This is a genomic window from Allobacillus sp. SKP2-8, assembly GCF_007559355.1.
Classification (GTDB): Bacteria; Bacillota; Bacilli; order Bacillales; family Alkalibacillaceae; genus Allobacillus; species Allobacillus halotolerans.
The window spans coordinates 43,849-127,717 of sequence record NZ_VMHF01000003.1; the positions used below are offsets into that span (position 1 = coordinate 43,849).

Below are 83,869 nucleotides of genomic sequence, written 5' to 3' on the forward strand. Positions count from 1 at the left end.
AGTGCATATATCCTGCTCACGGGCTCATATCTCGTCTGGTCGGTCGCATTTATACAGCATCAGGCGGCATATCTCGCCAGGTTGGGCGCATATTTCCTGGAATTGGGTTCATATATTTAAATCGTGCTACTCATTTTCCTCTAAAATTTCAATGGCGCATATCTCTTGGGGTTGAGCTCGACACTCGGTTGAAGGGAGAAACGATGAAACGTCACCAAATGAAATTGATCAATAACCTAAAAAATCTGGGCCGATTCAGGCCCAGATTTTTTTATATGAACTCAAGGGGGAGAGAGAACATAGCGTGATTATTCTTTTTCTTCCAAGTCTTGTACTTTCACCTCTAAATCCTTATCGACGTCTTCTAAATAATTAATGACGGCTGTTTGTTTTTCTTCATCGACATGTTTGATATAGACGCGTTCGCCGTTATATTCAACATGCTTCATATCCGGTAAGTCAGAAACTTCTTGTGCACGGATAACATTCATGCATTAGCCTCCTTTAAAGGATGTTAGAGATAGCTGCATCATGTTATTGATCGCTATATTTATATATTACCCATTATTTGTTTATCTAAAACAGCTATAATTTTTATAAATCACTTTTTAACGTTAAAGTAAAAATGCGTTTTGAGTATATGGCAGAATGGTGAAGAAATTAGAATAAATCGTATGTATATGAGCAATAAGGTTGTAATAATGGCCAAATTTGGTATGATATAATTAGAAACAAAAATATATAACGTTTAAGGGAGAAAGGGGTTTGATGATAATGACAACATCATTAATCATTGTATCGCTCTCAGTATTTTCCACATTATTCGTGTTGTACGCGGTGGATAGCTTGGTGACTCAAGTGAGAAATCGCAGAAATGATACCAATACAACACTTCCAATAGATCAAGCACATCCAAATTTAGATATGGAACTAGGACATCGATAAAATAAATTTAAATATAAATAGAAAAGAACTGGACGGAATCATTCCCGTCCAGTTCTTTTGCGTCTACGAGCCGATGCAGAATCAACAATCATCCGCTTTATGATGATGTAAAGGAGGTGGGACTAACCATCCTTTATCTTTTTTCAAACGAAGGACCTTTGCACCGAGTTGAGCCTTTTGCGTATGGAATTGTCCAAACAGCATGCCGATATCTTCCCGAATCGATTCGCCCATGATTGTACTGCATGCTATTAACCCAGCAGCAATATGTGCCGATAAAGCGGCAGTGATTTCTGGGTCTTGAAAACGTGCCCCAATGGGAATATCATTTAAAGAAGCTTTTGGACGTTCCGGTGGTGTTGGAGGCAGTCCAATTCCATTTTCCTTTAATAGCGCTTCAATTTGTTTACTTTCACGTTGTCCTGCTTCAATTGCTTCTTCCAATAACTTTTTTAAATCTTCATCACCAGCATGATTTAACTAATTGGCTCATTTGTTGGATTGCCACTTAATACGCCCATAAACACACTCCTTAATTTATTGAGATCCATCCATCTTCTCCTTACTTAAAAAAAGAAATACAGATATATTGTTTGAACAAACATCAGAAACTATTCGAGCAGCAATTGAAAATAAAAAAAGGACGAAGAATTTTTTCTTCGTCCTTAAATCGTTACGAACGTAACCATTTCCAAATTTCAGGTAGTGTAGCATTTTTACCGTAAATCAGGATGCCGATTCTAAAGATCTTACCGGCTAACTTCATGAGTAACCAGATAGAGACAATCAAAATGGCAAGACTGATGAAAATTTGAACCCATGGCCATTCGTCCAATATCGATAACCGAAGGATCATGATACCAGGTGATGTAAATGGAATATAAGATAAAACTTGCGATAGCATGCCTTCTGGATTTGTAAGAACCGGGCCAATAAAAATGAATGGTAACCAAGGAATCATGAAAACAAAACCTTGGAAGTTGCTTCCGCTAGATGAGTCTTCTAATGTAGCACCGAGTCCGACAAAAATCGACGCAAACATCAGGTAACCCAAAATAGCAATAAGAAGGAATAATAACAATTCAGGGACAAGTAAGTATTCGATAATCGGATAATCGACTAAGGCTAGCGCAACTGGTGCAGCCATTCCAATCCAAACCGTCACTTGTAAAATTCCTAAAACGAAATAACCAATAATTTTCCCTTGCATCAATTCACCCGCCGTAACGGAAGATAAAATGATCTCCGCCACTTTCTCTTTCTTTTCTTCTGAGGCGCTTTGGAAAACCATCATACCGGTAATGGCGATGGAGAAAAGAACAAGTCCAGCAAAGACACCCGGAACAAACTTTTGTAAAAAGTATTCGATTCCTTGTGATTGTGCTTCACCAGCGTCAGTACCTGCTTCCATTGTCACTTCATTTTGGTTGAATGTAATTGGATTCATGGCTGTCTGGATCTCTGATTCGTCTAAACCTGTTCGCTCAAGCTGAATATAGCGAAGTGGCTGCTCAAATAGCTGCACTTCATATTGAAAACTCTCAGGAACTTCTTCTGAGGTATAATAATCAACTGTTCCACTCTGCAAGGCAGATTCATCTAGATGTATATAAACGGACCGTGTTTCATCTTCAAGCGTTGTAGCCATCTCATCAGATGATTCATCTGTAAGCTCAACATCCCAATGAAGGTCTCCACCTTCACTCAGCATCGGTTCCAGTTGATCCCACACTCCAATTTCATCATTCAGGTAGACAGTTGTTTGTGCTGGTTCACTGTCTTGGTCTTCGCCTGAATCACTAAGTAGTGTTGGAACGGTTGCGAAGATCGCAAAAATAATCGGTGTTAAAAACAATGAAATTAAAAAAGATTTGCTTTTAAGGTTTCTTCTGATTTCCCATTTGGCGACTTTCCAACTATTTCGCATCAACTACACCTGCTTCCTGTGCTAAACTACTGTCTGTCGCAATATCGACAAAGATTTCATGGAGTGAAATACGATCGACGCTCAGCTCTTGAATATCTAATGTACTCGGTAATTGTTTGATCCAATCGTTGACCTGCACATCGGAAGACAAGTATAAAATGGAAATGTCATCTTGCTGTTCAATTCGCTCAACTTGATTGATCTTTTCTAAGAGAGAACGATCATTATTACCGTGAATCGTACATTTAAAGTTCGCATATTGTGCCTTCACTTCATCCATAGAACCATAAATAACTTTTTGACCACGATGGATTAAAAACAACCGATCACACATTTCTTCTACTAAGTTCATTTGGTGGGAACTTAGCAATATAGCGGTTCCTTTTTTGGCAAGGTCTTTGATCTCTTGCTTGAAAACTTCTTGACTGACAGGATCCAATCCGGAGAATGGTTCATCCAAAATCAATAACTCCGGTTCATGAATAATGGATCCAATAAACTGAACTTTTTGTCCCATTCCTTTGGATAGTTCATCGACAGAAACATTCTCTTTTCCTTCAAGATCAAATTTTTTCAAATAAGCGAGTGCACGTTCCTTGGCTTTATCCAATGGATAATCTTTCAACTCCGCAAAATAAAGTAAGATGTCCATTACCTTAACCTTTTTATAAAGTCCGCGCTCTTCAGGCAAATACCCGATCTTGTGCCTCGGCACCTCGCCTTGTGCATGATTGTGAAATGTGACTGTGCCCTCATCAGGCAATAGGATGCCCATAATACTACGGATTGTAGTCGACTTACCGGCACCATTTGGTCCAAGAACCGCCATGATTTCGCCTTTATGTACATCAAAGTCGATATTCTTTACGACCCGTGTGTTTTTAAACGACTTACCTAGTCCTTTAACACTTAATATTTCATTCACAAACTTCCCCTCCCCCGATAACTTATTCATTATGTTATGAATGATATGTCACTAACTAAACATTGTATCAAAAAAATTGAAGTTGTAGGGAATTTTTTAAAAATTTAATTAGTAGAGGGATTGTTTGTCTCAATGAACATGTTCATACTAAAAAACCTTCTCTGAACATCAGAGAAGGTTTGAAACAGAGTTATTGTTTTGTCTGTTGAAAGGCGCTTTCTATGTTCACCTTTGTCGTTGGCTGGATATTTGCGAACATCGAGCGTTTCATTAAACGAAGGGCGTTATCATTGTCTCCTTCCGTTTCGGAAGCTGTACAATCACTTGGTACCCATAAGTTATATTCCCGCATATAAGCATCATCTGCTGTGAACAGCACACAGATATCACCAGCCACACCGGTCAGAATTAGATTTTTGACATCTAAGTGGCTGAGTAAGATATCCAGTTGAGTACTATAAAAACCACTGTGTTTTGGTTTGATGATGAAAAAGTCATCTTTTTCAGGGAGGACTTGCTCAACGACTTCTTGTCCACGTTCATTTCTGCACACTTCAATGACATTTTCAACGTCTTCTTGCCAGAGGCCGAAGTTATCGTTTACATAAATCGTAGGTAAACCTAATTCCTTTGCTTGTTTTTTCAACTTCATGATGGGATCGACGATTGGTTTCGTATTTTCAAGAAGATCCTCACCACCCTCAAAATCCATTTTATTGATCATATCAATTAAAATCAGTGCTGTGTTGTCTTTCATAGGAACTCTCCTTCTAGCTTATGCGTCTAGTTGAGGTGGTCCAGGTGGAAGATGACGTTTGTGCTCTGAAGATTTGTGTAGTTTCATGAGTGTTTTTTCGTCTTCTGCCGGGATTTCTTCTCCACGAAGATAACGGTCGATTGCAGCGTAAGAAATACCCATTTCCTTTTCGTCCGTCTGTCCTTCCCATAAATCTGCGCTAGGAGCCTTGTTTAGTATACGATCAGGTACACCTAAGTATTTAGCCATTTCTTTCACTTGTTCTTTTCTGTAATTAACGAGAGGATTGATGTCGACACCTTCATCACCATACTTCGTAAAATAGCCGGTAAAGAGCTCCGAAGAATTTCCGGTACCAATCACTAGATATTGATTATTTTGAGCAATCGCATATAACGTTGACATACGTAATCTTGCTTGGAAATTCGCACCGACCAATTGAGCGGAATCTTTATTCCACTTTTCGCCAAGTGTTTTTTCAATTTGACCGAAACCTTCTTTAAATGCATCCGTCAGTTCAATTCCGATATGGTTTATTTTCGAATCCTTTGCGACAAGTAGTGCATCTTCTTCTGCCTCAACAGAGTTGTGGATCGGTAATAGGACACCAAGGGCATGATCACCAAAAGCGCGCTTCATGAGGTAAGCGACAACAGTGGAATCAAGCCCGCCGCTCAACCCGACGACGCCACCTTTTGCACCGGCTTGGTCTTTATATTCCTTTAACCAATTCACAATATGCTGTACATGTTTTTCTGTATCCATAAAAATCACCTCTTGAAAAACATTATATACATAAGCATTCCTTCATTGGAAGTAAACTAAACGCAAGAGGGATAAGTATTTTATGACCACTGTCGTTCGCGGTAACTTTGGTTGGAAAATAGCGCTTGTGTTCTGAAAACATCTTTGTAAAACATCGGTTTTTAAATGAATTGGATAGTCATATTGAAGCGAAACAGTAAGTTCAATTGGTTGATTTTTAAAGGGATTTCTTAAATAATGTTTAGAGAAATGATTTGAACTGAAGTGAAGACGGAGGTATGAATATGAGAGTTGATATTTACTCAGATATGGTCTGTCCTTTTTGTTATATAGGTAAAAAACGTTTTGAAGAGGCGTTGGAAAACTTCTCAGGTCAATCAGATGTTTCGGTGTCTTATCGGAGTTTCCAATTGGATCCGAACAGTCCGAAAGAAACAGATTTGAGCCTGGATGAAGCATTGGCTAAAAAATATCAAATGTCAGTTGAAAAAGCGAAAGAAATGAATGAATCGATCAGCGAACAAGCAAGAGATGTTGGGTTGGAATTCAACTTAGACCAAGCACGTCCGGCAAATACAGAGAATGCTCATCGGCTTAGCCATTATGCAAAAGAGCAAGGAAAGATGGAAGCCTTTGTCAACCGTACGTTGAAAGCTTACTTTACAGAGGGCAAGAATATTAACGATCAAGATGTTTTACTGGGGCTCGCAGAAGATGTGAATCTTGATAAAGAAGAATCGTTACAAGTATTGGAAAGCGACCGCTTTAAAGACCAAGTGGTTGCAGATCAGCAGACAGCTGCGCAAATTGGTGCTCAAGGGGTTCCGTTTTTCGTATTTAACGATAAGTATGGCGTATCTGGAGCACAGCCTAGTGAGACATTCTTAGAAGTTTTACAAAAGGTGCAAGAGGAAGAAAAACAAGAGTCAAAAATTCAGGTGTTGGGATCCAAGACGGAATATTGTGATGACGACTCGTGCAATATGTAAGAAGAGAACCGCATGGCTATGATAGCTGTGCGGTTCTTTGCTTTCTATTAAAAAAAGAATGGAGTAAACAGTCGGAAAATATTAGTGAATGGATATCGACGACGACGGAATCTGCGGAATCTTCCTGGGTAATGACCATAGGATCCGCCATATCCTCCGTATCCATAACCAGTTCCATAGCCGCCATAACCGCCGTGCCCATAGCCAGCATAACCTGATCCAAATCCATCAATCCGTTCATCGGATGATTCTCTCATCTCATCCCCACATGGCATGATCAGTGTCACACCATCTTCGTCATATTCATCTAAAATACCTTCTACCATCGATCCATCCATTAACTGCGCATGCATGAGATGAAGTTTATGCTTATTGCAGTGGTCATACATATTCTTTTTATGTTGATTTTCATCCATTTGTTGTGGCATATTACCATAATGTGCGGGCATCATTTGTTGATTGCAGTCCATTCCAGGCCCCATATAATGCTGTCCTTGAACCATACTTGGATTTCCTTGATGTCCATACATCATGCCGTGTTGATGGTGATCTCCACACATTGCTTCTGGTTGTTTCTTTGGCTGATAAGCATCTTTATGACTCATCATGAATCCCTCCTTTAGTCTTCACCCATAAGATATTCATTCATTAGGCAAGTGTGCTTGAGATTTTATGTTCCGTTTGGGAATAGAGACCGTTTAGTGGGTGGCATGTTTGAATCGATGAGATACATCTTAAGACTTCGGATGCGTATAATAAATAGGATGGAGTAATAAGATGTTACGTCTTTAAAGGGATTTTGCGATTTTTGTTGAATATAGTCATTAGTGTGAAATTATTTAGAAGGGGAGCGATAAAATGTCGACCATCACAGACTTAGGCGATAAAATTTCAATGGTTGATTTACATGACTTGTTTGTTCCAGAAAGAACGGGAAGCTATATTCTCCACGAAGAACAACCGTCAATTATCGAAACGAGTGCAAGTCCATCCATCCCTCATTTATTAAACGGCTTGGAACAATTAGAAATTCAACCAGAAGAAATTCAATATATTATTGTGACACATATTCATTTAGATCACGCTGGAGGCGTTGGTGTTTTACTGGAGCATTGTCCGAATGCAACGGTAGTCGTTCATCCACGTGGTGCTAGACATATCGCTAATCCAACGAAGTTGATTCAAGGAGCACGGGCGGTCTACGGTGACCAATTTGATCAATTATTCGATCCGATTAAGCCGGTGCCCGAAGACCGGATTATCACAAAGGAAGACGGCGAGCAATTGCGCCTAAGTGAACATCGAGTTTTAACATTCTACGATACACCAGGTCATGCAAAGCATCACTTTTCTATACATGATTCTGTTAGTAACGGTATGTTTACCGGAGATACGATTGGTGTTCGTTATGCCCAACTGGCAGGTGAACATGAATTTATTTTGCCATCGACGTCGCCAAATCAATTTAACCCGGACTCAATGTTGGAATCCATGCAACGAATCAAGGATATGGGTGTTTCAAGAATCTTCTTTGGTCATTATGGGGTATCGGAAGATCCTGAAAATGTCTATCGCCAAATCACCTATTTTCTCCCTATATTCATGGATCGTGGTAGAAAGGTCGATCAGGACTATGAGGGACGGACATCATCCGAAAAGGCGGAATTGCTCTACGAGTTGCTAATTGAATCCGTCGCTTCACATTTAGTGGATCGTAAGGTGAGTGATGACCATCCTGTTTATCAGCTTTTAGAAGTTGATATGAAAGTTTGTGCACAAGGGATTATAGATTATTTAGACAAAAGTAAGTCTAAGCAGTGACTTAGAATTTGTTATATAGGTACTGTTGCTGAAAAAGTATCGAAAAGCTGCGTTTATCAGCGGTTCGAGCCTGTTTATCAGCAGTCAGAAGGCGTTTATCAACAGTTCGAGCTTATTTATCAGCAGTTAGCCTGCATTTATCAGCAGTTCGAGTCCATTTATCAGCAGTCAGCCTGCGTTTATCAGCAGTTCGAACCCATTTATCAGCAGTCAGAAGGCGTTTATCAGCAGTTCGAACCCATTTATCAGCAGTCAGAAGGCGTTTATCAGCAGTTAGAGCCCATTTATCAGCAGTCAGAAGGCGTTTATCAACAGTTAGAACCGTTTTATCAGCAGTCAAAAGCATTTATCAGAAGTTCGAACCCATTTATCAACAGTCAGCAAGCATTAATCAACAGTCCGATCACATTTATCAACAGTAAGCAGCAAGCTTACGCTCTTCTTCCAAAAAAGATCGATAACTCAATCTTATTGGACGTTATGCTGAACAATATTCTTTGAATATAAATAACAAATACGGATTGAGCGGCCGGACGATATTTAAAATCGCCTGCTATTGCTAAATGAAAGATACGAGAGACCATCACTCTTGTATCTTTTTTATTTTGGAGAATTTTTATTGACAAAAAGCCGGCAGGGGAATATTATAGACAATATGTTAAACCCGATTAAATCAATCGGAAATGGAGGAATTGAATATGACAACAAAAGTACAGCCTGTCAACGAGGCTTTAGATCCAATAAAAAGAGAAGATCAACAGTTAAATCAACCACAAACACCTTTGATTATAGCTGGCTTGATTGTAACGGCTATATTAATGGTGTATTTATTGTTCACCCAAGTCGCAATGCAATCTATTTTATTAATCCTTGGTTTATTACTTGGATATACACTGTTTCATGCGCGTTTTGGTTTTACATCTGCCTTTCGCCGCTTAGCAGCAGTAGGGAATGGGCAAGCCGTTCGCGCCCATATGGTTATGCTTGCGGTCGCGGTCACATTATTTGCACCGATTCTCGCATTCGGTGTGTCTTTCTTTGGTACAGGAGTATCTGGCTATGTTTCTCCTGTCGGTGTTAGCGTGATTTTAGGTGCATTTTTATTTGGTATTGGAATGCAGTTAGGTGGCGGTTGTGCCTCTGGTACGCTCTATGCTGTTGGAGGTGGACGTACAGTAATGCTGTTTACTTTGCTATTTTTCATTGTAGGTTCAACAATCGGTGCCTATCATTTGCCATTTTGGACGGATGAGACACCATCTTTTGAACCGATCTCACTAGCGACATCTACAGGGTTAGGCTATGGTGGCGCATGGATTGTTTCAATCGCATTATTTGGTTTAATTGCATGGATTACATTAGTAATTGAAAGAAAAAAACAACCACCACGTATGGCTCCATTGCCAAAGACTGCTGGTTGGAAACGGATCTTTCGTGGTTCATGGCCACTATTCGCAGCTGCAATCGGTTTAGCGGTTTTGAATGCTCTAACATTAATGACAAGAGGCCAACCATGGGGAATCACATCAGCATTTGCATTATGGGGATCCAAAACAGCTCAATTTTTCGGAATTGATGTCGCCAGTTGGGGATATTGGCAAGGTGCAAACGCGGAAGTTTTGCAGTCTAGTATTTTTACAGATTCAACGACCGTTTTGAATCTTGGTGTCATTTTAGGTGCCTTTCTCGCATCAGCGGCTGGCGGATTATTTAAGTTTTCCAAGCTGACGAAAGGCAATGTAGCAGCTTCAATCATCGGTGGACTGTTGATGGGATATGGCGCACGCCTAGCATTCGGTTGTAATATCGGTGCTTACTTCGGTGGCATTGCTTCATTCAGTGTGCATGGTTATGTATGGGGATTGCTTGCATTGGCAGGAACCTTTGTCGCTCTGTATCTACGACCTCTATTTGGTTTATCGGTACCGAAGCCTAAGGATTCATTCTGTTAGCAAGGATAAAAGCTACTCTATAAAAAGAGTGGCTTTTATTCTTGTAAGTAGCAGATAAACACGCTTATTTCCCAAATTAGTAGGGTGTTAACTTATTTTAAAGAAAACATAACAAATAATTGACACACTTTATGTCTCCACTGTATAATCTACTATTATAAAATAAAACCGAGTAATTATATCGGATTAATTAGGAATGGTGCTTAAATGTTTTTGGAGCTAAAGCAAGTAGGTAAAAGTTACAAAGATCAACAGAATCAGTTTGAAGTCTTTTCCGATATTGATTTATCCATTGAGGAAAATCAATTTGTTTCCATTCTCGGTCCTTCAGGTTGTGGAAAATCTACGTTGCTTTCAATGATTGCAGGCTTAGAGAACATAACCGAAGGCACCATTTTGTTGGAAGGGGAAGAAATCAGTAAACCGGGCTCGGACAGAGGGATGGTTTTTCAAGAACCTTCACTGTTTCCTTGGTTGAATGTAAAGAATAATGTTCTTTACCCGATTAAGAAGCAATTACCGAAAAAAGAAGCGGAAGAACGGGTTAAGCATTTTTTGAAAATGGTTCATCTAAGTAGGTTCACCAATCATTACACCTACGAATTATCGGGTGGGATGCAACAGCGTGTAGCGATTGCAAGAGCGCTGTCGATGGATCCTAAAGTGCTTTTGATGGATGAACCGTTTGGTGCTTTGGATGAACAGACTAGGGATTTAATGCAAGATGAGTTAACAAAGATTTGGCAAAAAACAAATAAAACCATTCTATTTGTTACGCATAGCATTCACGAAGCCATCAAGCTTTCCGATCGCGTCATTGTCATGGGGATTCGTCCGGGTCGGGTCATTGCAGACATCCATGTTGATTTGCCACGGCCTAGAAAGAGAAGTAATCCGGATGTAGTTAAACTGGAAAGCCAAGTAATGGACTTACTGAAAGTCGAAATCGACAAAGTGTTAAAGGAAGAAATAGACTATGAAGCTAGCAATTAAACGAATATTATTTCTGGTTGTCGTTGTAGGAATCTGGCAGCTGGTTGTGGCAATGAATGTTTTCCCACCAGTCGTTTTGCCGGGTCCCCTTAAGGTGCTGGAAGCTTTATATGATGGCTTTGCGAGTGGGAGTTTACTCGTAGCGCTAGGAGCCAGTTTTAAACATCTATTAATTGGTTTGTCGCTCGCATTACTTTTCGGAACAATTCTCGGCGTCATTCTCGGGAAATCACGCCAAGCGGATGAGACGGCCGGGATGTACTTAATTGCTCTACAAAGTATTCCAAGTATTGTCTGGGTACCTTTATCCTTGATGTTATTCGGATTCACGGAGTTCGCCGTAATTTTTGTTGTCGTATTAGGTGGAACGTTCGTGATGGCATTGAATGTTCGGTCAGCGATTCAAAATGTCCCGCCTCAATTGGTGAAGGCAGCAAGAACGATGGGCACAAGTGGTGCGGAGTTATTTTACCGGGTAGAAATCCCGGCGAGTATTCCTTATTACATGACAGGCGTACGCCTTGCTTGGGCGTTCAGCTGGAGAGCTTTAATGGCTGGGGAATTATTAAGCAATGGTCCAGGACTAGGGTACTCTTTACAGTTTGCCTCCGATTTTGCCAAAATGGATCAAGTCATTGGAATTATCATCATTATTGGTACGATCGGTGCAATCGTCGATCAGTTGGTCTTTTCAAAACTAGAGAAAAATGTCCTTAAACGTTGGGGCTTATTAAACACATAAAAAAGGAGAGTCATTCAATGAAAAAAATGATTTTGTTCGCAATGGTATTAGTGTTAGGTGCATTGATGGCAGCTTGCGGTAGTTCCAATGCGGAAGAGGATTCGAATGAAGAAGTGACGATTGGTTACTTTCCAAATATAAATCACGTTGCCGGCATGGTTGCAGAGGAAAAAGACTTATATTCAGAATCGTTGCCGGACGGAACAACTGTCAACTATCAATACTTCCCAGATGGATCAGCGTTTATGACGGCGCTTGAAACCGGTGATATTGAAGCAGGTATAGTCGGTCCCGGACCTGCCATGAACCACTATACGAGTGGAGCAGAGGTAAGTGTTGTCGCAGCTGGTTCAACAGGCGGTACGGTCATCATGGCGAGAAAAGGTGCAGGAATTGAATCACCTGAAGACCTTGCAGGGAAAAACTTCATTTCACCAAGAGTTGGATGCACACACGATGTTCAGTTTGAGACACAAATGAAAGAAGAATATGGCATGACAACCGATCGTGTGAACGGTGAAATCAAACACGTCACAGGTAAACCAGCAACTTATTCTAATATGTTTGCAACAGGTAATGTAGATGTCGCAACTGTACCAGAGCCATGGGCGTCATTTATTGAAGAAGAGGGTACAGGGGAAGTCTTGATTGATACGCCAGATGTTGCCTATGGTGAGACATTACCTGCTGCCGTTTTTGTCACATCCAACGAATTAATTGAGAATGATCCGGAACTTGTTCAAAGTATCGTGGATGGACATAAAAGTGCAACAGAGTTTATCCAAAACAATCCGGATGAAGCGAAAACAATTGCGATTGATAAAATCAAAGACATTACGGACCAAGAACTATCTTCTGAGGTCGTCGATCGGGCATGGGAGCGAATTACTTTCACCTACGAGGTTAACTCAGAGGTATTGCAGGAGTTCGCCAATTCATCCCATGATTTAGGATTCTTGGATGAACAGCCTGATTTGTCAGGTTTAGTCGACAAACAATTTATTGAATAGATTTGCTAAAAGCCACTCGGTTTGCCGGGTGGTTTTTTCTTTCTCAGAACTTCCGGTAGTGATGAATAGTCAATTTATTATAATTTAAAGCTTTTCAATAAAGTCATGATAATATATGTAGAAATCGGCCAACAAAGCATTGCGGCCGATGTTGCTGAGAGATATGAATACAATAACAACCAAGTAAATGCTATTCATCATCTAGTTGTTGAAGATGGCGTGTATAAAATCAATGTGACAGAAACATTAACCGATACAATCGTACTGATCGATCAAGACGGCAATCCAATTCAATAGAAATAGAATAGGGTGTTCAAGCGGCGTAGCTTGGATGCTCTTATTAATAGAAAAGAAGGAATTCATCACTCACTTATCGAATCTATTTAAGATGGAAGAGAATATATTTTTAGAGGTGAGATGATGGAAGAAGTTAAGCATGCGATTCAAGATGATTATCCAAATGATTTTGCTCATTGCTTTGGTTGTGGACATCAAAATAAGGATGGACACTTATTTCGAACAGGATGGAAAGGTGATCAGTCGATAACCGTATATCAACCTAAGCCAAAACACACAGCCATTCCTGGATTTGTTTATGGTGGATTGATCGCTTCCTTGGTAGATTGTCATGGTACTGGGTCAGCAGCTCTCTTTTTACATAGCAAGAATGGTCACGAGCCAGGTGATGGCAAACCAGCGCCACGCTTTGTGACAGCCTCGTTGCATGTGGACTATTTAAAGCCGACACCTCAAGGCGTTCCGTTGAAAGCAGTTGGCGATATTGAAGAGATTCATCCGAAAAAATTCAAGGTGACGACCAGCGTTTATGCAAATGATGAAGTTGTTGTAAAGGGAGAGGTTGTGGCAGCCGTTATGCCAGATACGTTCGCGAATAAGGGATAAAATTATTCGTCATTCCATATATAATGAAAAGCTAATGAACCCTGGCAATTAAGAGGCCAGGGTTCAATTCGTTCTATTTATCTAAAAAAGTTCAAATATTTGTAAACAACTTCATAAAAATGTGGTATATTAAACTTGTTTATGTAAATTTTGAAGTTCGTTTAAGTTGAATAAAGCTTTTTGATAGTATTGATCTTCTTCAGTCAGGTCAAAAACTTGCTTTGCTTTTTGAAAAAACTCAAGTGCTTGAACCGTTTGGTCGATTTCTTCATAAGCTCTACCAACAATAAAATAAAGGTGACCCATTCCATAGAGGGAACGATTATTTCTACATGAGGTCAGCCCTTTTTTCGCGTGTACAATCGTTTTTTCATAATTGGAGATCATCAAATAACAACGGGACAGGTTATACCGAATCATGATTTCAATATTATGATTCCGAATGATTGGTAGTTTCTTGACAGAGAAAAGTAAATCTTCATACAGATTTATAGCCTGTCTGTATTGTTTGAAGTCCACCAATATGTTTGCTTTATTCATCAAAATTTCAATCTCACGCTCGCATTTGACCTTATGGTTTGTATTGAATAATAATAAAGCTTCATTCAGTAAATCTAGTGAGGTGTCCAGGTCCTTATCCACATACCTTTTACATAACGCTTTATGCCATAAAATGAATTGTTTAAAACGTCTGTTTTCATATAAGGGAGTTTGTTCTTCCTTTTCTATTAACCTTTTCAAAGCAGTGTAATTATCTTGGATGACCAATTCCCGTGCCTGGATTTCTACTTCCAGAGAGTAATCCATTCGTTCGGGAAAAGTAGTGTCATAAAAGTAATTCACATCCACACCGAGTCGTTCGGAGATTTTAAATAGAATATCTGCCGCAATCGCCAAAGAGCCATTTTCAATTTTACTAATGTAGGCTTGGGTACAGATGCCATCACACAACTCCTTTTGCGTCATATGAAAGTACCTTCTTAAATCATAGATTTTTGCCCCGATGTCTTCACGGTTATCTATCAAAACCTCACATCCTTTTACAAAATTTCCCTTAAAATATTCCAATGTTTATACTTTTTGAGAAAAACGAAGAAAACATAAGAAAATGATCATTTTTTCGGCTCAAACCGTTTTAAATCGCAAATCCATCTATTTTGATAGTGTGATAGATTTAATTTAAATCAACTCGCAAAGGAGGGTCTGGTTTGAAAAAGCTTTTGAGCCTTATAGCTGTTGTTCTTATTGTTTCTAGTCTCTATGGCTTTGACGCGAGCCAAGAAAACACGTCTGAAGAAGCGTTTGTTACCATTCAAGGTATTGGAAATGGGAACAAAGATCTCGGTTCGCTAGACTAATTGTTCGTTGCAAATCTACAAATGATACAACCATCCATATCGGGCTACCCCAGCAATTTTGGTGGCCCTCTTTTTTCAAATTGAATTTTCACAATATACATAAATATATTATACACTGTTTGACATAAAACGAAAATTAGCCATCACTATTAAATCATAGCGAGGGAGGATTCTTTTATGGTTCACCAGCAAGTGAAGAAACAAGTAAAGGTTACGCCAGAAGAATTCTTGGAAGGTTATCGTTATATCGAGGAAGCGATGAATCAATCAGATTCCTATGAAGATGCCCTACATCATATTTTGAAATACTTTGACCGTAAACTAAACGGCACATACAGTGCAATTATGATTGTGGACGAGAAGAAAGAATTTTTTCAGGAGTGTATTTCTAATGGACTATCTGAAGAGTTCAAGGAAGCATGTTGTGGAACAGTGATTGAGAAAGGGATCGATTCAAATGCAACGGCTATTCGCATGGAAAGAGTCGCTTTTTCAGAAAATATTTCGAATGGCCTGTCAGGGGATGGTTATCAAGAAGTATCTGATCTATTGAGATTAAGCTCTTGTTGGTCTATTCCTATCTTTGACTATCGTGACCGCGATGTGATCGCTGTATTTTCTATCTTTTCAAAACAATTTCATTCACCGACCAATCGTGAAGTAGAAATCGTCAAATCCTTCCGCTCGCTATTAACCTTGTTAATTGCAAATTATATTCAATCCGAACAAATGAGAATTGACTTTCCGTGGATGAACGAAATCAAAGAGCCAGAATCCAAAGCTGATGAGCAATTTAAATGTGAGTTATTGAAAGCGATTGAAAATAAAGAGATTAAACCATTTTATCAACCGCTATATCAAATAGATACCAACCAAATCTACGGTTTTGAAGCATTAGCTCGTTGGGATCATGCACAGAAAGGGATCCTGCCGCCAAGTGAATTTATCGAGTATGCCGAAGAACACGATATCATTGACTTGATTGACGAGCTCGTCGTGGCGCAAGCTTGTATGGATATCAAAGAGTTAATGGAAAAGCATCATCAAGATTTTGTCTTGTCCGTTAATATTTCGGCTCGTCATATTACCCAAGTGAATTTTTCTACAAAATTAAAAAACATCTTAACCAATACAAATTTCCCTGGAGAACAGCTCGCACTTGAAATTACGGAGACAGCTTTAATGCAACAAATTGGCCACGTCTCAAAAACAATCGATCGAATTAAGCAGCAAGATGTGCAGATCTCGATTGATGATTTTGGAACATCTTATTCCTCATTAAATTACTTGAAGTATTTATCGGTTGATATGATTAAACTTGATCGTTCATTTGTGCGAGATGTCATTTATAACCCAGTCGATCAACGAATCTGTAAAACGATTATACAGCTCGCAGAAGATTTGAACTTAAAGCTATTGGCTGAAGGAATAGAAACGAAGGAGCATTACGAAATGATTCGTAGCTTTGGTTGTAAAATCTTCCAAGGATTCTACTTCAGTCATCCGTTAAAATTTGAAGATATGAAGAAACAAATTGCTCAACAACGTACATGAAAATCGCTAACTACCTTACTATTGGTTTGCATATTACTCCCTTTTCAATTTGTCCTAACCTTAAAAACGGTTAGGACATTTTTTTTGAAAAAATTGCTGCCTCGCCAAACTATATTCAACTCCCAACAGAAATGCTGATTGCCTCTAAGATGAGTCATCGCTCGGTAAATGATATAATGAAGTAAATAATTTACGGGGATGGGGGAAGAGCTTAAATGGCAATTCAATTAGAAACCGTCATTGAAGCACCAATCGAACAAGTTTTTGATGTAGCATCCAATTATCGATATACAGAAAAAATGAATCATATTGAAGATGTAGAGATCATCACAGACGGTCCTGTTGGATTGAACACTGGAATCAAGGAAACGAGAAATATTCGTGGATTCAAAGTGGAAAACATCCTGAAAGTGACTGAATTTGAACCGAATAAACGATTCACGATTGAAAGCCAACAGCATCAACTGTTTCTGACTTACACATATCTTTTTACTGAAGTTGAAAAGGGTACAAAAGTGGAATTCATCGGTAAACTCAAACCATCCGGAATAAAGAACAAATTGTATAAACCGCTGATCACAAAGATGATCAAAAAAGAAGATGGGGAACAATTAGAAGTCATGAAGCAATATATTGAGGAACAGAATCAATAGTTGTTTTACTGATAAAACATCACTTTTCTTATTAATTTCATTGATAGATGGGTATACAAGAATGAGGAGGGAAAATGAATGGAACTATTATCAGAAGAGCAGATTGAACAAGAACTCGAAAAGCTATCCAACTGGAAGCGGATTGATGAAAAGTGGATTCGCCGTCGTTATAAATTCGAAAATTATTTGTTAGGAATTGAGTTCGTCAGCAAAGTGGCAGCCTATGCAGAGGGAAAGCAACACCACCCCAATATTGCGATTGATTATAAAGTTGTAACGCTTAAAATTTCATCTTGGGAAATGCAGGGAATTACCGATTTGGATATTGAGATGGCGAATTATTTTGATGAATTATATGAGCAATCGGATAAATAATAACACGATAGATGGATGCTGCCTGGTGAATTTTTGCTAGGCAGTTTCAACACGTATAAGGAGAAATGAATGATATGGAATTTTTCGAACGACTCACAACCTTGGAAGAAGCGGAACAATTAATCGAAGGAAACAACGTGGCTTTTTTGTATATTTCACAAGAAAACTGTAGTGTTTGTCACGGGTTGAAACCACAAGTGAAAAAGGTGATGGATCAGTATCCGAAGATCCAAGCTGCTGAGATTCGTACAGATGATGTTCCGGAAGTGGCTGGAAAGTTTCATATCTTTACGGTGCCTGTTCTTTTGCTTTTTGTAGACGGAAAGGAATATCACCGTGAAGCTCGCTCGGTTTACATGCAAAAATTTGACAAAAAGATAAAAGAACTTTATGAAAATTATTTCGAATAATTTATTTTACTTATACGTTTATTAGTCATTGCCCCTGGCATGAGTAGTTATGCGGTAACTATCGATGAAAAGTTAAACCTAAATGGTGCTCCTCACGTGCGTTATACGTATTTTTTATACTAGGACATTTGACTAACTAGCGAGCAAGGTCTTTTTCCTTAATCAATAAGAACTGTTTTTAAAATGGACCATTGAGGGTAAACTATACAAAATTACCGTGTCACCTTGGAGGCAACCATGAAAATTGAAAAGATCCTTAGTGGAATTTCATATAAAAATCCATACAATCAACCAATCGATCACATAGATATCCTAGGGATTACCGATGATTCACGTGAAGTACAAGATGGTTATATGTTTATTGCCGTCAATGGTGAGAAAATCGATGGACACCAATACATTGATGAAGCCATTCAAAACGGCGCTTCAGTAATTGTCGGCGAGCGTCCTACCCCCTTGGAGAAGACTGTCTATTTATCTGTGGAACAGTCAAAATCGGTTTTAGGAATCCTCGCGAAAAATTTCTATGATACGGCTGACAAAAAGCAGCAGATCATCGGAATTACAGGGACAAATGGAAAAACAACGACAAGCTATATGGTGAAAGAAACGTTGGAAGCACAAGGATTTCAGTGTGGGATTGTAGGGACAATCCAAAATATTGTTAATGGACAAGCCTTCAAGACGATTAATACGACCCCGAACCCAATAAAATTACATCAACTACTTCACCAAAGTGAAGACGATGTCATGATCATTGAAGTATCATCACACGCTCTGAAACAAGACCGTGTCAAAGGTGTAGTCTTTGATGTGGCCGTTTTTACGAATTTAGAGAAAGAGCATTTGGATTATCATTCAACGATGGAAGACTACTTTGAAACCAAGTATCAACTGTTTAAACAATTAAAGAAAAATGGACTAGCAATCGTGAATCGGGACAATTCATGGGGAGAAATTGTTTATCGCAGGCTGAAAAATCAATCGTATCAATTAAAAACAATCAGTACTGAAGTGGAAGCTTCAATTCTTTTGGATACAAGGCAGTCAACGATTCAGTTTGCCAATGAAAAAGCGATGTCATTCGAGTTGAAAATGCCAGGTGAACATAACCGCTTAAATGCAACGATGACCCTGCTTGTCGGTGAATATTTTGGGTTAGACCGCGAAAAGTCGATGAATGTCTTGCGTAATTTTTCTTCTTTGCCAGGTCGATTCGAGTCGATTCATTTCCCGGGAAATATACGAGTCGTCATCGACTACGCTCATACGACAAAAGGTATTATTTATTGCTTGAAGGCCGCTCGTGAATGTGATGCCAAACGAGTGATTCATGTGTTTGGATTTCGGGGCGATCGCGATGAATCGAAACGTGCTGATATGTTGATTAATTCGGCGATGTACAGTGATCAATATATCTTAACCTTAGACGATCTCAACGAACAACCAGAAGAAGAGATGGTTCAAACACTACACAGCTACCATGCCAAATATGGCCATTCACAAGGAGAAATCATACCCGATCGTACACTTGCCATTAAAGAGGCCGTTGAAGCAGCAGATGAAGGCGATATAATCTTGGTGACGGAAAAGGTCACGAGTTATATAATCAAGCGTTTCAATTAGGGACAAATTCGGACAGGGAAACCGTCGAAAAATTAAAGCAAACGGTGAAAGATATGAGCATATAAAAAGCATTCCAACATCGATCGAATCGATTTGTCGGAATGCTTTTTTGATGGACTCAACTATCCTGCAGACTCACTCGCTACTTCAATTCTCTTCTCTGCAAGGGACAACAGATAGACAGAAAGGAATGGCAATAGAAGGAGCAATGCCAAAATGCCAAAAAGGACTTGAATTGAAAAGTAATCGACAATTAATCCTCCGAAAGCGGGGCCAGTCATCTTGCCGGCTGTAGCAACACTATTAATAATACCTTGATAAAACCCTGTTCTGCCTTTTGGTGCTAAGTTACCTGCAATCGTCGGCACTGCAGGCCAAACAAACATTTCACCAAAAGTGAGTATCACCATACCTGTTGCAAACTCAGCAAAGGATTCGGCTTTAAGGATATAGATAAAAGAACCGAGGAATATCGTATTACCGACAACGATTTGCATTTTCGGACTCGTAATCCAGCGGGTGATCAGCTTCATCAATGGCTGACCTGCGATGATCATAGCACCATTAATCGTCCATAACACGCTGTACCGATCAATCGGGATTCCTAAGTCCTGTGTATAAGACGCAATGGTTGTTTGCCATTGTGTATAAGCAACCCAAGCGATAAAGAAACCGATACTTAAAAAGCCAAGAGCCAAGAAAGACTTTTTGTTTTTAATTGCTAGCCCTTTACTGAAGACGGTTGAATAAGCATTCGCATCCACTTTCTTCTCCATCGGTTTAAATGTAAAAAACACAATGATATAGAACAGAATAAAAAGGGAAGCATTTGCCCAAAAAATATAAGAAAAAGAATAGTAAGCAACAAAACCACCAAGCGAAGCACCCAGGGCGACACCGACGTTTTGTGCGACGTAGATCGCATTAAACGAGCGTCTGCCGCCTTCAGGCCACACCGAAGTTGCCATTGCGAACATAGCAGGAACGATGACACCTGAACCTAATCCCATCACGATTAACAGAATCGAATAAGGGACAAGTGAATGGAATTGCGTTAACACAACAGCGGAAATGAGCGTTAAAGCTCCACCACTTAAAATTGTACGATATCCGCCGATTTTATCAAAAAGCGTTCCTCCGACTAAATTACCGACGATCGCAGCTCCTTGATTGAACATCAAAATGAGCCCAGCGAAAGTCAGCGACTCACCAAGCTCATTGTGCATATAAATTGTATTTAACGGCCAGATAAAAGAGGCACCTGTGACGTTAATGGATGTTGCGATAATTAAAATCCATACCTGTTTTGGCATATGCTAATACTCCTAACCAGTAGAAAACCAAGACTTTATTTCACGTATTTTATCACGATTAGTCGAAAAAAACTATCAGTGGATTTTAAGTAGTCGTTACAGTATGAAAACGTGTTGGTGAGCGTTGAGGGAGTGCCTGACTGTTCAAAGGGTTGGTTTGAACGTTCAAACGTTCGCGCTAACCGTTCAAAGCATCGTGCTAACCGTTCAAAGCATCGCGCCAATCGTTCAAAATATCGCTCTAACCGTTCAAAATATCGCGCCAACCGTTCAAAGCATCGTACTAACCGTTCAAAGTATCGCGTTAACCGTTCAAAGTATCGTGCTAACCGTTCAAAGTATCGCTCTAACCGTTCAAACTAGCCCGCTAACCGTTCAAACGACCCTGCTAACCGTTCAATCCCCATCCCAAATGTACAAATTTAGCACAAACATTTCTCCAAAAAGACAGCCTGTTTATGATAAAATAAAACAGGCATTATTAAAGTGGGGGATTGGATTGCAAACATATAGTAGAAAGATTGTAGAACATCCATTGTTTCAACCGATTGTAATTGGCATCATTTTATTGAATGCCATATTTGTCGGAATCGAAACATACGGAAGTTTATATGAAAAATACCGAGAGTGGTTTTTGACGTTTGATATTATCGTATTGATTTTGTTTACAATTGAAATTATTTTAAAGATGATTGCAGAAGAGAAAACCTTACATTTCTTTAAAGATAATTGGAATGTCTTTGACTTTCTCATTGTTGCGGCGAGTTATGTCTTTATCGGATCACCATTCATCACCGTATTACGGGTTTTACGTGTGTTACGTGTCTTTCGCACGATTTCCGTCATACCTTCTCTTCGAAAATTAGTGAATGCTTTGTTGATGACCTTGCCTTCTTTAGGAACCATCATGTTACTGTTGTTCATTGTATTTTATATTTTCAGTGTCATCGGTACGATGCTCTTTCAAGATGTTAGTGCGGAATACTTTGGTAATCTGCAGCTGACGGCGTTGACGTTATTTCAAATGATCACACTGGAATCATGGGCAAGTGGTGTCATGCGTCCAGTCATGGAAGTTACCCCTTGGGCGTGGATTTATTTTGTGGCGTTTATTCTTGTCGGTGCTTTTGTCGTGCTTAACCTATTCGTCGGAGTCATTGTCAATAACTTTGAAAAGATCGATGCATTGGAGAAAGAAGAAGAGGATGAAGCAGATCAACAAATTGTCCGCGGAGAAATCGCTGAATTAAGACAGGAAATTCGAGAGTTAAAAGAATTAATCAAAGAGAAAAACTAGAGAAAATCTGGGAAAAAAGTTATATAAAAGATGAAAACCCGAACGATTTAATATCAAATAAATCGCTCGGGTTTTTTATTTGACTGGCGCTTCATCAAACACTTCGCTTGCCGCGGGCTGCGTGTCCGTTTTTTCCATTATAAAAGTTATATGGCATTAGAGTCCGACAATTAATAGGCAAACTCCTGCTTGGGACTTAACTTTAGCAGTGAGCAGCCGAACTCCAACAGTGAGCGGTACGACTTCATCAGTGAGCAGCCGAACTTCAGCAGTGAGCGGCTCAACTTCAGCAGTGAGCGGTACGACTTCAGCAGTGAGCGGCTCAACTTCAGCAGTGAGCAGCCGAACTTCAGCAGTGAGCGGCTCAACTTCAGCAGTGAGCGGTACGACTTCAGCAGTGAGCAGCCGAACTCCAGCAGTGAGCGGCTCAACTTCAGCAGTGAGCAGCCGAACTCCAGCAGTCAGCAGTTCAACTTCAGCAGTGAGCAGCTGAATCTGCAATTACTTGACCACAGGCGGCTACGTGTTTTAATTCTACTTCCTATACGCTTACGTCATTATTATTTAAACAACTGTCTTTTACATCAAAATTTATCTTTTATCCTATCATCTTTTTACATTAGTGTTGCTGAGGATTCGGTAAAGTTGTGAAGCTGTTCAGTAATTGTGTCATCGATTGATCATCAAATTGAGGAACTTGGTAGTAGTTCCGATCATTTTGATACAAGAATAACTCATAAGCCATTTCACACAAGTTCGGTACGCTATCTTGCAAGACGCGGCGCATAACCGGGTTCGTTGCTTCCAATGCAGATGTCGTAAATGCTGTCGCACATGCTTTAATATGCCCCATCATATAACTTGAGTAATTTTGCTCATTCAATGATTGAGGAGATTGCTGTGGTTGCGTTGGTTGGCTAGGACTCAGGCCATATGTGACATCATTTGAAAGTTCAAAGTTATACGTCGTGGTTGGTTGCTGTGGACGCGTTCCGGATTGATACGTATTGACCATCGTGTTATACAATTGATTCAGGAACTGAGTTTGTCTTGATAAAATACTTTGCAGCTGTTCACACTGAATGTTCGGTTGGTACATTTTATAGTGCTCCAGTGTGCCAGTGAGTGTGGACAACGTTTCATGAACATCCATGATTTCATGTGCGCCATGACTTTTGTTTGCAGCTAAGTTGCTCGAATCTTGCATTTGGCTGTTCGAATTTTGTTGCTGTTGCATGAAAGAATCCTCCTTTGTGTAAAGTACAATCATAAGGTGGTTCTTTCAGCGTGGAATTATTCATAAAAAAACTGCCCTTAAATGTTTTCATTTAAGAACAGTTCGTCATATTATTTACGGTTTGCGTATTGTTTAACAGAACCGACGTACTCATTCAGTTTTTCTGCACCATTGATCGCGTGATAAACGAATTGTTTTGCAAACTCAACAGCTTCAAGCGGAGACTTGCCGTTCACATAAGAGCCGGCTATGGCAGAGGCAAAAGTACAGCCTGCACCGTGTGTATAACAAGGCTTAATGACTTCGCCCTCTAACACAATGAGTTCATTGCCGTCGTAAAAAACATCAATAGCTTTGTTTTCGTCTACATCCGAGCCACCTTTAATGACAACATTTTTGGCGCCAAGATCATGAATTTTCTTGGCTGCTTCCTTCATATCATCAACCGTTTTCAATAAAGGCATTTCTGTCAATTGACTAGCTTCGAAAAGATTCGGTGTTGTAATGGTGGCTTTTGGAACAAGGATCTCCCGTAAAGCAACCGCATTCTCTGGATGGACGGGTTCATCGACGCCTTTACAAGCTAAGACAGGATCAACCACAGCTTCAAGATTATATTTATCGATGGTATCTGCTGCCAATTGAATGGACTCAGTTGTTGGAATCATCCCTGTTTTCATTAGGTCCACACCAACACCATCCAAGATCGTGCGAAGCTGTGCTTTTACAGTGTCAATCTCAATCGGATAGACATCGTGCGCCCAGTTTTCAGGATTTTGCGCAACCATTGTTGTCAAAGCGGTCATCCCATACACACCTAGTTCTTCCATTGTTTTCAGGTCTGCTTGAATACCTGCACCGCCACTTGTATCGGATCCAGCCATAATTAAAACTTTTTTCATTTCGTTCTTCCCCCTTGGTATGTGTAGCTAGATTTCTACAGACGGGAAAAATGACGAATTAATCGGTTAACGTATCATTTTCTAAGTCTGAAAAATTGATGCTTAACTAACGAATAATATTATTTTACACGTTTCACTTTATATTGACAAATAGATGATACGGAAAAAATGTACCCTCTAACTTAAAGTTGATTGCAATGCAAAATGCCCATAAAGCAATGCTTCATGAGCGAATGAAAAATATCCTTTGTTGGGAGTTATCCGAATCGGCCGTTGATATAATCCTTTGTTCGGGAATCTTTAGGTTCAGTAAATAGCTTTTCGGTTTTACCAAATTCGACAACTTCACCATTTAAGAAGAAGGCTGTTTGATCAGAAATCCGAGCTGCTTGCTGCATATTATGTGTGACAATGACGATGGTATATTGCTTTTTTAATGATTGGATGAGTTCTTCCACTTTTGTTGTTGAAATTGGGTCAAGCGCAGATGTAGGTTCATCCATTAAAATGACTTCAGGTTCGATGGCAAGGCATCGAGCAATACATAATCGTTGTTGCTGTCCGCCGGATAACCCGAATGCATTTTCCTTTAACCGATTTTTTACTTCATCCCAAATGAATGCATCTTTAAGGCTTTTTTCGACAATGTCATCGAGAATGCTTTTCTTCTTAATTCCGTGAATGCGTGGCCCATACGCAACATTATCATAAATTGATTTCGGGAAAGGGTTTGGTTTCTGAAATACCATGCCAACATCCGTACGTAAAGCTTCAGCTGAATAGTCACTACTTAAAATATTACTTCCTTTATAGTGAATATCGCCTTTTGTTTCAACAGAGGGGATAAGCTCAACCATTCGATTTAATGTTTTAATGAATGTTGACTTTCCGCAGCCTGACGGACCAATAATCGCTGTAATGCTTTTCTCTGGAATCTCAAGATCAATATTTTTTAATGCTTGCGTTTCTCCATACCATAAGTTTAAAGACTTTGTTTCAAAAATCTTTTCATTTTCCAATTCAATTTGCCCGTCAGAATCTTTCTTTTCAATCTCTGGAACAGCATATAATTGTGTTTGTATAGCCATACAATAATCTCCTTTCTAAAAACGATGTTGGAATTTATTACGAATGTAAATCGCTAATGAATTCAGGATGAATAACATCAACAATAAGATGATGATTGAGGCAGCAGCTAAATTCGCGTATTCTTCAACGAGAGCTGCATCCAATGTCCAGTAATAGATCTGCATCGGCAATGCTGTAAACCGGTCCATAATTCCACCTGGGAATGGAATCAATAGTGCTGGAATACCTAACACGACAAGTGGTGCTGTTTCTCCGATTGCACGTGATAAAGCAAGGATCGAACCTGTTAAAATGCTCGGCAAAGCGGTTGGCAGAATAATGTTTTTAATGGTTTGCCATTTGCTAGCCCCTAATCCATACGATGCTTCGCCAAGAGTTGGGGGAACCGCACGCAATGCCTCCTGAGAAGAGACGATGACAATTGGTAAAACGAGCAAGGATAAGGTCAAACCGCCAGCTAATACTGTACTGCCAAAATCCATGAAGCGAACAAATACGGTTAATCCGAGAATTCCATAAACGATAGACGGAACACCTGCTAGATTGGCAATGTTCGTTTGGATGAAGGAATGAACTCGCCCTTTCGTCGCATATAGTTCAAGATAAATTGCAGCACCCATACCGAGAAACAGTGTGAAAATGATAACGACAAGCATCAACCAAAACGTTCCGAGTATCGCTCCCATGATTCCTGCTTTTTCAGGATCCATAGATAAATGTCCCGTTAAGAAATTCCAATCAATCCAAGCGAAGCCTTGAAGAACAGTACGAGTTAACAGAATTGCCAGTACGACTAAGCCGAAAAGAGTAGCTCCAAGGAAAACATATTTGAGAACATTGTTGAGTCTAAGTCGAAAATTCATTCTTTTTTTTACTTGTGAACGTTCGATATATTGCATATTAATATTCCTCCCTGAAACGACGGGCTATTTTTTTGGCAAGTAAATTCATTAAAAATGTCATCGTAAATAGCGTCAGAGCAACTGCATAAATACTGTAATAAACTGTCGTTCCTGCTGCGGCATCTCCACTGGAAACTTCAACAATATATGCGGTCATCGTTTGCATCGATTCAGTAACGTCCAAAGAGAAGTTTTTCGTACTACCACTGGCAATCGTTACAATCATCGTTTCACCGATTGCTCTTGAGATTGCTAAGACAAATGAAGCGGTAATTCCTGAAATAGCTGCAGGTATGACGACTTTGATTGCTGTTTCTAATTTCGTTGCCCCTAGTGCATAGGCGCCTTCTCGCATTGTGTTCGGAACAGAGGTCATGGCATCTTCTGATAACGAAGCAACCATTGGAATAATCATAATTCCCATGACGATACCAGGACTTAGAATATTCGTTAATTCGATTTCTGGCCAAATGGATCGTAGTAATGGAGTGACGAAGGTAAAGGCAAAAAAACCGTAAACAATAGTCGGAATGCCAGCCAATAATTCAAGCATCGGTTTTAATAATCTACGGAGGCGTTCACTCGCATATTCGCTTAAATAGATTGCAGCCATCAATCCAATAGGTCCCGCAACAATCATGGCAATCATCGTGGACAAGAGCGTACCGCTTAATAATGGTAACAACCCAAAGGATGGGTTTTGACTTAACGGTTTAAGATCCGTACTCGTAAAAAATTCCGTGAACGAAACGCGTTGAAAGAACTGGACAGCTTCTGTGATAAGTGTATACAAGATGGCAATTGTCGTTAGCACGGAAACGGCTGCGAATAAAAATAAAATGACGGGAACAATCTTTTCAAAAACATTTTTCATTGAAGTCGCCGACTTTTTTTCATTTATTAATTGTTTCGTTGAAAGATTTGCACTGCTAACGGACACATTTTTTGTCGTCATGATGATGAACCTCCAATCGTAAAGAAAAATGGGAACGATGAGAGCGAATGGTTGCCTCTCATCGTTCAATCAATGGGGGTAAAACAATTTATTAATCAGTTAAGGTTCTTCTACTTTAGCTGTTCCAATTCAGACTTTAGTTGTTCAGCTTCTTCATCCGGAATCGGAGCAAAGCCAGCTTCGCCTGCTACATCGTTTACCGTGTTCATCACGTAGATTGCATAGTCTAGTACTTGCGGTTTCTCTTTTGCATGGTTCATGTTCAAATAGGTGAACACCGGACGAGTAAACCCTGCATAATCACCATTTTCATCAATCGTCTCTAATGACGGTTCTACTGGGCCGTCACCAAAGTCAATACTGACAGCTTGTACTTGATCTTTGTTGTTGTCATAGTAACCAAAACCGAAAAATCCAATTCCGTTTTTGTCTTCAGAGATTAAGTTAACTAACTGAGAATATTCTTGTTGTAAATTGACATCATCTCTTAAATCTTGCTCACCCATAATTTCTTCATAGAAGAATTCATAAGTTCCATGGTTTTCGTTCGGTCCATATGTTTGGATTTTTTCTTCTGGCCAATCAGCGTTAACATCAGACCATGTTTCAATACCGCCATCCTTTAAGAAAATGTCGATGACTTGTTGCTCTGTAAGTTCGGTTGCCCAATCATTTTCGGGGTGTGTGACAATAGTCAAACCATCTAAAGCGACTTTCAATTCTTTCACTTCAATAGTTAACTCATCTGCTTTCTCTTTTTCTTCAGGTTTGATTTGACGAGATGCATCGTTGAAATCTGTTCCATCTTCAATTAAAAATTTCTCAAAACCTGCACTTGTTCCTGCGCGTCCTACTTCAACGGAAACGCCTTGCTGTTCGTTCGTCATGTAGTTTTCTGCAAGTAAGGCCATTAAGGGATAAACCGTACCTGAACCATCAACGACAACGCTACCTTCAAGGTCTTCGTTTGTAGCTGATTCTTTTTCTGAAGATCCTGACGTGTCAACCTCTTCAGCGGCACTTTCTTCTTCTGATTCACTAGCGCAAGCTGCTAATGCAACAAGCAACAATACCAATCCTGACAAAATAAAATACTTGAGTGATTTCTTCATTTGTAAAACTCCCCCTCTGGATATGTTTTATTCGTCTTACAAATTCATCATAGTTCGTATTCTTAGAAATGTCTGTAAAGTTCATGTAAAGAAATTGTTAAGAGTTTGTAAATCCTTTTCATGACGGGGGATGGAGCATGATTTTGGAGGGTTGACTCTTTAGTATTTTCTACTTTTTTCATAGAAGATTTGTAGAAATTTTGGAGAAATCGTATGCTATTGTGATCGATATGGCTTCTCGAGGAGGGAAGGTCACAAGAATTGGGAGATTCCGTGTTTGATAGGTGCCTCAATGACGGAAGGATTGGAAAAAACAGAGCTTCCGTGTTTGATAGCGTGTCTTAAGCCGGGAAGGGGAATTTCAATCGCAAAAAGCTCCACCCCCGATATAGGGGTGGAGCTATCTGTGAGTGATTAATTATTTTGGTTACGAAGTCTTGTGCTTGCTCGAACAGTACTTTTAGAATTTGCTTCGCTTTCTTTCCACTTCGTGAATAGTAAAGCCAATCCACTCAGAACGAGAAGAGAACTCGTAATGATAAATACAAAGCTGATGCCGTAAAAGCCGGCGACAACACCACCGAGCACTGGACCGATTACGTTTCCGAGGAAGCGGAGACTTGTGCTATAACCAAGAACTTCTCCTTGGATGGCAACTGGTGCAGCTTGTCGAATATAGGCCATTCGAACAGGCATGATTCCACCTAAAGTAACACCGAGTAAAAACCGAATTATGACGAGTTGCCAAACACTTGTGACAAATGCGCCTGGCAAATAAACGATTCCAGCTAACACGAGTAACAGAATAATGATCTTTTCGTAGCCGACTTTGTCAGCAATCATTCCCCATTTTCTCGTCATCAGCAAATTGCCGAGCCCGGTGATGGAAAAGGCAATCCCCGAGATAAAGGCCAAATTCGCTGGTCCATTCAATTCACTCACATACAGTGCTAAAATTGGCTGGACAGAAAAGTGGGCGATTTGAATGAACATGGAGATGACGATGACCATAATCAACATCGGTTTGCTGAAGATGTGCTGAAGCACTTCTTTTTTTGTATAAGATGTTTTTGTGGACTCTTCATCTTCAACACGTTGTTCTTTCACACCGAATGTTACGAGAAAGCCGGAAATTAACATGATGAGAGCAGTAATCATGAAGGCCTGTGAGAAACCGACTGTATCGGCAAGCATGCCACCAAGTAGTGGTCCCATCAATGTTCCTGTGACGTTCCCTGTTTGAAGCGTACCTAATACACGACCAGAGATGTTCTTCGGAGTTTGAGTAGCAATTAATGCTTGGGATGTGGATATGAAACCTGCAAAAACCCCCATAAAAAATCGCAGGATGAACAGTTGGAGAACTGAATCAACAATTCCCATCAAAAATATACTTCCGGCGAGTCCGAACCCCATAATGGCTAAAATTGGCTTTCTGCCAAATTTGTCGCCGAATCTGCCCCAAAAAGGGGAGAAGGCAAATGCGGTTAGAAATGTAATGGCAAACACCCAACCAGACCAATTACGGACATAGGTTTCTGAGAAGGTACCGAATGTCTCTATATAAAGAGATAAAAACGGCATTACCATTGTCATGCTACCAGCAATAAAAAAATTGGCGAACCACATGATCGCCAAATTCCGTTTTGCTTGTTTGTCTTGATCCAATGTACATCCTTCTTTCAATTTATTTCGAGTTCCGTTTCTTTCGACTACCTAAATAGTAGCAAACATTGGAATCTGAGTCGATTGATTTGCTTAATTTTATTAAGAAATGAGAAAACCTCCCAGTAAGTTGTTTACTGAGAGGCATTTTCTATATTTTAAGTTTGGATTAAAAATCGAATAAATCACCTGAAAGATAACGTTCACCCGTATCAGGGGCTATGCAAACAACAACTTCACCAGGTTCTCTTCGTTTGGCTACTTCAATTGCAGTATAGACAGAAGCACCGGAGGAAGGCCCAACTAAAATTCCTTCTTCGCTTGCTAGACGACGTGTCGTATCGTACGCTTGGTCGTCTTCAATCAACATAATCTCATCGTAAATCTCTTCGTTTAAAATAGGTGGAATGAATCCTGGGCTTGTTCCGACTAATTTATGCTTTCCTGGCTTTCCACCGGTCAATACAGGGGAACCAGCAGGCTCAGCGATATGAACGGTTACATCGGAGAACATTTTCTTCAACTCCTCGCCTGTTCCGGTGACTGTCCCACCTGTTCCAGATGTACAAACGAAAGCGGAAAGAGGCTTACCTAGCTGTTCCATTGCTTCTTGAATTTCTACAGCTGTTGTTGTTCGGTGAGCATCTGAGTTCGCTTCATTTTCAAATTGCATTGGCATAAAGCTATTCGGTGTTTCCTGAACGAGTTGCTTCGCTTTTTCAATCGCGCCTGGCATTTTTTCATCACCCGGTGTCAAAACAACTTCTGCACCATATGCTTTTAGTAAATTGATTCGCTCTTTTGTCATCGTATCTGGCATTGTCAAAATCGCTTTGTAACCACGCGCTGCGGCGTTCATCGCAAGTCCGATACCGGTGTTTCCGCTCGTCGGTTCGATGATTGTTGAACCTTCTTTTAAATGCCCGGCTTTTTCTGCTTCAAGAATCATATTAAAAGCTGCTCGGTCTTTTACACTTCCACTTGGATTAAACAATTCCAACTTCACGTAAACATCTGCACCATTTGCAGGACTTAATTTATTCAACTTGACAAGCGGTGTGTCTCCGATTAAATCGGCAATATTATTCACGACACGCATGCTGATTCACTTCCTTTTCTTTTGATAAGCTTTAATCCTAGTTTACCAATAGATTTTATTATAATTCAACTGATTGAACCGATAATATTCTTCTTATACAGTATGATAAAATAAACAGGAGAAGGAGGCGAATGATATGGTGTTTGAAAATGAAAAAAACATTCATACGGATTTTAAAAAACGAATGACATATGGTGAATATTTATCCTTGGATTCTATTTTGACGAGTCAGAACCGTTTATCTGACCACCATGATGAAATGCTTTTTATCGTGATCCATCAAGTGAGCGAACTGTGGATGAAGTTGGCTCTTCACGAAGTAAATGCAGCGATTGAGGCGATTCAACGAGAAGCTTACCAGCCATCGTTTAAGATGCTGGCGCGCGTTTCCTCTATTCAACGGCAGATTATCCAAGCATGGGATGTTCTGGCCACAATGACGCCTTCTGAATATATGGAGTTTCGTGATTATCTTGGTCAAGCTTCCGGTTTTCAATCTTATCAGTATCGTATGCTTGAATTTGCGCTCGGTTATAAAACCAAACATGTGTTAAAGATCTATGAAAAAGACCCAGAACTCCATGAGACTTTGCTAAAAGCTTATGAAGCACCAGGTCTTTATGATGTCAGTATTAAAGCATTGGAAAAAGAAGGCTTTGATATCGACGAGGAAGTATTGACTCGAGATGTCAGAAATTCATATGAAGTTAATGAAAGTGTTCAGAAAGCGTGGGAAGAAGTATACCGCGACACGGATCGTTACTGGAACCTCTACCAGCTGGCCGAAAAATTAGTCGATATTGAAGATGCCTTTCAACAATGGCGTTTCCGACATATGAAAACCGTTGAACGGATCATCGGCCATAAAAAAGGAACAGGCGGCTCTTCCGGTGTCGGCTATTTAAAACAAGTGCTGGATCACTATTTCTTCCCAGAATTATGGAGTTTACGCACGACGCTATGATTGGTCGATGGTCTCTAAAATTGCACGAACAGGACTTCCATCTGCACCTTCAATGAATAGAGGCAGTGCCGTCAATCGGTAATCGCCAGGCTCGACTGCAGACAAATCAAGCCCTTCTAAAATATGAATATAATTTTCTTCCAATGCATGGTGCATATCGAGTGTTTTGCTGTCTAATGGATCAACAGAAGGCAAGTCAACACCGAGCAATTCCACCCCGTGACGATTCAAGTATTCCCCTAAACTCGGATCTAATTGGGGAATTTCTTTCGGAAAACTGGCTGGGTCCGACCATGCATTGGTTTTTAACAACAACCGCTTCGTCTGTGAAAAATCGACGAAAGCTAAATCCTCAGGTTTAATTATCCATTTAGTGGAAACATCAACAACTTTTGCTCTTCCAATGAACAACTCAAGTGGCAATTGATCGATTGTCGTTCCATGCGAATTAAAGTGGAAAGGAGCATCAACATGTGTTGCTGTATGGCAACTTGATGCGATTTGACCGACGTTAACGGACCCAGTCTCTTCCTTGGACCATGTTAGGTCATAAGAAAAAGGTCGGTCTCCTGGCCATGTCGGTGTATGGGCATTCAACTTTCTAGAAATATCGATAATCATGGAATTCCTCCTCTAAACTGTATCCGAATCGTTATGCAATCGTTCCACGCTCGTTAGGAAAAGCTTTATATGTTTCATTTTCCATAATAAACTGCAATCGTTCAACCGCTTCGTAAATATCGGCATAAGACGTGTAAAACGCTATTGGCGCAACCCGCAGAACGTTCGGTGCACGGAAATCAGGTATCACGTTTTGTTCTTTTAAGGCTTTCGCTATTCTCGCGGCTTCTGGGTGTTCCAAACAAATATGACCACCACGACGTTCATCTTCAACTGGATTCCCGAGCTCGAAACCATAGGGCGTTAATTTTTCGTTGACAAGCGCCATCATATATTGCGTCTGTTGCAAAGATTTTTCGCGAATTTTTTCAATTCCGCCGGCTTCCTCAAATAGCTGCAAAGACCCGATCAATGGGGCGATGCTGAAAATATGCGGTGTTCCGATTTGGTAAGCACCTGCCGTGTGCGCTTTTGTAAACGTATGCTCCATATCGAATTGTCGGTCTTTATCCGAACCGAACCATCCCGTCAGGCCAGGGCGCTTGTCCAAATGTTTTTCGTGAACAAATAAACCTGCCACCCCTCCTGGACCACTGTTGACATATTTATAATGGCACCAATACGCAAAATCGACGCCGCATTCATGAAAATGATGTGGAATCGCGCCAACCGAATGGCAACCATCCCAGCCAATAGGAATTCCACGCTCATTCGCTGCTTTAGTCACTTTTTCAATATTCAATAGCTGACCGCTCCGATAAAGGACTGTCGGTAAAATGATCAATGCGACTTCATCGGTCATCGATTCGATAATTTTTTCTTCATCAATTGTACGACCGTCTTCACTCTTCACTTGAATGAGATGCTCTTCAGGGTCATAACCGTGCAATAAAAGCTGGCTCTGCAAGGCATAAATATCGGAAGGGAAATTCAACTCATCTGCTAAAATTTTTGTGCGTTTTCCTTCTGGTCGATAAAAGGTTGCTACAAGCTGATGCAAGTTTGTTGTCGTCGATCCTGTGACAATAACTTCCTCCGCTTTAGCACCAACCAATGAAGCGACTTGTCCCCCTAGGTTTTCAGATAGATAGAACCACGGGTATTTCCCTTCAGACCAGCCATCGATTCCGAAATTCTTCCATGAGTTAATGAGTTCGTTTAATGTTGTTTCCGCCTGTTTCGGCATTAAACCAAGAGAATTACCATCTAAGTAAATTTGTCCATCTTGTAAATAAAACTCTTTTTTCATATCTCGTAATGCATCTTGTTGATCTAGTTTTTCGGCGTACTCTTTTGTCGGTTGAACCATTTTCATACCTCCTATTAATATATTAAATATATCATATATTCAGTTAAAACTTAGCAATAGCGAATAAGAAAATTGGATGCGAATTCTTGCAAACAAAAATGAGAAAATCTAGGCGAATGAAGATTCACTTTGTGGTATGATAAACGTATTAATCAGTTAAAGGTAGTGAAGACCATGCTAGAGTCTCGCCTATTTGAAATGATGATGAATTATCGTCAGGCAACTTCCAGAACGAATCACTTTTCAACCGTTAATCAACCGAGCAATCACACATCAACCGGCCAATTATTTCAGCAACTTTTTTCTACATATATGCAACCGAGTAACAACCAATCGCTTTATTTAAATCAACCAATTCGCCAACAAGCTGGGTTCGCAGTTGGCCAATTACCGTACACCCATCAAACGACACCGATTCAAAATGTGAATGAAGTCGATCAGAAAACAAGTCGATTCGATGAGCTGATCCAGCAAACAGCAGAGAAGTTTAATGTCGATATCTCATTGATCAAGCGTGTCATTAAAGCAGAGTCCAATTTCAACCCGAATGCTGTGAGTCACGTAGGAGCCACGGGCTTAATGCAACTCATGCCAGCAACAGCAAAAAATTTAGGCGTTACAGATTTATTTGACCCGAAACAAAACATAGAAGGTGGCGTCCGTTATTTAAAGGATATGCTGAATCGCTATGATGGAGATGTCACACTTGCCCTCGCAGCCTATAACGCAGGCCCTGGAAATGTCGATCGCCATAATGGCGTTCCACCATTTGAAGAAACAGAGAAGTACATCCGAAAAATTTTAGGATAAGACACGTTCGCTCTGTAGCGAACGTTTTTTTGGGGTATTTTATTACCGCTGAAGCTTCACAGATTAACCCTGAAGCATTGCGAATTAACGCTGAAGCTTCACAGATTAACCCTGAAGCATTGCGGATTAACACTGAAGCCTCGCAAAATAACGCTGAAGCTCCGCGGATTAACGCTGAAGTTTCACAAAATAACACTGAAGCTCCGCGGATTAACCCTGAAGTACCGCAAATAAACATAAACCTCGCAAAAATTGCCTAATCTTCATGCGAACAAATACCTTTATCCACAAAAAATTGGACCCATAGATCCACTATGAGTCCGTAGTGATTTATTTATGAAGAATGAACGGTTTCGCCAACTTGATTCAAACTTGCTTGTAAATCCGTCCAAATATCCTCCCAATTTTCCAAGCCGCATGACATACGGATCAGTGAATTGCTGATTCCCATTTTCAAGCGGTTTTCTTCTGGGATGACTGAATGTGTCATCGTTGCAGGGTGTTGAATAATGGTTTCGGCATCGCCTAAACTGACAGCGATTTTCATAAACGTCAGTCGATTCAAAAATGCCTGTGCCTCTTTTTTACCGCCATCAATTTCGAATGAAATGACGCCGGCACCCTGACTCATTTGTTTTTTGGCAATATGGGAATCAGGGTTATCGGAATCAAATGGATAATAAACTTTTTTCACTTTTGGATGGGCTTTTAGTTTTTCGACGACTTTTTCGGCATTAGTGGAATGACGATCCATGCGAAGTGGCAATGTTTTTAACCCTCTCAATAATAACCATGCGTCGAACGGTGCAATGACTCCTCCGATATCTTTCTGTGTAGTCATTGCAACATCATCCATGAAATCCTTCTTACCGACAACAATTCCAGCGATCACATCACCATGACCACAAATATATTTCGTGGCACTATGAATGACAATGTCGCAACCTAGTTCCAACGGACGCTGTAAGTAAGGCGAAGAAAATGTATTATCAACAACAACTGGTATTCCGTGCTTGCTAGCTACTCGAGCGACCATCTCTAAGTCAATGATTGTCATAGTCGGATTGATTGGCGTTTCGATATAAATGCATGCGGTATTCGGTTGGATGGCTGCTTCAATTTCTTCTTCGGATTCCATAGAAATAAAATCCGAAGATATCTGATACTTTTCATTCATCATATCCAAAAGCCCAAATGTACAACCGTATATTCCTTGCGAACATAGCACATGGTCATTCGCTTTGGTCAACTTGACTAATACAGCAGACACCGCAGCCATCCCGGATGAAAATGCCAGGGCCGCTTCACCACTTTCGAGTAACGCCATTTTATCTTCTAACACTTTTACCGTCGGATTGCCAAGCCTTGAATAAATATAACCGTCTTCCTCACCTGCAAAGCGACGTTCTCCTTGCTCAGCCGTCTCGAATGTATACGTCGATGTTTGAAAAATAGGAGCTGATAAACTACCAAGAAAATCTTTTGAATCATATCCGTGATGGATGACTTCTGTTTCAAATTTACGTTTCATGAAAAACTCCTCCTCATAACCCTTTTTGACTAGTATATCATATTTTTGTAAGCGCTTTCTTGTGTTTTTTAAATTTTGAGAAGAATTCGGCAAAAGGTCAGTTAAGAGATTTAAAAATGTTGAAGGATCTCCAATTAATGTAGAAGCAGCGCCGCTTAATGTTGAGGGACTACCGATTAATGTAGAAGCAGCACCGCTTAATGTTGAAGGACTGCAAATTAATGTAGAAGAAAAAAACTAAGTGGCTGGGACAAATCAAAGTTATAAACTCCGAAACACGAAAAAAAATCTAACTTAGCGTAGGAAATATACGGAGACTTCTGCGGGAGCAAAAGCCTAGGTGAGACCCCGCAGTGCGAAGCACGAGGAGGCTCAACAGCTGCCCGCGATATAGAAGACACTGCGGTTTACCGCAGATGTCGCCTTATGCCCTATGGGTAAAAGCGGAGTATGTTTCCGAAGCGGTTATTTCCGCCACGCTAAATTAGAATGTTCGTATCTGAGTCAACTTTAAAGATTTTGTCCCAGCCTCTCACAGAAATGTAGCGACATCGCCACAAAATTATTCGCATTTACGTATATAATTAGTCTTGCAATTGAGTAGTGGTTAATGGTTTTGGATGGCGCTTTCCTCGGTAACGTTCATACGTATAAAGAATTAAACCAACCCAAATGAATAAAAACGTTACAGCGTGAACATATGTAAAGGATTCATTGAGCAAAAATACACCGATTAACAACATGATCGTCGGTGCGATGTATTGCAGAAAGCCGATTAGCGATAAAGGAATTCGTTTGGCACCTTGAGCAAACAATAATAATGGAATCGCTGTGATGGCACCTGTACCAATTAAAAAGACCCCTACCAAATCCAAAGATAAAGAGCCTGTGCCATTCCATTCGATCACAGAAAGATAAATGAGAGCGATCGGAGTGATAAACATTGTTTCAATCCCTAACGCAAAAATAGGGTTCAAATCAGCGACTTTCTTCAACAATCCATAAAGTCCGAAAGTCATGGCAAGAACGAGTGCGACCCATGGGACAGAACCAAAGTGAAACGTCATGAAGCTTACACCGATAAACGCGGAAAATACCGCCATCCACTGTAATGGTGTGAACTTTTCTTGTAAAAAAAGAATACCTAAAACGACATTGAGAAGCGGGTTGATATAATAGCCAAGACTCGCATCCAATACATGCCCTGCATTGACTGCCCAAATATAGGTCACCCAATTTAAACTAATTAAAATTGAAGCGGCTAAAAGGCCAAGCCATCTTTTCCAATAAGAAAAAACATATTTGCACTCTTCCATGAAGAGCTGCCAACGTCGAATGACCAAAATGAAAAAAAGCATAAAGACAAACGACCAGATCACCCGGTGAGCTAAAACTTCCCATGCAGGTACAGATTCGACCAACTTCCAATAGAGAGGAAGAAACCCCCATATCAAATATGCAGAAAATCCGTATATGATACCTATTTTTTCTTCATTCATCTCTGTTCTTCCTCACTTTATCAATTTAAAGTAATTTTAAAATAATTGATTGAATTTTTCAATACGTTATTTTGTTGTGACTAGAGGGAACATTCGATACACTGAATATAGTAAGGAGGCTAACCCATGAAAATTTATGTGACCGATGAAGCAGTTGATTGGCTAATAGAAGAAATGGACTTAGAAGCAGGAGACCAAGTGCGTTTCTTCCCGAAATACGGAGGGGATAGTACGTTTCAACAAGGTTTCACAGTCGGTATGAGCTTAGAAACCGCTCCTACACCAGAAGCAAGCATTGAAAAAAAAGATATTACATTTCAAGTGGATCAAAAAGACGCTTGGTTTTTCGATGGATTCGATCTAGAAGTGGTCATCAAAGACGACGAGGTACATTTTAAAAAGAAAGAAGACTGAACAGAGAGGGGTAAAAAGGTGGAGTGGACGAGAGAAGAAGCATTCGATTTCTTGAAAGAGGTATATGACGATCAAGTGATGCAGCAAGAAAAACGCCGTGTATTTAAAATGCTCCATCGCCAACTGTACGAACGGCTGGATGACTTGGCGATCAACCAAGCGATCTCCGAGAAAGCAGAGAGGCAATTATATCTCTTTAAAGAATTTACCTTTATGCCGGGAGATAATATTTTTCAATCGATGCGATATTTGTTCTTGATTGCCCGTGGTGAGATGGAAGTCGAACGTCAAGTTACAAGGAAACATCTCCAACGAGTATACCAATCACTTTTTCAACCTGCAGCACTAAAAAATCCAGTCATCCCAGAATCATTTTGGGAAACACCATTAGGCATTGCTTGTCGGATTGCCGAGAATGGCGTTGAAGCTGTCTATCCGTTATTGACAGAAATGAAGGAGTCCTAAAAAATATATGATGAAAGTGGTGGACATCTGGCGACTGTGCAATAACTCATCCATCCCGATCTAATAGTCACGAGGAACCGCTCGACAAACGTTTGGAGCCGCTCGACAAACGACTGCAGCCGCTCGACAAACGTTTGGAACCGCTCAACAAACGATTGCAGCCGCTCGACGAACGATTGGAGCCGCTCAATAAACGTCTGCAACCGCTCGACGAACGATTGGAGCCGCTCAATAAACGACTGCAGCCGCTCGACAATCGAATTAAGCCGCCAAACTAGCAGACCAATACGCTCCATAACCATACCATGTTGAAAAGCTCAATCCGCAAAAGGGCAAATGGATGCTATCGATTCAATACGCAGCTAAAAATTACTCGTCAATTGGCGGGTCTTTTTTGTGTTTTGTCTTCTCGCTATGAATTGATAAGTGTTAAAAGCTTCAAAATGCGGGAAAGGAGCATACAAGAGCAATAATTAGATAACACTTTTAATAGGTTTGTCTTTTCACATAAAAAAATAATTTTGATTATTAGGTGTTTCACCACATATTGTGGTAAAATAGAAAAGTTGAAAAGAACTAGGAGGAATGATATGCAAGTCTCAAAAGATATCCGCAATATCGCAATTATTGCACACGTCGATCACGGAAAGACGACGTTAGTTGACCAGTTACTACATTACTCAGGAACATTTAAGGAACATGAGCACATAGACGATCGTGCCATGGACTCCGATGACATTGAAAAAGAGCGTGGAATTACAATTTTAGCTAAAAATACGGCTATTAATTATAAAGATACTCGAATCAACATTATGGATACACCTGGACACGCCGATTTTGGTGGCGAGGTTGAACGGATCATGAAAATGGTTGATGGGGTGCTTCTTGTGGTCGATGCCTATGAGGGCTGTATGCCACAGACACGCTTCGTGTTAAAGAAAGCATTGGAGCAAAAGCTTCAACCCGTTGTTGTATTGAATAAAATTGATCGTCCGAATGCTCGTCCGGATGAAGTCGTTGATGAGGTTCTTGACCTATTCATCGAATTAGGTGCAGACGATGACCAATTGGAATTCCCAGTTGTTTATGCTTCAGCGCTTCAAGGTACATCTGGAACCGAATCGGATGAACTGCAAGAGACAATGGACCCTGTATTCGAAACGATTATGGACCACATTCCTGCACCGAAGCAAGATATAGACGGTCCATTACAATACCAGATTACATTGCTTGATTACAATGATTATGTCGGCCGAATTGGAATTGGACGGATTTTCCGAGGTCGAATTAAAGTAGGCGACAGCGTTTCATTAATTAAAAAAGACGACACAGTGAAAAATTTCCGTGTCACCAAATTATTTGGTTTTCTTGGCTTGAAGCGTACAGAGATTCAAGAAGCGCAAGCAGGCGACATTGTTGCGATTGCTGGCGTGGAAGATCTGAACGTAGGGGAAACGGTCTGTGATCAGAATCATCACGATCCACTACCTGTCCCACGTATTGATGAGCCAACCTTGCAGATGACTTTTGTCGTGAACAATAGTCCGTTTGTCGGAAAAGAAGGAAAGCATGTCACTTCTCGTAAAATTGAAGAACGTCTTTTGACACAGTTAGAGACGGATGTCAGCTTACGCGTAGAGCCGACCGATTCACCTGATGCATGGAAGGTTTCTGGGCGTGGAGAATTGCATTTGTCTATTCTGATTGAAAATATGCGTCGTGAAGGGTACGAACTTCAAATTTCCAAGCCGGAAGTTATTATCAAAGAAATCGATGGCGTGAAATGTGAACCGATGGAACGTGTTCAAATCGATGTGCCGGAAGCATACACCGGAGCGGTTATGGAATCATTAGGTGAGCGTAAAGGTGAAATGCGTAACATGGAAAACCAAGGAAATGGTCAAGTGCGTTTAGAATTCAACGTACCATCCCGTGGTTTAATTGGATATTCTACTGAATTCATGACGCAAACGCACGGTTATGGTATCATTAACCATTCGTTTGATCAGTACGCACCATTTATTTCCGGACGCGTTGGTGGAAGACGTTCAGGTGTCCTTGTAGCACAGGAACGTGGAAAAGTGACAAACTACAGTATTTTGGCACTGGAAGACCGTGGTACGATTTTTGTGGAGCCAGGAACTGAAGTTTATGAGGGTATGATTGTAGGCGAGCATAACCGTGAAAATGATTTGACGGTTAACATTACAAAAGAAAAAGCTCTCACAAACGTTCGTTCAGCGAACAAAGATAATACGGTGAATATCCGTAGTACACGACAGCTAACCTTAGAAGAAGCGATTCAGTTCTTGAACGACGATGAGTATTGCGAAGTTACACCAGATTCAGTGCGACTCCGTAAGAAAATCTTGAATAAAAACGAACGTGAACGTGATCAGAAACGTGCTAAAAAAGCATAAATAAAATGAAAAAATCTCTTGCTGAAAAGCAAGGGATTTTTTATTTCAAAAAGTATAAATTTCACACAAATGAAATCACGTCGTTAAATAACATGAGTCTTTCGCCATTGTGGAAAAGGATCTGTCTTAGAAATTAGCACAAGAAGGTAAGGTCCTTGGTCCTACGATCCGATTGGTTATCAAATTCGTTGAGGTTTAACTTTCATGAGAAACGAGTACATAGATATAACAAGTTGAAATCTAAAGCCATAGAAGGTGATACAACATGAACATTTTAATTTGTTCAACCGGATCAAGAGTAAAAATGACTCAATATATAAAAGAAGCTGTCAAATCAACTGGCGGGAAAGTGATTGCAGGTGACTCGGACCCCTATTCGCCAGCTTTATTTGCAGCAGATGATCATGTTTTACTGAAGCCAGTTGATGACGAGAACTATATGTCGTCCATCATTCAAGCGTGTAAACAGAAAGAGATTGACGCCATTATTCCATTGATCGAAGAAGAAGTACCAAAGCTCGTGAAAAACCAATCTGTTTTAGATAACATCGGTGTGAAGTTAGCGACGAGTGATCAAGACTTAGTGGATGTGTGTACGGATAAACTAAAAACCTACCAATACATCGATCAGCTGGGGTTTCCTGGGGTACCGACATTTTCAACGGTTGAAGAAACATTAACGTTGCTTCATGAACGAGATTTTGATTACCCGCTGATTGTGAAGCCGGCTGACGGAAAAGGTAGTGAAGGAGTTTGGCGTGTAGAAGATGAAGCGCAGTTAAGAGAGGCTGTAGAAAAAGTAGGTCATTCGATTATCCAGCCTTATTTGAAAGATAGAGAGTTTGGCATTGATGTCTATATAGACTTGATTAGTGGTCAATTAGTCGATGTATTCATGAAAGAGAAGTTCAAAATGGTAAATGGTGCAACCGATAAATCGGTTTCAGTCAACAATGAGGAGTTGGTGTCTCTGATTACATCATTTGTTGAAGCGGCAGGATTTACGGGACCGTTGGATATCGACTGTTTTGAATGGAATGGAAAGTATTATATTTCAGAAATCAATCCGCGATTTGGAGCAGGCTATCTCCATGCACATGAAATGGGTTGTAATTTCATGGAATATATCGTAAACAATTTGAACGGAAAAGAGAATCAACCGTTTGAAAAAATTCAGTACCCAGAAGGAATATGGATGATGAAGTATTCAGAAGTCATGTTACGTAAAATCGACTCGAAAGATGAAAATAACAAAACCAGCTAGCGCATTTGGCTAGCTGGTTTAATGATTAAGATGCTTGTTTTTCCATCCGTTTGAAGAGCTTTTCGATTTCGTGACCAATTTTCTTGTAGTGTGCATCTTTATCGCTATTCTGATATTTGATCAACGCTTTTTCAATATGCTTTATGGCCGACTTGATATGCTGTTCCGTATTGCCGTTTGTTTGAATATGGGTAGTTAACTCTTCTTTCAGCTGACTTAAAGCTGTTTGGATATCTTTTTCAGAAGTCAACTTGAGAAGGGAGTCAGTCACTTGCGCGATGGATTCTTCGCCAGCAACATAGCCATCTAGTAAAGAAAACGCTTCGATTACATCTTGTGGATTTCTCGGCATCAGTTTGTATTCATCATAGTTATACGTAACGACACCAGTTACAGATTCATACGATTTTCCTGTTTCGACAAAGCCTTCATAGGAGTCGATGACAAATGCTCGATGTTGATCGCTAGCTTGATAGTTGGCGTGGTTATCAACAGATTCAACTGCTACGTTGTTCATTTGGACGAGTTGTCCTTCTAGTGATTCACCTAAATCGTTAGATGTAACTATCTTAGGAGCTGGAACACCAACATTCTTTTCAACAATTGTTGTATTTGCAAGCGTTGGTTGAACTTGCAGTAAACCGAAATATTCTTCAGTTTTACCTTTTACGCGAATCTTATCTCCAACTTCTACGTCTGACTCAGCAAGCCGAACAACAATACCCGCACTGTCATCTTGAACGTAATAATTCGTAGAGCCACCAACTGTGAAAGCAGCAGTCACGACGCCTTCAAAGTGGACACGTGAATCGAGTTCAGACTCTCGTACTTCTTGTAAGCTTATAATCGGAAGTTCTTTCGTTAAATCATTTTCATTTCTAGGCATTACTTTAAACGCACCAAAATTATAGTCGAGGACTCCGACGATTGTGTCATACGTTTCACCGACCTGTAAGAAGCCCGCGTCATTATCAATAATGAATTCTCCGCTAGCATCTTTGACTGTGTAATCGTTATGTTGGTTGACGCTCAAAACTTCGACGCCTTCTAATTGAACCAACTGTGCTTCCCAATCTTCGCCAACTTTATCAGATGTAATGACGGTAGGCTCAACGGTTGGACCTTCACCAATTACCTCAGCGCTTGATGCCTCTACCTGAAGCATGTCGTAATATTCATTCGTTACACCAGCTACACGAATGTGGTCACCGACATTGGCGTTCAATTGGTCTGTACGAACGACAATTCCAGCCGTTTCATCTTGTATATAGTAATTTGTTTTACCAGATTGGTTGATTTTATGTGTGACTGTACCTTCAATCATTACGTTCGTGCCAATTGAAGCGGTACGTGCATCAGCAATGACAGGTTCACGATCGAATGCAGGTTGATACCCTTCGTTCAAAGCTGACATTTCATCCGGAAAAAAGATACGCTTATCAATCGGGACATTTTTCCACTCGTCAGGCATGAAATATTGTTTTGTATCTGAATTACCTGGGTAGCGGTATAACGCTCGTCCATCATAGCGAGCTCGGAACTCAAACGGTAATTCCATTAGTGGGTTTTCTTGAGACCATATATTGTTTCCTTGGTTAATCGCTTCACGTTGTATTTGCTGGTATTCCTCATAAGTTGTTTTGTCACCGATTGGCCAAATAAAGTAAGTCGCTGCATAGCCATTTTTCACCATTTCTTTGTTCGTGTTCAGACCATCTGACTTTCGTACAACTTCAGCGAGCAAACGGCCGTACGTATCTAGAGGTTCTTCACCGACTTTTAAAATGACTTTATCTCCTGGTTGAATATAGGAAGCTAGTTGTTTTGTTGCTTGATCACCATGGTATTTTTGTGAATGATCAGGATCTTCATTGATCAAGTTCGAATCATATTGATCTAGGTGGTAGGTTTCAGGGGTGTCTATGTTTAAAAAACGTATAGTCGTTGTACCGAGTATCGCCTGTTGAATCTTAATGGTGTCACCATCGACAACCCGTTCAACTGTCGCTTCATACTCGTCTTGAACTTCATTTGACGGCGGTTCAACCTTATTGTGTGAACCTAAGTGTTCAAATGTGTCGCTATAAAAAGCAATCCACTCATCAAATGAAAGGGGAGAGGTAAGATCTTTTTTTCCTTTCGTAACCGCAACGTCTCTGACAAGCGTCATATTCTGAGTTTTAGCTTCATTGTTCCCCCAGTAGCTTCCTGGGTCTTCGCCAACTACGCCAACTCGATCAATTGCTACACCTTGTCGTGTTGTCTCATCATAATTTTTGAACAAGACAATGGCGTCATCCCCATTGAACCCATAAAAATAAGAGGATCCTGTTAAATCAGCCTTTGCTAAAAGCTCATCAGAACCTCTTTCGTTTGCGATGACGTATGTTTCTCCGGAGTTAAGTGTTCCTGAAAGAGATAAAGCGTTCGCATTTCCATCTCCAGGTTGTTGGGAAGCTCCATTTGCGAAATTAACGATCGTGTATTCAGATAAGTCAATTGCACTTCCTGTTCCGTTGTACAATTCAATGGCCTTGTTGTAGCTGCTACCTTCTACATATTCAGAGATCATCAAGTCTTCATGACTATCCGCTTGAATAGCAACTGGAACAAGAAAAAAGAGTAATAATGAGACGATTAACATCATTAAACCGGAATTTCTTTTTTTCACGCTTTCTTCTCCTCCTTTAGTAAAATTCAATCTTATTATATCGCAATTTAATTAATTACAAATGAATATTTACAAGAAAAAGAAAATTGTGTCATTAGTCCCATAGCTTAATTCGTAGACTTGTAACCTTATGACTAAACTTAGGTTTAAGGAATAAAACATGAATGTATTTCTCCATTTTATTTACCCATTCAACAGTTAAGGAAAATGCTATGTATGGTGTGGTGCTAACCACTTCAGCAAATAAAATCACGCTGTATATAAAAATTAACCGGGAAAAATGCACAGAAAAAAACCGGAGGATATGTTCCTCCGGTTTTAATCATCAATGATTACTCACTGATTGTAACATCTTTTAACTGATAAATACCCAATGTATCAACAGAGAAGTTTTCAACCTCTTCGCGAACACCAGTCAAGTAGTTTTGGTGGTGAATGTAAAGCATTGGAGCAAGTTCAGTTAGTTTTTCTTGTGCTTCTTTGTAAATCTCAGCACGTTTTTGTTCGTCTGTCTCACGACGACCTTCATCTAGAAGTTTATCAAGTTCATCATTTTTAATGAATGAACGGTTACCTGGAGAACCAACCATTTCAGAGTGGAATAGTGCATATAGTCCGTAGTCAGCGTCACCTGTTACAGTGGACCAACCAAGTACGAACATGTCATGTTCACCATTCGAAGTTCTTTCGAGGTAACCGCCCCACTCAATTTGTTCAATTTCAATGTCGATGCCATATTCACTTAAAGCATCTTGGACATAAAGAGCTGTTTCTACACGTTGTGTATTATCTTCATTTGTCCATAGAGTCGTTTCGAAGCCATCACCGTAGCCCGCTTCTTCAAGAAGTTCTTTCGCACGGTCAGGATCATAGCCTAAACCTTCAACACTTTCATCATAACCGAATACACCTGGTGCTAATGGTCCAGTTGCTGGTGTACCATTACCTTGGTAGATTCCTTCGATGATTTCTTCGTTGTTGATAGCTAGGTTAATTGCTTGACGTACTTTTGGATCATCAAATGGTTCTTTTTCAACATTGAATCCAATGTAAGATAAGCTTGTAGACGGTTGGTTATTTACGCGCGTATCTTCATTGTTTTCAACGCGGCTGACGTCTGTCGGTTGTAGTGGGTCGACGATGTGAGATTCGCCAGTTTCCAACTCAGCAATACGAGCAGATGGTTCAGATACTACTTTAAATGTAACAGTTGATGGCTTAGCAGGCTCACCCCAGTAATCTTCGTAACGGGATAGAACTGTCTTTTCACCAGACTGACGCTCTTCTAATTTGAAGTAGCCAGTACCGATTGGGTTCTGCGCAGAGTGGATACCAGTGTATTCCGCTAGGTCTGCTACATAACCTGCTTGAACCTCTTCGCCTTTATCATTTTCTTCCATTCTTGAATACTCTTCGCTACCGTCAGCTCTTGCTTGGTAGTATTCATCAAGCGTGATGTCTAGGCCTGCTTCTGAGATTGCATTCTCATAGTCAGCGTCGATAACATCTTTACTCATAATCCCACCAGCATCGTGAGCTAAGTGAGCTAGAAGTGGAGCGAATGGATATTCCGTCTTAATTTCTAGTTCGTGATCACCAAGTACATTAACTTCTGTAACCATGTCATAAAGGAAAGCACGTGGTGATGCAACTGCAGGGTCAAGTACACGTTCAAGGTTCGCTTTTACGTCTTCAGCTGTAAAGTCAGAACCATCATGGAATGTTACACCTTCTCTAAGTGTGAATACCCATGTCGTGTCATCTTTTTGTTCCCAATCTGACGCAAGACCTTCAACGATATTCATGTCTTCGTCTTGTTCAACTAAAGTTTCATAAATGTTATCTCGAACGTTACTGGAAGGAACGTCGTTTTCTAGGTGTGGATCTAGTGATACAACATCAGCAGATACTGCTAAGATGACATCATTGCTGCCATCTCCTCCAGATGCTTCTTCACCTTCACTGTCTTCAGAATCAGATTCACTAGAATCTTCTTCAGAACCAGACTCTTCAGAACCGCTTTCTGACTCGCCTTCACTATCAGACTCGCCATCACCGGCACATGCTGCTAATACTAGAGATAGACCTAGCATTAACGCGAACAGCCAAAGTAGTTTTTTGGACTTCATAGTGCGTGTTACCCCCTTGAGAATATATCGTTTTCCCTATTTAGGATAGGGTTAAAAAAATCATACCTTATTTTTTCACAATTAGCAAGGTTTCATTTAATCAAAAATCCCATAAACTTCGCACATCCAGCTAACTAAAAAGAAGAGGCGTTAAATATTTTTCATTTTTTTAATTCTTTTCTGAATTATATCTATATAAGAAATAATGTTGTCAAAATTTTGTCTAGCGTTTATGATTATCTAGAAACGGTTCGACATACTTCCTTAACATCCTTCCAGAAATCTACTAATTACTAATTTTTTTAAATTGGTATACTAAGTAGAACTTCTTTACCAAAAGTGTCGCACAATTTTGAAAACGAACCGGATGTTATGGCAAGACGATAATGAGTAGACATATAGTAAAAACCGATTTCTCTACAATGAAAAAAGGGGGGCTCCTGGAATGGCAAATCAAAATATTGAACAAAACACAGAGATTGAATTGCAAACAGAACATAAGAAACCGTCACCATTGAAAGATTTCTATAAACGCTTAAAGAAAAACAAAGCGGCATTGATTGGTTTCTATACGATTGTATTTTTATCAATCGTATCAATCGTCGGTCCATTCCTATTAAAAATGGACCCGAGTGATGTAGATGTCATTAATAAATTTAGTCGACCGTCTACTGAACATTGGTTTGGGACAGACCATATGGGAAGGGATATTTTCACTAGAATTATTTATGGGATGAAATATACGTTAGGTGTAGGTTTTGGCTCTGTCTTTTTGGGCGCGATCATGGGTGTGCCATTAGGAATCGTTGCCGGCTATTATGGCGGGCGTATTGATAACTTCATCATGAGACTCATCGATATTTTACTAGCTTTCCCGGGAATCTTACTCGCACTTGCGATTGTAAGTATTTTGGGCGGTAGTTTGATCAACGTTACGATTGCGGTAGCCATTTATGCGATACCTGGTTTTGCCAGAATCGTTCGAGGCTCAACATTGGCAGCGAAGAAGCTCGAATATGTAGATGCCATTCGTGCATTAGGATCATCAGATTTTCGAATTATTTTCAAACATATCTTGCCGAACGTTTCTTCTCCGGTCATCGTGAATGCGACCCTTTACATTGCCTCAGCAATCCTGACTGCTGCAGGGCTGTCGTTCTTAGGTATGGGTGCTCAACCGCCGATGCCAGAATGGGGCGCTATGCTGAATGACGGAAGAGATTACATTTTCGATGCTGGATACATTGCATTCTTCCCAGGTATGGCAATTGTTATTGTTGTATTGGCATTTAATATTTTTGGTGATGGATTACGAGATGCTCTCGATCCGAAATTGAAGAACTAGGAAAGGGGTGCGAACAGAAAAATGACAACATATATTATACGTCGTTTATTTCAATTAATACCCGTACTGTTTGGTGTAACATTGCTTGTATTCTTACTGATGCATTTGACACCAGGGAATCCAGCTCAGCTTATTGCGGGTGAAACAGCATCTCAAAGTACAATTGAACGGATCGAAGTCAGCATGGGATTAGATGATCCGCTTCCAGTTCAATATGTAAATTTTGTTACAGATGTTGCTCAATTGGATTTTGGCTATTCTTATAGAAATAACACGCCAGTTTTTGATGAAATCAAACCTAGGTTCTGGGTGACGATGGAACTGGCAATTTATAGTACAATATTAAGTATTTTCATCGGTTTGATTGCCGGTATTGTCTCTGCTGTACGTCAGTATTCCGTGCGAGATGTGACAATCATGATTATTGCTTTGTTCGGAATGTCGATGCCGAACTTCTGGCTAGGACTGATGTTGATGAACTGGTTCTCCATTCAGCTAGGTTGGTTCCCGCCAACGGGTTGGGGGTCAGCCGAGCAGATTGTGTTGCCAGTAATTACATTAGGAACAGCCGGTGCCGCAGTTATTGCCCGGATGACCCGTTCGAGTATGCTTGATGTTATTTCCCAAGACTATATTCGAACAGCACGAGCAAAAGGGGTTCACGAACAAATCGTTATTTACAGACACGCACTGAAAAACGCATTAATCCCAGTTGTTACTGTTGTTGGTCTACAATTCGGTACATTGCTAGCAGGTACGGTACTTACTGAAACAGTATTTAGTATTAATGGACTGGGCCGATTGGTTATTGACTCGATTATGGCGAGAGACTTTCCAGTCGTGCAAGCTTGTATTCTGATCATTTCGGTTATTTTCGTTCTTGTGAATTTAATCGTCGACATTTCATACACATTATTGAACAAACGTATTGATATGGAATAATAAATGAAAGTGAGGTGGAATCATTGAGTACAAACGAATCCATACTAGAAGTAACAGACCTCCGGACATCCTTCTTTACCGAAGGCGGTGAAGTCAAAGCGGTCGATGGAGTGACCTTTGATGTACCAGCAGGTAAAACGCTAGGTATCGTAGGGGAATCCGGATCAGGTAAAAGTATCACTGCGATGTCTATTTTGCAGTTGATCAGCCACCCAGGGAAAATCAAAGGTGGAGAGATAAAATTCAGAGGCAAGAACCTTCTGGATTTAAATGAAAAGGAAATGCGTAAAATCCGTGGAAATCAAATCTCAATGATTTTCCAAGAACCGATGACCTCTTTAAACCCAACATATACAGTCGGACAACAGATCCGAGAATCATATAAGATCCACCAAGGATTAGGGAAAAAAGAAGGAAGCAAACGAGCGATCGAGATGTTGAAACTTGTTGGTATTCCTTCACCTGAGAAGAGATTGGACCAATATCCATTCGAATTATCTGGTGGAATGCGTCAACGTGTCATGATTGCCATGGCCTTGGCGTGTAAACCGGATTTATTGATTGCAGATGAGCCGACAACTGCGTTGGACGTTACGATTCAGGCACAGATTCTTGAATTGATTAAAGAATTACAAGATGAATTAGGCATGTCCGTTGTCATGATTACACATGACTTAGGTGTTGTTGCTGAAACGTGCGATTATGTAGCAGTTATGTATTGTGGTAAGGTCGTCGAATATGCAGATGTGAGAACATTATTCAAAAATCCACGTCATCCATATACAGTAGGTCTTTTGAAATCCCTACCGCGTAGTGATCGAGACCAAGAAGAATTGACACCGATTAAAGGAACTGTACCTAGTCCAGATGAGATGCCTGTTGGTTGTCGATTTGCACCACGTTGTCCATTTGCGACGGATCTTTGCCATGAGAAATTGCCATCTCTTGACGATGTCGGGGATGGAGAACAAATTCGCTGTTGGATTTACACCGATGAGTGGAACGGCGACCCGGGGGTGAAAGTATATGAGCCAGAAAGAACTACTGAAAGTTAAAAATTTAAAACAGTACTTCCCAATTAAAGGTGGCATTTTAGGCCGGACTGTCAATAATGTTAAAGCGGTTGATGACATATCTTTCACCGTTCACGAAGGAGAAACAGTCAGTGTCGTTGGTGAATCCGGATGTGGAAAATCTACGACAGGTCGAGCTATTTTACGATTGGATAATCCGACAGACGGCACGGTTGAATTCGATGGTATCAACCTACTGGATTTGAATAAAAAAGAAATGCGTAAAATGCGTAAAGATATGCAAATTATTTTCCAGGATCCATATGCTTCTTTAAATCCACGTCAAACAGTACGTGAAACATTAAGAGAAGCGATGGCGATTCAAGGTGTCGTTCCGAAAGAAGAACGTGCCGACCGAATTGCTGAATTGTTAGAAACAGTCGGATTACAGCCATACCATGCAGACCGCTACCCACATGAATTCTCTGGTGGACAGCGTCAGCGTATCGGGATTGCCCGTGCATTGTCTGTTGATCCAAAACTTATCGTCTGTGACGAGGCTGTTTCAGCATTGGACGTTTCTATCCAGGCGCAAGTGTTGAACCTATTGAAAAAGTTCCAAAAAGAAATGAATTTGACGTATTTATTCATTTCACATGACCTTGGCGTTGTTCGTCATATCTCAGATCGAGTCATCGTCATGTATCTAGGAAAAATCGTTGAGGTGGGAGATAAGAAGTCCATCTTTGAAAATCCTCAACATCCTTATACAAAAGCTTTATTATCTGCTATTCCAGTACCGGATCCAGATCATGATAAAGATCGTATCTTCCTACAAGGAGATGTACCTTCACCGATCGATCCGCCTACTGGCTGTCGTTTCCATACACGTTGTCCATTTGCGACAGAACGTTGTAAGGAAGAGACACCTGAGCTACGCAGCACAGGATATATGGCAGAAGGTCACCAAGGAGCTTGTCATTACATGGAGTTGATTGAGTCTGGTGAACACCAGCCAACTCGTGAAACAAGCAAAGTCCGCCAATTGAGTGAAGAACCTGAAAGAGTATAGTTAAAAAGCGAGCAGGAGGCCAAACGGTCTTCTGCTTTTATTTAAATTGGGAGTAAAGCGCTTTCATATGAGTTTGCTATTCCGTTACAAGGACAAAAAATCATGTTATCATACTAATGGGAATGAAATGAAAATGATTCAGGAGGTAACAAAATGCCTAGTGAAACGTTAGATCAATTTTTGAATGAAAATTTACAGGAATTAAAAGACCAAGGTCTTTATAATGAGATCGAGGTTGTTGAAGGTGCAAATGGCCCAAAAATAACGATTAAAGGAAAAGAATTAATCAATCTATCCTCTAATAACTATTTGGGTCTTGCAACGGATGAACGACTAAAAGAAGTCGCAAAGCAACATGTTGATTCACATGGTGTCGGAGCTGGTGCCGTTCGTACGATTAATGGAACATTGGATGTCCACGTGAAGCTTGAGGAAAAAATTGCTGAATTTAAAGGAACTGAAGCTGCAATCGCTTATACTTCCGGCTTCAACTGTAATATGGCGGCGATTTCTGCCGTAATGGATAAAAATGACGCCATTTTATCTGATGAACTGAATCACGCTTCCATTATCGATGGCTGTCGTCTTTCCAAAGCGAAAATCATTCGTTTCAACCATTCTGATATGGAAGATTTAAGACAGAAGGCGAAAGAAGCCAAAGAATCAGGTCAGTATAATAAAATTATGATCATCACTGATGGCGTATTTTCGATGGATGGAGACGTCGCAAATCTTCCAGGGATCGTTGAAATCGCCAAAGAGTTTGACTTAATTACGTATGTTGATGATGCCCACGGATCTGGAGTGATGGGGAAAGGTGCCGGCACAGTGAAGCATTTTGGTCTTCAAGATGAAATCGACTTTCAAATGGGGACTCTTTCGAAAGCAATCGGTGTTGTCGGTGGCTATGTAGCTGGTAAACAAAACTTGATTGACTGGTTAAAGGTGCGTTCACGTCCTTTCCTTTTCTCAACATCCTTGTCACCTGCCGATGTTACGGCATGTACAAAAGCAATCGATTTGTTGATGGAATCAACAGAACTTCACGATCGTTTATGGGAAAATGGAAATTATCTAAAAGAAGGTTTGAAGAACTTAGGTTTTGACATTGGCGAGAGTGAAACACCAATTACACCTTGTATTATCGGAGATGAAAAAACAACCCAAGAATTCAGTAAGCGTTTGTACGAAGAAGGCGTTTATGCAAAATCCATCGTCTTCCCAACTGTTCCTCGTGGTACAGGCCGTGTAAGAAATATGCCAACAGCGGCACACACGAAGGAAATGCTGGATGAAGCTATTTCGATTTATGAAAAAGTCGGAAAAGCAATGGGTATCATCCAATAGAATAGAGAGAGGAACAGAGGGGGATTCCTGAATGAAGAACATTTTAGTAACAGGAGCGCTCGGTCAAATTGGATCTGAATTGACCGCACAGCTAAGAGAAACGTATGGACATTCGAATGTCATTGCTACCGACATTCGAAAGCCTGAAAACTTAGATGACACGAATGGTCCCTTTGAGGTATTAGATGCTACTGATGAACGGGCCATGCACGACATCGCAAAGAAATATAATGTAGACACCATTATGCACTTAGCTGCATTATTATCAGCAAAAGCAGAGAATAACCCTCAATTTGCTTGGAACTTGAACATGGGTGGATTGATGAACGCGTTGGAAGTAGCACGCGAATTAGATGCTCAATTTTTTACACCGAGCTCAATCGGTGCTTTCGGCCCAAATACGCCAAAAGATCTTACACCACAAGACACGATGCAACGCCCAATGACAATGTATGGCGTCAATAAGGTTGCAGGCGAATTGTTATGTGATTACTACTATAATCGTTTTGGTGTCGACACACGTGGCGTTCGCTTTCCTGGTTTGATTTCCTATGTGACAGAACCAGGTGGTGGCACGACGGACTATGCCGTTGAGATTTATTATGAGGCGTTGAAACAGAATAAATATACATCGTTTATCGGAAAAGGTACGCAGATGGATATGATGTATATGCAAGATGCGATTGACGCAATCATTCAGTTAATGGAAGCAAACCCAGAACGTTTGCAGCACCGAAATGCCTTTAATGTGGCAGCGTTTAGTGCCGAGCCAGAAGATTTCAAGCGTTCGATTCAAAAACATTTACCTTCTTTTGAATTGGATTATGAAGTCGACCCTGTCAGACAGAAAATAGCGGAAAGCTGGCCTAACTCCATTGATTGCACAGCCGCAAAAGATGAGTGGGATTTCAAACCAAGATTTACGTTGGACGACGTAACAGAAGATATGCTGACGAACGTTAAGAAGAAACTAGCGAATGAATAAAAATACATCCCCGAATGCCATTCAACAAATGGTCTTCGGGGATTCTTCTATTTCTAGAATCGATATGTCTGTATGTACAAGGCACATAAAATCCAATTTTGGTAGCATATATGAGTGAGTTGGGTGCATTTCTATTATATTAGGGCACATATTCATCATAGGCAGGCGCATATCCATCCATTCGGGGATCATATAATACCATAAAGGGCACAAATATAGGCGTTCTACTCCATCAAAGGATGTAGAACGCCTAAAATAATATATAGCAGATCGATAAAATGGAACCGAATGATGAAGATATGAGCCCATTTACTATTTATATGAGGGGAATTTATCAGTCTGCCATTTATCTAATGTGCCTATCATGCGAATTTATGCATCCCTTATCGTGATATATGATCCCTTTTGCGAGTTTTATGCGCCCTTCGTCGTGATATATGACCCCATTTGTGAGTTTTATGTCCCCAATAGCAAGATATATGAGCCGAGTTACGGGTTTTATGTGCCCATCACCATAATATATAAGCTCACACACGAGTTTCAGACACGCTTTAACTGCGGGAAACGAATCAAGAGATCAATGATAAAATTGATTCATTTCTTAATTGAATAATTCATCAAGCCTGTTGGCGTAAAAAGAAAATTCCTTTTGATGTTTGAGGATATTTTCATCATCTGTCGTTTCCAATAGTTTAGTAAGTAAAATCTCCATCGCTAAATCCGAATCGTCCATATTATATAAAACCATCGCAAAATAAATATAGAATTCATTAGCCGCAGGAAATTCACTCATGCCAATTTCGAATGTTTCCTTTGCATTATCATACAAACCGACAGCACGATAACTCGCCCCGAGATGAAATAACGTATTTTTGCGTATGCCTTCAGACAAATCCAATTCAAGCGCTTGGTTAAAGTATGTAATTGCTTGGGGCATCATCTCAAGGTTTTTATGTAATAAACCCGCTTCGAAAAGGATTGACGGATTTTTTTCTTGTTCTTCCGCTAAACGTGTGATCTCTTCTCGCGCACTTTGAAGATGTCCATTCTGTTTTAAATCAAAAAATTTATGAAGTAGTTTCATTTTTCCACCCCTATTAATACTCATTTTCGTAGATGTAACTTTTGTAACCCGATCTTGTTTCTCAACCTTAATTGAAATTGTATCAGAATTTACAAATAGAATGGAATCAAGTTGTATAATATTTTTTGATTGCTCGATAGACCCAAATGTGCAAAAAGGCATATCGCAAAGTCTTATTGGAATATTTTAAACTCAGCCACAATCAAAAACGCTGTTCACAGTATCGAGAGATCCGGACAGAGCACATAAAGGTAAAGTTTAAATCGGTGAATTCTTAGAAAATTCATAGGAATAAAATTTTACATTAGCGCGGAATGCTTTAGATAATGAAGAATTATCTGAGATTATATAGCTTGTTCGTAAAATACTCAAAATAGCTCGCAATTATTCCAATATAATATATAACATCTTCTTTGACGAGTGTTCACAGATTATCTACAATTTAAAGTTGGATAGCTAATAATTTATTAGGTTGGCTTTTCAAAAAAATTGAGAGGGTTTTTTTCCTAATGGCAAATGAGAAAAAAAAGCAGTTTACAAAAAAGAAGTATTATTCAGATGAATATCTGGGGACAGGAGTTCAATGGGGTTCCTTTATTATAAGTGGAGGATTCCTATTATTATTCGTTATATTGGCATTCTTTATGCCAGATAACATGAGTACTTGGGTGAATAATTCATTTGATTTTTCTGCTAAATATTTTGGTCTATATTGGCAAATTCTCCTCCTAGCAACATTTATTGTCGGTTTGGTTTTAATGTTTTCTAGGTATGGAAGAGTAAAGTTAGGACTTATAGACAGTCCTCACTATAGTAATTTCCGCTGGGTCGCAATGATTTTAACGACATTACTAGCTTCTGGTGGTGTGTTTTGGGCAGCTGGGGAACCAATGTCACACTTTCTAGATACACCTCCACAATTCGTTGATGGAGAATTAACAGAATGGGATAAAGCGATTATCGGGCTCTCCCAATCGTTCATGCACTGGGGCTTTAGTGCTTGGGCAATTTTAGGTACGACGGCAACAATTGTATTAATGTACGCACATTATCATAAAGGTATGCCACTAAAGCCGCGTACCATTTTGTATCCGATTTTTGGAGACAAACTATTTAAGAAGAATAATATTATAGGTATTTTAGCAGATGTTACTTCCGCAATTGCAGTTGCAGCTGGTACGGTAGGTGCAATTGGCTTTTTAGGATTACAAGCATCCTATGCCGCTGAGCAAATTTTCGGAATGCCGAATACGTTAGCGACACAAATTACATTTATCGTCATACTTATTGCCATTTCTACAGTATCGGCGATCACAGGTGTTGATAAGGGAATTCAGATTTTAAGTCGTTTCAACGTTGGTTTTGCGGTACTTCTTATGATCGTTATTTTAATCATTGGACCAACAATGTTTTTACTTGATGCATTTGTAACGGCCGAAGCATTTCAAATTTCAAACTTCCTCATGATGAGTTTGACTCGTGGAGACCCTGCATGGTTAGCGAGTTGGACAATCTTCTTCTGGGGTTGGTTCATCGGATTCGCACCAATGATGGCAATCTTTATTACACGGATTTCGAGAGGTAGAACAATCCGTGAGTTGATTTTGGCTGCTGGTATTTTTGCACCAATTGTCAGTAATATATGGTTTACGGTTCTTGGTGGGACTGGAATATTCTTTGAAATAGAAAAGCCTGGTATCATTTCAGAACCTTTAAATAACTCCGGTCAAGAAGCCGCAGTGATGGCGATTCTTGAACAGCTGCCATTGACGTCGATTATGGCATTCAGTTTCTTAATTATCACAATTATCTTCGTAGCAACGACAACGGACTCAATGGCTTATGCATCTGCTGTGTCTGTTACCGGAAACGATAATCCAAAAACATCTGTCCGTGTATTCTGGGCATTGATCTTTGGAGCGATCGCAGTCGCTTTATTGGCAATGGGTGAAAGCAATGTAGGTATGTTCCAAAACTTCATCGTTGCTTCGGCAGTACCTGTATCGCTTCTCCTGCTTCCACCAGTATGGGATTCAGTGAAGATTGCGAAAGAGTTAGCGGTTGAACAAGGAATCAAAGGTGAAAAAGAATATTCGTTTGAAGAAGATGACAATTATCCACATGTGTAGATTTCATCGTAAACTGCTATAAAATATTTATAGTTGATACGCTCGTAGGATTCACCGAAAAACAAAAACAAACGATTATTCAATATAGAGAAGACCCGATGATTTTAATGACGAATCATTGGGTCTTTTTTTTATTTCAAGCTCTAATGTATATGTTGGCGTTATGGAAAGTATCGAACATGGTACGAAGAAGCAAAGGTTATCGGTTTTAAGTATCTAAAGCTTAATTAAAGAGAAATCATATCCATATTAAGTCCTCGTTAAATAAAAATGTAGCAGTTCGAGTCGTATAAATTAAGATTGGGCGTTCGCTTCCCCCCAACCTCTGACTTAGAACCATTAAAAATTTGTAGCATAATTTTCAACATTATAGGGGAATACAATTATATAGGGAGGAATTATCTCAGTTTAGATAGCTGAGTCAAAAAATTCGCGTATTTGCTCATTATTATTCAAACATAATATATAACATCTTCTTTGACGAGTGTTCACAGATTATCTACAATTTAGAATTGGATAGCTAATACATCTGTAAATTAGCTTTCAAAAAAAAGTGAGAGGATTTTTTACCGAATGTCTAAAGAAAAGAAGAATCAGTTTACAAAGAAGAAGTATTATTCAGATGAATACCTGGGGACAGGAGTTCAGTGGGGTTCCTTTATTATAAGTGGAGGATTCCTACTATTATTCGTTATTCTGGCATTCTTTATACCAGATAACATGAGTTCTTGGGTGAATAATTCATTTGATTTTTCAGCCAAGTATTTTGGTTTATATTGGCAGCTCCTCGTCTTTGCAACGTTTATTGTCGGGCTGATTTTGATGTTTTCCAGGTACGGAAGAGTAAAGTTGGGACTTGTAGACAGTCCTCTCTACAGTAATTTCCGCTGGGTTGCGATGATCTTAACGACATTGCTAGCTGCAGGCGGTGTGTTCTGGGCAGCCGGAGAACCGATGGCTCATTTTCTCAACACACCTCCATTGTTTACAGATGGAGAATTAACAGAGTGGGATAAAGCAGTTATCGGTCTCTCCCAATCGTTCTTACATTGGGGCTTCAACGCTTGGGCAATTTTAGGTACGACGGCAACAATCGTTTTAATGTACGCTCACTACCATAAAGGTATGCCGTTGAAACCACGTACGATTTTATACCCAATTTTTGGCGACAAACTATTTAAAAGAAATCATATTGTTGGAATCTTGGCAGATGTCACTTCAGCGGTTGCAGTTGCGGCAGGTACGGTAGGTGCTATTGGCTTTTTAGGATTACAAGCATCCTATGCTGCTGAACAAATTTTCGGTTTACCGAATACATTAGCGACACAAATTACATTTATCGTCATCCTTATTGCCATTTCTACAGTATCGGCAATTACAGGTGTTGATAAAGGGATTCAGATTTTAAGTCGTTTCAACGTTGGTTTTGCTGTGCTTCTTATGATTGTTATTTTAATCATTGGACCAACTATGTTTATTTTTGACGCGTTTGTATCAGCTGAAGCTTTTCAAATCTCTAACTATCTCATGATGAGTTTAACGCGTGGAGACCCTGCATGGTTAGCAGGTTGGACAGTCTTCTTCTGGGGTTGGTTTATCGGATACGCTCCAATGATGGCGATCTTTATTACGCGGATTTCAAGAGGTAGAACAATCCGTGAATTAATTTTAGCCGTAGGTATCCTTGCACCAATCGTCAGTAATATCTGGTTTACCGTTTTAGGCGGAACAGGAATTTTCTTTGAAACGAAAAATCCTGGAATCATTTCAGAACCGTTGAATAATTCCGGCCAAGAAGCGGCAGTAATGGCGATCCTTGAACAAATGCCATTTACATCGATTCTTGCTTTCAGTTTCTTGATTATCACAATTATCTTCGTAGCAACGACAACGGATTCAATGGCTTATGCCTCTGCTGTATCTGTTACAGGAAATGATAATCCGAAAACGTCTGTCCGTGTATTCTGGGCATTAATCTTTGGTGCGACAGCAATCGCTTTATTGGCAATGGGTCAAAGTAACGTTGGGATGTTCCAAAACTTCATCGTTGCTTCAGCAGTACCAGTATCGCTTCTCATGCTGCCGCCTGTATGGGATTCTGTGAAAGTTGCCAAAGAGTTAGCAGTTGAACAAGGCATTAAAGGGAAAAAAGAATATTCATTTGAAGAGGATGACAATTATCCACACGTGTAGAATTCATCGTAAAATGCTACAATACTATTTATCGTAGCAGATAAAGATGGAAGGTGTTATATTTGAGTGATCACTTAGAAGCAAAACCATGTTCTCATTCATTAACCGTGAGAAACTCACATGTTTTGCCACCGGATACCAATATGCACGGCACATTGTTCGGTGGAAAGTTAATGGAGTATCTAGACGACGTGGGAGCGATCGCTTCAACACGACATGCACGGAAGCCAGTCGTCACAGCTTCCACAGACTCGGTAGACTTTTTACATCCAGTCAAAGCAGGCCACACCATTTGCTTGGAGGCTTTCGTGACTTGGACACATCGGTCTTCCATGGAAGTTTTCGTCAAAGCAATTACGGAAAATTTATTGACAGGTGAACGACAGGTTTGTGCAACAGCATTTATGACCATGGTTGCGGTTGATGCAGATGGTAGACCTGTGGAAGTACCACCTGTTTATCCAGAAACCGAAGAAGAAAAATGGTTGTATGATGGTGCAGAAGAACGGATGAATTACCGTAAAAAACGTAGTAAAGATTCTAAAGTGCTTGCGGAAAAGTTCGGGACGGACTTTCCGTGGGATTCATCGAATAATAACAACGAACGTTAATTTAAACAAAGAAGACCTAATGAATAAAAAATCATTAGGTCTTCTTACATAATGATGAATAACGATCAATAAGTGTGAATAATATAGTTATCAAACCGTAAATGTACAACTACGCCAATCCAAATTGACAGCAAATACAATGTAGCATACAATTCAGATAATAACGTTCTAAGAGAGGCCAACTACTATGGAGAAGGATCATCAAGTAGGAATTGGAAAATTTGCTTTGCAGCTCGTTTTAGATTTTAGTGAAGAGTTCGAAGCTGTGGGCAAAGGCCATTCAACGAAGCCATATCAGTTTTGTATCGGAAAAACAGGATCGATGGACCTAAAGAAAGTTGTGTCAGCGATTGAGACGGCTTCCAAGCGCAATCGATTAGTCGAAGAAGGGCTTTACCGAGAAACACATGCTTTATATCATGCGATTTTGGAAGCATTAGAAGGAGTTACGCGCGGTCAATCACAACTCGGTGAAATCATGCGAACTGTCGGACTCCGTTTTGCTGTTGTACGAGGAAAACCGTACAGTAATCAAGCGGAAGGAGAGTGGATTGCCGTCGCGCTCTATGGGACGATCGGCGCACCAATCAAAGGATTGGAACACGAAGCTGTCGGTCTTGGAATCAATCACATATAAGTCTTGCCCAGTTGAGAGATAAGTCACTAGGGGGCTTGTATTCAAGAGAAACTCTTGGATATGAGTCCCTTTTTGCTTTTTTAAGCAATTTTTTAGCTGAAAAGGAATTGAGGAAATGAATTGGAGGGATCATTTTGCGATTAAATGGTAATGAACTAACGATTGAAGACGTTAAGCGTATTGTTTACGAAAACGAATCCGTGACGTTGGAAACCGACCAACTCGAGAAGGTCAAGCAGAGTCGTACCTTTGTCGAAGAAATTTTATCTACCGAACAAACCATGTATGGAATCAATACAGGGTTCGGCCATTTAGCGAATGTAACAATCAATCCAAGTGATTTGGAAACATTACAATTGAATCTTATACACTCCCATGCTTGCGGTGTTGGTGAGCCTTTTTCTGAAGAGATTAGTCGAGCGATGGTTTTGCTTCGAGCGAATGCATTAATGAAAGGAAATTCTGGCGTTCGTCCAGTTCTCATTGAACGGTTAGTTGATTTATTGAATCACCGGATACATCCGATCATTCCGCAACAAGGATCATTGGGGGCAAGTGGCGACTTAGCTCCATTAGCTCATTTGGCGCTCGTTTTAATGGGTGAAGGAGAAGTTTATTATAAGGGAACAAGGCGACCTGCAATCCAAGCCTTATCCCAAGAAGGATTACAACCACTTGCATTAAAGGCGAAGGAAGGACTCGCACTAATTAACGGTACGCAAGCGATTACGGCTACCGGCTGTATCGCGTATATAAGTGCGGAGCGGCTCATGCATCAAGCGCTCAAAATTGCTGCCATGACAATCGAAGGCTTGGAAGGAATTCGAGATGCATTTGATGGACTTATTCATCAAGCACGCGGTTATCCGGAACAGATTGAAGTAGCGGAACAAATGCGTGAATTACTGATAGACAGTCAACTCACGACCGCACAAGGAGAAAAGCGCGTCCAGGATGCTTATTCATTGCGTTGTATTCCGCAAGTATTTGGTGCCTCATGGCAAACCCTGAATTACGTGAAAGAAAAACTGACCATTGAGATTAATGCCGCAACCGACAACCCGTTAATATTTTCAGATGAAGGAAAGATTCTTTCTGGGGGCAATTTTCATGGTCAGCCTGTAGCGATTGCCATGGATTTATTAAAAATCGGTGTCGCTGAGATGGCAAACATGTCTGAACGACGTGTGGAACGGTTAGTGAACCCACAGTTAAATGATTTGCCGCCTTTTTTGAGTGCCAAGCCTGGATTAGAATCAGGAGCAATGATTTTACAATACACAGCCGCTTCACTCGTTTCAGAAAACAAAACACTGGCCCACCCAGCAAGTGTTGATTCGATTCCATCTTCTGCGAATCAAGAGGACCATGTCAGCATGGGAACCATTGGTGCGAGGCATGCGAACCAAATCGTTTTGAATACGAGCAAAGTACTGGCGATTGAGTTGATTTGTGCGATGCAGGCCGTGGAATTTCAAGGGGTTGAAAGGATGGCAAGCGAAACGCGAGCTTTTTATGAGCAATCTCGCAAAGTCGTACCAAGCATAAAACAAGATCGAATTTTTTCAAACGATATTGAGAACATGAGCCAGCATTTAATGGTTTAATAGCAAGATAGATGGCTGAGTGACATGAGGCAGTTGTCTGCCAAGGATTGAATCAAGCTTTTCCACCGGTCAATAAGAGAAGAAAATTCGGTGAAAATAAGAGTTTAAGAGAAGGTGTTATTTGACCATACTCGGTGTATTCACTTAATACAATAAAGCGAAAAACTCTTTCTTTACAAAGAAGATGTATAGTATAATAGTTTTCAGGTAAAGATAGAGATAAGAAATGGATTGCGTCACACCGAGGTGAATAAATGAGAAAATTTAATTGGTGGTTGGTTGTAGCGTTAGTTGTGATTATTGGTGGGCTAGCGAGTTATTTCGTTGTAGAAGCAAACAGCAATGACCAAGTGTTTCGGAGCATTAGTCATACAGGAGCAAATAAAGAACTCTTCAATAATTACGAAGAAGTCTATATCGGTAAAGAAGTCAAATGGGAGGGAGGAGAATCCTTTCCACTGATCAAGGATATTCAATTGATCAAGCAAGATGGAGAAGAACTCGACCAGTCAAACAGCTCCATTCAGATTAACCTCTACATAGATGATACTGGCGAAACGAACGTCCATTACCGAGATACCTATGAAAATAAATTATTGAAAGAGTCTTATGTGTCCGTACAAGATTATCAGATGGAATCAGACCGCTTCACGCTAGTTTTTGAGACTTCATTAAAGGATCAGAACTACCAGAACGATTTAGAAAAACTATTGATCACATATATTGAACAAGGGAAAGAAAAGCAAGCTGAACTCCCACTACGTTCGTTTATTTTTAAAAATTAATCATACAAATTGAACTGTTTCAATTCCTCTCCCATTCGTTCGGAGGTTTTGAAACAGTTTTTTTATAGGAAACAATCGAAAGATGCAAAGGATCCACTGTCATCTTTCGATTGTTATACGCATAACAACTTAGTCTCTATTTAATTCTTTTTGACATTTTGTGCAAAGTTTATTTTGTATTTCAAGTGGTTTTTGTAAGATATTGCCGCAGTTCGTACATGTTTTTAATTGATCAGGATTCGTCGGTCCATACTCAACTGAATTTCGATAATCATCAATCATGTGTTCCACTCCTTTCTGTGAGTAGCGTTCTATACACCATCACAAATACCCTTAATTCAAAAAGGCTAACCACGGAGACCGATGATCCAAGATTTATGCACCCAACGTTATCGTATATGCGCCCTCCTTCACGCCATATGCGCCGGAATTTGTCGTATATGGCCCCAAACTACAGAGATATGCACCCGGCATTCAAATTTATGAGCCCAATTCCAAGATATATGTGCCCTCCCCTAAGGTGAGATGAATTGCAACGAGTCAAATCAACCAGATAGCGACAGGAACAAGCCAAAGGGCAAGCGATTTGAGAAAAAGAGCGACCTCTTATACAATGAGAGTGAGGAATGGAGTGATGAAGATGAAAAAAGCAGACATTGAAGCGGAAATTGCTCATCTAAAGATGGATTATATCCGAATTCAAGGTGACCTTGATAAGATGGAAGCCGTTGGAGGGAGTATCACACCAATTGAACGAGTACTCGAAAAAATAGAAATCGAATTAGCAGAAAAGAAAAAACAGCTAAATGAACTAGATGAATAGACAGAGAAGAAAAAGTAAATTTAGGTACCAGTGATTATTACGGGGTAGCACACAACATTTAAGTGCTACCCTTGTTTTGGGTTCTGCTAATCGAAGATAACACGCAATGTCAGCGGTCTATCTATGAATAGAGAGCTTCTAATCGAGTGTAGCATGTGTTTTTAATCCTCAACTCGTGATTAGAGCTTGATCGAAGGCACATTACATATCTGCTTCAGTGTTAATTTGCAGAGCTTCAGGGTTCATTTGCACAGCTTCAGCATTAATTCACGCGCCTTCAGGGTTAACTCCCGAACCTTCAGTGTAAATCCACAAACCTTCAGTGTTTTTTCATAAAGCTTCAGGGTTAATCCGTGTACTATTGGGATCATGCATTGGTGTCTGTGTACGGCTGCCCATTTTTTCCTCTCGTATTGATTTCCTCGCTCGCTATATTAACAAGTGATTTTTCAATCGTAACGCTTTAGCATACACAAAAAAGCACCGACCGAAGTCAGTGCCCGCTCTCTCATATAATAAATTTTCACATGACCAATTCGTTGAACCAACCAATCAAGACAACATTAAAATATACTCGTGATGTTATTGATGAAACTGGAAACCATCGTCTCAACATAAGTTCTAGCAACAAAGCTTAGAATTAAAACACCGATGAAGTAAATGATCAATAATAAATAAACACGATCGGTTCCGTCACCTGCATTCTCAATACCGGACTTTGTCAGTATGACTGGTAGCATAAAAATGACACCAAGTGTTGCGATAAGGAGTGCAACGGTCGCCAACCAACTTAGATTAAGAACAGAGAATAATACACCGACTATGAAGATAAATGAGAACGGAAATAAGTACGCACCATACTGAGCGGTCAACGTTCTTAAGTCTTTTATTTCTCCTGTAATTTTAGCCAAAATGTATATAAGTAAGATCATAATGATTTGCAGTGCATAAAACCCGACGAACGGTAAGAGAAAATAATCAAAAAAGCTAACTTCCACACTTTGACCAAGTACACTACCTAATCCAAGATCATTGAACGAGCTTTGCAAATCCGAGGAAATGCTTTTCATCGAGTAATAGATGAAACCGGCGACCAATAAAGAATAGATGGCGATGGAAATCAAACCAATCGGTAAATGGTTCGGGGTTAAATGCTTACTTGCAGAGGGTTGCCTCAGAATTTTCTTTAACACCCCATACACATTTTCACTTGGTAATACATCCTCTGAATTGATCGTAATTGTTGAAGCTTGATCGATGTTGTGTCCGCAGTTAGGGCAAAATTGAACACCTTTTTCAACAGATATACCGCAAGATGGACAACGCATAAAAAAACTCCTTTCTACCAAACATATCACTAGTAACTATCATATAAGAAATAAAGAACAGAAAACAATTATTCATGACTATTTATAAAAAAAGATTCCGATCGCTAGAAGAATATATCATAAAACTCTAGCTCGGAACCTATCAATCAAGATCGAGACTCGATTGTGCAATCCACTACATCAATACTTGTCACCGTTTAAATGATTGAGGTTTAAGATTGACTCGTCTTTAAGTGATTATCATAGGTGACATCATACAAGTCTTTGTAAGCAACATGCTCATCCCGGAATTCAGATGGTGACTCCAGTCCGGATGCAGCTGCCAAATTAAATAATCCTTCACGCATGGCAATGACGAAATTGGTCACGCGATATGACTTCTCGTCGATGTCTAATGCTCTTTGTAGTTTCGGATCGGTGGTCGCCACACCGACAGGGCATTCATTCGTATGACATACTTGGGCCATGATGCAACCGACGGTCACCATGAAAGCACGGGCCACTTGTACAAGGTCTGCACCTAATGACAAGGCAATGGCAATTTTATCAGGTGTAATCAACTTGCCAGAAGCAATAATTTTCACACGGTCACGCACACCTTCTTTCACGAGTGCTTGATGTAGAATTGGCAGTGCTGATTTTAATGGCAATCCAACACTGTCTGCAAGCTCTTGATACGTAGCACCTGTTCCGCCTTCTCCGCCGTCGACGGTAATAAAGTCTGGATGCTTGCCAGTTTCTTTCATTAATTTCGCTAATTCTTCGACGTATTTTTCCTGTCCGACGACGATTTTCATCCCGACAGGTAAACCGGTCGCTTCTCTAATGTCAGTTAAGAAATCAAGCAGTGTTTGAACATCATCAAATTCGTAAAAGCGGTTGGGACTGTTGATGGTTTTATAAGGCTCGACATTACGGATTTTTGCAATTTCAGGCGTTACTTTATCTCCTTCAACGTGTCCGCCTCGAAGTTTTGCCCCTTGTGCCAGTTTTAATTCAAAAGCTTTCACTTGATCAATTTCTGCTTTTTTCTTTAATTCTTCCCAGGAAAATTCACCAGCTTCCGTGCGTACACCGAATAAACCAGGGCCGATTTGCATGATGAGGTCGACATCCCCTTTTAAATGGTGATTCGATAGTCCGCCTTCACCGGTATTCATCCATGTACCTGTAGCACGGCCTAAACCTATTGATAATGCCGTTATGGCGCGGTCTCCAAGAGCGCCATAACTCATGGCAGACATTCCGATATGGCCTTTTACATGGAATGGTTTCCGTGTATTTTCACCAATCACAACTTCATATTCTTTCTCAAGTAAAAATGGATTCATCATTTTATCTTCACGGTGCTCTTTTCGGCCAATCAGCGAATCTTTATCAATTTGGTAGACGAAAGAGCTAACTTGCGGACTTTCTCCGAGTGCTAATTCCTCCAGTTGTTTCGGAAACATTGAATTTTTCACATAATAGCCAGGCTCTTCAAAGTCTCTAAGTGAACCATAACCAATCAACCGGTGACCATATTTTGCTGGAATGATGATGTCGTGGTAATCCTTTCTGGAAAATGGTTTCCCTTCCGTATCATCACGGAAAAAATATTGTCTTAATTCAGGTCCGATCTTTTCAAACATATAACGAATGCGTCCAAGTACCGGATAATTTCGAAGTACAGAATGCCTTTTTTGGTTACGGTCGACAAAATATGCATAAACTACGAAGAATGCAGGCAAAACAAGAACAAACAAAATAATAATTAATAAAATAACACTGACGATATCCGCCATTGACTACCCCCCTAGTGAATTATATAATGGCTAGCGTATATATAAAAAATATCGTATATATGGGTTATACCACATCCATTAGGGAACTAAGCATACAAGCCCATATGGAAGGAGGCACACGATGGACAATTTATTATTTGAGCTGATGCTCATCTTATTTTTAGGTGTCAGCTCACAATGGGTCGCATGGCGCTATAGGCTACCGGCGATTGTCGTGATGTCTGTCGTTGGATTACTGGCAGGACCTATTTTTGGTGTAATCAATCCCGAGGAAAATCTCGCAGTCGTATATAGTCCATTAATTTCCATAGCAGTTGGGATTATCTTATTTGAAGGAAGCTTAGGCCTGGATTTTCGTGAAGTCCGAGGAATTGGTAAGCCGATCTACCGTATTGTGACAATCGGTGCTTTATTAGCCTGGATTTTAGGCTCACTAGCCGCACATTATGTAGCTGGATTACCGCTCGCTGTAGCATTTGTGATTGGTGCCATCTTCATTGTTACAGGGCCAACAGTTATTTTACCTCTATTAAGGCAGGCTAAGTTAAAGCCACTTCCTGCTGCGATCCTTAAATGGGAAGGTATTATTGTTGATCCCCTTGGTGCGTTATTAGCTGTCTTCGCATTTGTGTTCATCCAATTTATCACCCTAGACGATGTGACATTCATTACAATCTTATTCTTTATCGGAGGATCTATATTAGCAATTCTGATAGGAATTGGATTCGGATTGGGAGTCGGCAAATTATTTGAGAATGGCCTAGTGCCTGAGTATTTGAAATCTCCATTTGTTTTGTCCAGTGTTGTGACCGCCTTTACGATTAGCGATATGATTATGCACGAAACAGGATTGCTGGCCGTAACGGTAATGGGAATTACCCTTGCAAATATGAGAATTTCATCAATTGGCGATCTACGTCATTTTAAAGAGAATATATCCATTCTATTGATATCTGTTATTTTTATTATGTTAACGGCATCACTGACAAGAGAAACATTGATTGCTATGTTTGAATGGCCGATTATTTCATTTGTTTTATTAATGCTTTTTGTTATTCGTCCGTTAACAATTTTTATCTCAACGATTGGAACAGGTCTACCGTTTAAAGTGAAATTATTGACGGGTTGGATTGCGCCGCGAGGAATTGTCGCCTTGACGGTATCTGGTTATTTTGCTGGAGTTTTGCTGCTTGAAGGATATGAAGAAGCTGAAATGTTAACTTCTTTAACATTCGGCCTTGTGTTTGCAACGGTTGTGGCTCACGGCTTTTCAATCGGCTGGCTTTCGAAAAAATTGAATTTATCTACTGAAAGCACACCAGGAATTCTAATGGTTGGATCCAGTAAATTCACAGCCAATTTTGCAAAAGTATTGGGTGACTATGACATACCGGTTATGATCATTGATTCATCTTGGAGTAGGTTATCGCATGCAAGAAGGCTCGATGTTCCAAACAAACATGGAGAAGTGCTTTCAGAACAAACCGATTACCAACTAGATATGACTCCATATGAGTATATGATCAGTATGACGGAATTCGATTCATACAACACGTTAATCAGTACGACATTTAAGCCTGAGTTCGGACGGGAATTCTTGTATCAATTACCGATCCAAATGGACAACGGAGATCGTTTAGATGAAGTCAGTAACCATATAAGCGGAAATATCTTGTTCAGTGAACAGGCAAATTGGACCGTACTGAATGAAAAAATCAACCAAGGATTTGTATTCAAAAAAACAAAGATCTCAGAACAATATACGTTTGAAACATTGAAAAAAGAATTACATCACGAATCTGTTTTATTGGCAATTATCAAAGGAAGTGGGAAAATCATCTTCTTTTCTCCAAATCGTGAACCAAAAGTTGAATCAAAAGATATTGTCATCAGTTTATCGAAGCCGAATAATCGACAAGGCTAAGATCAACGAAGCTCACCCAGCCAGCGGCCTAAAGAAGGTCGCTGGCTGGTTTTTTTAGATGGCTTTGTTAAAGTCCGTTGTTGATATTTTGATCCGCTATCGGTGGATGCTTTCCCCACCACCTAATATCCGATCTATTCGACCGGAATTTGAATCTCACTTCCGATTCAGGTGAATAGACGCTTTCTATTCGACTGAAATCGGACTCACGCTTCTAATTCGGGTGAATAGACGCTTTCTATTCGACTGAAATCAGACTCACGCTTCTAATTCGGGTGAATAGACGCTGTCAATTCGACCGAAACCAGACTCACGCATCTAATTCGGGTGAATAGACGCTTTCTATTCGACCGAAATTAGCCTCACGCATCTAATTCGGGTGAATAGACGCTTTCTATTCGACTGAAATCAGAGACACGCATCCAATTCGGGTGAATAGACGCTGTCAATTCGACCGAAACCAAACTCACGCATCCAATTCGGGTGAATAGATGCAGTCAATTCGACCGAAACCAAACTCACGCATCCAATTCGGATGAATAGGCGCTGTCAATTCGACTGGAATCAAGAACTCGCATCCAATTTGGGTATTGCGACTCTCACAATAACGTTTTACGTTTCCCCGCCAACGAGGACTCTAATTTAAGAAACTGATTCACTTAAAAATGAAACCAGTGGAGAAAATTCGTCAACGCCCGAACGCGGATTGGAATAGTGAATTGGGTAGTCGAGAGCGCTTCTCAACACCCGAATAAGAGTCAGAACAGTGTATTTGGTCGCAGAGACCTCTCAATACCCCAACGAAAGTTAGAGTAGCGTTTCTTCCAACTCACTCACAATATGAAGCTGCTGACCCAGCATGTAATCAATTGATAAAACTACCTACTAGTCAGTTCTTGACTCACCATTTAACAAAATATTCAATTAATTTATTTGATTATTTTGCAGGAATGTTCTTGATGAACGTCGAATAAAACATATATAAGGCACGTATGCGCTGTTCATCCTTAGTCAGGAATCTTAAAAATATCATCCACTACCCCTCAAGATTTACACCCAATCTAAATCTTCATGACATACTTAATGAGAAAATAACCCAGTAAATGAAATTAATAGTTTTAAAGATATTATGTGGAAGTCTATCCATAACAAAGTTTAAATAGGCTATCAACTAGAATATTTGGAGCATACACGACTATCTGGAAGTATTATCGATAATATTATAGAAATTTGAATTTTATGTTTACTTCCTAGCAAAATAGGTTATTAAACTATAAAATGTGTGTTTTTTTGGAAGTTGAATAAAACCAGCTAAATCATATACGCTTAAATAGAAGAAATGAACGGCAAAATTTATTTGATAATTTTACAGATTCATTCTTTTCGAGAGGGGGCAAGTTTTTTGGGAAGCTTGAGTGACAATAGCTTTATTCGAGGAATAGGTAAAGTACTTCAGTTCATTGATAAAGTAATGATGAGATTAGAAGAATTTATATTATCCTTCTCGATCATTTTGATTTCGATTATGATCGTCGGTAATGTAATTGCCCGAGAAGTCTTTAGTTCAGGTGCTTTTTATTTCGCCTATGAGGTGAGTAAATTTGCCATCATTATTGCAACATTCATGGGGATTGCTTATGCAGCCAGAAAAGGACGACATATTAGTATGTCAGCTTTTTATGACTTCGCACCTATGAAAGTTCGTAAAGTGATGATGATCGTGATTAATGCAGTGACTGCAATCGTTATGTTTGTAATGGCGTATTATACTTATAATTTTGTTCTTTTTGAATATAATACCGGAGCTATTACGACCTCGTTGGAAGTCCCTAGATACTTAATGGCCGTATTTATTCCAATTGGCTTTGTGACAGCGGGGATTCAATATATCAGAAACACATTTGTGAACTTCACAGCGAAAGCAAAAGATAAAGTTTATTTAGGAATCGATGCCGTAGATTATAACGATCAAAGAGAAAAAGAATTGAAGATGGAAGACATATCCATCTAATGTCAAAAATCGATTAAAGTAGAGAGGAAAAATCTATGTTAGCGACATTATTATCTATAATGATTATTCTTTTGCTGTTGAATTTTCCGATGATGATTCCGCTGATCTTGGCACCCGTTGTCATTATGCTCATTTATAATCCGAATTTAAGTATGGACATTCTAATGAAGCAGCTGATGACAGGGATTGAATCACCGGTATTGTTATGCGTTCCGTTATTTATTTTCGCAGCGGATATCATGACAGCAGGTAAAACTTCAGAGCGTTTATTGGATTTCGTCGGTGCGTTCATCGGTCACATTCGTGGAGGGTATGCTGTAACAACAGCAGCAGCTTGTACGATGTTTGGTGCCATTTCAGGTTCAACGCAAGCGACTGTTGTTGCGGTAGGACGTCCGATGAGAGAAAGATTACTGAAAATAGGATACAAAGATTCCCAAGCAATGGCCTTGATTATCAATTCCAGTGATGTGGCGCTATTGATTCCGCCAAGTGTGGGAATGATTATTTATGCACTGGCGGCAGGTTCAGTATCAGTTGGGGATCTATTCATTGCCGGAATTATTCCAGGTGTAATCGTATTTCTGGCATTTGCAATATACAACATTATTCAAGCGAAAGTGAAGGACATTCCTCTGGGTGAAAAAGCCAGCTGGAAAGAACGCTTCGTTCATTTTAGAAAAGCACTTTTACCGTTAGGGTTCCCAATTATTATCGTCGGTGGGATTTATACAGGTACATTTACACCGGTTGAAGCTTCTGGGATTTCTGTGTTGTATGCATTGATTTTGGAAGTAATGATCTTCCGGACAATTAAATGGAAAGAAATCCCTAAAATTTCTTTGTCGACAGGATTGGTTACATCAGCCGTTTTCATCTTGGTCGCTGGTGGACAGCTTTTCACTTGGGTAATCGGCTTTGCCGGTATTCCAAGAATGATTACAGAAGCAGTTCTTGGAACAGATCCAAGCGCATTATTCGTCCTGTTGATGGTCAGTGTGTTTTTCTTCGTTGGATGTATGTTTGTTGATCCAATAGTAGTTATTTTGGTATTAACACCAATCTTTGCTCCAGCTGCTGAAGCGGCAGGAGTTGACCTGATTCACCTTGGAATCATCGTTACTTTCCAAGCAGCATTAGGATCTGCAACACCACCATTTGGTGTTGACATATTTACCGCAAGTGCGGTATTCAATAAACCTTATTTGGAAGTTATCAAAAGTACACCGCCCTATATCATTATGCTCATAGCAATCGGGTTGTTGTTGGTATTCTTCCCAGAGTTATCATTAGTACTTATTCAGGAATAAAGTGAACTGTTCTAAGCAGTTCCTTTAAATAATGGCTCTGTTGAAGTTTAATGTTGAAATTTAAAACATGAATAAAGCACAGAGTTGTTGAATTGTGAGGAGCGAAGGTGGCGACTCCAGCGGGAAAAGCACGAGTCTCGAGACCCCGCAGGCCAGGGTGTTGGGCCGAGGAGACTCGAGCCGTGCCCGCGGAAAGCGTCCACCATAGCGAATCACAATAACAACAACGGACTTCAAACATAGCCAAATAAAAAATACATTACAGGGGGTAATGAACATTTTTAACAAAAAGTATTTGTTAATGTTAGCATCAATTTTTGCATTAAGCTTACTGCTAGTTGCATGTGGCGGTGGCGATAGTGAAGGAGACTCAGGAAGTGAAGGGTCTGACGAAGAATCAGGATCCGAAGAAGAATCTGGGTCCGAAGAAGAGTCCGATTCAGGTTCAAGTGAAGGAAGTGAAGAAGCTTCTGGAGATTTCGAATCTGATCAATGGCGCATGGTGACTGAAGAACTTCAAGGCGAAGTACAGTTTGTATATGCACAAGAATTTGCGAAACGAATTGAAGAAAAAACAGATGGTGCGATTACGGTTGAAGCACTAGAATATGGCGCTTTAGGTAGTGAAACAGACCAAGCACAACTGCTACAGCAAGGCGGGGTTGAGCTGGCTGTTATGTCTCCAGGTTTCACTGGAGGACAAGTTCCAGACGGTCAAATTTTCTCTATGCACTATTTGTTCCCGACAGATCAAGACCAAATTCACCAGATTTTAAAGGATAGTGAAGCATTAAATACAGATCTTCGTGAGAAATATGAAGAGCATAGCATCTCACCTTTAGCTTATTGGAGTGAAGGTCAGATGGCTTGGACAAGTAATACAGCAATTAAATCTCCATCTGATTGGGAAGGCTTGAACGTACGCGTACAAGAATCTCCATTAATGCGTGAGTCTTATGATGCTTATGGTGCTACAGTTCAATCATTGAGCTGGGGTGAGCTGTACACGGCGTTAGATCGTGAAACAGTTGATGCACAAGAAAACCCAATCTTCTTCATTGAATCTGCAAGCTTTAATGAAGTACAAGATTATATGATGATTTCTGGTCACAACAACTATGTTGCGATGACAACTGCGAATACAGAATGGTATAACGGTCTTGACGATAATGTTAAAGCTGTAGTTGATGAAACAATTACAGAACTACAAGACTGGGTATTCGACGAACAGAAGAAACAAAACGAAGCTGGTCTTCAAGCAATCAAAGATGAAGGAAGTACAGAAGTCATTGAATTTGATGAAGATCAAATTGCTGAATTCAGTGAAGCAATTCAGCCAGTTCACGAGTATTACCGTGAAGAAGTAGAAGGAATTGACCCTGAATTGTTCGATAAACTGAAGAGTGAGATCGAAGAAGTTACAGGTGAATAAGTAAGTTTAAAATGTATATGAAATTGATGAAGCTAGCTGCGGTAAACTGCAGCTAGCTTTTTCTGCTATGATTAGCAATAATATCGGACGGTCACATGCTAAATGTGTCTTTGAAGAGCGAAAAACAAGTCCTAAACTTATAAATATCTGTAAGGATGAAGTGATTCAATATTCGACAAAAAAAGTGTATACTCATAACATGTCAATTTAACTAATTCTGTCATTATCGCCTCAATTCGAGATGAAGCTTGTTAAATGTAGAACGCTTTGGGGAAGATAAGGATTAGGAAAAGAAACAACTGTGCTAGAAGTTGAGGAGTGTTTGTCGAAATGGAATGGGGTTTATTAGCGGAGTATGGCTGGGTGCTCCTCGTCCTGATTGGATTGGAAGGAATCTTGGCTGCAGATAATGCTCTCGTTTTGGCTATTATGGTTAAACATTTGCCAGAAGAGGAACGCAAAAAAGCTTTATTTTATGGATTGTTTGGAGCATTTGTTTTACGTTTGGGCTCTTTATTTATTATTTCTTTTCTCGTCGATGTATGGCAAATGCAAGCAATCGGTGCAGCATATTTGTTATTTATCTCTTTAAATCATCTATTTAGAAAATTTATATTGCATCGTAACGAAGATGAATCCACAGAAGATGCGGCGGTCAGCAAGCCGAAAAAGGGTTCAGGTTTTTGGATGACTGTCGTCAAGGTTGAATTTGCGGATATTGCATTCGCAATTGATTCTATATTGGCTGCTGTTGCGTTGGCGATGGCATTACCGAATACCGATCTACCGCAAATCGGTGGAATGGATGGCGGTAAATTTCTTGTCATATTGGCTGGTGGATTAATTGGTGTCGTCATTATGCGATTTGCAGCGACGTATTTCGTCAAATTGCTTAATGAGCGGCCAGGTTTGGAATCAGCTGCATTTATCATTGTAGGTTGGGTAGGTGTGAAGCTTCTCGTGATTACGTTAGCTCACGAAGATATCGCAATCATTCCACATGATTTCGCAGAATCGACTTTATGGAAGCTTACCTTTTATATCGTGCTCGTACTCATCGCCTTAATTGGTTGGTTTTCCTCAAGTCCATCGAAAAGTGAAGACCTGTCTGATCAAGAAAAAGAAGCGTTAGAAGACATGGAAAATAAGGATTGACGACGACAAGCTGGAGGGGAAACTCTTCAGCTTTTTTTCATTCGATATATGTAGGAGCCCAAATGCCCAAAACCCCCTTGTCCTGTGGTCTTTTTTAAAGCTCAGTTTCATACAATAGGGGAGACTGGGAGGATGATGACATGTCTGAATATAAGTATTTTATGGGAGGTACCACCGCAAAAGGGTATGTTAATTTCTATGAAAATTTAATTGAACAACTCGACCATGTTCTTTACATTGAAGGTGGGCATACATCGTTGATCAGCCCACTGTTAAAAGATGTGGCTTACCAAATGAAAAACCAATTGAATATTGACTATATTTATAATCATATTCAACGAAATGAACTTGAAGGAATTGTCTTCACTGATTTAAATGCAGGTATTTTCGATCGTTCGAAAATGAATATTAGACGGATGAAATGGCCACTTATCAAAGAAAGCTTGTTATTCTTTGGAGAAGGTTATAGTAAGGAAGGGTTAACGGAGAAAAAACAATTATTAGTAGAATTAGAAAAACAAATAGAAGAGGTCCACACGCTAGCTGTTCAAAGCTTTCAAGCAGCTCTTACGATCCATCATGAGGTGGAAGATGTTTATGCTCCCTATATGGATTTTGAAAAAGCGGACCGAGAGACAGAACGCTTGAAAAACGATATATTTGAAAAAAATAAATTAAATAAACCATCGTGTGTACATCACCGTTATTTAGGTGCAGCCACACCAGACGGACCACGTGATTTCATTCAAAACTTAACGAGTCAAGTAAGTCGGAGAATTTTTATGAAAGGCAATTCAGGGTCTGGAAAATCAACCGTTCTTCGCAAGATTGCCCGCGAAGCACAAGACCGGGGTTTTGATGTAGAAGTCTACCATTGTGGATTCGATCCGACGAGCCTTGATATGGTAACCCTTCCGGAACTCGAGGTTGCCATGTTCGACGCAACCGGCCCGCACGAACATGATCCAAGTCTGATCAGTGATGAAGAATTGAACCTCTCTGATCAACTTATGACACAAGATTTGCCGAAAAGAGAGCAACAAAGAGTCAGTTTATTGAAGATGGATTATCGAGTAAAGGTCGACGAGGCAACGGCTTACTTAAAGCGTGTCAAAGAGCTTCAGGATGAGTTTGAAAGAATTTATCATGAAAATACCATTCCTGAATTTTATAATGTTGCGAAAGAAGAATTGATGAATTGGGTGGATGAAAGAAAATAAGCAGTAAATACAACTTCTTTGAACCATACCGGAGAGAAACAGGCGCTTTAAAATATGAACAGCTAAAAGATGATCTCGAATATAATCGGAGATCATCTTTTTTAATGCCCAGAAGTATTGTTGAGATTCAACGAACAACAAAGTATCTGTCATTCGTCGATGGGATTACTTTTTTAAAGTTTCGGAATATGAAATAATAAGATATACCAATAAAAAGAAGGAGTGTCGCATGATGCCAACAGAGGCTACATTAAAGAAATATGCCGAGCTTGCTGTGAAGGTCGGTGTGAATGTACAAAAAAAACAACCAATCTTTATTAATGCTCCAATCGAGGCGAGAGACTTTGTGCACCACGTTGTGGAGGAAGCTTATAACGTCGGGGCGGAAAATGTAACGGTTAACTGGTCAGATGAAGTAATCACAAGAAAGAAGTATGAAAACGAACCCCTACATGTTTTAGAAAACATTCCTGATTGGTTAGTGGACAAACAAACAGGACATGTCAAAGATGGCGGGTGCATTCTAACTGTCTATGCACCGAATCCTGACCTATTGGATGGGATTGAACCAGAGCGAATCGCAAAAGCGAATAAAGCGGCTGGAGAAGCATTGAGTGAGTATCGTGAATACATGATGAGTGATCGTATTCAATGGTCAATCGTGTCAGTTCCTACAGAAAAATGGGCCGCAAAAATATACCCCGATAAAAAAGAAGAAGAAGCAATGGATGAATTGTGGAAAGAAATTTTCAAAATCGTCCGCGTCGATCAAGAGGATCCAATTAAGGCTTGGGAAGATCATAATGAAACACTGCATGATATTCGAGATTATTTAAATGAGAAAAAATATGTCGCGTTAGAGTATCAATCAGCTACTACGGACCTTCGAATTCAGCTACCAAAAGGCCATATATGGGCAGGCGGAACAGCAAAATCGGTAAAAGGTGTTATTTTCAACCCGAATATGCCGACAGAAGAAGTATTTACTGCACCGCATCGAGAAGGTGTAGAAGGAACTGTTCGGAATACGAAGCCGTTAAACTACAATGGCAATTTAATCGATGACTTTAAGTTGACGTTCAAAGATGGAAAAGTGGTTGATTTTGAAGCAGGTAAAGGAGAAGAGACACTTAAACATTTATTGGACACAGATGAGGGAGCCGTTCGACTTGGTGAAATAGCCTTAGTTCCTCATTCTTCACCTATTTCACAGTCAGGCTTAATCTTTTTCAATACGCTTTATGACGAAAATGCTTCTTGTCACTTAGCGCTTGGCCAAGCATATCCGACGAACTTGGAAAACGGCGAAAATATGAGTGCAGACGAACAAAAAGAGGCAGGGATCAATAAGAGTTTAATACATGAAGATTTCATGATGGGATCCGCCGACTTAACCGTTTATGGAATTACTGAAAATGGCGATAAAGAAGAGATTTTAAAAGACGGCGAATGGGCAATTCATTCATAGAAATAACTTCTGTTAAAATTCCTTGGTAAAATTTGATATATTTGTGGAAAGTATAGTCACAAAGAACTATAATAGAACAATAAGTTGGAACAGAAGGTGGAGATTGGATTGTCACTTATTGGTCAAACAATCAAATGGCATCGCATACGCCAAGGAATTACACAAGAGCAGTTAGCAGAAGGTATTTGTTCAAGCGCCTATTTAAGTAAATTAGAAAATAACCAAATCTCATTTAATAAAGAGATTGTCAGCCAATTATGTGAACGATTGGAGCTTCCTGTTGAAAAATTCATTGCTCCTTCTGATGAACATGTAAAGAAGACGTTGGAAAACTGGATCGATGCGTTACATCATTATGATTTGAAAAAAGCAGATACTTATTATCAAGAAATTCAGTCACAAGATGAAAAAAAGATAGCTGTTGAACTCAGTTACTTATATGAATTGACGTTATTCGGTCACTATTTATTGACGCAACAATATGAAAAATTTAATGAGAAATTCACGTATTTGCAAAGCTTTTCTTGGATTTTGGAAGAACATTATCCGTATAGCTATCACAAATTTATCGGTTACTATTATTTGACGAAGTTTTATTGTTCGAATGCCATCAAACACTTCAAGCAAGCAGAAAAGATGATCAAAGACACGTCTGATCCTGAACTTTACTTGATGATCGCGAATGCATATACGCGGATGGAGATGATTCTTCGGTCCAATAAATATGCACTAAAAGCATTTCAAATTTTTCAAGCAGAATTAGACTATACACGTGTGATCAGCTGTCAAATTATCCTGGGGATGAATTATTGTTTGATTGAAGACTTCGAAACGGCAGAGAGCTATTTCAGAAAGCTTAGGGACCTAGACGATTCTCAAGTAGGTAGTTTGATTAAATCAGTTATTTATATGTGTGAAGGTATGATGGCCATGCAGAAGCAGGAATATGAAATGGCCCGAGAATACTTTATGAAAGCAACTGCACGTCAAACAAATCATGAAGTAGAATTAAGTTCCTATCATTATTTAGCTATGACGTATTTTTATCTTGGTGAAAATGAACGTGCATTTGAAGAATTAAATAAAGGAATCAATGTAGCTAAAACGTACCAAAATATTCGATATCAATTTAAATTAAAATCGATTTTGTACTATCTTCGTGAACAACACGAGGAATTGAATCAATTACTGTTCAAAGAGGCGATTCCGTTCTATCAGAAGTTAAATGAAGAACATGAGCTATGCAGTTATTATTTGCTGGCTGGCAGTGTTATGAATGAAATGAAACGGTACAAGGATGCGACGAAATACTTGATGGCTGCCTACAGAATCAATCGTAGTGAAGATACGTTTTTACCTAACCTAAAATCAGCAAAAGCAAAGCCTGGATTACCGTTACTCACATATTGACACGGTTGACGACCAAGCAAAAAAGCGATCCCAATGTCATGTGCATGACTGCGGGATCGCTTTTTTATATTGTCTATTTGAGATTAAAAGATTAAGTGTGCAATACCAACGATGATTGGTAGTGTAATTGCCGTACGCATTAAAAAGATTACGAGTAAATGCCAGAAGTTCACAGGTACTTTAGAAGCAAGCAGTACACCACCGACTTCTGAAAGATAGATTAACTGTGTCACACTCAAGGCCGCAACGACAAAGCGTGTCATGTCATTGGCAACACCTTCGATAATAATCGCAGGTAGAAACATATCCGTGAAACCGACGAGCAATGTCTCTGCTGCCGCTTTTGCTTCAGGAACTTGCAACACTTCCAAAATCGGAACGAATGGAGTACCAATCCAAGTGAAGAAAGGTGTGAATTCGGCGACGATGACACCTAGCGTTCCGATTGCCATGACAATCGGCAAGACACCAATCCACATATCCAAGACATTCTTAATACCAATCTTTAAATAATTAATGAGGTTAGGTGCTTTACTTGCACGATCTACCGCTTGCTTGTAACCCCAAGTAATCGCTGTATAATTTTTAGGAATCGATTCATCCAGTGGTTCTTGATCTTCTTTCAAATACGTATCCGAGAATTTGGATAACGGTGGAATTCGCGGCATAATGACTGCGGCAACGAAACCAGCTAATACAACCGTACCGTATAACGGCAAAAACATGTGCATTAAATCAACTTGACGGACGATGGCAATCGTAAAGGTAATGGAAACAACCGAAAAAGTCGTTCCAATGACTGCAGCTTCACGTTTCGTGTAATAGCCATCTTCATATTGCTTGCTCGTTAATAATACACCGATTGTCCCGTCACCTAACCAAGAAGCCAAGTTGTCGACTGTCGATCTTCCAGGTAGTGTAAAGACAGGACGCATGACTTTCGTTAGCAAGGCACCGACAAACTCGAGTAAGCCAAAGTTTAGAAGAAGCGGCAACAATAAACCAGCGACTAAAAAGACGGCTATTAGAAATACGAGCAAGTCATTCAAAATCATACTGCCTGTTGCACCAGAGTATACGGCTTCCCAACCAACATTGAAATAAGTGAACAAAACAAAAACCATCGCAAGAACACGAACGATCGTCCAAAATAAATTAACCCGGAACAATGAACCGAAAAAGGAATCCGGGTTCACTTTTTTTGGATCCATCAATGTTATGATATAAACAATGACAGACAATATAGCAGCGACAGAGATTAATAGAACGACCAAAATCAATGCGAAATCACCGAGCAAAGCTAAAAACTGATCGGCTAAAAAAGCAACCGCAATTGTCGTTTCCCCTTCGATCGGAATAGGGACCATGAATAATCCAATCCCGATTAAAGATAAAATGATAAACTTTACATGATGAATACCAGCATACTTTTCTTTCAACGAAAACTCCCCCTTAATATTGAACTTATTTTAAACCCTTATGACTATTTATGCAATATCTAGTATAAATATTTTATTAAAGATTCGTGCTTTCTGGCGCTGAGTTGTTGAATTGTGGCTCGCACTGTTGGCGAATCTGGTGGGACAGGAAATAAAAGAACTTCCACTAAAACCACAGCCATCCTGTGGGTAAAAGAGCTCCGCCGAAAGGCCGATCGAAGCCGCCGAAAAACCGAGTGAAGCCGTCGAAAAATCGAGTGAAGCCGCCGAAAAGCCGAGCGAAGCCACTGATAAATCGAGCAGATCTACCAATAATGAATTGCTCCTTTTTTAAAAAACACTTTCTATTAACTAAAATTCGACGTTTTGAGGAGGTACCCCTTTTTTATTTTTCGAAAACCATGGACGCCTTGGTCTAAAATGATGGAATGGACGCTTTAAAGTAAGTAAATAAATTATTTAACAATTTTGAAAATGCTCTTAACATTTAGTGGAAGTTCGTGTATACTAATAGTTGGAACTAAAATAACACTTACACAAACAGAAAAAATACACAGAGATGGTTGTAAATAGGGGGGGGCGTTCTTAATAGTGGTGCATTTCGAAGAGTTAGTCGGCCGATTTGAAGGAGAACTTGGAAGAAATTTATGCAATAAAGAACGAGATTTAGTATCATGGATGGTAAATCAACAAACCCGCAAAAAACAATTCTCAACCGAGAAGCAACATCTCAAACGAAAAACACTGCTCTATTGAGTGGTGTTTTTTTCATGTCACTAAGGTTTAATTAACAGAATAAAAAAATTCCTCTATTCCTTTAATCAATAAATGTGTTATAGTGATAAAAAGTTATTTCTTAACATACATATAATGAACTTAACGTACAAGTCAGGGAATAACGAAAGCTATAAAAGAAGAGTTAGAAATTCTTCATAAAAAAAGAGGTGGATGAGTTGGATCAAAGCAATGGAATGAAAAGAGACGAATGGAAATCAAGACTCGGATTTATGTTAGCTGCCATGGGGTCAGCTGTCGGTTTAGGGAATATCTGGCGCTTTTCATATGTTGCTGGTGAAAATGGAGGAGCTACATTTTTGCTCATCTATATCTTTTTTATTTTAGCGTTCGGCATTCCGTTACTACTGACGGAATTCAGTATCGGGAAAGCTGGTAAGAAAGATGCTGTCGGTTCCTTTATGCGTTTGGCTCCAGGAACAAAGTGGCATTGGACCGGTGTCATGGGTGTGATCGGCGGTACACTTATTTTAAGTTTTTACAGTGTGGTATGTGGTTGGTCTTTGTATTATTTATTTCATTATTTAATTGGAGACTTTTGGACAGAGCCTACAGGCGGGTTTGGACAAAGTTTCGAAAACTGGACATCAACTACATGGGAACCGTTATTTTGGCAGTTTCTATTCATGATCGCTGTGGTATTGGTTGTTATTCGGGGAATTAAGCGAGGCATTGAACGGGCAAATTTGATCGCAATGCCAGCGCTAGCTATTTTGATGGTTGTTCTCGCGGTGTATTCGTTGACGTTGGACGGAGCGAGTGAAGGATTAGCCTTCTTATTCACTCCAGACTGGAGCCAGTTCGGGAATCCACAAGTGTATTTGGCGGCAATGGGACAGGCGTTTTTCTCACTTAGTATCGGCATTGGTGGGATGTTGACATATGCCAGTTACTTGAAGAGTAACGACCGCTTGCCAACTGCAACGGTTGGCATTGGTATCATGGATACAGTGTTTGCCGTCATTGCAGGGATTGTGATTTTTCCGGCTGTATTCAGTTTTGGTGGTGATGTTACTGATGGTCCACCGCTCGTGTTCATCACATTGCCGAGCATATTTGCAAGTATGCCAGCCGGCGGTCTCGTCGGAATCGGATTCTTTGCTTTATTGGTCATGGCGGCCTATTCTTCCGCATTGTCTATGTTGGAGGTCCCTGTAGCATATGTCCATCGAACGTTAGGGCTAAGTCGGAAAGCCGCTGCGATTGTTTGTGGCGCAGTCATTTTCGCTATCGGGGTTACGGTTTCGTTAGGTTATGGCATATGGAGCCATGTGACGATCGTGGAAAATAAAAATATTTTGGACTCAATCGACTACATTACGGGGAATTATATTTTACCGTTGGGCACTATGTTAATGGCCATCTTTGTTGGATGGTACTGGACGAAAGATCAAGCGATTAAAAGGAGCGAAATCAATACGCCTATACTGCAATCCAGTTGGTATTTCATCATCCGATACATCGTACCAGTTGCCATCTTGGTCATTGCCATCACAAGTATTGTTGATAAATAGGAGTTTTTCTACCGTCCCGGCTAAGTGCTGGGACTTTTTGTTGGTCAACATACGTTTTATGATGAACACAGTCTTCATAGAAGAAATTCAATGCCCATCAATGATATACTATTTAACTGAGAAATGAATACAGGAGGAACACAATGTCAGTTTCTTATCAAGCAATCATTGAAAAGATGATCAAAGAGTTACAATCCATTGACGCGAAAACGTCAACAGATCAAATGAAAGCAAAAATGTATTCCGTTCAATCAATGGCAACATTAATTACAGGGTCAGATTACCATGCCAGTTATGACGGTAAACAAAGTACGTCAAACGTGTCCATTTCTGATCAACCAGAAAATTTTTCAATTGAAGAAGCTGAGGCCAAAGTGATGGGAATGTGGCCAAAATCTAAAAAACAGCAACAGATTGAACAAGGGAAACGACTGGATGAAGATGATGCGAACGGAGACTCCATCTTTGATTTCTAGCAACAGAAAAAAGGAGAAATGAACATGAAAGCATTACTGCTGATTGGTGCAATAAACGGCTTTATCGCGGTTGCACTTGGTGCATTCGGAGCGCACGGACTGGAAGGTAAACTCTCAGAAAAATTAATGGGTACATGGGAAAAAGCGGTCCAATATCAAATGTTTCATACGATAGCGATTTTTGCTACAGGCATCTTAGCACTGAAAACAGGGCTCGGAAACTATGTGACTGCAGGTTGGTTCTTTTTTGCCGGAATCATTATCTTTTCCGGAAGTTTATATCTATATAGTCTGACCGAGACGAAAACTTTCGCAATGATTACACCCGTCGGCGGCGTTGCGTTTTTGATTGGCTGGATCGTGTTGGGCTACGCCATCATGAAAATGGTTTAGTATTTGGCTCTGTTAAAGCTTAGTGTTGACTTTTTAATGTAGAACACTGAGTTGTTGAATTGTGAGAAGCGAAGGTGGCGACTCCAGCAGGTCAACTAAAACCGGCCACGTCCTGTGGCCAACGTTGACACTAGCCCGTCCTAGGCGTCGGAACAGCACGAGTCTCGAGACCCCGCAGGCCGTGACCTTGGGCCGAGGAGGCTCGAGCCGTGCCCGCGGTAAAGAAGACACTGCGATTTATCGCAGATGTCGCCCTTATGCCCT

The 83,869-nt window shown here is 40.0% G+C and carries 78 protein-coding genes and 1 pseudogene; 47 read left to right on the forward strand and 32 right to left on the reverse strand.

All coding sequences use genetic code 11. The annotated features are described in order from the left end of the window. Positions 1–308 precede the first annotated feature (308 nt). Positions 309–491 carry an H-type small acid-soluble spore protein gene (locus tag FPQ10_RS04955; protein ID WP_144161192.1) on the reverse strand — a complete coding sequence of 61 codons (183 nt, stop codon included), beginning with the start codon at positions 489–491 and terminating at the stop codon, positions 309–311. A 283-nt stretch (positions 492–774) separates the two neighbouring features. Here FPQ10_RS04955 and FPQ10_RS12945 point away from each other — a divergent pair, with 283 nt between their 5' ends. Continuing rightward, positions 775–945, forward strand: coding sequence for a hypothetical protein (locus tag FPQ10_RS12945; RefSeq protein ID WP_186278542.1), 171 nt, complete (start codon positions 775–777; stop codon positions 943–945). An 81-nt stretch (positions 946–1,026) separates the two neighbouring features. Here FPQ10_RS12945 and FPQ10_RS04960 read toward each other — a convergent pair. From FPQ10_RS04960 to nadE, 5 genes and pseudogenes are all read right to left on the reverse strand, one after another. Further along, positions 1,027–1,466: pseudogene (locus tag FPQ10_RS04960) on the reverse strand (DUF3231 family protein). Positions 1,467–1,618: 152 nt separating this feature from the next. Further along, positions 1,619–2,872 (reverse strand): ABC transporter permease, encoded by a 1,254-nt coding sequence (locus tag FPQ10_RS04965; protein WP_144161195.1) that lies wholly within the window; start codon positions 2,870–2,872, stop codon positions 1,619–1,621. Next, a complete protein-coding gene (locus FPQ10_RS04970) occupies positions 2,862–3,797 on the reverse strand; it encodes an ABC transporter ATP-binding protein (protein ID WP_144161198.1) in 936 nt (311 codons plus the stop codon). The genes FPQ10_RS04965 and FPQ10_RS04970 overlap by 11 nt, the downstream gene beginning before the upstream one ends. A gap of 190 nt (positions 3,798–3,987) precedes the next feature. After that, positions 3,988–4,554 carry a cysteine hydrolase family protein gene (locus tag FPQ10_RS04975; protein ID WP_144161201.1) on the reverse strand — a complete coding sequence of 189 codons (567 nt, stop codon included), beginning with the start codon at positions 4,552–4,554 and terminating at the stop codon, positions 3,988–3,990. An 18-nt stretch (positions 4,555–4,572) separates the two neighbouring features. Next, entirely contained in the window at positions 4,573–5,319 is a 747-nt protein-coding gene (gene nadE, locus FPQ10_RS04980; protein ID WP_144161204.1) for an NAD(+) synthase, read from the reverse strand. Between the two features lie 284 nt (positions 5,320–5,603). Between nadE and FPQ10_RS04985 the strand changes: the two genes are divergently transcribed. Continuing rightward, the gene (locus tag FPQ10_RS04985; RefSeq protein ID WP_144161207.1) at positions 5,604–6,308 is read left to right on the forward strand and encodes a DsbA family oxidoreductase; all 705 of its coding nucleotides are present in this window, start codon (positions 5,604–5,606) and stop codon (positions 6,306–6,308) included. A 47-nt stretch (positions 6,309–6,355) separates the two neighbouring features. Here the strand turns inward: FPQ10_RS04985 and FPQ10_RS04990 are convergent, their stop codons facing one another. Then, complete coding sequence (locus FPQ10_RS04990) at positions 6,356–6,913, reverse strand: hypothetical protein (protein ID WP_144161210.1); 558 nt, start codon at positions 6,911–6,913, stop codon at positions 6,356–6,358. A 253-nt stretch (positions 6,914–7,166) separates the two neighbouring features. On the opposite strand from FPQ10_RS04990, the gene FPQ10_RS04995 reads away from it, so the two are divergent. Further along, positions 7,167–8,129, forward strand: coding sequence for an MBL fold metallo-hydrolase (locus FPQ10_RS04995; protein ID WP_144161212.1), 963 nt, complete (start codon positions 7,167–7,169; stop codon positions 8,127–8,129). A 112-nt stretch (positions 8,130–8,241) separates the two neighbouring features. Here the strand turns inward: FPQ10_RS04995 and FPQ10_RS05000 are convergent, their stop codons facing one another. Further along, a complete protein-coding gene (locus FPQ10_RS05000; protein WP_222103052.1) occupies positions 8,242–8,469 on the reverse strand; it encodes a hypothetical protein in 228 nt (75 codons plus the stop codon). Positions 8,470–8,827: 358 nt separating this feature from the next. Between FPQ10_RS05000 and FPQ10_RS05005 the strand changes: the two genes are divergently transcribed. From FPQ10_RS05005 to FPQ10_RS05030, 6 genes are all read left to right on the forward strand, one after another. Then, positions 8,828–10,081, forward strand: coding sequence for a YeeE/YedE family protein (locus FPQ10_RS05005; protein WP_144161217.1), 1,254 nt, complete (start codon positions 8,828–8,830; stop codon positions 10,079–10,081). 207 nt (positions 10,082–10,288) lie between these two features. Beyond that, positions 10,289–11,074 carry an ABC transporter ATP-binding protein gene (locus FPQ10_RS05010; RefSeq protein WP_144161220.1) on the forward strand — a complete coding sequence of 262 codons (786 nt, stop codon included), beginning with the start codon at positions 10,289–10,291 and terminating at the stop codon, positions 11,072–11,074. Further along, positions 11,058–11,816 (forward strand): ABC transporter permease, encoded by a 759-nt coding sequence (locus FPQ10_RS05015; protein ID WP_144161223.1) that lies wholly within the window; start codon positions 11,058–11,060, stop codon positions 11,814–11,816. The genes FPQ10_RS05010 and FPQ10_RS05015 overlap by 17 nt, the downstream gene beginning before the upstream one ends. A gap of 17 nt (positions 11,817–11,833) precedes the next feature. Next, a complete protein-coding gene (locus FPQ10_RS05020) occupies positions 11,834–12,826 on the forward strand; it encodes an ABC transporter substrate-binding protein (RefSeq protein WP_144161226.1) in 993 nt (330 codons plus the stop codon). Positions 12,827–12,931: 105 nt separating this feature from the next. Continuing rightward, the gene (locus FPQ10_RS05025) at positions 12,932–13,123 is read left to right on the forward strand and encodes a hypothetical protein (protein ID WP_144161229.1); all 192 of its coding nucleotides are present in this window, start codon (positions 12,932–12,934) and stop codon (positions 13,121–13,123) included. Positions 13,124–13,243: 120 nt separating this feature from the next. Then, positions 13,244–13,729 carry a PaaI family thioesterase gene (locus FPQ10_RS05030; protein ID WP_144161232.1) on the forward strand — a complete coding sequence of 162 codons (486 nt, stop codon included), beginning with the start codon at positions 13,244–13,246 and terminating at the stop codon, positions 13,727–13,729. Between the two features lie 129 nt (positions 13,730–13,858). On the opposite strand, the gene FPQ10_RS05035 is transcribed toward FPQ10_RS05030, so the two are convergent. Next, positions 13,859–14,755, reverse strand: coding sequence for a helix-turn-helix domain-containing protein (locus FPQ10_RS05035; RefSeq protein ID WP_144161235.1), 897 nt, complete (start codon positions 14,753–14,755; stop codon positions 13,859–13,861). A 182-nt stretch (positions 14,756–14,937) separates the two neighbouring features. Between FPQ10_RS05035 and FPQ10_RS12950 the strand changes: the two genes are divergently transcribed. From FPQ10_RS12950 to FPQ10_RS05060, 6 genes are all read left to right on the forward strand, one after another. Beyond that, positions 14,938–15,087 carry a hypothetical protein gene (locus FPQ10_RS12950; RefSeq protein ID WP_186278543.1) on the forward strand — a complete coding sequence of 50 codons (150 nt, stop codon included), beginning with the start codon at positions 14,938–14,940 and terminating at the stop codon, positions 15,085–15,087. Between the two features lie 177 nt (positions 15,088–15,264). Next, complete coding sequence (locus tag FPQ10_RS05040; protein ID WP_144161238.1) at positions 15,265–16,641, forward strand: sensor domain-containing phosphodiesterase; 1,377 nt, start codon at positions 15,265–15,267, stop codon at positions 16,639–16,641. 215 nt (positions 16,642–16,856) lie between these two features. Further along, a complete protein-coding gene (locus FPQ10_RS05045) occupies positions 16,857–17,294 on the forward strand; it encodes an SRPBCC family protein (protein ID WP_144161241.1) in 438 nt (145 codons plus the stop codon). Positions 17,295–17,372: 78 nt separating this feature from the next. Next, positions 17,373–17,669, forward strand: coding sequence for a 4a-hydroxytetrahydrobiopterin dehydratase (locus FPQ10_RS05050; protein ID WP_144161244.1), 297 nt, complete (start codon positions 17,373–17,375; stop codon positions 17,667–17,669). 74 nt (positions 17,670–17,743) lie between these two features. Continuing rightward, positions 17,744–18,079 (forward strand): thioredoxin family protein, encoded by a 336-nt coding sequence (locus tag FPQ10_RS05055; protein WP_144161247.1) that lies wholly within the window; start codon positions 17,744–17,746, stop codon positions 18,077–18,079. A gap of 237 nt (positions 18,080–18,316) precedes the next feature. Continuing rightward, the gene (locus FPQ10_RS05060; protein ID WP_144161250.1) at positions 18,317–19,705 is read left to right on the forward strand and encodes a UDP-N-acetylmuramoyl-L-alanyl-D-glutamate--2,6-diaminopimelate ligase; all 1,389 of its coding nucleotides are present in this window, start codon (positions 18,317–18,319) and stop codon (positions 19,703–19,705) included. A gap of 122 nt (positions 19,706–19,827) precedes the next feature. Here the strand turns inward: FPQ10_RS05060 and FPQ10_RS05065 are convergent, their stop codons facing one another. After that, positions 19,828–21,018: an MDR family MFS transporter gene (locus tag FPQ10_RS05065; RefSeq protein ID WP_144161253.1), complete on the reverse strand. Its 1,191-nt coding sequence runs from the start codon at positions 21,016–21,018 to the stop codon at positions 19,828–19,830. 157 nt (positions 21,019–21,175) lie between these two features. Between FPQ10_RS05065 and FPQ10_RS05070 the strand changes: the two genes are divergently transcribed. After that, positions 21,176–22,315 (forward strand): ion transporter, encoded by a 1,140-nt coding sequence (locus FPQ10_RS05070; protein ID WP_370512023.1) that lies wholly within the window; start codon positions 21,176–21,178, stop codon positions 22,313–22,315. A gap of 156 nt (positions 22,316–22,471) precedes the next feature. Here FPQ10_RS05070 and FPQ10_RS05075 read toward each other — a convergent pair whose 3' ends face one another. From FPQ10_RS05075 to cysK, 9 genes are all read right to left on the reverse strand, one after another. After that, the gene (locus tag FPQ10_RS05075) at positions 22,472–22,816 is read right to left on the reverse strand and encodes a hypothetical protein (RefSeq protein ID WP_144161256.1); all 345 of its coding nucleotides are present in this window, start codon (positions 22,814–22,816) and stop codon (positions 22,472–22,474) included. A gap of 118 nt (positions 22,817–22,934) precedes the next feature. Then, positions 22,935–23,552, reverse strand: a complete 618-nt coding sequence (locus tag FPQ10_RS05080; RefSeq protein ID WP_144161260.1) for a spore coat protein — start codon at positions 23,550–23,552, stop codon at positions 22,935–22,937. Positions 23,553–23,662: 110 nt separating this feature from the next. Further along, entirely contained in the window at positions 23,663–24,454 is a 792-nt protein-coding gene (gene thiD / locus FPQ10_RS05085; RefSeq protein ID WP_144161263.1) for a bifunctional hydroxymethylpyrimidine kinase/phosphomethylpyrimidine kinase, read from the reverse strand. A gap of 257 nt (positions 24,455–24,711) precedes the next feature. Next, entirely contained in the window at positions 24,712–25,542 is an 831-nt protein-coding gene (gene pstB / locus FPQ10_RS05090; RefSeq protein WP_144161266.1) for a phosphate ABC transporter ATP-binding protein PstB, read from the reverse strand. Positions 25,543–25,557: 15 nt separating this feature from the next. Beyond that, positions 25,558–26,442, reverse strand: a complete 885-nt coding sequence (gene pstA / locus FPQ10_RS05095; RefSeq protein WP_144161269.1) for a phosphate ABC transporter permease PstA — start codon at positions 26,440–26,442, stop codon at positions 25,558–25,560. 1 nt (position 26,443) lies between these two features. Further along, entirely contained in the window at positions 26,444–27,400 is a 957-nt protein-coding gene (gene pstC / locus FPQ10_RS05100) for a phosphate ABC transporter permease subunit PstC (protein WP_186278544.1), read from the reverse strand. A 110-nt stretch (positions 27,401–27,510) separates the two neighbouring features. After that, complete coding sequence (locus FPQ10_RS05105) at positions 27,511–28,512, reverse strand: PstS family phosphate ABC transporter substrate-binding protein (RefSeq protein ID WP_144161272.1); 1,002 nt, start codon at positions 28,510–28,512, stop codon at positions 27,511–27,513. 414 nt (positions 28,513–28,926) lie between these two features. Continuing rightward, positions 28,927–30,180 (reverse strand): MFS transporter, encoded by a 1,254-nt coding sequence (locus FPQ10_RS05110; RefSeq protein WP_304503032.1) that lies wholly within the window; start codon positions 30,178–30,180, stop codon positions 28,927–28,929. A 166-nt stretch (positions 30,181–30,346) separates the two neighbouring features. After that, on the reverse strand, positions 30,347–31,276 hold the full coding sequence (gene cysK, locus FPQ10_RS05115) for a cysteine synthase A (RefSeq protein WP_144161275.1): 930 nt from the start codon (positions 31,274–31,276) through the stop codon (positions 30,347–30,349). A 136-nt stretch (positions 31,277–31,412) separates the two neighbouring features. On the opposite strand from cysK, the gene kynA reads away from it, so the two are divergent. Beyond that, positions 31,413–32,240: a tryptophan 2,3-dioxygenase gene (gene kynA / locus FPQ10_RS05120; RefSeq protein WP_144161278.1), complete on the forward strand. Its 828-nt coding sequence runs from the start codon at positions 31,413–31,415 to the stop codon at positions 32,238–32,240. Here kynA and kynB read toward each other — a convergent pair. Both kynB and kynU read right to left on the reverse strand, forming a co-directional pair. Then, complete coding sequence (gene kynB / locus FPQ10_RS05125) at positions 32,235–32,861, reverse strand: arylformamidase (RefSeq protein ID WP_144161281.1); 627 nt, start codon at positions 32,859–32,861, stop codon at positions 32,235–32,237. The genes kynA and kynB overlap by 6 nt on opposite strands. A gap of 31 nt (positions 32,862–32,892) precedes the next feature. Continuing rightward, complete coding sequence (gene kynU, locus FPQ10_RS05130; protein ID WP_144161284.1) at positions 32,893–34,170, reverse strand: kynureninase; 1,278 nt, start codon at positions 34,168–34,170, stop codon at positions 32,893–32,895. A 174-nt stretch (positions 34,171–34,344) separates the two neighbouring features. On the opposite strand from kynU, the gene FPQ10_RS13435 reads away from it, so the two are divergent. Both FPQ10_RS13435 and FPQ10_RS05140 read left to right on the forward strand, forming a co-directional pair. Beyond that, complete coding sequence (locus FPQ10_RS13435) at positions 34,345–34,980, forward strand: lytic transglycosylase domain-containing protein (RefSeq protein WP_304503033.1); 636 nt, start codon at positions 34,345–34,347, stop codon at positions 34,978–34,980. A gap of 29 nt (positions 34,981–35,009) precedes the next feature. Then, complete coding sequence (locus FPQ10_RS05140) at positions 35,010–35,240, forward strand: hypothetical protein (RefSeq protein ID WP_144161287.1); 231 nt, start codon at positions 35,010–35,012, stop codon at positions 35,238–35,240. Positions 35,241–35,314: 74 nt separating this feature from the next. Here the strand turns inward: FPQ10_RS05140 and megL are convergent, their stop codons facing one another. Both megL and rarD read right to left on the reverse strand, forming a co-directional pair. After that, positions 35,315–36,511 carry a methionine gamma-lyase gene (gene megL, locus FPQ10_RS05145; RefSeq protein WP_144161290.1) on the reverse strand — a complete coding sequence of 399 codons (1,197 nt, stop codon included), beginning with the start codon at positions 36,509–36,511 and terminating at the stop codon, positions 35,315–35,317. A gap of 584 nt (positions 36,512–37,095) precedes the next feature. Continuing rightward, positions 37,096–38,010, reverse strand: a complete 915-nt coding sequence (rarD, locus tag FPQ10_RS05150) for an EamA family transporter RarD (RefSeq protein ID WP_144161293.1) — start codon at positions 38,008–38,010, stop codon at positions 37,096–37,098. Between the two features lie 126 nt (positions 38,011–38,136). Between rarD and FPQ10_RS05155 the strand changes: the two genes are divergently transcribed. Further along, positions 38,137–38,424 carry a HesB/YadR/YfhF family protein gene (locus FPQ10_RS05155; protein ID WP_144161296.1) on the forward strand — a complete coding sequence of 96 codons (288 nt, stop codon included), beginning with the start codon at positions 38,137–38,139 and terminating at the stop codon, positions 38,422–38,424. An 18-nt stretch (positions 38,425–38,442) separates the two neighbouring features. Continuing rightward, positions 38,443–38,889, forward strand: coding sequence for a hypothetical protein (locus tag FPQ10_RS05160; protein WP_144161299.1), 447 nt, complete (start codon positions 38,443–38,445; stop codon positions 38,887–38,889). Here the strand turns inward: FPQ10_RS05160 and FPQ10_RS05165 are convergent. Then, the gene (locus FPQ10_RS05165) at positions 38,886–39,185 is read right to left on the reverse strand and encodes a hypothetical protein (RefSeq protein WP_144161302.1); all 300 of its coding nucleotides are present in this window, start codon (positions 39,183–39,185) and stop codon (positions 38,886–38,888) included. The genes FPQ10_RS05160 and FPQ10_RS05165 overlap by 4 nt on opposite strands. Before the next feature lie 294 nt (positions 39,186–39,479). On the opposite strand from FPQ10_RS05165, the gene typA reads away from it, so the two are divergent. Both typA and FPQ10_RS05175 read left to right on the forward strand, forming a co-directional pair. Beyond that, positions 39,480–41,309, forward strand: coding sequence for a translational GTPase TypA (typA, locus tag FPQ10_RS05170; RefSeq protein ID WP_144161305.1), 1,830 nt, complete (start codon positions 39,480–39,482; stop codon positions 41,307–41,309). 265 nt (positions 41,310–41,574) lie between these two features. Further along, positions 41,575–42,573 (forward strand): ATP-grasp domain-containing protein, encoded by a 999-nt coding sequence (locus FPQ10_RS05175; RefSeq protein WP_144161308.1) that lies wholly within the window; start codon positions 41,575–41,577, stop codon positions 42,571–42,573. Between the two features lie 25 nt (positions 42,574–42,598). Here FPQ10_RS05175 and FPQ10_RS05180 read toward each other — a convergent pair whose 3' ends face one another. Beyond that, complete coding sequence (locus FPQ10_RS05180) at positions 42,599–45,244, reverse strand: thermonuclease family protein (RefSeq protein WP_144161311.1); 2,646 nt, start codon at positions 45,242–45,244, stop codon at positions 42,599–42,601. A gap of 332 nt (positions 45,245–45,576) precedes the next feature. After that, positions 45,577–47,373: a glutathione ABC transporter substrate-binding protein gene (locus FPQ10_RS05185; protein ID WP_144161314.1), complete on the reverse strand. Its 1,797-nt coding sequence runs from the start codon at positions 47,371–47,373 to the stop codon at positions 45,577–45,579. Positions 47,374–47,818: 445 nt separating this feature from the next. Between FPQ10_RS05185 and FPQ10_RS05190 the strand changes: the two genes are divergently transcribed. From FPQ10_RS05190 to FPQ10_RS05215, 6 genes are all read left to right on the forward strand, one after another. Continuing rightward, complete coding sequence (locus FPQ10_RS05190; protein WP_144161317.1) at positions 47,819–48,718, forward strand: ABC transporter permease; 900 nt, start codon at positions 47,819–47,821, stop codon at positions 48,716–48,718. Between the two features lie 21 nt (positions 48,719–48,739). Further along, entirely contained in the window at positions 48,740–49,660 is a 921-nt protein-coding gene (locus FPQ10_RS05195) for an ABC transporter permease (RefSeq protein ID WP_144161320.1), read from the forward strand. A gap of 23 nt (positions 49,661–49,683) precedes the next feature. Further along, the gene (locus FPQ10_RS05200; protein WP_144161323.1) at positions 49,684–50,715 is read left to right on the forward strand and encodes an ABC transporter ATP-binding protein; all 1,032 of its coding nucleotides are present in this window, start codon (positions 49,684–49,686) and stop codon (positions 50,713–50,715) included. Next, the gene (locus FPQ10_RS05205; protein WP_144161326.1) at positions 50,687–51,745 is read left to right on the forward strand and encodes an ABC transporter ATP-binding protein; all 1,059 of its coding nucleotides are present in this window, start codon (positions 50,687–50,689) and stop codon (positions 51,743–51,745) included. Before FPQ10_RS05200 ends, FPQ10_RS05205 begins: the two co-directional genes overlap by 29 nt. 153 nt (positions 51,746–51,898) lie before the next feature. Continuing rightward, entirely contained in the window at positions 51,899–53,092 is a 1,194-nt protein-coding gene (locus tag FPQ10_RS05210; RefSeq protein ID WP_144161328.1) for a glycine C-acetyltransferase, read from the forward strand. Positions 53,093–53,123: 31 nt separating this feature from the next. Then, a complete protein-coding gene (locus tag FPQ10_RS05215; RefSeq protein ID WP_144161331.1) occupies positions 53,124–54,077 on the forward strand; it encodes an L-threonine 3-dehydrogenase in 954 nt (317 codons plus the stop codon). 601 nt (positions 54,078–54,678) lie between these two features. Here FPQ10_RS05215 and FPQ10_RS05220 read toward each other — a convergent pair. Beyond that, positions 54,679–55,161: a tetratricopeptide repeat protein gene (locus tag FPQ10_RS05220; RefSeq protein WP_186278545.1), complete on the reverse strand. Its 483-nt coding sequence runs from the start codon at positions 55,159–55,161 to the stop codon at positions 54,679–54,681. Positions 55,162–55,670: 509 nt separating this feature from the next. On the opposite strand from FPQ10_RS05220, the gene FPQ10_RS05225 reads away from it, so the two are divergent. The 6 genes from FPQ10_RS05225 to FPQ10_RS05250 all read left to right on the forward strand — a co-directional run bounded on the left by FPQ10_RS05225 (position 55,671) and on the right by FPQ10_RS05250 (position 63,123). Beyond that, positions 55,671–57,290: a BCCT family transporter gene (locus FPQ10_RS05225; RefSeq protein ID WP_144161338.1), complete on the forward strand. Its 1,620-nt coding sequence runs from the start codon at positions 55,671–55,673 to the stop codon at positions 57,288–57,290. A 573-nt stretch (positions 57,291–57,863) separates the two neighbouring features. Beyond that, entirely contained in the window at positions 57,864–59,483 is a 1,620-nt protein-coding gene (locus FPQ10_RS05230) for a BCCT family transporter (RefSeq protein ID WP_144161341.1), read from the forward strand. Positions 59,484–59,545: 62 nt separating this feature from the next. Further along, on the forward strand, positions 59,546–60,094 hold the full coding sequence (locus FPQ10_RS05235) for an acyl-CoA thioesterase (protein WP_255439712.1): 549 nt from the start codon (positions 59,546–59,548) through the stop codon (positions 60,092–60,094). 187 nt (positions 60,095–60,281) lie between these two features. Next, positions 60,282–60,731, forward strand: a complete 450-nt coding sequence (hutP, locus tag FPQ10_RS05240; protein ID WP_144161344.1) for a histidine utilization transcription antiterminator HutP — start codon at positions 60,282–60,284, stop codon at positions 60,729–60,731. 131 nt (positions 60,732–60,862) lie between these two features. Then, entirely contained in the window at positions 60,863–62,338 is a 1,476-nt protein-coding gene (hutH, locus tag FPQ10_RS05245) for a histidine ammonia-lyase (RefSeq protein WP_144161347.1), read from the forward strand. Between the two features lie 254 nt (positions 62,339–62,592). After that, on the forward strand, positions 62,593–63,123 hold the full coding sequence (locus FPQ10_RS05250; RefSeq protein ID WP_144161350.1) for a hypothetical protein: 531 nt from the start codon (positions 62,593–62,595) through the stop codon (positions 63,121–63,123). A 129-nt stretch (positions 63,124–63,252) separates the two neighbouring features. Here the strand turns inward: FPQ10_RS05250 and FPQ10_RS12955 are convergent, their stop codons facing one another. Then, positions 63,253–63,405, reverse strand: coding sequence for a hypothetical protein (locus FPQ10_RS12955; protein ID WP_186278546.1), 153 nt, complete (start codon positions 63,403–63,405; stop codon positions 63,253–63,255). A 358-nt stretch (positions 63,406–63,763) separates the two neighbouring features. On the opposite strand from FPQ10_RS12955, the gene FPQ10_RS05255 reads away from it, so the two are divergent. Then, positions 63,764–63,946 (forward strand): SE1832 family protein, encoded by a 183-nt coding sequence (locus FPQ10_RS05255; protein WP_144161352.1) that lies wholly within the window; start codon positions 63,764–63,766, stop codon positions 63,944–63,946. A gap of 563 nt (positions 63,947–64,509) precedes the next feature. Here FPQ10_RS05255 and FPQ10_RS05260 read toward each other — a convergent pair. Further along, the gene (locus FPQ10_RS05260; RefSeq protein ID WP_144161354.1) at positions 64,510–65,274 is read right to left on the reverse strand and encodes a zinc ribbon domain-containing protein; all 765 of its coding nucleotides are present in this window, start codon (positions 65,272–65,274) and stop codon (positions 64,510–64,512) included. Between the two features lie 212 nt (positions 65,275–65,486). Further along, positions 65,487–67,058 carry an FMN-binding glutamate synthase family protein gene (locus FPQ10_RS05265; RefSeq protein ID WP_144161356.1) on the reverse strand — a complete coding sequence of 524 codons (1,572 nt, stop codon included), beginning with the start codon at positions 67,056–67,058 and terminating at the stop codon, positions 65,487–65,489. Between the two features lie 121 nt (positions 67,059–67,179). On the opposite strand from FPQ10_RS05265, the gene FPQ10_RS05270 reads away from it, so the two are divergent. From FPQ10_RS05270 to FPQ10_RS05305, 8 genes are all read left to right on the forward strand, one after another. Further along, positions 67,180–68,982: a cation:proton antiporter gene (locus FPQ10_RS05270; protein WP_144161358.1), complete on the forward strand. Its 1,803-nt coding sequence runs from the start codon at positions 67,180–67,182 to the stop codon at positions 68,980–68,982. Positions 68,983–70,384: 1,402 nt separating this feature from the next. After that, positions 70,385–70,993: a TRAP transporter small permease gene (locus FPQ10_RS05275; RefSeq protein WP_255439713.1), complete on the forward strand. Its 609-nt coding sequence runs from the start codon at positions 70,385–70,387 to the stop codon at positions 70,991–70,993. A 35-nt stretch (positions 70,994–71,028) separates the two neighbouring features. Next, the gene (locus FPQ10_RS05280; protein ID WP_144161360.1) at positions 71,029–72,303 is read left to right on the forward strand and encodes a TRAP transporter large permease; all 1,275 of its coding nucleotides are present in this window, start codon (positions 71,029–71,031) and stop codon (positions 72,301–72,303) included. A 271-nt stretch (positions 72,304–72,574) separates the two neighbouring features. Continuing rightward, the gene (gene dctP / locus FPQ10_RS05285) at positions 72,575–73,735 is read left to right on the forward strand and encodes a TRAP transporter substrate-binding protein DctP (RefSeq protein ID WP_144161362.1); all 1,161 of its coding nucleotides are present in this window, start codon (positions 72,575–72,577) and stop codon (positions 73,733–73,735) included. Between the two features lie 330 nt (positions 73,736–74,065). Continuing rightward, entirely contained in the window at positions 74,066–74,890 is an 825-nt protein-coding gene (locus FPQ10_RS05290) for a TerC family protein (protein WP_144161364.1), read from the forward strand. A gap of 140 nt (positions 74,891–75,030) precedes the next feature. Next, positions 75,031–76,110: a hypothetical protein gene (locus FPQ10_RS05295; protein ID WP_144161367.1), complete on the forward strand. Its 1,080-nt coding sequence runs from the start codon at positions 75,031–75,033 to the stop codon at positions 76,108–76,110. Positions 76,111–76,342: 232 nt separating this feature from the next. Then, on the forward strand, positions 76,343–77,578 hold the full coding sequence (locus FPQ10_RS05300; protein ID WP_144161370.1) for an aminopeptidase: 1,236 nt from the start codon (positions 76,343–76,345) through the stop codon (positions 77,576–77,578). A gap of 108 nt (positions 77,579–77,686) precedes the next feature. Continuing rightward, positions 77,687–78,988 carry a helix-turn-helix domain-containing protein gene (locus tag FPQ10_RS05305; protein ID WP_186278547.1) on the forward strand — a complete coding sequence of 434 codons (1,302 nt, stop codon included), beginning with the start codon at positions 77,687–77,689 and terminating at the stop codon, positions 78,986–78,988. An 83-nt stretch (positions 78,989–79,071) separates the two neighbouring features. On the opposite strand, the gene FPQ10_RS05310 is transcribed toward FPQ10_RS05305, so the two are convergent. Beyond that, complete coding sequence (locus FPQ10_RS05310; protein ID WP_246569094.1) at positions 79,072–80,427, reverse strand: YjiH family protein; 1,356 nt, start codon at positions 80,425–80,427, stop codon at positions 79,072–79,074. Between the two features lie 48 nt (positions 80,428–80,475). Further along, a complete protein-coding gene (locus tag FPQ10_RS05315; RefSeq protein WP_144161376.1) occupies positions 80,476–80,739 on the reverse strand; it encodes a hypothetical protein in 264 nt (87 codons plus the stop codon). 641 nt (positions 80,740–81,380) lie between these two features. Here FPQ10_RS05315 and FPQ10_RS05320 point away from each other — a divergent pair. From FPQ10_RS05320 to FPQ10_RS05330, 3 genes are all read left to right on the forward strand, one after another. Further along, positions 81,381–82,736 (forward strand): sodium-dependent transporter, encoded by a 1,356-nt coding sequence (locus tag FPQ10_RS05320; RefSeq protein WP_370512024.1) that lies wholly within the window; start codon positions 81,381–81,383, stop codon positions 82,734–82,736. A 143-nt stretch (positions 82,737–82,879) separates the two neighbouring features. Then, a complete protein-coding gene (locus tag FPQ10_RS05325) occupies positions 82,880–83,212 on the forward strand; it encodes a DUF5327 family protein (protein ID WP_144161379.1) in 333 nt (110 codons plus the stop codon). A 24-nt stretch (positions 83,213–83,236) separates the two neighbouring features. Continuing rightward, positions 83,237–83,605: a DUF423 domain-containing protein gene (locus FPQ10_RS05330; RefSeq protein ID WP_144161382.1), complete on the forward strand. Its 369-nt coding sequence runs from the start codon at positions 83,237–83,239 to the stop codon at positions 83,603–83,605. The last annotated feature ends 264 nt before the right edge of the window (positions 83,606–83,869 follow it).

Bases quoted from the DNA above. Each gene is read 5' to 3' on its own strand.
- FPQ10_RS04955 (WP_144161192.1), bottom strand. From the start codon at position 491: ATGAATGTTATCCGTGCACAAGAAGTTTCTGACTTACCGGATATGAAG.
- FPQ10_RS12945 (WP_186278542.1), top strand. From the start codon at position 775: ATGACAACATCATTAATCATTGTATCGCTCTCAGTATTTTCCACATTA.
- FPQ10_RS04965 (WP_144161195.1), bottom strand. From the start codon at position 2,872: ATGCGAAATAGTTGGAAAGTCGCCAAATGGGAAATCAGAAGAAACCTT.
- FPQ10_RS04975 (WP_144161201.1), bottom strand. From the start codon at position 4,554: ATGAAAGACAACACAGCACTGATTTTAATTGATATGATCAATAAAATG.
- nadE (WP_144161204.1), bottom strand. From the start codon at position 5,319: ATGGATACAGAAAAACATGTACAGCATATTGTGAATTGGTTAAAGGAA.
- FPQ10_RS04985 (WP_144161207.1), top strand. From the start codon at position 5,604: ATGAGAGTTGATATTTACTCAGATATGGTCTGTCCTTTTTGTTATATA.
- FPQ10_RS04990 (WP_144161210.1), bottom strand. From the start codon at position 6,913: ATGAGTCATAAAGATGCTTATCAGCCAAAGAAACAACCAGAAGCAATG.
- FPQ10_RS04995 (WP_144161212.1), top strand. From the start codon at position 7,167: ATGTCGACCATCACAGACTTAGGCGATAAAATTTCAATGGTTGATTTA.
- FPQ10_RS05005 (WP_144161217.1), top strand. From the start codon at position 8,828: ATGACAACAAAAGTACAGCCTGTCAACGAGGCTTTAGATCCAATAAAA.
- FPQ10_RS05010 (WP_144161220.1), top strand. From the start codon at position 10,289: ATGTTTTTGGAGCTAAAGCAAGTAGGTAAAAGTTACAAAGATCAACAG.
- FPQ10_RS05015 (WP_144161223.1), top strand. From the start codon at position 11,058: ATGAAGCTAGCAATTAAACGAATATTATTTCTGGTTGTCGTTGTAGGA.
- FPQ10_RS05020 (WP_144161226.1), top strand. From the start codon at position 11,834: ATGAAAAAAATGATTTTGTTCGCAATGGTATTAGTGTTAGGTGCATTG.
- FPQ10_RS05025 (WP_144161229.1), top strand. From the start codon at position 12,932: ATGATAATATATGTAGAAATCGGCCAACAAAGCATTGCGGCCGATGTT.
- FPQ10_RS05030 (WP_144161232.1), top strand. From the start codon at position 13,244: ATGATGGAAGAAGTTAAGCATGCGATTCAAGATGATTATCCAAATGAT.
- FPQ10_RS05040 (WP_144161238.1), top strand. From the start codon at position 15,265: ATGGTTCACCAGCAAGTGAAGAAACAAGTAAAGGTTACGCCAGAAGAA.
- FPQ10_RS05045 (WP_144161241.1), top strand. From the start codon at position 16,857: ATGGCAATTCAATTAGAAACCGTCATTGAAGCACCAATCGAACAAGTT.
- FPQ10_RS05050 (WP_144161244.1), top strand. From the start codon at position 17,373: ATGGAACTATTATCAGAAGAGCAGATTGAACAAGAACTCGAAAAGCTA.
- FPQ10_RS05055 (WP_144161247.1), top strand. From the start codon at position 17,744: ATGGAATTTTTCGAACGACTCACAACCTTGGAAGAAGCGGAACAATTA.
- FPQ10_RS05060 (WP_144161250.1), top strand. From the start codon at position 18,317: ATGAAAATTGAAAAGATCCTTAGTGGAATTTCATATAAAAATCCATAC.
- FPQ10_RS05065 (WP_144161253.1), bottom strand. From the start codon at position 21,018: ATGCCAAAACAGGTATGGATTTTAATTATCGCAACATCCATTAACGTC.
- FPQ10_RS05080 (WP_144161260.1), bottom strand. From the start codon at position 23,552: ATGCAACAGCAACAAAATTCGAACAGCCAAATGCAAGATTCGAGCAAC.
- thiD (WP_144161263.1), bottom strand. From the start codon at position 24,454: ATGAAAAAAGTTTTAATTATGGCTGGATCCGATACAAGTGGCGGTGCA.
- pstB (WP_144161266.1), bottom strand. From the start codon at position 25,542: ATGGCTATACAAACACAATTATATGCTGTTCCAGAGATTGAAAAGAAA.
- pstA (WP_144161269.1), bottom strand. From the start codon at position 26,442: ATGCAATATATCGAACGTTCACAAGTAAAAAAAAGAATGAATTTTCGA.
- pstC (WP_186278544.1), bottom strand. From the start codon at position 27,400: ATGACGACAAAAAATGTGTCCGTTAGCAGTGCAAATCTTTCAACGAAA.
- FPQ10_RS05105 (WP_144161272.1), bottom strand. From the start codon at position 28,512: ATGAAGAAATCACTCAAGTATTTTATTTTGTCAGGATTGGTATTGTTG.
- cysK (WP_144161275.1), bottom strand. From the start codon at position 31,276: ATGCGTGTCGTGAATAATATTGCCGATTTAATCGGAGACACACCGCTT.
- kynA (WP_144161278.1), top strand. From the start codon at position 31,413: ATGGTGTTTGAAAATGAAAAAAACATTCATACGGATTTTAAAAAACGA.
- kynB (WP_144161281.1), bottom strand. From the start codon at position 32,861: ATGATTATCGATATTTCTAGAAAGTTGAATGCCCATACACCGACATGG.
- kynU (WP_144161284.1), bottom strand. From the start codon at position 34,170: ATGGTTCAACCGACAAAAGAGTACGCCGAAAAACTAGATCAACAAGAT.
- FPQ10_RS13435 (WP_304503033.1), top strand. From the start codon at position 34,345: ATGCTAGAGTCTCGCCTATTTGAAATGATGATGAATTATCGTCAGGCA.
- megL (WP_144161290.1), bottom strand. From the start codon at position 36,511: ATGAAACGTAAATTTGAAACAGAAGTCATCCATCACGGATATGATTCA.
- rarD (WP_144161293.1), bottom strand. From the start codon at position 38,010: ATGAATGAAGAAAAAATAGGTATCATATACGGATTTTCTGCATATTTG.
- FPQ10_RS05155 (WP_144161296.1), top strand. From the start codon at position 38,137: ATGAAAATTTATGTGACCGATGAAGCAGTTGATTGGCTAATAGAAGAA.
- FPQ10_RS05165 (WP_144161302.1), bottom strand. From the start codon at position 39,185: ATGGAGCGTATTGGTCTGCTAGTTTGGCGGCTTAATTCGATTGTCGAG.
- typA (WP_144161305.1), top strand. From the start codon at position 39,480: ATGCAAGTCTCAAAAGATATCCGCAATATCGCAATTATTGCACACGTC.
- FPQ10_RS05175 (WP_144161308.1), top strand. From the start codon at position 41,575: ATGAACATTTTAATTTGTTCAACCGGATCAAGAGTAAAAATGACTCAA.
- FPQ10_RS05185 (WP_144161314.1), bottom strand. From the start codon at position 47,373: ATGAAGTCCAAAAAACTACTTTGGCTGTTCGCGTTAATGCTAGGTCTA.
- FPQ10_RS05190 (WP_144161317.1), top strand. From the start codon at position 47,819: ATGGCAAATCAAAATATTGAACAAAACACAGAGATTGAATTGCAAACA.
- FPQ10_RS05195 (WP_144161320.1), top strand. From the start codon at position 48,740: ATGACAACATATATTATACGTCGTTTATTTCAATTAATACCCGTACTG.
- FPQ10_RS05205 (WP_144161326.1), top strand. From the start codon at position 50,687: ATGAGCCAGAAAGAACTACTGAAAGTTAAAAATTTAAAACAGTACTTC.
- FPQ10_RS05210 (WP_144161328.1), top strand. From the start codon at position 51,899: ATGCCTAGTGAAACGTTAGATCAATTTTTGAATGAAAATTTACAGGAA.
- FPQ10_RS05215 (WP_144161331.1), top strand. From the start codon at position 53,124: ATGAAGAACATTTTAGTAACAGGAGCGCTCGGTCAAATTGGATCTGAA.
- FPQ10_RS05220 (WP_186278545.1), bottom strand. From the start codon at position 55,161: ATGAAACTACTTCATAAATTTTTTGATTTAAAACAGAATGGACATCTT.
- FPQ10_RS05225 (WP_144161338.1), top strand. From the start codon at position 55,671: ATGGCAAATGAGAAAAAAAAGCAGTTTACAAAAAAGAAGTATTATTCA.
- FPQ10_RS05230 (WP_144161341.1), top strand. From the start codon at position 57,864: ATGTCTAAAGAAAAGAAGAATCAGTTTACAAAGAAGAAGTATTATTCA.
- hutP (WP_144161344.1), top strand. From the start codon at position 60,282: ATGGAGAAGGATCATCAAGTAGGAATTGGAAAATTTGCTTTGCAGCTC.
- FPQ10_RS05250 (WP_144161350.1), top strand. From the start codon at position 62,593: ATGAGAAAATTTAATTGGTGGTTGGTTGTAGCGTTAGTTGTGATTATT.
- FPQ10_RS12955 (WP_186278546.1), bottom strand. From the start codon at position 63,405: ATGATTGATGATTATCGAAATTCAGTTGAGTATGGACCGACGAATCCT.
- FPQ10_RS05255 (WP_144161352.1), top strand. From the start codon at position 63,764: ATGAAAAAAGCAGACATTGAAGCGGAAATTGCTCATCTAAAGATGGAT.
- FPQ10_RS05260 (WP_144161354.1), bottom strand. From the start codon at position 65,274: ATGCGTTGTCCATCTTGCGGTATATCTGTTGAAAAAGGTGTTCAATTT.
- FPQ10_RS05265 (WP_144161356.1), bottom strand. From the start codon at position 67,058: ATGGCGGATATCGTCAGTGTTATTTTATTAATTATTATTTTGTTTGTT.
- FPQ10_RS05270 (WP_144161358.1), top strand. From the start codon at position 67,180: ATGGACAATTTATTATTTGAGCTGATGCTCATCTTATTTTTAGGTGTC.
- FPQ10_RS05280 (WP_144161360.1), top strand. From the start codon at position 71,029: ATGTTAGCGACATTATTATCTATAATGATTATTCTTTTGCTGTTGAAT.
- dctP (WP_144161362.1), top strand. From the start codon at position 72,575: ATGAACATTTTTAACAAAAAGTATTTGTTAATGTTAGCATCAATTTTT.
- FPQ10_RS05290 (WP_144161364.1), top strand. From the start codon at position 74,066: ATGGAATGGGGTTTATTAGCGGAGTATGGCTGGGTGCTCCTCGTCCTG.
- FPQ10_RS05295 (WP_144161367.1), top strand. From the start codon at position 75,031: ATGTCTGAATATAAGTATTTTATGGGAGGTACCACCGCAAAAGGGTAT.
- FPQ10_RS05300 (WP_144161370.1), top strand. From the start codon at position 76,343: ATGCCAACAGAGGCTACATTAAAGAAATATGCCGAGCTTGCTGTGAAG.
- FPQ10_RS05325 (WP_144161379.1), top strand. From the start codon at position 82,880: ATGTCAGTTTCTTATCAAGCAATCATTGAAAAGATGATCAAAGAGTTA.
- FPQ10_RS05330 (WP_144161382.1), top strand. From the start codon at position 83,237: ATGAAAGCATTACTGCTGATTGGTGCAATAAACGGCTTTATCGCGGTT.